At 71.1% G+C, this 110,740-nt stretch carries 114 protein-coding genes and 1 tRNA gene (2 of these 115 only partly in view); 41 read left to right on the plus strand and 74 right to left on the minus strand.

What is annotated here, in order from left to right; genetic code table 11:
• From BV453_RS12120 to BV453_RS12130, 3 genes are all read left to right on the plus strand, one after another.
• Window positions 1-310, plus strand: the 3' portion of a protein-coding gene (locus BV453_RS12120) for a spermidine synthase (RefSeq protein ID WP_085603771.1). Its footprint begins 551 nt before the window's first position; only the last 310 of its 861 coding nucleotides appear in the window; its start codon lies beyond the left edge, outside the window; its stop codon occupies window positions 308-310.
• An 81-nt stretch (window positions 311-391) separates the two neighbouring features.
• Entirely contained in the window at window positions 392-919 is a 528-nt protein-coding gene (locus BV453_RS12125) for a hypothetical protein (RefSeq protein ID WP_025104424.1), read from the plus strand.
• A 44-nt stretch (window positions 920-963) separates the two neighbouring features.
• Window positions 964-1,452: a SprT-like domain-containing protein gene (locus BV453_RS12130; protein ID WP_025104425.1), complete on the plus strand. Its 489-nt coding sequence runs from the start codon at window positions 964-966 to the stop codon at window positions 1,450-1,452.
• Between the two features lie 25 nt (window positions 1,453-1,477).
• Here BV453_RS12130 and BV453_RS16775 read toward each other — a convergent pair whose 3' ends face one another.
• From BV453_RS16775 to BV453_RS12185, 11 genes are all read right to left on the minus strand, one after another.
• On the minus strand, window positions 1,478-2,053 hold the full coding sequence (locus tag BV453_RS16775; protein WP_308195742.1) for a DUF3054 domain-containing protein: 576 nt from the start codon (window positions 2,051-2,053) through the stop codon (window positions 1,478-1,480).
• Between the two features lie 26 nt (window positions 2,054-2,079).
• Entirely contained in the window at window positions 2,080-2,739 is a 660-nt protein-coding gene (locus BV453_RS12140; protein WP_249521708.1) for a 2-phosphosulfolactate phosphatase, read from the minus strand.
• An 18-nt stretch (window positions 2,740-2,757) separates the two neighbouring features.
• Entirely contained in the window at window positions 2,758-4,218 is a 1,461-nt protein-coding gene (locus BV453_RS12145; RefSeq protein WP_249521709.1) for an ABC transporter permease, read from the minus strand.
• Window positions 4,215-4,976, minus strand: a complete 762-nt coding sequence (locus BV453_RS12150) for an ABC transporter ATP-binding protein (RefSeq protein WP_025104429.1) — start codon at window positions 4,974-4,976, stop codon at window positions 4,215-4,217. The genes BV453_RS12145 and BV453_RS12150 overlap by 4 nt, the downstream gene beginning before the upstream one ends.
• 168 nt (window positions 4,977-5,144) lie before the next feature.
• Window positions 5,145-5,780 carry a response regulator transcription factor gene (locus BV453_RS12155; protein ID WP_025104430.1) on the minus strand — a complete coding sequence of 212 codons (636 nt, stop codon included), beginning with the start codon at window positions 5,778-5,780 and terminating at the stop codon, window positions 5,145-5,147.
• Window positions 5,777-6,958, minus strand: a complete 1,182-nt coding sequence (locus BV453_RS12160) for a histidine kinase (RefSeq protein ID WP_249521710.1) — start codon at window positions 6,956-6,958, stop codon at window positions 5,777-5,779. The genes BV453_RS12155 and BV453_RS12160 overlap by 4 nt, the downstream gene beginning before the upstream one ends.
• A gap of 54 nt (window positions 6,959-7,012) precedes the next feature.
• Entirely contained in the window at window positions 7,013-7,804 is a 792-nt protein-coding gene (locus BV453_RS12165; protein ID WP_249521711.1) for a class I SAM-dependent methyltransferase, read from the minus strand.
• Window positions 7,805-7,909: 105 nt separating this feature from the next.
• The gene (locus BV453_RS12170) at window positions 7,910-9,061 is read right to left on the minus strand and encodes an AMP-binding protein (protein ID WP_249521712.1); all 1,152 of its coding nucleotides are present in this window, start codon (window positions 9,059-9,061) and stop codon (window positions 7,910-7,912) included.
• 15 nt (window positions 9,062-9,076) lie between these two features.
• Entirely contained in the window at window positions 9,077-9,997 is a 921-nt protein-coding gene (locus BV453_RS12175; RefSeq protein ID WP_085603789.1) for a 1,4-dihydroxy-2-naphthoyl-CoA synthase, read from the minus strand.
• Window positions 9,998-10,002: 5 nt separating this feature from the next.
• Window positions 10,003-10,962, minus strand: a complete 960-nt coding sequence (locus BV453_RS12180; protein WP_085603792.1) for a permease prefix domain 1-containing protein — start codon at window positions 10,960-10,962, stop codon at window positions 10,003-10,005.
• Between the two features lies 1 nt (window position 10,963).
• On the minus strand, window positions 10,964-11,296 hold the full coding sequence (locus BV453_RS12185; RefSeq protein WP_029989612.1) for a PadR family transcriptional regulator: 333 nt from the start codon (window positions 11,294-11,296) through the stop codon (window positions 10,964-10,966).
• Window positions 11,297-11,386: 90 nt separating this feature from the next.
• On the opposite strand from BV453_RS12185, the gene BV453_RS12190 reads away from it, so the two are divergent.
• Window positions 11,387-12,373, plus strand: a complete 987-nt coding sequence (locus tag BV453_RS12190) for an o-succinylbenzoate synthase (protein WP_249521713.1) — start codon at window positions 11,387-11,389, stop codon at window positions 12,371-12,373.
• On the opposite strand, the gene BV453_RS12195 is transcribed toward BV453_RS12190, so the two are convergent.
• Window positions 12,370-12,996, minus strand: coding sequence for a TetR/AcrR family transcriptional regulator (locus BV453_RS12195; RefSeq protein ID WP_025104438.1), 627 nt, complete (start codon window positions 12,994-12,996; stop codon window positions 12,370-12,372). The two genes, BV453_RS12190 and BV453_RS12195, sit on opposite strands and share 4 nt — an antisense overlap.
• A 129-nt stretch (window positions 12,997-13,125) precedes the next feature.
• Here BV453_RS12195 and BV453_RS12200 point away from each other — a divergent pair, with 129 nt between their 5' ends.
• The 3 genes from BV453_RS12200 (at window position 13,126) to BV453_RS12210 (ending at window position 18,591) form a co-directional block, all read left to right on the plus strand.
• Window positions 13,126-15,912: an efflux RND transporter permease subunit gene (locus BV453_RS12200; RefSeq protein WP_249521714.1), complete on the plus strand. Its 2,787-nt coding sequence runs from the start codon at window positions 13,126-13,128 to the stop codon at window positions 15,910-15,912.
• Window positions 15,909-17,876 carry a YhgE/Pip domain-containing protein gene (locus BV453_RS12205; RefSeq protein WP_249521715.1) on the plus strand — a complete coding sequence of 656 codons (1,968 nt, stop codon included), beginning with the start codon at window positions 15,909-15,911 and terminating at the stop codon, window positions 17,874-17,876. The genes BV453_RS12200 and BV453_RS12205 overlap by 4 nt, the downstream gene beginning before the upstream one ends.
• Window positions 17,877-18,000: 124 nt before the next feature.
• Window positions 18,001-18,591 carry a 2'-5' RNA ligase family protein gene (locus BV453_RS12210; RefSeq protein WP_249521716.1) on the plus strand — a complete coding sequence of 197 codons (591 nt, stop codon included), beginning with the start codon at window positions 18,001-18,003 and terminating at the stop codon, window positions 18,589-18,591.
• 107 nt (window positions 18,592-18,698) lie between these two features.
• Here BV453_RS12210 and ccsB read toward each other — a convergent pair whose 3' ends face one another.
• The 5 genes from ccsB to BV453_RS12235 are packed head-to-tail and all read right to left on the minus strand — an operon-like array spanning window position 18,699 to window position 23,381.
• On the minus strand, window positions 18,699-19,679 hold the full coding sequence (gene ccsB / locus BV453_RS12215; protein ID WP_249521717.1) for a c-type cytochrome biogenesis protein CcsB: 981 nt from the start codon (window positions 19,677-19,679) through the stop codon (window positions 18,699-18,701).
• Between the two features lie 9 nt (window positions 19,680-19,688).
• On the minus strand, window positions 19,689-21,470 hold the full coding sequence (locus tag BV453_RS12220; RefSeq protein ID WP_249521718.1) for a cytochrome c biogenesis protein ResB: 1,782 nt from the start codon (window positions 21,468-21,470) through the stop codon (window positions 19,689-19,691).
• A 16-nt stretch (window positions 21,471-21,486) separates the two neighbouring features.
• Window positions 21,487-22,254, minus strand: coding sequence for a cytochrome c biogenesis protein CcdA (locus BV453_RS12225; RefSeq protein ID WP_249521719.1), 768 nt, complete (start codon window positions 22,252-22,254; stop codon window positions 21,487-21,489).
• A 16-nt stretch (window positions 22,255-22,270) separates the two neighbouring features.
• Entirely contained in the window at window positions 22,271-22,921 is a 651-nt protein-coding gene (locus tag BV453_RS12230) for a TlpA disulfide reductase family protein (RefSeq protein WP_126894021.1), read from the minus strand.
• 55 nt (window positions 22,922-22,976) lie between these two features.
• Window positions 22,977-23,381 carry a MerR family transcriptional regulator gene (locus BV453_RS12235; protein WP_025104446.1) on the minus strand — a complete coding sequence of 135 codons (405 nt, stop codon included), beginning with the start codon at window positions 23,379-23,381 and terminating at the stop codon, window positions 22,977-22,979.
• A 55-nt stretch (window positions 23,382-23,436) separates the two neighbouring features.
• Between BV453_RS12235 and BV453_RS12240 the strand changes: the two genes are divergently transcribed.
• Window positions 23,437-24,330 (plus strand): NAD(P)/FAD-dependent oxidoreductase, encoded by an 894-nt coding sequence (locus BV453_RS12240; protein ID WP_025104447.1) that lies wholly within the window; start codon window positions 23,437-23,439, stop codon window positions 24,328-24,330.
• 66 nt (window positions 24,331-24,396) lie between these two features.
• Here BV453_RS12240 and BV453_RS12245 read toward each other — a convergent pair whose 3' ends face one another.
• On the minus strand, window positions 24,397-25,038 hold the full coding sequence (locus BV453_RS12245; RefSeq protein WP_025104448.1) for a histidine phosphatase family protein: 642 nt from the start codon (window positions 25,036-25,038) through the stop codon (window positions 24,397-24,399).
• Between the two features lies 1 nt (window position 25,039).
• Window positions 25,040-25,429, minus strand: coding sequence for a DUF5684 domain-containing protein (locus BV453_RS12250; RefSeq protein WP_126894018.1), 390 nt, complete (start codon window positions 25,427-25,429; stop codon window positions 25,040-25,042).
• Window positions 25,430-25,561: 132 nt separating this feature from the next.
• On the opposite strand from BV453_RS12250, the gene aspS (BV453_RS12255) reads away from it, so the two are divergent.
• Entirely contained in the window at window positions 25,562-27,340 is a 1,779-nt protein-coding gene (gene aspS / locus BV453_RS12255; protein ID WP_025104450.1) for an aspartate--tRNA ligase, read from the plus strand.
• Window positions 27,341-27,443: 103 nt separating this feature from the next.
• Here the strand turns inward: aspS (BV453_RS12255) and BV453_RS12260 are convergent, their stop codons facing one another.
• Complete coding sequence (locus BV453_RS12260) at window positions 27,444-28,217, minus strand: TSUP family transporter (protein ID WP_060921721.1); 774 nt, start codon at window positions 28,215-28,217, stop codon at window positions 27,444-27,446.
• A 105-nt stretch (window positions 28,218-28,322) separates the two neighbouring features.
• On the opposite strand from BV453_RS12260, the gene BV453_RS12265 reads away from it, so the two are divergent.
• The 5 genes from BV453_RS12265 (at window position 28,323) to BV453_RS12285 (ending at window position 32,924) form a co-directional block, all read left to right on the plus strand.
• Window positions 28,323-28,838 (plus strand): GNAT family N-acetyltransferase, encoded by a 516-nt coding sequence (locus BV453_RS12265; RefSeq protein WP_249521720.1) that lies wholly within the window; start codon window positions 28,323-28,325, stop codon window positions 28,836-28,838.
• A gap of 135 nt (window positions 28,839-28,973) precedes the next feature.
• Window positions 28,974-30,113 carry an ABC transporter substrate-binding protein gene (locus BV453_RS12270; RefSeq protein ID WP_249521721.1) on the plus strand — a complete coding sequence of 380 codons (1,140 nt, stop codon included), beginning with the start codon at window positions 28,974-28,976 and terminating at the stop codon, window positions 30,111-30,113.
• Window positions 30,110-31,048: an ABC transporter permease gene (locus BV453_RS12275; protein WP_374209032.1), complete on the plus strand. Its 939-nt coding sequence runs from the start codon at window positions 30,110-30,112 to the stop codon at window positions 31,046-31,048. Before BV453_RS12270 ends, BV453_RS12275 begins: the two co-directional genes overlap by 4 nt.
• Window positions 31,045-31,836 (plus strand): ABC transporter permease, encoded by a 792-nt coding sequence (locus tag BV453_RS12280; protein ID WP_126894041.1) that lies wholly within the window; start codon window positions 31,045-31,047, stop codon window positions 31,834-31,836. Before BV453_RS12275 ends, BV453_RS12280 begins: the two co-directional genes overlap by 4 nt.
• Complete coding sequence (locus tag BV453_RS12285) at window positions 31,833-32,924, plus strand: ABC transporter ATP-binding protein (protein ID WP_249521722.1); 1,092 nt, start codon at window positions 31,833-31,835, stop codon at window positions 32,922-32,924. The genes BV453_RS12280 and BV453_RS12285 overlap by 4 nt, the downstream gene beginning before the upstream one ends.
• A gap of 101 nt (window positions 32,925-33,025) precedes the next feature.
• Here the strand turns inward: BV453_RS12285 and BV453_RS12290 are convergent, their stop codons facing one another.
• The 10 genes from BV453_RS12290 to BV453_RS12335 all read right to left on the minus strand — a co-directional run bounded on the left by BV453_RS12290 (window position 33,026) and on the right by BV453_RS12335 (window position 38,906).
• Window positions 33,026-33,781 (minus strand): amino acid ABC transporter ATP-binding protein, encoded by a 756-nt coding sequence (locus BV453_RS12290; protein WP_025104457.1) that lies wholly within the window; start codon window positions 33,779-33,781, stop codon window positions 33,026-33,028.
• Window positions 33,778-34,575, minus strand: a complete 798-nt coding sequence (locus tag BV453_RS12295) for an amino acid ABC transporter permease (RefSeq protein ID WP_025104458.1) — start codon at window positions 34,573-34,575, stop codon at window positions 33,778-33,780. The genes BV453_RS12290 and BV453_RS12295 overlap by 4 nt, the downstream gene beginning before the upstream one ends.
• A gap of 34 nt (window positions 34,576-34,609) precedes the next feature.
• Window positions 34,610-35,422 carry a basic amino acid ABC transporter substrate-binding protein gene (locus tag BV453_RS12300; protein WP_025104459.1) on the minus strand — a complete coding sequence of 271 codons (813 nt, stop codon included), beginning with the start codon at window positions 35,420-35,422 and terminating at the stop codon, window positions 34,610-34,612.
• Between the two features lie 143 nt (window positions 35,423-35,565).
• Complete coding sequence (locus BV453_RS12305; RefSeq protein ID WP_249521723.1) at window positions 35,566-35,868, minus strand: Dabb family protein; 303 nt, start codon at window positions 35,866-35,868, stop codon at window positions 35,566-35,568.
• Window positions 35,865-36,161, minus strand: a complete 297-nt coding sequence (locus BV453_RS12310; protein WP_025104461.1) for a glutaredoxin family protein — start codon at window positions 36,159-36,161, stop codon at window positions 35,865-35,867. The genes BV453_RS12305 and BV453_RS12310 overlap by 4 nt, the downstream gene beginning before the upstream one ends.
• Window positions 36,158-36,460, minus strand: coding sequence for a rhodanese-like domain-containing protein (locus tag BV453_RS12315; protein WP_025104462.1), 303 nt, complete (start codon window positions 36,458-36,460; stop codon window positions 36,158-36,160). The genes BV453_RS12310 and BV453_RS12315 overlap by 4 nt, the downstream gene beginning before the upstream one ends.
• A 79-nt stretch (window positions 36,461-36,539) precedes the next feature.
• Window positions 36,540-36,638, minus strand: coding sequence for a 30S ribosomal protein bS22 (locus tag BV453_RS12320; protein WP_003792170.1), 99 nt, complete (start codon window positions 36,636-36,638; stop codon window positions 36,540-36,542).
• Window positions 36,639-36,753: 115 nt separating this feature from the next.
• The gene (locus BV453_RS12325) at window positions 36,754-36,945 is read right to left on the minus strand and encodes a helix-turn-helix domain-containing protein (RefSeq protein WP_025104463.1); all 192 of its coding nucleotides are present in this window, start codon (window positions 36,943-36,945) and stop codon (window positions 36,754-36,756) included.
• Window positions 36,946-37,020: 75 nt separating this feature from the next.
• Window positions 37,021-37,947: a cyclase family protein gene (locus BV453_RS12330; RefSeq protein ID WP_085603836.1), complete on the minus strand. Its 927-nt coding sequence runs from the start codon at window positions 37,945-37,947 to the stop codon at window positions 37,021-37,023.
• 26 nt (window positions 37,948-37,973) lie between these two features.
• Window positions 37,974-38,906, minus strand: a complete 933-nt coding sequence (locus BV453_RS12335; protein ID WP_249521724.1) for a TetR/AcrR family transcriptional regulator — start codon at window positions 38,904-38,906, stop codon at window positions 37,974-37,976.
• Between the two features lie 102 nt (window positions 38,907-39,008).
• Between BV453_RS12335 and BV453_RS12340 the strand changes: the two genes are divergently transcribed.
• Both BV453_RS12340 and BV453_RS12345 read left to right on the plus strand, forming a co-directional pair.
• On the plus strand, window positions 39,009-39,911 hold the full coding sequence (locus BV453_RS12340; RefSeq protein WP_025104466.1) for an ATP-binding cassette domain-containing protein: 903 nt from the start codon (window positions 39,009-39,011) through the stop codon (window positions 39,909-39,911).
• The gene (locus BV453_RS12345; protein ID WP_025104467.1) at window positions 39,908-40,735 is read left to right on the plus strand and encodes an ABC transporter permease; all 828 of its coding nucleotides are present in this window, start codon (window positions 39,908-39,910) and stop codon (window positions 40,733-40,735) included. Before BV453_RS12340 ends, BV453_RS12345 begins: the two co-directional genes overlap by 4 nt.
• A 180-nt stretch (window positions 40,736-40,915) precedes the next feature.
• Here the strand turns inward: BV453_RS12345 and BV453_RS12350 are convergent, their stop codons facing one another.
• The gene (locus BV453_RS12350; protein WP_025104468.1) at window positions 40,916-41,332 is read right to left on the minus strand and encodes a helix-turn-helix transcriptional regulator; all 417 of its coding nucleotides are present in this window, start codon (window positions 41,330-41,332) and stop codon (window positions 40,916-40,918) included.
• 104 nt (window positions 41,333-41,436) lie between these two features.
• Between BV453_RS12350 and BV453_RS12355 the strand changes: the two genes are divergently transcribed.
• Genes BV453_RS12355 through BV453_RS12370 form a run of 4 tightly spaced genes read left to right on the plus strand, consistent with a single transcriptional unit; the run spans window position 41,437 to window position 45,939 of the window.
• Entirely contained in the window at window positions 41,437-42,867 is a 1,431-nt protein-coding gene (locus tag BV453_RS12355) for a TrkH family potassium uptake protein (protein ID WP_025104469.1), read from the plus strand.
• Entirely contained in the window at window positions 42,860-43,531 is a 672-nt protein-coding gene (locus BV453_RS12360) for a TrkA family potassium uptake protein (RefSeq protein ID WP_025104470.1), read from the plus strand. The genes BV453_RS12355 and BV453_RS12360 overlap by 8 nt, the downstream gene beginning before the upstream one ends.
• Window positions 43,532-43,588: 57 nt before the next feature.
• Window positions 43,589-44,365 carry an ABC transporter ATP-binding protein gene (locus BV453_RS12365; RefSeq protein ID WP_025104471.1) on the plus strand — a complete coding sequence of 259 codons (777 nt, stop codon included), beginning with the start codon at window positions 43,589-43,591 and terminating at the stop codon, window positions 44,363-44,365.
• Window positions 44,347-45,939, plus strand: a complete 1,593-nt coding sequence (locus tag BV453_RS12370) for a hypothetical protein (RefSeq protein ID WP_249521725.1) — start codon at window positions 44,347-44,349, stop codon at window positions 45,937-45,939. Before BV453_RS12365 ends, BV453_RS12370 begins: the two co-directional genes overlap by 19 nt.
• Before the next feature lie 216 nt (window positions 45,940-46,155).
• Here BV453_RS12370 and proC read toward each other — a convergent pair whose 3' ends face one another.
• Window positions 46,156-46,995 carry a pyrroline-5-carboxylate reductase gene (gene proC, locus BV453_RS12375; RefSeq protein ID WP_249521726.1) on the minus strand — a complete coding sequence of 280 codons (840 nt, stop codon included), beginning with the start codon at window positions 46,993-46,995 and terminating at the stop codon, window positions 46,156-46,158.
• 59 nt (window positions 46,996-47,054) lie between these two features.
• Here proC and BV453_RS12380 point away from each other — a divergent pair, with 59 nt between their 5' ends.
• Entirely contained in the window at window positions 47,055-48,026 is a 972-nt protein-coding gene (locus BV453_RS12380; protein WP_249521727.1) for a cation diffusion facilitator family transporter, read from the plus strand.
• 4 nt (window positions 48,027-48,030) lie between these two features.
• On the opposite strand, the gene tadA is transcribed toward BV453_RS12380, so the two are convergent.
• Window positions 48,031-48,486 (minus strand): tRNA adenosine(34) deaminase TadA, encoded by a 456-nt coding sequence (gene tadA, locus BV453_RS12385; protein ID WP_249521728.1) that lies wholly within the window; start codon window positions 48,484-48,486, stop codon window positions 48,031-48,033.
• An 81-nt stretch (window positions 48,487-48,567) separates the two neighbouring features.
• Here tadA and upp point away from each other — a divergent pair, with 81 nt between their 5' ends.
• The gene (gene upp, locus BV453_RS12390) at window positions 48,568-49,200 is read left to right on the plus strand and encodes a uracil phosphoribosyltransferase (protein WP_025104476.1); all 633 of its coding nucleotides are present in this window, start codon (window positions 48,568-48,570) and stop codon (window positions 49,198-49,200) included.
• A 24-nt stretch (window positions 49,201-49,224) separates the two neighbouring features.
• Here upp and BV453_RS12395 read toward each other — a convergent pair whose 3' ends face one another.
• The 3 genes from BV453_RS12395 to nadE form a co-directional block, all read right to left on the minus strand.
• Window positions 49,225-50,028: a GNAT family N-acetyltransferase gene (locus tag BV453_RS12395; RefSeq protein ID WP_249521729.1), complete on the minus strand. Its 804-nt coding sequence runs from the start codon at window positions 50,026-50,028 to the stop codon at window positions 49,225-49,227.
• Complete coding sequence (locus BV453_RS12400) at window positions 50,025-53,507, minus strand: bifunctional RecB family nuclease/DEAD/DEAH box helicase (RefSeq protein ID WP_249521730.1); 3,483 nt, start codon at window positions 53,505-53,507, stop codon at window positions 50,025-50,027. Before BV453_RS12400 ends, BV453_RS12395 begins: the two co-directional genes overlap by 4 nt.
• Before the next feature lie 86 nt (window positions 53,508-53,593).
• Window positions 53,594-54,412 (minus strand): ammonia-dependent NAD(+) synthetase, encoded by an 819-nt coding sequence (nadE, locus tag BV453_RS12405; RefSeq protein WP_025104479.1) that lies wholly within the window; start codon window positions 54,410-54,412, stop codon window positions 53,594-53,596.
• A 110-nt stretch (window positions 54,413-54,522) separates the two neighbouring features.
• Here nadE and BV453_RS12410 point away from each other — a divergent pair, with 110 nt between their 5' ends.
• Window positions 54,523-55,080, plus strand: a complete 558-nt coding sequence (locus tag BV453_RS12410) for a nucleoside phosphorylase (RefSeq protein WP_025104480.1) — start codon at window positions 54,523-54,525, stop codon at window positions 55,078-55,080.
• 2 nt (window positions 55,081-55,082) lie between these two features.
• Here the strand turns inward: BV453_RS12410 and BV453_RS12415 are convergent, their stop codons facing one another.
• From BV453_RS12415 to BV453_RS12430, 4 genes are all read right to left on the minus strand, one after another.
• Window positions 55,083-58,076, minus strand: coding sequence for an AAA family ATPase (locus BV453_RS12415; protein WP_249521731.1), 2,994 nt, complete (start codon window positions 58,074-58,076; stop codon window positions 55,083-55,085).
• Window positions 58,076-59,245 (minus strand): exonuclease SbcCD subunit D, encoded by a 1,170-nt coding sequence (locus BV453_RS12420; RefSeq protein WP_025104482.1) that lies wholly within the window; start codon window positions 59,243-59,245, stop codon window positions 58,076-58,078. Before BV453_RS12420 ends, BV453_RS12415 begins: the two co-directional genes overlap by 1 nt.
• Window positions 59,246-59,500: 255 nt before the next feature.
• Window positions 59,501-59,983, minus strand: coding sequence for a DIP1984 family protein (locus tag BV453_RS12425; protein ID WP_126894352.1), 483 nt, complete (start codon window positions 59,981-59,983; stop codon window positions 59,501-59,503).
• A 52-nt stretch (window positions 59,984-60,035) separates the two neighbouring features.
• Window positions 60,036-60,344, minus strand: a complete 309-nt coding sequence (locus BV453_RS12430; protein WP_025104484.1) for a GNAT family N-acetyltransferase — start codon at window positions 60,342-60,344, stop codon at window positions 60,036-60,038.
• Window positions 60,345-60,674: 330 nt separating this feature from the next.
• Here BV453_RS12430 and BV453_RS12435 point away from each other — a divergent pair, with 330 nt between their 5' ends.
• From BV453_RS12435 to BV453_RS12445, 3 genes are read left to right on the plus strand one after another with little or no spacing between them, the layout of a single operon-like run.
• Entirely contained in the window at window positions 60,675-61,388 is a 714-nt protein-coding gene (locus BV453_RS12435) for a winged helix-turn-helix domain-containing protein (protein ID WP_249521732.1), read from the plus strand.
• Between the two features lie 53 nt (window positions 61,389-61,441).
• Window positions 61,442-62,401: a DNA-3-methyladenine glycosylase gene (locus BV453_RS12440; protein ID WP_249521733.1), complete on the plus strand. Its 960-nt coding sequence runs from the start codon at window positions 61,442-61,444 to the stop codon at window positions 62,399-62,401.
• 38 nt (window positions 62,402-62,439) lie between these two features.
• Window positions 62,440-62,637 (plus strand): hypothetical protein, encoded by a 198-nt coding sequence (locus tag BV453_RS12445; protein ID WP_025104487.1) that lies wholly within the window; start codon window positions 62,440-62,442, stop codon window positions 62,635-62,637.
• 6 nt (window positions 62,638-62,643) lie between these two features.
• On the opposite strand, the gene BV453_RS12450 is transcribed toward BV453_RS12445, so the two are convergent.
• From BV453_RS12450 to BV453_RS12465, 4 genes are read right to left on the minus strand one after another with little or no spacing between them, the layout of a single operon-like run.
• Window positions 62,644-63,399, minus strand: a complete 756-nt coding sequence (locus BV453_RS12450; RefSeq protein WP_062635655.1) for an ABC transporter ATP-binding protein — start codon at window positions 63,397-63,399, stop codon at window positions 62,644-62,646.
• Window positions 63,396-64,424 carry an iron chelate uptake ABC transporter family permease subunit gene (locus BV453_RS12455; RefSeq protein ID WP_025104489.1) on the minus strand — a complete coding sequence of 343 codons (1,029 nt, stop codon included), beginning with the start codon at window positions 64,422-64,424 and terminating at the stop codon, window positions 63,396-63,398. Before BV453_RS12455 ends, BV453_RS12450 begins: the two co-directional genes overlap by 4 nt.
• 7 nt (window positions 64,425-64,431) lie before the next feature.
• The gene (locus BV453_RS12460; protein ID WP_249521734.1) at window positions 64,432-65,418 is read right to left on the minus strand and encodes an ABC transporter permease; all 987 of its coding nucleotides are present in this window, start codon (window positions 65,416-65,418) and stop codon (window positions 64,432-64,434) included.
• A 48-nt stretch (window positions 65,419-65,466) separates the two neighbouring features.
• A complete protein-coding gene (locus BV453_RS12465; protein WP_025104491.1) occupies window positions 65,467-66,462 on the minus strand; it encodes a siderophore ABC transporter substrate-binding protein in 996 nt (331 codons plus the stop codon).
• A 100-nt stretch (window positions 66,463-66,562) separates the two neighbouring features.
• On the opposite strand from BV453_RS12465, the gene BV453_RS12470 reads away from it, so the two are divergent.
• From BV453_RS12470 to BV453_RS12495, 6 genes are all read left to right on the plus strand, one after another.
• A complete protein-coding gene (locus BV453_RS12470) occupies window positions 66,563-67,330 on the plus strand; it encodes a siderophore-interacting protein (protein ID WP_025104492.1) in 768 nt (255 codons plus the stop codon).
• A 31-nt stretch (window positions 67,331-67,361) separates the two neighbouring features.
• On the plus strand, window positions 67,362-67,763 hold the full coding sequence (locus BV453_RS12475; protein ID WP_025104493.1) for a VOC family protein: 402 nt from the start codon (window positions 67,362-67,364) through the stop codon (window positions 67,761-67,763).
• A 274-nt stretch (window positions 67,764-68,037) separates the two neighbouring features.
• Window positions 68,038-69,207, plus strand: a complete 1,170-nt coding sequence (locus tag BV453_RS12480) for an RtcB family protein (RefSeq protein ID WP_025104494.1) — start codon at window positions 68,038-68,040, stop codon at window positions 69,205-69,207.
• Window positions 69,208-69,352: 145 nt separating this feature from the next.
• Window positions 69,353-69,628, plus strand: coding sequence for a hypothetical protein (locus BV453_RS12485; RefSeq protein ID WP_025104495.1), 276 nt, complete (start codon window positions 69,353-69,355; stop codon window positions 69,626-69,628).
• Between the two features lie 10 nt (window positions 69,629-69,638).
• Complete coding sequence (locus BV453_RS12490) at window positions 69,639-70,397, plus strand: SDR family oxidoreductase (protein ID WP_025104496.1); 759 nt, start codon at window positions 69,639-69,641, stop codon at window positions 70,395-70,397.
• Between the two features lie 44 nt (window positions 70,398-70,441).
• The gene (locus tag BV453_RS12495) at window positions 70,442-70,852 is read left to right on the plus strand and encodes a VOC family protein (protein WP_025104497.1); all 411 of its coding nucleotides are present in this window, start codon (window positions 70,442-70,444) and stop codon (window positions 70,850-70,852) included.
• Between the two features lie 22 nt (window positions 70,853-70,874).
• Here the strand turns inward: BV453_RS12495 and BV453_RS12500 are convergent, their stop codons facing one another.
• The 9 genes from BV453_RS12500 to BV453_RS12540 form a co-directional block, all read right to left on the minus strand.
• Window positions 70,875-72,389 (minus strand): CdaR family transcriptional regulator, encoded by a 1,515-nt coding sequence (locus BV453_RS12500; RefSeq protein WP_085603895.1) that lies wholly within the window; start codon window positions 72,387-72,389, stop codon window positions 70,875-70,877.
• Window positions 72,386-73,414 carry a DUF917 family protein gene (locus BV453_RS12505; RefSeq protein WP_025104499.1) on the minus strand — a complete coding sequence of 343 codons (1,029 nt, stop codon included), beginning with the start codon at window positions 73,412-73,414 and terminating at the stop codon, window positions 72,386-72,388. The genes BV453_RS12500 and BV453_RS12505 overlap by 4 nt, the downstream gene beginning before the upstream one ends.
• Window positions 73,415-73,424: 10 nt before the next feature.
• Window positions 73,425-74,528: a DUF917 domain-containing protein gene (locus BV453_RS12510; protein WP_025104500.1), complete on the minus strand. Its 1,104-nt coding sequence runs from the start codon at window positions 74,526-74,528 to the stop codon at window positions 73,425-73,427.
• Complete coding sequence (locus BV453_RS12515) at window positions 74,525-75,625, minus strand: DUF917 domain-containing protein (RefSeq protein ID WP_025104501.1); 1,101 nt, start codon at window positions 75,623-75,625, stop codon at window positions 74,525-74,527. The genes BV453_RS12510 and BV453_RS12515 overlap by 4 nt, the downstream gene beginning before the upstream one ends.
• Before the next feature lies 1 nt (window position 75,626).
• Entirely contained in the window at window positions 75,627-77,174 is a 1,548-nt protein-coding gene (locus tag BV453_RS12520) for a hydantoinase/oxoprolinase N-terminal domain-containing protein (RefSeq protein WP_085603906.1), read from the minus strand.
• Between the two features lie 43 nt (window positions 77,175-77,217).
• Window positions 77,218-78,558, minus strand: a complete 1,341-nt coding sequence (locus BV453_RS12525) for a cytosine permease (protein ID WP_025104503.1) — start codon at window positions 78,556-78,558, stop codon at window positions 77,218-77,220.
• 201 nt (window positions 78,559-78,759) lie between these two features.
• The gene (gene thrC / locus BV453_RS12530; protein ID WP_085603909.1) at window positions 78,760-80,163 is read right to left on the minus strand and encodes a threonine synthase; all 1,404 of its coding nucleotides are present in this window, start codon (window positions 80,161-80,163) and stop codon (window positions 78,760-78,762) included.
• Between the two features lie 75 nt (window positions 80,164-80,238).
• Window positions 80,239-80,841: a response regulator transcription factor gene (locus tag BV453_RS12535; RefSeq protein ID WP_249521735.1), complete on the minus strand. Its 603-nt coding sequence runs from the start codon at window positions 80,839-80,841 to the stop codon at window positions 80,239-80,241.
• Entirely contained in the window at window positions 80,838-82,031 is a 1,194-nt protein-coding gene (locus BV453_RS12540; RefSeq protein ID WP_249521736.1) for a histidine kinase, read from the minus strand. The genes BV453_RS12535 and BV453_RS12540 overlap by 4 nt, the downstream gene beginning before the upstream one ends.
• A gap of 157 nt (window positions 82,032-82,188) precedes the next feature.
• Here BV453_RS12540 and BV453_RS12545 point away from each other — a divergent pair, with 157 nt between their 5' ends.
• Window positions 82,189-82,731, plus strand: a complete 543-nt coding sequence (locus BV453_RS12545; RefSeq protein ID WP_249521737.1) for a small multidrug efflux protein — start codon at window positions 82,189-82,191, stop codon at window positions 82,729-82,731.
• 38 nt (window positions 82,732-82,769) lie between these two features.
• Entirely contained in the window at window positions 82,770-83,672 is a 903-nt protein-coding gene (locus BV453_RS12550) for an arginase family protein (protein WP_249521738.1), read from the plus strand.
• A 24-nt stretch (window positions 83,673-83,696) separates the two neighbouring features.
• Here the strand turns inward: BV453_RS12550 and BV453_RS12555 are convergent, their stop codons facing one another.
• Together BV453_RS12555 and BV453_RS12560 are read right to left on the minus strand one after the other, a co-directional pair.
• Window positions 83,697-84,989 carry a hemolysin family protein gene (locus BV453_RS12555; protein ID WP_029989632.1) on the minus strand — a complete coding sequence of 431 codons (1,293 nt, stop codon included), beginning with the start codon at window positions 84,987-84,989 and terminating at the stop codon, window positions 83,697-83,699.
• Between the two features lie 94 nt (window positions 84,990-85,083).
• Entirely contained in the window at window positions 85,084-86,103 is a 1,020-nt protein-coding gene (locus BV453_RS12560; protein ID WP_025104510.1) for a TerC family protein, read from the minus strand.
• Window positions 86,104-86,457: 354 nt separating this feature from the next.
• On the opposite strand from BV453_RS12560, the gene aspS (BV453_RS12565) reads away from it, so the two are divergent.
• Window positions 86,458-87,759, plus strand: coding sequence for an aspartate--tRNA(Asn) ligase (aspS, locus tag BV453_RS12565; RefSeq protein ID WP_025104511.1), 1,302 nt, complete (start codon window positions 86,458-86,460; stop codon window positions 87,757-87,759).
• Window positions 87,760-87,818: 59 nt separating this feature from the next.
• On the opposite strand, the gene BV453_RS12570 is transcribed toward aspS (BV453_RS12565), so the two are convergent.
• From BV453_RS12570 to BV453_RS12580, 3 genes are all read right to left on the minus strand, one after another.
• Window positions 87,819-88,466 (minus strand): GntR family transcriptional regulator, encoded by a 648-nt coding sequence (locus BV453_RS12570; RefSeq protein WP_249521739.1) that lies wholly within the window; start codon window positions 88,464-88,466, stop codon window positions 87,819-87,821.
• Between the two features lie 120 nt (window positions 88,467-88,586).
• A complete protein-coding gene (locus BV453_RS12575) occupies window positions 88,587-89,609 on the minus strand; it encodes an NADP-dependent oxidoreductase (RefSeq protein ID WP_249521740.1) in 1,023 nt (340 codons plus the stop codon).
• A gap of 40 nt (window positions 89,610-89,649) precedes the next feature.
• The gene (locus tag BV453_RS12580) at window positions 89,650-90,039 is read right to left on the minus strand and encodes a DUF1304 domain-containing protein (RefSeq protein WP_025104514.1); all 390 of its coding nucleotides are present in this window, start codon (window positions 90,037-90,039) and stop codon (window positions 89,650-89,652) included.
• 98 nt (window positions 90,040-90,137) lie between these two features.
• Here BV453_RS12580 and BV453_RS12585 point away from each other — a divergent pair, with 98 nt between their 5' ends.
• Window positions 90,138-90,806 carry a TetR/AcrR family transcriptional regulator gene (locus BV453_RS12585; RefSeq protein WP_249521741.1) on the plus strand — a complete coding sequence of 223 codons (669 nt, stop codon included), beginning with the start codon at window positions 90,138-90,140 and terminating at the stop codon, window positions 90,804-90,806.
• On the opposite strand, the gene BV453_RS12590 is transcribed toward BV453_RS12585, so the two are convergent.
• On the minus strand, window positions 90,793-91,839 hold the full coding sequence (locus BV453_RS12590) for an NAD(P)-dependent alcohol dehydrogenase (RefSeq protein WP_025104516.1): 1,047 nt from the start codon (window positions 91,837-91,839) through the stop codon (window positions 90,793-90,795). The genes BV453_RS12585 and BV453_RS12590 overlap by 14 nt on opposite strands.
• A 261-nt stretch (window positions 91,840-92,100) precedes the next feature.
• Between BV453_RS12590 and BV453_RS12595 the strand changes: the two genes are divergently transcribed.
• From BV453_RS12595 to hrpB, 3 genes are all read left to right on the plus strand, one after another.
• The gene (locus BV453_RS12595; RefSeq protein ID WP_025104537.1) at window positions 92,101-92,529 is read left to right on the plus strand and encodes a MarR family winged helix-turn-helix transcriptional regulator; all 429 of its coding nucleotides are present in this window, start codon (window positions 92,101-92,103) and stop codon (window positions 92,527-92,529) included.
• A 171-nt stretch (window positions 92,530-92,700) separates the two neighbouring features.
• The gene (locus BV453_RS12600) at window positions 92,701-94,302 is read left to right on the plus strand and encodes an SPFH domain-containing protein (RefSeq protein WP_249521742.1); all 1,602 of its coding nucleotides are present in this window, start codon (window positions 92,701-92,703) and stop codon (window positions 94,300-94,302) included.
• Between the two features lie 75 nt (window positions 94,303-94,377).
• On the plus strand, window positions 94,378-96,933 hold the full coding sequence (gene hrpB, locus BV453_RS12605; RefSeq protein ID WP_249521743.1) for an ATP-dependent helicase HrpB: 2,556 nt from the start codon (window positions 94,378-94,380) through the stop codon (window positions 96,931-96,933).
• Between the two features lie 19 nt (window positions 96,934-96,952).
• Here the strand turns inward: hrpB and BV453_RS12610 are convergent, their stop codons facing one another.
• From BV453_RS12610 to BV453_RS12630, 5 genes are all read right to left on the minus strand, one after another.
• Window positions 96,953-97,687 carry an ABC transporter permease gene (locus BV453_RS12610; RefSeq protein WP_249521744.1) on the minus strand — a complete coding sequence of 245 codons (735 nt, stop codon included), beginning with the start codon at window positions 97,685-97,687 and terminating at the stop codon, window positions 96,953-96,955.
• Window positions 97,684-98,469, minus strand: coding sequence for an ABC transporter ATP-binding protein (locus BV453_RS12615; protein WP_249521745.1), 786 nt, complete (start codon window positions 98,467-98,469; stop codon window positions 97,684-97,686). Before BV453_RS12615 ends, BV453_RS12610 begins: the two co-directional genes overlap by 4 nt.
• Window positions 98,470-98,613: 144 nt before the next feature.
• Window positions 98,614-99,210 (minus strand): TetR family transcriptional regulator, encoded by a 597-nt coding sequence (locus BV453_RS12620; RefSeq protein ID WP_249521746.1) that lies wholly within the window; start codon window positions 99,208-99,210, stop codon window positions 98,614-98,616.
• 10 nt (window positions 99,211-99,220) lie between these two features.
• Window positions 99,221-99,961, minus strand: a complete 741-nt coding sequence (locus tag BV453_RS12625) for an AAA family ATPase (RefSeq protein WP_249521747.1) — start codon at window positions 99,959-99,961, stop codon at window positions 99,221-99,223.
• 103 nt (window positions 99,962-100,064) lie between these two features.
• Complete coding sequence (locus BV453_RS12630) at window positions 100,065-101,558, minus strand: L-serine ammonia-lyase, iron-sulfur-dependent, subunit alpha (protein WP_062766212.1); 1,494 nt, start codon at window positions 101,556-101,558, stop codon at window positions 100,065-100,067.
• A 136-nt stretch (window positions 101,559-101,694) separates the two neighbouring features.
• On the opposite strand from BV453_RS12630, the gene BV453_RS12635 reads away from it, so the two are divergent.
• Window positions 101,695-101,967: a hypothetical protein gene (locus BV453_RS12635; protein WP_025104545.1), complete on the plus strand. Its 273-nt coding sequence runs from the start codon at window positions 101,695-101,697 to the stop codon at window positions 101,965-101,967.
• 92 nt (window positions 101,968-102,059) lie between these two features.
• Here BV453_RS12635 and BV453_RS12640 read toward each other — a convergent pair whose 3' ends face one another.
• Complete coding sequence (locus BV453_RS12640) at window positions 102,060-103,790, minus strand: L-aspartate oxidase (protein ID WP_062635576.1); 1,731 nt, start codon at window positions 103,788-103,790, stop codon at window positions 102,060-102,062.
• A 71-nt stretch (window positions 103,791-103,861) separates the two neighbouring features.
• Between BV453_RS12640 and BV453_RS12645 the strand changes: the two genes are divergently transcribed.
• Window positions 103,862-104,797 carry a LysR family transcriptional regulator gene (locus BV453_RS12645; RefSeq protein ID WP_029989652.1) on the plus strand — a complete coding sequence of 312 codons (936 nt, stop codon included), beginning with the start codon at window positions 103,862-103,864 and terminating at the stop codon, window positions 104,795-104,797.
• Between the two features lie 77 nt (window positions 104,798-104,874).
• Here BV453_RS12645 and BV453_RS12650 read toward each other — a convergent pair.
• The 9 genes from BV453_RS12650 to BV453_RS12690 all read right to left on the minus strand — a co-directional run.
• A tRNA-Arg gene (locus tag BV453_RS12650) sits at window positions 104,875-104,947 on the minus strand.
• 77 nt (window positions 104,948-105,024) lie between these two features.
• Window positions 105,025-105,609: an asparagine synthase gene (locus BV453_RS12655; protein WP_249521748.1), complete on the minus strand. Its 585-nt coding sequence runs from the start codon at window positions 105,607-105,609 to the stop codon at window positions 105,025-105,027.
• A gap of 106 nt (window positions 105,610-105,715) precedes the next feature.
• A complete protein-coding gene (locus BV453_RS12660) occupies window positions 105,716-106,579 on the minus strand; it encodes a hypothetical protein (RefSeq protein WP_249521749.1) in 864 nt (287 codons plus the stop codon).
• Window positions 106,576-106,821: a hypothetical protein gene (locus tag BV453_RS12665; RefSeq protein WP_025104550.1), complete on the minus strand. Its 246-nt coding sequence runs from the start codon at window positions 106,819-106,821 to the stop codon at window positions 106,576-106,578. Before BV453_RS12665 ends, BV453_RS12660 begins: the two co-directional genes overlap by 4 nt.
• Before the next feature lie 100 nt (window positions 106,822-106,921).
• Window positions 106,922-107,581, minus strand: coding sequence for a GntR family transcriptional regulator (locus BV453_RS12670; protein ID WP_025104551.1), 660 nt, complete (start codon window positions 107,579-107,581; stop codon window positions 106,922-106,924).
• Window positions 107,582-107,649: 68 nt separating this feature from the next.
• On the minus strand, window positions 107,650-108,291 hold the full coding sequence (locus BV453_RS12675; protein WP_025104552.1) for an NADPH-dependent F420 reductase: 642 nt from the start codon (window positions 108,289-108,291) through the stop codon (window positions 107,650-107,652).
• A 58-nt stretch (window positions 108,292-108,349) separates the two neighbouring features.
• Window positions 108,350-108,784, minus strand: coding sequence for a Fe-S cluster assembly sulfur transfer protein SufU (sufU, locus tag BV453_RS12680; protein ID WP_025104553.1), 435 nt, complete (start codon window positions 108,782-108,784; stop codon window positions 108,350-108,352).
• Window positions 108,781-110,088, minus strand: coding sequence for a cysteine desulfurase (locus BV453_RS12685; RefSeq protein ID WP_249521750.1), 1,308 nt, complete (start codon window positions 110,086-110,088; stop codon window positions 108,781-108,783). Before BV453_RS12685 ends, sufU begins: the two co-directional genes overlap by 4 nt.
• Before the next feature lie 54 nt (window positions 110,089-110,142).
• Window positions 110,143-110,740, minus strand: the 3' portion of a protein-coding gene (locus tag BV453_RS12690; RefSeq protein ID WP_249521751.1) for a DUF1206 domain-containing protein. The gene runs 206 nt beyond the window's last position; the window shows 598 of its 804 coding nt (coding positions 207-804); its start codon lies beyond the right edge, outside the window; it ends in the stop codon at window positions 110,143-110,145.

Raw genomic sequence — 110,740 nt, forward strand, 5'->3', positions numbered from 1 at the left:
CGTCGCCGACGGTCCCGGTCTCGCGTTCGCCCGTCGACAGGCCGCGACCATCGCCGAGGTGCTCCCGGAGATCGGGATCCTCGCCGACACCCAGGTGCTCAAGGGCCGCCGCTTCGGCAACCTCGTGGTCGCGGCATCCGCCGCCCCTCTCCCGACGGAGTGGCTGCCCCGGATGCTCGCCGCGGGTCCGCATCCCGCGAAGATCGCCCAGGGGGACGAGGCCCGCGCCTTCCTCCAGGGCGCCCGGATCGTCACGGACGCCGACGCCGTCGCGTCCCCGCGACCCGATGCCTCGCTGTTCCTGCGCTGATCGGGCGCGCCGCCCCGAGGAGCGCGGAAGCGGCAGGCAGACTGGACGGGGACAGGTGCGGGGACGCGCGGAAGGAGAGCAATGAGTTTGATCCGGGGATACGACCGGGAGAGCCTCCGCGAACAGGTCGATCTCGACGAGTGCGCGGCACGCCTGGCCGAGATCGAGGAGCAGCGCAGCCTTCCCGCCCTGCTGGAGCGGGTCTGGCTGCTGAAGGTGCTGGGACGCCTCGACGACGCCCTCGCGCTCGCCGACGAAGCCGTGCGGCAGGCCCGGATGGCCGGCACCCGCAAGGACGTGCTCCGCGCCCGGGTGCTGCACGCGACGATCCTGCAGTACCGGGGCGCATACGCCGCCGCCGAGCAGGAGCTGGCCACGTGCGCCGCGGAGGCGGAGGGGCAGCGCTGGCTGTCGATCGCCGCTTTCGCCTATCAGCACCACGGCAAGAACGCCTACGACGCCGAGGACTACGAGACCGCGCGGGAGAGCTTCAAGCAGTCGCTGTTCCTGCGGCGCGAGTCCGGCGCGGAGGACCGGGAGCTGGAGACCGTGCTCCTCGCCATCGAGGCCGTGGAGCGCCGTCGTCCGGCGCAGCTCGTCGCCGGCTGACGTCGTTGCGCCCGAGTGTCCGCGGCATGCCTTAGCCTGAGCGCATGGCGGAACTTGACCGCGTGCGCGTCTGGGGCGAGGCACTGATCCGGTTGCATCTCGACGACAGCTGGTCGTTCGACTTCGACCATGCCAAGCGTCGCGCCGGCCAATGCGACTACACGCGCAAGCGCATCACCGTGTCGCGGTATCTCGCCGCCCGCTTCGAGGACGACGAGATCCACCAGGTGCTCCTGCACGAGGTGGCCCACGCCCTCGCCGGACACCAGGCCGCCCATGGCCCCGCCTGGAAGCGCGTGGCGCGCGACCTGGGCTATGTCGGCGGCACGACGCACCGCGGGGAGACCGCCGTCGAGCTCGCTCCGTGGGTCGGCCGCTGCCCGGCCGGTCACGTCACGTATCGACACCGCCGCCCGAGCCGGGCCACGTCCTGCGCCCGCTGCTCCCGCACGTTCGATGCCCAGCACCTCTTCGCCTGGACGCGTCGCGAGATCACGACCGACGCCCGCCTCGCCGCGCAGGCCCCGCGCTGAGGGCCGAGGGAGCGGGGTCGCCTGCTCAGACGGCTGAACCGCCGGAGCGCGGCTGCTCTTCGGACGCGGAGGCGTCCTCCTCGGCCGGCGCGGCGTCCTCCTCAGCAGGCGCGGCGTCCTCCTCAGCAGGCGCGGCGTCCTCCTCCGCGTCCGAGGGTGCCTGACCCGCGGCCGCGTCTCGATGTGCCGCGGGTTCGGTCGACGGGGTCAGCCCGGACTCGGTCTCGGCTGCGGTCTCGCGGTGACGGCGGCGTCGACGAACGAGCGCGGTGAGACCCCGCCAGCCGAGCAGGAACACGCCGAGCACGAGCGTCGCCACGATGACGAAGGGCACCTCCGCGGTGTCTCCGCTGAGCAGACGCAGCAGCATGCCGACGACGACCGTCACCACCCACACCACCGCGCCCCACGGCAGCGACCACGGCCGCCGCGGCCGTGCGGGGAGCAGCAGCGCAGCGGCGTGCCCCACCAGCAGGGCCACGAGGAACGGCCACGCCGTGAGGAGGAACCCTGCCGGGTCCTCCTGGTGGGAGGCGCGACCGATGGCGGCGAAGACGAGGACGAGGACGGCGTCGACGAGGAGAGCGGGGAGGAACCTCATTCCTCGACCCTACGCGGATCGCGTGCTCACTCGAAGCGCGTGAACCGCCCGCCGCGCAGAACGGGGACGGCGTCCACCGCGTCCAGGACGGCGGAGTCCGCGGTGCTGGTCGGCACCAGTCCGGCGGCCCGGATGCGATCGGTCGCGGAGACCCCGGCCTGCAGCTCCCGTCCGGAGCCCGTCGCCCCGATCAGGTGCTTCAGCGCGCGCCGCAGCGCGCGGAAGCCCTCTGCGGCCACGGCGGCGTCCGGTGCCGTGTGGTCGATGCCGAGATCGGTGAGCGCCGCCGCGATCGCTCCGGCCCCGAGCTGGTCCTCCACGGCGACGCGCAGCTCCCCCGCGGCATCGAGCTCGCCGGCCGGGACGAGCGCGACCGAGGTGCGGTCCTGGCGGCGTTCCTGCTCCACCTGCACGGCCCTGGCCACGGCACCGGCGTTGCGGATGGAGCCCAGCAGGACCGTGGCCCCGGTCGGGGCGGCGGCTGCCACCGCCGCCCCGTTCCGCGACCAGTCGAGCGCTCCGGCCAGCTCGATCTCCGCTCCCGCGGCCACCGCATCGGCGACCGTCGAGGAGAACCGGAGGACGTCGATCACCACGACGACGTCGGCCGGGGCGAGACGGGCGAGCCCGGACACCCCCCAGTCGAGTCGGACCTGGTACGGGGACTGATCGAACGGCGACGGCATCCGTCCAGCCTAGAGCCGTCAGTCCGCCGCGAGTGCCTCGACCGGAGCCACCCTGGTCGCCAGCCGGGTCGGCGTCGCGGCGGCCACGAGCGTGAGCAGCGCGGTCGCGGCGACGATGATCACCACGGGAAGCCACGGCACCTGCGGGGCGATCAGCCCGGCGGGCGTGAACTCCGGCAGGACCGGAACGGAGCCGAGCAGCGACTGGGCCGCGATCCACCCGTAGAGCACCCCGAGCAGGAGACCGGTGAGGGTCGCCGCCACCGTGATGTGCGTCGCCTCCAGCAGCACCATGCGGCGCACCTGGCGGTTGGACAGACCGATCGAGCGCAGCAGTCCGAGCTCGCGGCGCCGCTGCACGACGCCGATGGTGAGGAGGTTGACGAGGCCGACGGCTGCGATCACGGCCGAGACGGCGACGAGCACCATCATGATGGCCGCGAAGGCGTCGTACGGCGCGAAGAACTCCGCCGGGATCTCCTCCGTGGTCTGGCTGGTCATCAGGCGCTTCGACGACTCCAGCGCCACCGCGAACATCGTCACCAGGGTCACGCCCATGACGACGCCGATGGCCATCCGCGACGACCGCTCCGGGTACCGCAGGGCGTTCTCGGCCGCGAGTCGGGCGGTCGCGCTCGAGCCGAACAGGCGCCCCACGAGGCGGAGCACCGGCGGCATGAACAGCACGGATCCCAGGGCGAGCCCGGTGAAGGAGAGGATGCCGCCGAAGAACGCGACCACGACACCGAGCGGTGTGACGAGTCCGAGGACGACGCCGCCCGCGAGCAGAGCCGCGCCGGAGATCAGCAGCACCCAGGCCCCGACATGGCGACCCTTGCGCCCGGAGACCTCGTCACGGGTGCGCTCGACGGCACCGCCCAGAGCCTGCAGCGGCGTCACCGCGAGCACGCGCCGCGACCCCACCCAGGCGGCCGCCCAGGTGGTGAGCGCGACACCGACCGCCGGAAGGGCGAGAGCCGGCTGGGCGAGCGAGAAGGACGACGGCGAGGTGGCGACGAGCTGCCCGCCGAGCTGGACGGCCGCCGCGGAGAGGAGCAATCCGGCGAGAAGGCCGAGGCCCGCGCCGAGGAGCCCGACGACGAGCCCCTGCCGGCCGACCTGCGCCCGCTGCGAGCGCGCGGTCGCCCCGATGAGACGCATCAGCGCGATCTGCCGGGTGCGGCCCGCGATGATCGTCGAGAACGTGTTCGCCGTGACGATCGCGGCCACGTACATCGCGACGGCGGTGAGCAGCACCGACAGGATCGCGACGACGACCGCGAGCGTGCCGCTGTCGCCGATGAACGGATCGGCCTGGAGCACGGCGCCGATGTAGGCCGTGATCTCGACGAGGAAGACGCCGAATGCGGACGAGAGCGCGGCGACGAGGACGCTCGCGCCCATGCCGCGGTCGCGGAGCCAGGCCAGCCGGGGTCCGGTCGTCCGCGTCTCCGGGACGACCGTGGCGAGCGCGGTCATGCCGACACCTCCGCGGCGAGCATGTAGGCCGAGATCTGCTCCGCGGTCTGCCGCGGGTGATCCGCCACGATCCGCCCGTCGCCGAGGTAGAGCACCCGGTCGGCGTGGCTCGCCGCGATCGCGTCATGCGTGACCATCGCGATGGACTGGCCGTGCTCCCGACTGGCGGCCGCGAGCAGGCGCAGCACCTCCCGTCCGGTCTGGGAGTCGAGGTTGCCCGTGGGCTCGTCCGCGAACACGAGGTCGGGGGCGGTGGCGAGGGCCCTGGCGATGGCGACGCGCTGCTGCTGCCCTCCCGAGAGCTGGTGCGGCCGGTGCCCGAGGCGCTTGCCGAGGCCGAGCGTCTCGATGAGCCCGTCGATCCGTGCCCGCTCGATGGCGCTGGGGCGGCGGCCGTCGAGCTCGAACGGCAGCAGGATGTTGCCGAGGGCGTCGAGCGTGGGGACGAGGTTGAACGCCTGGAAGATGAACCCGACGCGGCGGCGGCGCAGGATGGTCAGGTCGAGGTCGCCGAGGCCCGTGATCTCGGTGTCGCCGATCCACGCCCGTCCCTCCGTCGGGCTGTCGAGGCCGGCCATGATGTGCATGAGGGTGGACTTGCCGGATCCGGACGGACCCATGATGGCGGTGAACTGTCCGCGGCGGATGCCGACGCTCACGTCGTCGAGCGCGCGGACGGTGCCCTCGCCCGAGCCGTAGGTCTTCTTCAGGTGCTGGACGCGGGCGGCGAGCCCGAGGTCGGTGGTCGTGATCTCCATGTCCACGACGCTATTTCCGCGCCCCCGCTCGTCGCGTCGCCCGCCGGAAGCATCCCGCTACATCGGGAGGATGATCCCGCGTCCTCCCGGCCCACCCCCTTGCGTTCCTCCCACCCCTCTACGGACCGCCGCAAGGGGCCGGGTCGAACGGAAGGGGGTGGGTCGGCGTCAGGCGAGGCCGTGCTCGAAAGCGAACACGACGAGCTGCACGCGGTCGCGGAGCGCGAGCTTCGTGAGGATGCGGCTGATGTGGGTCTTCACCGTGGCCTCGCTGAGGAACTCCCGCGCGGCGATCTCGGCGTTCGACAGACCCCGGGCGGCGAGCGCGAAGATCTCCCGCTCCCGCTCCGTCAGCTCGGCGTACTGCGGCGGCACGGGCTTCGGAGCCTCCGCGAAGTGCTCGAACAGCTCCCGGGTCGCCGAGGCCGCGATCACGCTGGACCCCGCGTGCACGGTCCGGATCGCGGCGAGCAGGAACTCCGGATCGGCGTCCTTGAGGAGGAAGCCGCTCGCCCCCTGCCGGATCGCCCGCGCCGCCGCCTCGTCGAGGTCGAACGTGGTCAGCATCACGATGCGCGGGGGTTCCGGGCGGGACAGGATCTCCGCGGTCGCGGTCAGCCCGTCCATGACCGGCATCCGGATGTCCATGAGCACCACGTCCGGCCGGGTCGCGGCGACCACGTCGAGAGCCTCGCGCCCGTTGCCCGCCTCCCCCACGACCTCGAGGTCCGGCTGGGAGGCCACGAGCATGCGGATACCGGCCCGGAACAGCGCCTGGTCGTCCACCAGCACGACTCTGATCACTGCGGGGCTCCGATCGGAAGGCTGCTCTGGACGACGAACTGCGCACCACGGCGCTCGGCTTGCAGACTACCGCCCACGAGCTGGGCGCGCTCGCGCATGCCGATGAGCCCGTGTCCCCCGGGGGTCCCCGGCGTCGACTCGGGCGAGACGGTGTTGCGGACCTCGATGTCGACGCGATCCGGGAGCCACGCGAGATGCACGTCCACCGCGCCGTCGCCGTGGCGGATCGCGTTCGTCAGCGCCTCCTGGAGGATCCGGTAGACCGCGAGCTGGATGGCCCCCGGCGGCTCCCCCGGAGGCATGGGGTCGACCGTGACCCGCGGCTCGATGCCGGCCTGGCGCACCTGGGCGAACAGCGTCTCGAGATCGGCGAGGGTCGGCTGCGGACCGTCGCCCTGCCGATGACGGAGCTGGGTGAGGAGCATCCGCACGTCGCTCAGTGCTCCGCGGGCGGTCTGCGCGATCGTGCCGAGGGCCTCCGTCGCGATCTCCGGCTTCACGGCCGCGGCATAGCGCGCGCCGTCGGCCTGGGCGATGACGACCGCGAGCGAGTGGGCCACGACGTCATGCATGTCCCGCGCGATGCGCACCCGTTCCTGCTCCTCGGCGGCCAGGGCCTCGGCCTGCAGCTGCGCCGAACGCGTGCGCCGGTTGCGCAGCACGACCCGCCAGAGGAGGCCGCACACCCACGCGAACCCCAGCGCCATGATGGAGGCCGCGACGAGCAGGGTGCCGCCGGTCACGAGCTCCCACCCGCTGCCGGAGCCGAACATGACGCCCCCGACGACGACCATGTACAGCGCAGCGACGATGCCGCCCACGATCACCGACCCGAACCCCCACCAGAGCACGCGGCGGGTGCCCCACGCGGAGGTCGCGTACAGCACGAGGAGGATCGCGAAGTCGGTCGGCAGCGGCCCGAACCCGGCCAGCATCTGCACGATGGCTCCGGCCCAGGCCGCGGCCAGCGCGAGACCGGGTGCCAGACGACCGATCGCGACACCGCAGAACAGGAACACCGACGACGAGATCAGACCGATGACGTTGACCGCGGAGGACCCGGCCACGTCCGGCTGGGGCGCATAGAACACGACCCCGAGCGGCGTCAGAAGCGCGAACAGCAGCACCGCCCCGACGATGTCGAGGACGAGGCCGGTACGGGACAGCGGACGGATCACTCCCCCACGCTACGCGAGCGGCTCGGGCGCGGCATCCGTCGCGGGATGTATCCGTCAGGTGCGGGCGAGGATCTCCCCATGCGGCACGAGGAACCAGCCGTCGCCGTCGTCGGCCCAGCGCTTCCAGGCGTCGCTGATCTCCTGCAGGTCGGCCGCGGATGCCATCCCCTCGTCCACGAGCTGCCGGGCGAGCGCCGACTCCAGGATGCGGTCGGCCCACATCCCGCCCCACCAGGCGCGCTCGGACGGCGTCGCATAGCACCAGGTCGACGCGGTCGCCGTGACGTCTTCGAAGCCCGCGGCGCGTGCCCAGGCCAGGAGGCGGCGGCCGGCATCCGGCTCTCCGCCGTTCGCCCGGGCGGCGGCGCGGTACAGCGCGAGCCACCGGTCGAGCTCCGGCAGGACCGGGAACCACAGGAAGCCCGCGTAGTCGGCGTCGCGGGCGGCGATGAGTCCCCCGGGCTTCGCGACGCGGCGCATCTCCCGCAGTGCCTGCACCGGATCGGCGACGTGCTGCAGCACCTGGTGCGCGTGCACGACGTCGAAGGAGTCGTCGGCGAAGCTCAGCGCGTGCACGTCCTCGACGGAGAAGGTGATGTTCGTGACGCCCCGCGCGGTGGCGAGGTCGCGGGAGAGGGACAGCGCGGCGTCGTCGATCTCGGTCGCCGTGACGTGCGCGACCACCCCCGCGAAGTCCACCGTGATCGATCCGGGTCCCGCTCCCACGTCGAGGAGCCGGGTCTCTGCCGTGAGGTGCGGTCGAAGGTAGGCCGCCGAGTTCGCGATGTCCCGCACACTGTGCGAGCGGAGGACGGATTCGTGGTGTCCATGCGTGTACGAGGCCATGCCCTCAGTCTGGCACTCCCGCCGACCCACCCCTTTCCGTGTGTCCCGGCCCCTTCCGGACGCCCGCAAGGGGCCGGGGCGGCGCGAAAGGGGTGGGTCGACGCGCTAGAGCGCGGAGACCATCCGGCGGATCGCTTCGCGGTCGGGCTTGCCGGAGGAGAGGACGTCGAGCTCGTCCACGAGGATCAGGCGGGACGGACGCGCGTGGGCGCCGATCTCGCCGGCCACCGCTTCCCTGGCCTGGGCGAGCTGCTCGGACTCGCTGCGCCGCAGGGCCTCCCCGCGTGCCGCGACGATGACCGAGGCCTCCCCCCAGCGCTCGTCGTCGACAGCCACGACCACGGCCTGATGCAGCCCGGGCACGGCGCGGACGATGCGCTCCACCCGGTCTAGCGAGATGTTGATGCCGCCCGACACGATCACGTTGTCCGCGCGACCGTGCACGCGCACCACACCGTCCTCGATGAGCCCGAGGTCGCCCGTCCGGTACCAGCGGATTCCGTGCTCGTCCCGCGCGAAGGTGCGCGCGGTCAGCGCCGGGTCGCCCAGATAGCCCTCCGCGAGCATGGGGCCGGCGATCCGCAGCTCGCCGTCGACCGCCCGGACGTTCACGGTGTCGAGCGGGACGCCGTCGTACACGCAGCCGCCGCTGGTCTCCGTCGAGCCGTAGGTCCGCACGAGACGGACCCCGAGGTCGGCCGCCCGCTCCCGCAGCGGCTCCGGGAGCGCCTGACCCCCGACGAGGATGGCCTCATACGCCTGCAGCGCCGCGAGCACACCCGGCTCGGCGCTCGCGTCGAGCAGCGTCGCGATCTGCGCCGGGACGAGGGAGGTGTACAGGGCCGGGAGGACGCCCGCGGTCGTGGCGTGGCGCATGCTCCGCGTGGCCTCGGCGAACGCCCGCGATGTGAACCGTCCCTCGATCCGGGTCGGCTCCGTGCCCGCGAGGATCGAGCGCACCATCACCTGCAGCCCCGCGACGTAGCCGGCCGGCAGGGCGAGCAGCCAGCGACCGCTGCCGATCCGGGCGGCGGTGGCCTCCGCACTCGCCCGCAGGGCCTCGCCGCTCAGCGCCACCCGCTTCGGGACGCCGCTGGATCCGGAGGTCGCGATCACTGCGGCGATGCCGTCGTCCACCTCCGCCGGAGCGTCGGCGAGCATGCCGAAGCCGAGAGCCGGTCCCTCGTCGAGAGCTCGGAGCAGCGCCTCCCGCAGGAGCACGGTGTCTTCCGCGTCGGTCGGGATGAGGGCGTTCACGATCGTCTCTCCGGCTCAGTAGTGCCAGGGGAAGGACGACCAATCGGGGGCGCGCTTCTCGAGGAACGAATCCCGCCCCTCCACGGCCTCGTCCGTGCCGTACGCGAGGCGGGTGGCCTCGCCCGCGAACACCTGCTGCCCGACGAGCCCGTCGTCGACGGCGTTGAAGGCGAACTTGAGCATCCGGATCGCCGTCGGCGACTTCGTCAGCACGGTGCGCGCCATCTTCAGCGCCTCGCGCTCGAGTTCGGCGTGCGGCACCACGCGGTTCACGGCCCCCGCCTCGTAGGCCCGCTGCGCCGAGTACTCCTCGGCGAGGAAGAACACCTCCCGCGCGAACTTCTGTCCCGTCTGCCGGGCCATGTAGGCGGAGCCGTATCCCGCGTCGAAGCTGCCGACGTCGGCATCCGTCTGCTTGAAGCGCGCGTGCTCGGCCGACGCGATTGTCAGGTCGCACACCACGTGCAGCGAGTGCCCGCCACCCGCCGCCCACCCGGGGACCACGGCGATGACGACCTTCGGCATGAACCGGATGAGCCGCTGCACCTCGAGGATGTGCAGACGCCCGACAGCCGCCGCGGACGCTCCGCTGACGACGGCGGTCTCGGCGTCCGAGTATTTGTACCCGTCGCGGCCGCGGATGCGCTGATCACCGCCGGAGCAGAACGCCCAGCCGCCGTCCTTCGCGCTCGGTCCGTTTCCGGTCAGCAGCACCGCCCCGATCCGCGCGTCCTGTCGCGCGATGTCGAGCGCCCGGTAGAGCTCGTCGACCGTGTGCGGGCGGAAGGCGTTGCGCACCTCGGGTCGGTGGAAGGCGATGCGGGCGACCCCGCCGTCGCGGCTCACGTGCGCCGTGATGTCGGTGTAGTGCTCGGCGCCGGGCGCCAGCTCCCACTCGGCGGGATCGAACAGGTCGGAGACGAAGGCATCGGTCACGGTCTTCAGCCTATTCCCCGGGCACGCGCCGTCTTCATCCACCCGTCGACGATGTCCCAGGCCGGGAAGGCCACGAGGCCGACGCCGGTGATCACCGTGAGCACGCGCATCGTGTCGGCATCCACCCCGTTGTCCGTGAACACGAACTCCAGGAAGGCCGGGTTGAGGAGCTCGCCCTGCAGGAGCAGGGTGAGGGCCCACACGGCGAAGGCGACGGCGAGGACGGTGTTCACGACGGCCGCGGCGACGGTCCACCGCCGACGCGCGTACACGGCGACGGCCAGGACGGCCTCCGCGATCATGAGCGCGAGGAGGATGCCGATGCCCACCGGCCAGAGCGCGGGCGCCAGGATCGGGATGGGGTCGCCGCCGGTCGGGAAGAATCCGAGCGTCGCGTCCCACACGATCGCGCCGATGCCGGCGAGGAGGAACACGAGCGAGGCGATCACGTCGGCGCGGGCGGCCCCGTGCTCCGTCGGCTCCGGAAGCTGGTCCACGTTCCATCGCACGCCGGTGTCGGCGCCGGTGCGCTCCAGCACGACGAAGACGAGCGTGACCCAGAAGCACAGGTGCACGATCACCGACAGCGTGACCGAGACGACCGCGCCGATGACCTCGCCGGGTCCGCCGCCGGTGATCAGCTGCCCGATCGCGACGCCCACCGCGGCGAACGGCGGCACGATGAACAGGAGCAGCTTCAGCAGCCGCCACCAGGTGAGGTAGTACCGAGGGCCGATGAGGTGCAGCGGGCGGTCGGCGTATCCGGCGGCGAGGATGCCCGGGTCGCCGAGGTCGGTGAGGACGGCGCGCTCCGCCTCCTCCGGGCTCTCGCCCTGTTCCCGCCGCGCGTCGACGGCGTCGGCGATGGCGGCTTCGAGTTCGGCGCGGACCTCGTCCTGCGTATCCGGCGCGAGGCTGCGGATCGTGGCGCTGATGTAGCGCTCGGTGAGGGTGCTCGCGGTCATGTCAGTTCTCCTCGGGGGTGAGGGAGGCGATCGCGGTGGTGAGCGCGCGCCATTCGTCGGTGAGGGTGTCGGCCAGCCGGGTCCCGGCCTCCGAGGTGCGATAGAACTTGCGGGGCCGGGCCTCGTCGGTGTTCCACTCGCTCGTCAGGTACTCCTGCTTCTCCAGACGGCGGAGCAGCGGATAGAGCGTGTTCGCATCGGTGGCGAACCCGCGGCTCTCGAGTTGCTCGAGCAGCGCATACCCGTACTCCGGCGTGCGCAGCAGCTGCAGGCAGGCGAGCACCACGGTGCCGCGGCGCAGTTCCTGCAGATGCGTGTCGAGTGTCTCGTTCATGTCGATCACAGTAGTGTGAGTCACACACCATTGTCAACGGTACATATACGCGCGACATCCTGTCGAGGGGTCGTGGCGCACAATGGGGTCATGATCCCCGCCGTCACGGAGCTCCTCGATTCCGCCCGCGTCGTCGCCCTGCCGATGCAGACCCGCTTCCGCGGCGTCGACACCCGGGAGGCCCTGCTGTTCGAGGGGCCGGAGGGCTGGGCGGAGTTCTCCCCGTTCGTCGAGTACGACGATGCCGAGGCCGCGACCTGGCTGGCCGCCGCGATCGACTACGCCTACGCGCCGCAGCCCGCGCCGCTGCGGGAGCGGGTCGGCGTCAACGCCACCGTGCCTGCCGTCGACGCCGCCCGCGTGCCCGAGGTCCTCGCGCGGTTCTCCGGGTGCCGGACCGCGAAGGTCAAGGTCGCCGAGCCGGGACAGGTGCTGGCGGGCGACGTCGCCCGGGTCCAGGCGGTCCGCGAGGCGCTCGGGCCGGAGGGTCGCATCCGGATCGACGCGAACGGCCTCTGGAACGTCGACGAGGCCGAGCACGCCGTGCACGCCCTCGCCGCCTTCGACCTGGAGTACGTCGAGCAGCCGTGCGCGTCGGTGCCCGAGCTCGTCGAGCTGCGCCGGCGCATCGCTTACATGGGGATCCCGGTCGCCGCGGACGAGAGCATCCGGAAGTCCGGCGACCCCCTCGCCGTCGCACGCGCGGGCGCGGCGGACATCGTCGTCATCAAGGCCCAGCCGCTGGGCGGCCTGACCCATGCCCTGCAGATCGTCACCGCGGCCGGCCTCCCCGCGGTCGTCTCCAGCGCCCTGGACACCGCGATCGGCCTGTCGCAGGGGGCCGCGCTGGCCGCCGCGCTCCCCACCCTCGACTACGACTGCGGTCTGGGCACGGCCTCCCTGTTCCAGGACGACGTCGCCGACCTCCGCCCCGTGGACGGCGCGATCCCGGTGGGGCGCCTGTCCCCCGACCCGGCAGCGCTCACCCGGCTCGCCGCCGCGGACGAGCGTCGGGAGTGGTGGCTGGCCCGACTGGCCCGCTGCCACCACGAGCTGCTCGCAGCCCGCAGCGCCTAGGACTCGACGAGGAGCTCCACGAGCCGCCCGAGCTCCTCGCCGCCGGAGTGCCGCAGGGCCGCGTCGTCACGACCGGCCATGGCACCGCGGACCGTCATGCCCTCCCAGAGGATCATGAGCATGCGCGCCGCATCGGTCGCGGGCAGCCGGAGACGCAGCGTGCCCGCCGCCTCCACGATGTCCTCCACGATGCGCGCGATGCTCGCCACCATCTCGCGCTCCTGGGCGAGGTACGCCTCGCCGAACTGCGGATCGCGCAGGGCGCGGATGCGGATCTCGCTCATCAGCATCACACCCAGGCGGTCGTCGCTGCCGAGCTCCATGATCTGCTGGACGAGATCCTTCGGGTCGCAGTCGTCGGCGAGCTCACCGTCCGCCCGCATCTGCTCCACGCGAGTCCGCACGGCTGCCACCCTCGCGTCGGCGACCCCGGCCGCGAGGGTCAGGAACAGCTCGTCCTTCGAGTCGAAGTTCGAGTAGAACGCCCCGCGCGTGAAGCCGGCGCGCTCGCAGACCGCCTCGACCGAGGCACCGTCCAGGCCGACCTCGGCGAACACCTGCGCGGCGGCCTCCAGCAGACGCGCCTTCGTGTTCTCCCGGCTGCGGGTGGCGGGTGACGACATCGGAACCTCCTGGCCTTCCCTCTCGACGATTCACACCCGGTGCACAGACTCCGGATGGCGGATGACCTTACGATACATCTATGTATCGGATACACCTGTGTATCCACCCGGCACCCCACGGAGATTCGCGTGTCCACACTCCTCTCGTCCCTCGGACGCTGGTCCTTCCGCCACCCATGGCGCGTCCTCGTCTCCTGGCTCCTCGCCCTCGGCATCGCCGGAGCTGGAGCCGTGGTCCTCGGTGCCGGCACCGACAACACGTTCTCCATCCCCGGGACCGAGTCCCAGGCCGGCCTCGAGCAGCTCTCCCGCTCCTTCCCCCAGGTGAGCGGCACGAACGCCCAGTTCATCGTCGTGGCCGCGGACGGCGACGAGATCACCGATGACGCGTACCGCGAGCCGATCGAGGACGCCGTGTCGGAGCTCGGCGACCTCGACGAGGTCCTCGCCGCCACCTCGCCGTACGACGAGATGGTCAACGGCATGATCAACGACGACGACACGGCGGCAATCGTGCGCCTGCAATTCGACGGCGAGTCCACCGACGTCTCCGAGGAGACGAAGGACGCCCTGCGCTCCACCGTCGACGAGCTCGCGGCAGAGCTCCCCGACGGTGCGCAGGCCTCTCTCGGCGGCGACCTCTTCGCGATCTCGATCCCCGGCGTCACGCTCACCGAGGCCGTGGGCCTGCTCATCGCGCTCCTCGTGCTCATCGTCACGTTCCGCTCGTTCGTCGTCGCCGGACTCCCTCTGCTCACCGCCATCCTCGGCGTCGGCATCTCCATGGCCGGGATCTTCACGGCGACCGCCTTCGCGACCGTCTCCTCCACCACGCCGCTGCTCGCCCTGATGCTCGGGCTCGCGGTCGGGATCGACTATGCGCTCTTCATCGTCGCGCGCCACCAGGACCAGGTCCGGGACGGCGTTGAACCTGAGGAGTCGGCCGCCCGCGCGGTCGGCACGGCGGGATCGGCGGTCGTCTTCGCCGGCGTCACCGTGCTCATCGCGCTGATCGGCCTGGGCTTCGCGGGCATCCCGTTCCTCACCACCATGGGCGTCGCGGCGTCCGTGGCCATCGCGGTCGCCGTGGCGATCGCGGTGACCCTGACCCCCGCCCTGCTCGGATTCCTCAAGGGCCGCGTGGCCGGACGGCCGAAGCGCGCGAAGGCCCCGAAGAAGGCGGCCGCGAAGGACGCCGTCACGAAGCCCCGCGGCAGCCGTCGGTGGGTGGAGGGCGTGACGAAGCACCCCGTCCTCGTCTCCCTCGCGGTCGTCCTCGGACTCGGCATCGTCGCCGTCCCCGCCCTCAGCCTCGACCTCGCCCTGCCGAACGCCGGCGTCCTGCCGAAGGACTCCGAGGCGCGGCAGAACTACGACCTCGTCGGCGAGCAGTTCGGCCCCGGCTTCAACGGCCCCCTCATCCTCACCGGCACCATCGTCACCTCCACCGACCCCCTCGGTCTCATGGAAGACCTCGGAGACGCGGTGGCCGAGGTTCCCGGCGTGAAGGAGGTCGCCCTCGCGACGCCGAACGAGACCGCCGACACCGGCATCGTCCAGATCATCCCGGAGACGGCTCCCGACGACCCCGCGACGGCCGACCTCGTGCGCGAGCTCCGCAGCCACCACGACGAGTGGCTGGACGAGTTCGGCATCGACCTCAAGGTCACCGGTTTCACCGCCGTCGGCATCGACATCTCGGATCAGCTCGGGGCGGCTCTGCTGCCCTTCGGGATCTTCGTTATCGGTCTCTCGCTGATCCTCCTCACCATCGTGTTCCGCTCCCTCTGGGTGCCGATCACCGCCGCAGCCGGTTACCTGCTGTCGATCGTCGCCGCCTTCGGCGTCGTCGGGGCGGTCTTCGAGTGGGGCTGGTTCGCCGACCTCCTGCACGTCGCGAAGGTCGGCCCGATCATCAGCTTCATGCCGATCATCCTCATGGGCGTGCTCTTCGGCCTGGCGATGGACTACCAGGTGTTCCTCGTGTCGCGGATGCGCGAGGACTTCGTGCACGATCCTGACCTCCGGCCGGGTGCGGGATCGGTGAACCGCGCCACCCGACGGGCCGCAGCTCTGCGCGCCGTACGGAGCGGGTTCACCGGTTCGGCGAAGGTCGTCACGGCGGCCGGCCTCATCATGTTCGCGGTGTTCGTCGCCTTCGTGCCCGAGGGCGACTCCTCCCTCAAGCCCATCGCCCTCGGACTCGCCGCCGGCATCGCCTTCGACGCCTTCCTCGTGCGTATGACGCTGATCCCGGCGCTCATGGCGATCCTCGGCGAGCGCGCCTGGGAGATCCCGTCCTGGCTGGAGCGGATCCTCCCCCGCGTGGACATCGAGGGCGAGGCGGTGGAACGCGAACGGCACCTCGAGGCGTGGCCGGGCGACGGGTCGCTCGTCGCGGCCGACGACCTGGAGTTCGGCGCCGGCCCCTCGACGACGGAGGGACTGTCGCTGCGGCTCGCACCCGGCGCGGCCCTGGTCGCGAGCGGCGCGGACGCCGGGACGCTGCGGGCCCTCGCTCTCACCGTCGGCGCCCGCATCGCCCCGGCCGACGGACGCCTCCGTGTCGCCGGACACCTGCTCCCCGGTCGTGCGGCCTGGGTCCGTTCCCACGTGGGCTGCGTGCTCGCGGGAGACGACGCCCCGGTGCTCGCCGACCTCCGCGAAGCCCTCCGCGGTCGTTCCGAGCTCGTGGTGATCGACGGCGCGGACCGGCTCCGCGGCGGCGAGCGCGACCAGGTCGCCGCGATGCTGCGCGACGCGAGGTCGCGCCGAGAGCTCGCCGTCTTCGCCACCGCCGTCGATCCCGACGCGGCCCGTTCCCTCCTCGCGGACGCCGGATGGCCGTCCGCCGACGTACTCGACACGCGCGCGCCCCGCCCGAGCGCCGCAGAAACGACCGAGGTGCCCGCATGACCCTCCCCCTCGAGCGCGCCCGCTCACGTAAGCCCATCACCTGGCTCACGATCCTCGGCGTCCTGCTGCTGCCCGCCGCGATCGGCGGCATCCTCATGGCGGCGCTCTACAACCCGACCGAGCGCCTCGACTCCATGACCGCGGCGATCGTGAACCTCGACGAACCCGTCGAGATCGACGGCCAGACCGCGCCTCTCGGGCGGCAGCTCGCGTCCGGGCTCGTCGAGGGCTCGGACGATCTCGACTCGAACCTCACCTGGGTCATCTCCAACGAGGAGGACGCCGCCGACGGGCTCGCCGACGGCACCTACCAGGCCGTCATCACGATCCCCGAGGACTTCTCGGCCGCGGCGACGTCCGCTGGTCAGGCGGTCGCGGACGGCGGCGGGGACCCGGAGCAGGCGACGATCCAGGTGACGACGCCCGACGACGGCCTCGTGGCGGACGACCTCATCACCGGGCAGATCGCCGACGTGGCGGCCTCGACGCTCGGCACCACGCTGTCCGAGGCCACGACGGAGAACATCCTCGTCGGCTTCACCACCATCGGGGACCAGATCGGCGACGCGGCGGACGGGGCCCTGGAGCTGGCGAAGGGGGCGCGTGACGCGGCGACCGGTGCCGCGGCTCTCCCGGAGGGTGCGACGCAGCTCGCCGCGGGTGCCGGGGAGCTGGGTACCGGGGCCTCGACCCTCGCGTCCGGCCTCGACACGATCGCGGGGCAGACGCGGCAGGCGGCGACCGGCGCCGGCACCATCGGGGCGGGACTCAGCTCCGGGGCGACCGAGCTCCAGGGCCGGGTCGCCGACGTGCAGCAGCTCACGGGCGGGATCCAGTCGGCGGCCGCGGCCGCCGGATCCGCTGCGGGCGAGTCCGCCGCAGTCGCGCAGGGTCTCGGGACGATGGCGGCCACGGCGTGCGCCGCCGATCCGAGCTCGGCGGAGTGCGAGCAGCTCTCCGCCCTCGCAAAGAAGGCGGTGGCAGCAGCGACCTCGGCCGGGACCGCCGCCGGCATCCTCAACGACAAGCAGGTGGCCGAGGGCGTGGCCGCGCTTCCCGGGTCCTTCTCCACGCTGGCCACCCAGCTCGGCCAGGCGGGTGCCGGGGCGACCGAGCTCGCCGTCGGGCTCAACCGCCTCGCGACCGAGGGCGTGGACCAGTCGGCCGCAGGAGCGCGGGCACTGTCGTCCGGCGCGACGCAGCTCGCCGACGGTGCGACCCAGCTCGCCGACGGCAGCACGGAGCTCGCCACCGGCCTCGACACCCTCGCGACCGGCACCGGCGACCTCGCGGGCGGACTGCGCACCGCGGCCGACTCCCTCCCGTCCTTCAGCGACGAGGAGTCGACGTCGCTGGCGTCGGTGATCGCTGATCCGGTGGCGACCGACTCCTCGATGGGCTCGCTCTTCGGCCCCACCGCGATCCCGCTGCTCACCGCGGTGGTGCTGTGGTTCGGCGGTCTCGCGTCGTTCCTCGTCCTCCGCGCGCACACGGCGCGCACGCTCACCTCACGACGCTCCTCCGCCTCCCTCACCCTCCGCGCGTTCTGGCCGGCCGCGGCGATCGGCGCGGCCCAGGGTCTGCTCGTCTCGCTCATCGTGCAGATCGTGGCCGACTACGACGTCGCGGAGTGGTGGGCCTTCGCGGGAACCGCCGTCCTCGCCGGGGTGGTGTTCGCCGCGGTGAACCAGGCCCTCGTGGCGGTGTTCGGCGGCATCGGACGCTGGATCGCCGCACTGATCGGTGTCATCGCCGTGGCGACGGGACTCATCTCGACCGTGCCCGACTGGCTCGCGAGCATCGGGGCCGCCCTCCCGACCGCACCGGCCTTCGCGGGTCTCGTGGAGGCGAGCGGGGCCGCCGTCGCCGCCCTCGTCGTCTGGGGCGTGCTCTCGCTCGTCGCCACGACGGTGGTCGTCGCGGTCCGCCGCACGACCACGGCGCGAGCCGTCGTCACCGCCTGACCCCGGGCACAGCTGCGGAGATCACGCACGACACGCCGCCGGGCACCCCGCTCCGGCGGCGTGTCGTGTGGCGATCTCCGAAACAGTGCACGAACGCGACGGCGACACCCCGTACCCTCGTGCCATGCGCCGACCGTTCATGGACACTCCGGACCAGCTCGCGAGCCTCGAAGGACAGCAGTATCTCGTGCTCCGGCCGACCGGGGCCGTCGCCGCGGAATACCGGGCCATCCAGGAGGCCGCGCTCGGTCGTCTGGACACGCCGCTCCGGCATCCGCACACGGAGCACGTGACCCTTCGCGGCTTCTTCGAGCCGGAGCGTCGGGAGGAGCTGCGGGCCGTGATCCGGGCCTGGGCCGGGGAACAGGGTCCTCTCGAGCTCACCGCCGACGCCGTGGACGTCTTCCCCGCGCCGTGGCAGATCGTGATCCTGCGCCTCGCCCGCACGCCCGCGCTCGTGCACGCGTACGCCTCGCTAACGGAGCTGCTCCGGCGGACGGATCTCCGCCGCCTCGACGAGCTCTCCGTCGAGGACTGGACCTTCCACCTCTCGGTGCTCTACGGCAAGACGCTGGATGCCGAGACGTGGCAGCAGCTCGCCGCCACCGAGGTCCGTCCGCTCCTCCCCGCGCCGACGGAGGTCGTCACCGAGGTCGAGTTCGTCTGGTACGAGGGCGGCGTCGAGCACGCCGAGGTCATCCCCCTCGGCGGCTGAGCCCTGCTCCGGCGGGCACGACTTCGGAGATTTGCGGACGACACGCCGTGACCGAGCCGCGCCCGTCGGCGTGTCCCTCGCGATCTCCGAAGCTGTGCTCGGCGGGCTCAGCTCAGGCCGGAGTAGGCGTGCAGGCCCTTGAAGAAGACGTTGACGATGGTGAAGTTGAAGATCACGGCGGTGAAGCCGACGATGGAGAGCCAGGCCGAGGGGTTGCCGCGCCAGCCGCGCGTCGCCCTGGCGTGGATGTACCCGGCGTAGAGCACCCAGATCACGAAGGTCCAGGTCTCCTTCACGTCGAAGCCCCAGAAGCGGCTCCACGCGTAGTACGCCCAGATGGACCCGGCGATGAGCGTGAAGGTCCAGAGGATGAAGCCGATGATCGTGAACAGGTACGCCAGGCTCTCCAGGCGCTCCGCCGGCGGGAAGGTGCGCAGGAAGCCGGGGCCGGTCTTCGCCGCGCCCTCGCCGAGCAGCCGCTCGCGTCGCGCCTGCATGAGCTGGATCACCGAGAGCGCGAAGGCGAGGGCGAAGAACGCGGTCGCGAGCGAGGCGACGAACACGTGGATGATGAGCCAGACGCTCTTCAGCGGGTCCATCAGCGGGGAGACCTCGACGTAGAAGTTCGTCGCGCCCAGCCCGAGGAGGACGACCACGAGGCCCGTGATGAAGGTGCCGAGGAAGCGCAGATCGAGGCGGATGAGCACCGCCAGGTAGACCGCGATGATGAGCAGCGTTCCGACCATGCCGAACTCGTACAGGTTCGCCCACGGCACCCGACCGGCCGCGATGCCACGCGTCACAGCGGCGGCGAGGTGGAACACGAAGCCCAGCACCGTGAGCGAGGTGCCGATTCGCGCCATGACGAAGCGCTGCGGCTTCGGAGCTCCGGGCGCATCGACGGGTGCGGAAGCCGAGACGCCACCGGAACGACCGGCGGCCACGAGCTCGCCCTCGCGGACGGTGTGGGCGTCGGCCGTCGCCTGCGAGCGGCGCGCGAGATCGAAGGCGTAGGCCACGAAGGCCGCCGCGTAGATCGCGATCGCCGTCCACAGCAGGACGGGCGAGATCACGGTGAGCTCGAGCATGGTGTCAGTCTACTTTCCGGGTGCCGGGGCCGCAGGGTCCGCGGCGGCGTCCGCGGCATCCTCGTCGGCGTCTTCAGGGGTACGGGCGGTCGTGCCGCCCGCGGCGTCGAGCAGCCGGGCGTGGCCGGCACGGAGGTCGTCCACGGCGCGGGCGAGCGTGGGGTCTTCCCCTCGGGCCAGGGCCGCGTACTCGAGGTCGACCGCGCCGTCCGCCGCGGTGGCCTTCACCCACACGCGCCGACGCGGCACGAACAGGGCGAGCATGAGGCCGCCGAGCGCCAGCAGTGCGAACCCGAGCACGAACACCCCGGACTCGTCGCGGTGGATCTGCAGGGAGGCGAAGCGCTTGACGGACTCCGAGGAGTCGGTGGCGCCCTCCGGCGACTCGTCGTCGAAGGTGACCGAGCCCAGGCCGTTCGGCAGCTGCGCGGTCTCACCCGGTGACAGCTCGATCGACTCGACGTCGGTGCTGCGTCCGGTGAGCTTGGTCATGTCGGAGGTGTCGAGCACGTAGACCGAGCGCGGCACGCCGTCGTTGATCCCGAGGTCGCCCGTGTACACGTCGAGCGTGAGCGTCGGGTTGGTGAGGTCGGGGTAGGCGGAGAAGAAGGCGCCCGTGTCGAGCACGCCGGTGGTCGGGTAGAAGAAACCGACGAGGCCCACCTGCTCGGCCAGGCCGTCCGGCACCTTGAGCACGCCGAGCGAGGTCATGTTGTTGTCCTGCGGGAGGAACGGCGTGCTGTTGTGGAACACCACGTTGCCCTCGGGGTCGCGCACGGTGACCGTCGGGGCGTACCCGTTGCCGAGCAGGAACACGTCGTCGTCGGCCACGCCCAGCGGCTCGTTGACCTTGACGGCGCCCTCGCGCTCCTCGCCGTTCTCCTGGATGGTCATGTTCGCGGAGAAGTTCCCGGCCTGGCCGGAGCCGGGCTCGCCGAACGGCTGATACGTGACGTCGAAGGAGTTCAGCCGCATCGAGTACGGCGCGAAGGAGTCGTCGGCCACGAAGCGCCCGCGGTTCATGGAGTCGTAGTCGAGCAGCGTGTTGGCGAAGGTCTCCCCCTCGACGAGCACGCGCTGGCCCGTGTACGCGAAGCCGCCGCCGACGCCGATCGTCACGAGCACGCCGACGAGGGCGAGGTGGAAGAGCAGGTTGCCCGTCTCCCGCCAGTAGCCGCGCTCGGCCGACACCGAGTACGTGTGCCCGCGGTCGTAGCGCTCCACGCGGTAGCCGAGCGCCTTGAGCTGCTTCGTGGCGACGTCGATCGAGGCGGCGGCCTCCGCGGCGGCGTCGCCCGTGCGCGTGCCGGAGTCGGCGACGGTGTCGCGGGTGACGGCGCGGTAGTCCTCCAGGCGTCGCAGCCGCGCGGGCGTGCGCGGCGGGCGGGCCTGCAGCGCCTTGGCGTGGTGCTTGATGCGCGGGATGACGCAGCCGACGAGCGAGGTGAACAGCAGCAGGTAGATCGCCGAGAACCAGGGCGACAGGTACACGTCGAAGAGCTTGAGCGCGTCGAGCACCGGGAACAGGTCGGGGTTGTCGCGCTCCCACTGCGTCACGCCGTTCGGGTCGGCCATTCGCTGCGGGAAGATCGATCCGGGGATGGCCGCGATCGCCAGCACGAGCAGCAGGACGAGCGCCGTGCGCATCGAGGTGAGCTGACGCCACCCCCATCGGAGCCAGCCGACGAACCCGAGCCGCGGCTGGGTGATCGTGTCGTCGCCGTCGACGTGGTCGGACGGGCGGAGCGGATCGCTGGAGTCGGTGGTCACGGCACCCTTGTTCTTCGTCATGGTCGTCTCGGAGCGGTCAGAGCGGGAGGATGACACTGCCGATCACCGCCGTCAATCGGGACATGATGTCGGTCCACAGGCCGGTGACCATCAGGACACCGAGGAGGATCAGCAGCACGCCGCCGAGGATGTTCACGACCCGGATATGGCGGCGCAGGAACCCGATGGCCTTGGTCGCCCAGCCGAAGCCGAGCGCCACGAGCAGGAACGGGATGCCGAGGCCCAGGGAGTACGCGAGGCCGAGGAAGCCCGCGCGCACGGGGTCGCCCGCGTTGAAGGAGAGCGCGAGGATGGCGGCCAGCGTGGGGCCCATGCAGGGCGCCCAGCCGATGCCGAGCGCGACGCCGAGGAGCGGGGCCCCGACCATCCCGGCCTTCGAGTCGACGTGGAAGCGGAGCTCCTTCTGCGCGAACCCGAAGAGCCCGAGGAAGACCAGGCCCATCGCGATGATGACGACGCCGAGGATGCGGGTGATGAGGTCGCCCCACTGGAGCAGGAACACGCCGGCGGTGCCGCCGAGCACCGTGTAGAGGATGAAGACCACGGTGAAGCCGAGGATGAACAGCAGCACGCCGAGGACCAGGCGGCTGCGCGTCGCGGTCTGGGTGGCGCCGCCGCCGGTCGTCGAGGTGTTCCGCGGCGTGACGGCTCCCCCGAGGAAGCCGAGGTAGCCCGGAACGAGTGGGAGCACGCACGGCGAGAGGAACGAGACGAGTCCGGCGAGCATCGCCACCGGGACCGCGATCCAGAGGGCTCCGGATCCGATGATCGCGTCGGGGTTCACGACGACCTCGCGGACATCAGGAGTCCTCCGCCAGCGCGTCCTTGACGAGCGTGGAGAGCACGGAGGTGCCGTCGATCGGCCCGATGATCTTCGCGGCGACGCGGCCCTGCTTGTCGAGCACGAGCGTGGTGGGGGTAGCCGAGATCGGCACGACCTTGGCGAAGGCGAGCTTGGCCTGGGCGGTGTCGACGTCGATGAGGCTCGGGTACGTGATCCCGAACTCGTCGGCGAACGCGACAGCCGTGTCCGCCTGGTCGCGCGTGTTGATGCCGATGAACTGCACGTCCGCGTCGCTGTGCTCCTGCCAGACCGCCTCCAGGTCGGACGCCTCGACGCGGCACGGGGCGCAGCCGGCGTACCAGAAGTTGACGACCGCGACCTTCCCGGCGATGTCAGCGCTGTCGAAGTCCTCGCCATGCTCCGTGACCCCGGCGAACTCGACCGGCTCCCCGCGCTCGGCGACGGGGATCTCGACGATCGCGCCGTCGGCGGCGACGTAGCCGGTGTTCTCGCCGTTCAGGAACGATTCGCTCACGGCGTCGGGAGCGCAGGCGCTCAGACCGACGGCGAGCACCGCAGCGAGCGCGGCTCCGCCCAGGCGGCCGAGGGGCCGAAGACGGGAGGGGCGGCCGTTGCGGATCGGGTGAATCCTGGAAGCGCGGGACACGTCTCCGAGTTTACGCAGAGCTTCCTATGCATCGGCCGGGTACCCCCGGGGGGAGTCAGAAGCGCGCGAGCACGTCGTCCACCCCGGCGCGGAACCGCGGACAGGTCGCGATGTCGTGCGCCCGGCACCCCATGGCGTGCTCGGTCATCTCCCGCGATCGCCGCATCTCCTCCATCCGCCGGTCGAGGTCATCGAGATGTTGCTGCAGCACCTGATGCCGCCCGGCGCTGCCGTCGTCGAGGAGCACGGCGATCTGGTCGAGGCTCATCCCGGCGGCCTTGCTGCGCTGGATGACGGCGATGCGCACGACCTCGTCCTCGCCGTACCGACGCCGGCCCGCCGGGTCGCGGGGCGGCCGGAGCAGTCCGACGGTCTCCCAGTGCCGCAGCACGTTCGTCGGCATCTCGAACCGCGCGGCGACCTCGCCGACGGACCACGGGTGCGCGTCGCTTGACTTCATGTTGACATGAAGTCACAGACTGGTGCCGAACGCAAGACGCGAGAAGGGAACCCCCATGTACGACGCGATCGTGATCGGTGCTGGCCCCGCCGGACTCCAGGCGGCGCTGACCCTCGGACGGATGCACCGACCCGTGCTCCTGCTGGACTCGGGCGAGTACCGCAACGGCACCGTGCGACACATGCACAACATGATCGGCGCCGACGGGAAGGCCCCGGCGGACCTCCGCGCCCAGGCCCGCACGGAGCTCGCGGCCTATACGGACGTCGAGACGCGGGACGTCGCGGCACAACGGATCTCGGGCGACGCGGAGACGGGCTTCTCGGTGAGCCTCGCCGACGGGTCGGTGGCCGACGCCCGACGGGTGATCCTGGCGACCGGCGTCGCGGACGACCTCCCGCCGGTGCCGGGTCTCGCCGAACTGTGGGGCGTCCGGGTCTTCAGCTGCCCGTTCTGCGATGGACACGAGCACGCCGGGAAGCCGATCGCGATCCTCGGGGCGGCTCCCCGGGCGGCCCATCTGATCGGGTTGCTCGGCCGTATCGTCGGCGAGATCACGGTGGTCCCGGTGGGCGAGCCGTTCGCGGCGGAGGACCGTACCGCGCTGGAGGAGCTCGGGGGGCGGGTGGCCTCCGCTCCGGTCGAGGCTGTCGCCGCACACGGAGACGGGGTGCGGGTGCGCAGCGCAGAGGGCGACCTCGACGTCGCGGGGGTGTTCGTGGCCTCCGGCACGATGCGGCACCGGGCGCCCTTCGCCGCGGAACTCGGACTGCGGCTCCTGGAGTCGGGGTCGATCGAGATCGACGAGTTCGGGAGGACGTCGCTTCCGGGGGTCTTCGCGGCGGGCGACCTCGCCCATCGCGCGACCCTCCCCGGCCCGATGGCCTCGGTCCTGCTCGCCGCCGCCGCGGGACAGCTCGCCGCGGTGGGGGTGCTCCAGTCCCTCTGACTTCGAATCGCCCGATTGGTCCCATTTCCGGGCCGGATGGGGCCATTCAGGCGATTCGAACGGGGATCAGACGGCCCCGACGTCGACAGCACCGCCGGTCGCGGCGGGCTCGGCGTACGAGACCTCGCGCCAGACGTCGCCCACGCGCGCGAACGAGGTCACACTCGACAGGGCGCAGCGGCGGGTCCGCGGGTCGTGCTGCAGCGGCAGGCCGGCGACCCGGAGGTGCGTGATCCAGATCGGCGCCTGATGCGACACCATCACGATGTCCCCCGCGGTCGGGATCTCGGCCGCGGCCGTCCATGCCTCGTCCATCACCCCGAGCATGCGCTCCGCGATCGAGGCGTACGGCTCCCCCCAGCTCGGCAGCGACGGCTGACGCAGGTGCCACCAGTTCATCGGGTTCATGAGCGACCGCCGCATCCGGGTGCCCTCGAACACGTTCGTCGGCTCGATCAGACGGATGTCCGTCTCGGGCTCGAGGTCGAACACCTCCGCGAACGGGGCGGCCGATTCCTGCGCACGCTCGAGCGGTGACGCGAACAGGGCGGTCACCGGATCGCCGAGCCCCGCCACGTGCTCCGCCGCCGCCTGAGCCATCTCCTCCCCCGCGGTGCTGAGGTGGTAGTCGGGCAGCCGTCCGTAGAGCACGCGGGACGGGTTGTGCACCTCACCGTGACGAACGAGGTGCAGAAGTGATGCCGCCACGTCAGACCTCGCGGTAGCGGGAGTCGCCGAACCCGAGGATCAGATAGCCGATGTAGGGGAACAGGAACAGCAGGAAGAAGGAGAACACCCCGCCCTTGCCGAAGCGTGCGCCGAGCTTGAACGCGACGATGACCCCGAGGATGAAGTTCGCGATCGGCACGAGGTAGAGCAGGGCGAACCAGCCCGACATCCCGGCGATCTTCACGAGGAACACGACGTTCACGATCGGGATGATCGCGAGGATGCCGGGGTACCCCGCCTTCGTGAAGACCTTCCACAGCCCGACGACGACGAGGATGTAGAAGATGAGGGCGATGAGTCCCGTCGTGCCGGAGAAGATCGCGCCGAACAGGTCGGGAAGGCCGTTGCCGTCCGAGATGGAGAGGTTCATGGGGGTCCGCCTTTCGTCGTGGCGATCCTACTGAGGTGCCGCTGCTCCGCGCTGGCGACCCGGCCGGGAAGGGCCGGGACGCCCGCGTAGACTGGGCGGGTTCATCTTTCCCCGGATCAGGAGGAATCCTCCGTGCTGCGCACCCACTCCGCAGGCTCCCTGCGCGCCGAGAACATCGGTCAGACCGTCACCCTCACCGGGTGGGTCGATCGTCGTCGTGACCACGGAGGCGTCGCTTTCATCGATCTGCGGGACGCGTCGGGCATCGCCCAGGTCGTCATCCGCGACGAGGAGATCGCCCACCCGCTGCGCAACGAGTTCGTCCTCAAGGTCACCGGCGAGGTGTCGCGGCGCCCCGAGGGCAACGCGAACCCGAACCTCCCCTCCGGCGAGATCGAGGTCATCGCGGCCGACGTCGAGGTCCTGAACGAGTCGGCCCCGCTGCCGTTCCAGGTCTCGACCGCTCTGGCCGACACCGAGACCGTCGGCGAGGAGGCGCGCCTGAAGTATCGCTACCTCGACCTCCGCCGCCCGGCCGCCGCCTCCGCGCTGCGCCTGCGGTCCGACGTCTACAAGGCGATCCGCGACGTGCTGCACGCCGAGGACTTCACCGAGGTCGAGACCCCGACCCTCACCCGTTCCACGCCGGAGGGCGCCCGCGACTTCGTCGTCCCGGCCCGTCTGCACCCGGGTAGCTGGTACGCCCTGCCCCAGTCGCCGCAGCTCTTCAAGCAGCTGCTCATGGTCGGCGGTGTGGAGAAGTACTTCCAGATCGCCCGCTGCTACCGCGACGAGGACTTCCGCGCCGACCGTCAGCCCGAGTTCACGCAGCTCGACATCGAGATGAGCTTCGTCGACCAGGAGGACGTGATCGCCCTCATGGAGTCGCTCATCGTGGCGATGTGGAAGACGATCGGCGTCGAGGTGCAGACCCCGCTGCCGCGGATGACGTACGCGGACGCCATGGCGAAGTACGGCTCCGACAAGCCCGACCTCCGCTTCGGACTCGAGCTCGTCGAGGCGACGGACTACTTCAAGGACACCCCGTTCCGCGTGTTCCAGGCCGAGTACGTCGGCGCGGTGCGCATGCCCGGCGGCGCGAGCCAGCCGCGCAAGCAGCTCGACGCGTGGCAGGACTGGGCCAAGCAGCGCGGCGCGCGCGGTCTCGCCTACGTGCTGTTCAACGAGGACGGCACCCTGGGCGGCCCCGCCGCGAAGAACCTGTCCGAAGCCGAGCAGGCGGGCCTGGCGGAGTTCGTCGGCGCCGAGCCGGGCGACTGCGTGTTCTTCGCCGCCGGTGCCACCAAGGAGAGCCGGGCGCTGCTCGGCGCCGCGCGGGTCGAGATCGGCCGTCGCCTCGGCTACCTGAACCCGGACGAGTTCGCCTTCACCTGGGTCGTCGACGCCCCCATGTTCGAGCCGGCCGCCGACGCGGTCGCCTCCGGTGACGTCGCGGTCGGCGCGGGTGCCTGGACGGCCGTGCACCACGCGTTCACGGGTCCGAAGCCCGAGTTCGAGGACACGTTCGACACCGACCCCGGTTCGGCCCTCGCCTACGCGTACGACATCGTGTGCAACGGCTCGGAGCTCGGCGGCGGGTCCATCCGCATCCACCGCGAGGACATCCAGAAGCGGGTCTTCGAGGTCATGGGCATCAGCGACGAGGTCGCGCAGGAGCAGTTCGGCTTCCTCCTCGACGCGTTCAAGTTCGGCGCTCCCCCGCACGGCGGCATCGCACTCGGCATGGACCGCGTGCTCCAGCACCTGACGAAGACCGAGTCGATCCGCGACGTCATCGCCTTCCCGAAGTCCGGGAACGGCTTCGATCCCCTCACCTCCGCTCCCGCGCCGATCACCCCCGAGCAGCGCGCCGAGGCCGGTGTGGACTTCACTCCCGAGGACGAGGCCTGACCCGCCGAGACCCCGTCTTGCCGCCGAGACCCCGGGACACTGCCGCTGGCAGCCCGGGGTCTCGTCGCGTACCCGGGGTCTCGGCGAAGAGAAAAAGGGGGAATCAGGCGAAGAGGGGGGCGAGGTTCTCGTTCCACACGTCGACGCCGAGCTTCGCGATGAGAGCCACCACGACGACGAGGAACACCACGCGGATGAACGTCGTGCCGCGGGAGATGGCCATCCGCGAGCCCAGGTAGCTGCCGCCGACGTTCGCGACCGCGAGGATGCCCCCGAGCAGCCACAGCACCGAGCCGTGCGGGATGAAGAGGAGCAGCGCCCCCGCGTTCGTCGCGAGGTTCACGATCTTGGCCTTCGCGCTCGCCTGCAGGAAGTCGTAGCCCAGCAGCGCGACGAGGGTGATCACGAGGAAGGTGCCCGTGCCCGGACCGATCATCCCGTCGTAGAACCCGATGCCGAGCCCGGCCAGCCCGGCCATGATGTGGTGCTTGTGCCCGTGGAAGCGCAGCTGCGTCGCGGCCCCGAGCTGCGGCCGGAGCGCCGTGAACAGGGCCACCGCCAGCAGGGCGATCACGATGATGGGCTTGAAGGCGGCCGGGGGCAGCACCGTGGCGACCGCCGCGCCCCCGAACGAGCCGATCAACGCGATCACCGCCATCGGCAGAGCTGTGCGGAGGTCGGGCTTGGCGCGGCGGTAGTAGGTGATGCTGCTGGTCGCGGTCCCGAACACGGAGGCGAGCTTGTTCGTCGCGAGCGCCTGGACCGGGGCGATGCCGGGGATGAGGAGCAGCGCCGGGAGCTGCAGCAGCCCTCCGCCGCCGACGACCGCGTCGATCCACCCGGCACTGAACGCCGCCACGATGATGAGGATCAGCATCCCCCAGGTGAGCTGCTCGAGTCCGAGGAGGCTGCCGATATCCACTCCGCCATGATTCCAGACCCGCGGGCGCCGTCCCGCATCCACCGCTGGCAGACTGGGCTCATGCTCGCCGCTCTCCCGCTTCCGCATCCGTTCGCGTCGAGGAGCGGGGACGCCGTGCTCCGGCGGGCGACCGAGGCCGACGCCGACGCCGTCATCGCGCTGCTCGCCGACGATCCGATCAGCGCCGCCCGCGGAGATGTGGCGTCCGACGAGGACCGCCCGGCGTATGAACGCGGCCTCCGCGAGATCCTGACCGACCCCTCGAACGACCTCCTCGTGGTGGAGCTCGAGGGCGCCGTGGTCGGCACTCTCCAGCTCACCTCGATCCCCGGCATGGCGCGCCGCGGCGCTCGGCGGCTGCTCGTCGAGGCGGTCCGGGTGCGCAGCGACCTCCGGTCCTCGGGCATCGGCTCCGCGGTCATGCGCTGGGTCGGCGACACCGCGGCGCCCGCCCTCGGTGCGGCCATGGTGCAGCTCACCTCCGACGCCGCCCGCACCGACGCGCACCGGTTCTATGAGCGCCTCGGCTACGTGGGCTCGCACCGCGGCTTCAAGTACACCGTCCCGCAGCGCTGAATCCGGAGCGCATCCCCGCGCCACCCGCCCGACACCGACCGTTCACCCGCACCGCTCCGCGTGGCTACCTCGGACTCGTAGTGTCCTCTCGCAACCCGACACCGGCTCACAGCGCCGGACACCGAGAGGACACTCATGGCACGCTCCATCCGCCGCGCACGCATCGGCGCCGGCATCGCCCTGGCCACCACGGCCGTCATCGCTCTGACCTCCTGCGCCTCCGCGACCGACACCCCGGCCGCCGGTGACGACGCCGTGGACGCGGCGAGCGCGACCTCCGTCGAGGACTTCGGCTCGTTCGCCGACCTGGAGGCGGCCGCGAAGGAGGAGGGTCAGCTCAATGTCATCGCCCTCCCCCGCGACTGGGCGAACTACGGCGAGATCCTCGACCTGTTCGCGGAGAAATACCCCGAGATCACCATCAACGAGGCCTCGCCCGACGTCTCCAGCGCCGAGGAGATCCAGGCGGCCGAGACGAACAAGGGCCTCGACACCGCTCCCGACGTCTTCGACCTCGGCCTGACCGTCGCCCTGCAGAACACCGACGCCTTCGCCCCGTACAAGGTCCAGACCTGGGACGACATCGCCGACGAGCTGAAGGAGCCCACCGGCCTCTTCGTCGGCGACTACGGCGGCTACATGTCGATCGGCTACGACTCCTCGGCCTTCGAGGCGCCGGCCGAGCTGTCCGATCTCCTCTCCGCCGACTACAAGGGCGCCGTGGCCATCAACGGCGACCCGACGCAGGCCGGAGCGGCCTTCGCCGCCGTGGGCCTGGCGACCGTGCAGTCGGACGGCACGCTCGATGACTTCCAGCCGGGCATCGACTTCTTCTCCGAGCTGCAGAAGGCCGGGAACCTCCTCAAGGTCGACGTCACGACCGCGACCGTCGCCAGCGGCGAGACCCCCGTGGTCTTCGACTGGGACTACCTGAACGCGGCCCACACGGCCGACAACCCGGACTGGAAGGTCGTGGTCTTCGACGGCACCGGCTACGCGGGCTACTACAACCAGGCCATCAACGTCGACGCTCCGAACCCGGCCGCCGCGCGTCTGTGGCAGGAGTTCCTCTACAGCGACGAGGTGCAGAACCTGTGGCTGAAGGGCGGCGCCCGTCCGGTGCGCATGGAGGCGATGACCGAGGCCGGCACGATCGACGAGAAGCTCGCGGCCGCTCTCCCCGAGGCCCCGGAGGAGACGGTCGTGCCGACCGAGGAGCAGTCCGAGAACGCCGGCACGCTGCTCGGCGAGAAGTGGGCAGCGGCGGTCCAGTGACCACCGTCGTCGCACCGGGGGTGGAGGCCGCGGCGTCCGCCCCCGCCACCGCCGCCGGGCCCGCGTCGCACACGCGGGCCCGGCGGTCGGCGCCGTCCGTGGCGTGGCTGGGGCTCGTACCGTTCGCCGCCTACGTGCTGCTCTTCCTCGCCGTGCCGACCGTGCTCGCGATCGGCTCCGGGTTCTTCGACGGCGACGGTGCTTTCACCTGGACGAACGTCGCCGCCCTCGGCGACCCCGTCGTGCTCACGACCTTCGCGAACTCGGCGGGGCTGTCGCTGCTCACCGCAGCGGTCGGCGCCCTCGTCGGCGCCCTCGTCTCCTACGCTCTGCTCGGCATGAACCCGGACGGCGTCGTGCGGCGCTCCGTGGACGCGGCCGCCGGGGTCCTCGCGCAGTTCGGCGGCGTCATGCTCGCCTTCGCCTTCATCGCCACGATCGGCATCCAGGGCGTGGTCACGGTCTTCCTCCGCGACACGTTCGGCATCGACATCTTCGCCGAGGGCACGTGGCTGTACGAGCTTCCCGGCCTCATCCTCCCGTACATCTACTTCCAGGTGCCGCTCATGGTCATCACCTTCCTGCCCGCCCTCGCCGCCCTGAAGCCGCAGTGGGTCGAGGCGAACCTCACCCTCGGGGGCAGCAGGGCGAGCTTCTGGCTGCGGATCGGCCTCCCGGTGCTGGCGCCGTCGTTCCTCGCCAGCCTGCTGCTGCTCTTCGCGAACGCTTTCTCCTCGTACGCCACGGCCGCGGCGCTCGCGAGTCAGGGCTCGCAGATCGTCCCGCTGCAGATCCGCACGGCGCTCACCAGCGAGACCCTGCTCGGTCGGGAGAACCTCGCCGGCGCTCTCGCCCTCGGCATGATCATCGTGGTCGGGGTCGTGATGGCGCTGTACTCCCTGATCCAGCGACGGGCTTCGCGGTGGCAGGCATGAACGGCCTCGCCCCGTCCCGCGCGACCCGTGCGGTGATCGGCATCGTCGTCGGGGCGTTCTTCGCGGTGCCCCTCGTGTCGACGTTCCTCTTCACGCTGCGCGACACGGACGGCCTCTCGTTCGCGCACTGGACCGCCCTCTTCGACCCCGCGGCGTCGGCGGCCCTGAAGCCCCTCTGGACGGGGCTCGGGAACTCGCTGACCCTCGCGGTGGTGACCGTGTCGATCGTGCTGTTCCTCCTGGCCCCCACGATGATCCTCGTGAACCTCCGCTTCCCGCGGCTCAAGGCGGCCTTCGAGTTCGTCGCGCTCCTGCCGATCTCGATCCCCGCGATCGTGCTCGTCGTGGGGCTCGCGCCGATCTACCTGCAGATCGGTCGGACCGTGGGCACCGGCACCTGGACCCTCGCCTTCGCCTACGGTGTCACGGTCCTCCCCTTCGCCTTCCGCTCGATCCAGGCGTCGATCGATGCCGCGGACCTGCGCACGCTGTCCGAGGCCGCGCGCTCGCTCGGGGCGGGCTGGCCGACGGTCGTGCTCCGCGTGCTCGCGCCGAACCTCCGCCAGGGCCTGCTCGCCGCCTCGCTGATCTCCATCGCGGTGGTGCTCGGGGAGTTCACGATCGCGTCCCTCCTCAACCGGCAGGTCTTCCAGACGGCGATGGTCGTGGTGCAGAAGCAAGACCCGTATGCCCCCGCGATCTTCACGCTGCTCGCCCTGTCGTTCGTCTTCCTCCTGCTCCTGCTCATCGGCCGCGTCGCCCGCGGTCCGCGAAAGGCCCGCTCATGACCCTCGATCACGCACTCCCGCGCACCAAGGACAACCTGCTGCTCGCCCAGGCCGGCGACGGCACGCGGGTCGAGCTCCACGGCATCGTCAAGAGCTACGGCGGCACGAGGGTGCTGCACGGCGTCGACCTCGACATCGCCCCCGGGGAGTTCGTCTCGCTGCTCGGCCCCTCCGGCTGTGGCAAGACGACGCTACTCCGCGTGCTCGCGGGACTCGAGGGCGCCGAGGAGGGGACGGTGCTCCTCGGCGGCGGAGACGTCTCGCGCGTGCCGACGAACCGGCGCGACATCGGGATGGTGTTCCAGTCGTACTCGCTGTTCCCGCACCTCCGCGTCGTCGACAACACGGCCTTCGGGCTCCGTCGTCGGGGTGTCGGCACGACCGAGGCGGCGCGGCGTGCCCTTGATGCGCTCGCCCTCGTGGGCCTCGCCGACCTCGCCGACCGGTTCCCGCATCAGCTCTCCGGCGGACAGCAGCAGCGGGTCGCCCTGGCTCGCGCCCTCGTCACGGAACCCCGGGTGCTGCTGCTCGACGAACCCCTGTCGGCTCTCGACGCCAAGGTGCGCGTGCAGCTCCGCGACGAGATCCGGCGCATTCAGCTGCGGCTGGGCATCACGACCGTCTTCGTCACGCACGACCAGGAGGAGGCCCTCGCGGTGTCGGACCGGATCGCGGTCATGAACTCCGGTCGCATCGAGCAGATCGGGTCCCCGGAAGAGCTGTACACGACTCCCGCGACCGCCGAGGTCGCCGCGTTCGTCGGCCTCTCCAGCGTCGTGTCCGGCGTCGCGGACGGCGAGCACGTCGTCGTGTGGGGGCAGCGTCTCCCCTTGCAGACCCCCGCCGACGGCCCCGTCGACGTGTACCTCCGTCCGGAGAACGTCCGCTTCACCTCCGCGGAGGATGCCGCCACCGATGCCCTCGTGGAGGAGAGCACGTTCCTCGGCAGCATGCGGCGGACCCTCGTGCGCACGGAGTCGGGCGAGCTGGTCCGCGTGCAGCACGATCCCGCCGTGCACCCGTCGTTCCGCGACCGCGTCCGCATCGCGGTGACCCCCGCCCCGGTGGTCGCGCGCCCCCGCGGCTGACCCGAGACCCCGGGTTCACGTCGAGACCCCCGGCTGCAGACGTCTGCAGCCGGGGGTCTCGGCGAATGCCCGGGGTCTCGGCGACACCGGGGCGGGGAGAGTCAGAGGACGCGGGAGAGGAAGTCCTTCGTGCGCTGGTGCTGCGGATTGGCGAGCACCTCGCGGGGGTCGCCCTCCTCGACGATGTGTCCGCCGTCCATGAAGATCAGCCGCGAACCGACCTCGCGCGCGAAGCCCATCTCATGCGTGACGACGAGCATCGTCATGCCCTCGTCGGCCAGCGACCGCATGACCTGCAGCACCTCGCCGACGAGCTCCGGGTCGAGGGCCGACGTCGGCTCGTCGAACAGCATCATGTCGGGGTTCATGCACAGCGCCCGGGCGATGGCCACGCGCTGCTGCTGCCCACCCGAGAGGTGCCCGGGGTACGCGTCGGCCTTCTCCGCGAGACCGACGCGCTCGAGCATGGCGCGGGCGACCTTGTCGGCCTCGGCCTTCGAGCGCTTCTTCACCCGCTGCTGCGCGATCGTGAGGTTGCCGAGCACGCTGAGGTGCGGGAAGAGGTTGAAGCTCTGGAACACCATCCCGATACGGGTGCGCACGCGGTCGATGTCGATGTCGGGATCGGTGATGTCGATGCCCTCGATGAGCACCTTGCCGCCCGTGGGCTCCTCCAGGAGGTTCACCGAGCGGAGCAGCGTCGACTTCCCGGAACCGGACGGGCCGATCACACAGACGACCTCGCCGGCGAGAACCGTCAGGTCGATGCCCTTGAGCACCTCGTTGTCGCCGAAGCTCTTGTGCAGGTCCTGGATCGCGATCGCCGGGGCCTGGACGTCGATCAGGTCGGTGCTCATCGTGTCCTCGCCATCCGACGCTCCAGCCACGCGCTGAAACGCGTGAGCGGGATCGTCACGATCAGGTAGAGGATCGCCGCCATGATGAGCGGCGTTCCGTTGGCGTTCTGCGTACTGGCGTCACGGGCGAAGGTGGTGAGCTCCTTCGACCAGACGAACGTGCCGACGACGAACAGCAGCGACGTGTCCTTCAGCAGCAGCACGAACTCGTTCGTCAGCGGCGGGATGATGATCCGGAAGCCCTGCGGGACCACGATCCAGAAGGTCGTCTTCATGGGCGACATGCCGAGCGAACGCGCCGCCTCGGTCTGTCCCTTCGGCACGGCCTGGAGTCCCGCGCGGATGGTCTCGGCCATGTAGGCCGATGCCACGAGCACGAGCCCGATCAGGCCGAGCACCACGGGACCGCCGAGCTCCTGCGCCCGCACACCGAGCGCGATCGGCACGATGAACCCGATGGCGAAGATCGTGAGCAGGGCGGGGAGTCCGCGGAACAGCTCGATCCAGACGGTCGCGATCCACCGGAACGGACCGATCTCGGACAGCTTCATCAGCGCGAGGATCACGCCGAGGAGCAGGCCGCCCGTGAACGCCACCGCCGTGAACCACAGCGTGTTGACGAGCGCGGTCGTGATGATCCCCGGCAGCATCTTGGCTGCGACCTCGGGGTTGAAGAAGAGCTGCCCGAGCCGGGCCCAGTCGGTGCTGAACGCGATCCAGACGGCGATCGCGATCAGCACCGCATAGACGGTGTACCGGTAAAGCTTCTGCTTGGTGGTGCGCCTCAACGCCATTGTCAAGGTCCTCCCGACCTCCGTGTTCCCCGGCTCAGTTCGCCGTGAAGTACTGGTCGTAGATCTTCTGGTACTCGCCGTTGTCCCTCAGCTCCGCGAGCGCACCGTTCACGGCGTCCAGGAGCTCGTCCTTCTCGCCCTTCGCGAAGGCGAAGCCGTAGGACTCGTCGGTCTCGTAGGTCTCGACGATCTCGTAGGAGGAGTCGGCCTTCTCGTGCTCGAGGTTGACGGGCTGGTCCTGCAGGATCGCGTCGATCTGCCCCGCCTGGATGGCCGGCCACAGCTCGCCGTCGGAGGGGTACTGCACGAGCTGCGCGCCCTTCGCGTTCTCGGTCGCGTACGCCTCGCCCGTGGTGCCCTGCTGCACGCCGACGTTCTTGCCGTCGAGGTCGTCGATGGACTCGATGCCCGAGTCGGTGCGCACGAGCAGCGACTGCAGCGAGTCGTAGTACGGGTCGGAGAAGTCGATGTTGGCCTTGCGCTCGTCGGTGATCGTCATGGCCGAGGCGCCGACGTCGCAGGTGCCGGCGGCGAGGGTCGTCCCCGACTGCAGCGCATCGAAGCCGACGTCCTGCACGGAGAGCTTGAGGTCGAGCTGCTCGGCGATCGCGCCGAGGAGGTCGATGTCGAAGCCCGTGTACTCGCCGTCGTCGCCCTCGAACTCGAACGGCGGGTAGGGGATGTCGGAGCAGACGGTGAGCGTGCCCGCCTCGACGAGGCCGTACTCGTCGCCGGCGGCGGGCTCGCCGCCGCTGCCCGCATCGGAGGAGCCGGTGGCGCATCCGGCGAGCGCGAGGGTGGCGGTGGCCGCGATCGCGAGGCCGGCGAAGAGGTTACGACGGGACATGTCGGCTCCTGGGAGTCGGGGGGCGGGTGAGCCCACGGACGGGTAGGAGTTCATCTAAACATGCGGCTCGTCGCGTGACCAATGACATCCCCTCGCGCCGCATCACGTTTGTGTTTCGGTGCCGCGGGGACGACGCTCGACGCTCAGAGCTCGGCGTCGACCGCCACACGGCCGGAGACGACCGAGCGGATGTACCCGGCGACCTCCTCGTGCGCAGGGTGCACCTGGTACTGCTCGAGGTCGGCGATGGAGTCGAAGTCCGCGACCAGGGTCACGTCCCAGTTCGCGTCGGGGTACACGTCGTTCGCACCGGCCCAGATGCTGCGCAGCTGCGGCACGACGCCGTCGAGGGCGTTGAGCCGACGGGCGACCTCGGCCGCCTGGGCCTGCCGCTCCCCCGCGTCCTCCGCGGCGAGCTTCCAGGTCACGACATGGCGGATGGTCATCGCAGCTCCTTCTGGTCGGCACGGGCCTCCGCGTCGACGGCTTCCTCCAGCGCCTCGCGCAGACGGTCGGGGGACACGCGCCAGTGCGCATGCAGTCGTCCGTCGATGAGGACGACGGGGATCTTCTCCCACCACTGCTCGTACAGGGCGGGGTCGTCCTGGATCGACGCCTCGACGATCTGGATGCGCTCCGCGGCGGCGTCCGGCAGTTCGGCGACGACCGCGTCGACGACCTCGGAGGCCACGGCGCACAGATGGCAGTCGGGCTTGCCGATGAGGGTCAGCGTCGTCACGACGACGGGACCTCCACCTCGCGTCCCTGGGCGATCCACTCGCCGGTGCCGCCCTCGACGTTGGTCGCGTCGTAGCCGCGGGCCTCGAGCGCCTCGACCACGCGGGCCGAGCGGCCGCCGGCCTGGCAGATCACGTCGAACGACTCGGCCGGGAGCTCGTCCAGGCGGTTGCCGATCTCGGACATCGGGATGTTCACGGCGCCGGGGACGTGGCCGGCCTGGAACTCGTGCACCTCCCGGACATCGATGAGGGGCGTGCCGGAGCGCTCGGCGAGTTCGGCGACGGTGATCGACTTCATGACATCCTCTCGGCGGTGCGGAACGGCGCGCAGAGACACAAAGCGCCCGTCCGAAGACAGGCGCTCGGTGTCTGGCCGCTTACTTCTTGTTGCGGCGCTGGTGGCGAGTCTTGCGAAGCAGCTTGCGGTGCTTCTTCTTCGCCATGCGCTTGCGGCGCTTCTTGATGACAGAACCCACGGAAACCTCACTAAGTCAGGGGCTGGGTGTCGCCGGAATCGGACACCCGGGTACGAGCACGAAAAATGCCTCGGATCATCCTAGCAAACTCAGGAGGGTGCCCCGCGCCCCTTCGTCAGCCGGCGTCGGCGATGGGCCGCTGCAGAGCCTCCGCGACGGCGGACTCCGGCACGCGGTAGCTCCGTCCGAATCGGATGGCGGGGAGGTCACCGGCGTGCACGAGCCGGTACACGGTCATCTTGGACACGCGCATGAGCTCGGCGACTTCGGCCACCGTCAGGAATCGGACGTCTGGAACCTCGGGCATCCCACGTACCCCTTTCTCGATGAGCACACTCTATGGGGTCGCTGGGACGCGTGTAAACCCGCGTGGCTGTTGTGATCAGTGGGATGTCGGCACGGTCGCGAACGCCCGGACCGGGAACGTCCCGAACCCGCGGATCGCGGGAGGGGCCGCGGTGAACCGCGCCCCGCGCGCGGGGAGGCGATCCAGAGCGGTGAGGTGCTCGACGACGTGCACGCCCGCCGCGAGGAGGATGCTGTGCGCGGGTCGCTCCCCGCCGCTCTCCGTGTCGTCGATGTTGAGCGCGTCGATGCCGACGAGGCGCACCCCGGCGTCCACGAGGAAGCGCGCCGCGTCCTCGGTGAGGAAGGGCGAGCCGGTGCCGTAGGCGGGCGTGCCGAACAACCGGCTCCAGCCGGTGTCCAGGAGCACCGCGGTGTCGCGGAGCTCACGATCCGCGATCGTCGCCGCCCTGATACCCCGCCGTTCGGGCGTCCACGCGTCGCGGAGGTGGAAGACCTCGGCGGGCAGGTCAACGAGGGTGTCGAGGTTTAGCGACGCCAGGTCGGCCCCGTCCGCATAGCGGTGGAACGGCGCGTCGAGGTAAGTACCCGTGTTGCCGATCATCGTGATCACGTCCATCGCGAACTCCGTCCCCGGCGCATAGCGCTCGCGCGACGCCGCGCGGGTGAGGTGCGGGGTGATGGTCGGCGCCGGCAGCCCGGGATAGGTGACCATGCCTTCCGCGATCGGGTGGCTCAGGTCCACGACCCGTTCGGTGCGGTCTCCACGAGCCGGAGCCGCGACGCCTCGGCTGCCCCGGTGCGGCTCGGCGACGATCCGCAGATCACTGAGCTCGACCTCGCCCACGAGCGCCAGACCGAGATGAGCGATGAGCAGGGCTGCGACCTCGTCCGCGGTCACGTCCTCCCGTGGCAGATCGAGTCGGAACCCCTGCCCCTGCAGCCCGCCGCCGTTGGCGAAGGTGATCGCGAAGTCGAAATGCGCGCGGTACTCGTCCGTCATGCGCCCATCCTGCCGGACCGGAGGACTCAGGCGGATCTCTTCGCCTTGGCGATCCGCTCGCGCGCATCCCGTAGGGCCTGCCGCTCGACCTTGCGCGCGGCGCGAAGGGCCTTCTCCGCCTCACGGCTGGCCTTCTGCGCCTCTTTGAGCCGCTTGTCTCCAGCGAGCTCGGCGACGTCGAGATCGACCCACTCCTCCGCGACGATGTGCCGCTCCCCGCGTTCGAGGCCCGTCATGTACGCGGCGACGCCGTCGAGGGTGCGTTCCACCGCGAAGCGGAACGGGTCGGCCGACGACAGGAAGACGCCCTCTTCGATAGCCCGCCGCAGGGCGGGGAACTCGTCAGCGGTGATGACCCGGTCGAACAGCGAGGCCTCACGGGCCGCGACCTCGTCCGGACTCAGACCGGACGACCGCGACTGCTCGGTGTATCCGGCCTGCACGATCCCGCACCAGCGGGCATGGCCGGTGACGGCGAGTGCGACGGCGATCCGCTCCTCTGCCGTGAGCGGGGTGCCATCGAGGGCGGCGAGGCCGGCATCCAGCCAGGCGGAGCTGTTCGGTGTGATCGGCGAGCCCGAGATCGGCAGCGAGAGCATCCAGGGATGCCGCAGATACACGAGGATCTGCGCCTCGTACAAGGCGAGCAGCCGCTCGCGCCACCCGTCGACCTCAAGGTGGCTCTCCGGCGGCAGGCCCGTCGCCTCCTCCTGCATGAGGAGCAGGAGGTCGTCCTTGGCGGAGACGTACCGGTAGAGCGACATGGGCGTGAATCCCAGACGCGCGGCGACCGCAGCCATCGAGACGGCACCGAGCCCGTCGGCGTCGGCGAGGGCGACCGCCGCCTCCACGATCTTCTCGACGCTCATCTCCCGCTTCGGGCCGCGCTGCGGATCGGCCGCGACACCCCAGGCAAGCGCGATCCCGCGCGGCAGCTCGGGCGGCTCCTTCTCGGTCATGGCTTTCATCCTACTTCTGTTTATTCCTTAAACAGTGTGTTACGGTCATACACGATTGCGTTGAACATACACAGTTTTGGACATACACAGAGGTGAACCCTGATGGACAGAGCCATCGACGTCCACGACCTGCACAAGGCTTTCGGCGCGAAGACCGTCATTCGTGATCTCGACCTCACCGTCGCCCGTGGCGAGGTGTTCGCTCTGCTCGGGCCCAACGGCGCCGGCAAGACGACGACGATCAACATCCTCACCACCCTCACTGCGGCGGATCGAGGCACGGCGCGCGTCGCCGGCTGGGATGTGCGGACTCACCCGCGAGAGGTGCAGCGACGGATCAGCCTCACCGGTCAGTCGGCCGCCGTGGACGACGCCCTCAGCGCGACCGAGAACGTGGTGATGTTCGCCCGTCTGTCCGGGCTCGGTCGTGCCGGCGCGCGGCGTCGCGCCGCGGATCTCATCGATCGCTTCCATCTAGGCGAGGCCGCCGGCCGCGCCGTCCGCACTTACTCCGGCGGCATGCGTCGGCGTCTCGATCTCGCCCTCAGCTTCGTCGTGGCCCCGGAGGTCCTCTTCCTCGACGAGCCGACGACAGGGCTCGACACCCGCAGTCGGCGCGACCTCTGGGACATCATCCGGGTCCTCGCGGACGGCGGCACGACGGTGTTCCTCACGACGCAGTACCTCGAGGAGGCGGATCAGCTCGCCGACCGCATCGCCGTGCTCCACGACGGTCGCATCGCGGCGCTCGGAACGGCCGCGGCGCTGAAGGCCCGGGTCGGCGGCGACACGGTGGAGCTCCGCGACGACCGCGGGGAGCTTCAGCGGGAGATCCCGACCGACGGCTCGGTGAGCGGTCTCCGCCGAGCGCTCGACCTCCTGGACGAGGACGGCGGCGCCGGCACCGTCACGCTCCGTCGCCCCACCCTGGACGACGTCTTCCTCGCCGTCACCGCTCCCGACGCCGCGACCGCAGGCGCCGCGCCCCGGAAGGAGCTCGCATGAACATCGCCCACGCCACTGTGCCCGGAACTTCCGGGCCCGCGGCCGCCCCCGCCCCGCGGCCACCCCTCCGCGGCCTCACCGCCGAGACCGTCCTCGTCGGGCGCAGCCTCCGCCACTCCCTCCGGGACGGCGAGTCCCTCCTCATGGCGATCCTGCTCCCCGTCATGCTGATGCTGATGTTCACGTGGGTGTTCGGCGGGGCCATCGATCCCTCCGGCGCCTACGTCGACTACGTGGTCCCCGGCATCATCCTGACGTGCGCCGGTTTCGGCGCCTCCTCCACCGCCGTGTACGTCGCGAACGACATGCGCACGGGGATCATCGACCGGTTCCGTACCATGCCCCTGCGCGCCGGCGCCGTGCTCACCGGGCATGTCGTCGCCAGTGTCCTCCGCAACCTCGTGGCGACCGCCGTCGTGATCGGCGTCGGGGTACTGGTCGGATTCCGCCCATCGGCCACTCCGCTCGAGTGGGTCGCCCTGGCCGGCATGATCGCGCTCTACATCCTCGCGATCACCTACCTGTTCGCCGCGATCGGGCTCGCCGCCGGCAGCCCCGAAGCAGCGAACGGCTATGGCTTCGTCCTGCTGTTCCTGCCGTACCTCTCCAGTGCCTTCGTCCCCGTCGCGAGCATGCCCGACTGGCTCCAGCCGATCGCCGCCCACCAGCCGATCACGCCCATCGTGGAGACCATCCGCGCTCTCCTGATGGACACCCCGATGCAGGCGGAGGCATGGTGGGCGATCGGCTGGTGCGTGGCGATCCTCCTCGTGGCGGCGCTGTGGGGCGCGTGGCTGTTTCGACGAAAGGCCGGACGACGATGAGCCGACGTCCAGCCCGCGCATAGCCCGCATTGCCCGATCGCTCAGACAGCCCTGCCAGGGTCGGGTGCAGGACCGGTGCCGGCACCTGCCGAGTCCGCGCGGATCTGGGGTCCGCACACCGCCCCCGACGGCATCCCCCCTGCCTTCGGGGGCGGTTCCCCGTCCGGGCGGGGCGCGGGATCAGGCGCCGAGGCGCTTCAGCGCGTTCGTGACCACGTGCTTGGCGGAGGCGGCCGCACGCCCGACGACCTCGGCCGCGTGCGCGGCACCGTCGGGGATCGGGGCGCCCGGATAGGCGATGTCCGGTGCCGCATCGCCGAACGCATCGACGAGGAACGGGACCAGCCAGTCGTCGACGGCCTCCAGCGGCGCGACGGACAGGCTGTAGAAGCGGCGCTGCCCGTCTTCGCGGACGGTGACGAGCTCGGCGTCGCGGAGCACCTTGAGGTGCTTCGAGACGGTGGGCTGACTGATGCCGAGGTCGGCCACGATCTGGCTCACGCTCGTGCCGGACTCGCCTTCGGACGTGCGTCGGAGCAGGAGCTGGAGGATGTCGCGCCTCGTACCGTCTGCGATCACGTCGAAGATGTCCGTCATGTGATCAGGGTAGTGCGCCCCGGCACGGAGTACCATGACGAAGGCTCGGCGAGAGGCGCCGTGCTGCGGCCGTGGAACGGACGGCGCGGAAGAAGGGGGCAGCGATGTCGGGCATCGTTTCGGCGTCGTCTCCCCGCACCGGTCTTCCCGGAGCCGCCGGCCGGGTGAAGCACCTCATCACCTCGTCGCCGTCCCGGTTCGCCATCGCCGTCTTCGCGCTGCTGATCCTCGTGTTCACGGTGCTGTTCTCGCTGCCGATCGCGTCCGCCAGCGGCACGGTGACACCGCTCAGCGACGCGCTCTTCACCGCCGTCTCCACGATCTGCGTGACGGGCCTCGCGACCGTCGACATGGCCAACCACTGGTCGCCGTTCGGGCACGTCGTCGTGTTCATCGGCGTCAACATCGGCGCCCTCGGCGTGCTGACCCTCGCCTCCCTCATGGGGATGCTCATCTCGAAGCGCCTCGGGCTGCGGGCCAAGCTCATGGCGGCCGGCGACACGAACCCGCTCCGCGCGCACGGCGGCGTGGTCAACGAGAGCCAGACCGTGCGCCTCGGCGAGGTGGGCCAGCTGCTCACCACGGTCGCCCTCTCCGCCCTCTTCATCGAAGCGGCCCTCGCGGCCCTCCTGTATCCGGCGCTGGTGATGGCGGGGGTCGACCCGATCGCCGCGCTCTGGGAGGCCCCGTACTTCTCGGCGATGGCGTTCACCAACACCGGCTTCGCCCCGAACGACGGCGGAGTGGCCGTCTTCGCCGACGACTACCTCGTGCTGTCGCTGCTCATGGTCGGCGTGTTCCTCGGGAGCATCGGCTTCCCGGTGATCTACACGCTCGCGAAGCACGTCTGGCACGTCAAGCGCTGGTCGCTGCACTCGAAGCTGACCATCGTCACCACGGTTCTGCTCTTCATCCTCGGCGCGGCCGCCTTCCTCATCCTCGAATACGACAACCCCAAGACCTTCGGCTCGATGGACGCGGCGGACACGACCTTCCAGGCGTTCTTCCTCTCCGCGATGACCCGCTCCGGCGGCTTCAACGTCATCGAGATGGACGACCTCAACGGCTCGTCGCTGCTCGCCGCCAGCATGCTCATGTTCGTCGGCGGCGGGTCCGCGTCGACGGCGGGCGGCATCAAGGTGACCACGCTCGCGGTCCTCGCGATCGCCGTCTGGTCCGAGGCGAAGGGCCGCCAGTCCGTCGAGGCGTTCGGCCGCCGCATCCCCAGCGACGTGCAGCGCGTCGCCCTCAGCGTCGTCGCCTGGGGCGCCACCATCGTCGCGCTGTCGACCATCGTGATCGCGCAGATCACCAAGGCCGACATCAGCCATGTGCTCTTCGACGTCATCTCCGCGTTCGGCACGGTCGGGCTCTCGACGGGTCTCACCGGGGAGCTTCCGGATTCCGCCTCGTACGTCATGGCCGCGACGATCTTCATGGGCCGCGTTGGTACAGTGACTCTCGCTGCGGCAGTCGCCGCGACATCGCGCACGCAGTACTACTCACTGCCCGTGGAAAGGCCGATCGTTGGTTGAAGTCCTTCGGGGGGACGCTCCCGTCCTCGTCATCGGTCTCGGCCGGTTCGGCGCCGCCTGCGCCGGCGAGCTCGACCGCCTCGACCGCGAGGTGCTCGCGATCGACGACAACCTCGAGCTCGTGCAGAAGTGGTCGGACCGCGTCACGCACACCGTGCAGGCCGACGCCCGGAACATCGACGCCCTCCGCCAGATCGGCGCCCAGGACTTCCAGGTCGCGGTCGTCGCCGTCGGCTCCTCGATCGAGGCGTCCGTGCTCATCACGGCCAACCTCGTCGACCTCAAGGTGCCGCAGATCTGGGCGAAGGCGGTCTCCCAGTCGCACGGCAAGATCCTGGCCCGCGTCGGCGCCAACCACGTCATCTACCCCGAGCGTGAGGCCGGCGAGCGCGTGGCCCACCTGGTGAGCGGGCGCATGCTCGACTTCATCCGCTTCGACGACGACTTCGTCCTGGCCAAGATGTACCCGCCGAAGTTCATCCGCGGCGTCGGCCTGAACGAGTCCGGTGTGCGCTCGAAGTACAAGGTCACCGTCGTCGGCGTGAAGAGCCCGGGCAAGCCGTTCCGCTACGCGGAGGCCAACACGATCGTGACCAACCACGACCTCATCATCGTCTCCGGGACGAACAGCGACATCGAGCGCTTCGCCGCCCTCGACCGCTGAGCCGGGTCCTCCCCGCGGCGGATGCGCCGGTCGCGGCAGGCGTGGTGGGATGGGGGCATGAGCGATCACGCCCCCGCACCGCCCGTCCTCGCCCTCCGCGGGCTCCGCAAGCAGTTCGGCCAGAAGGTCGCCGTCGACGCGCTGTCGCTGGACGTCCCCGCGGGCTCGATGCTGGGGCTGCTCGGCCCGAACGGTGCCGGCAAGACGACGACGCTCGCGATGACCACCGGGCTCCTGCGCCCGGACGCCGGGACGGCCTGGGTGCTCGGCGCCGACGTCTGGCAGGACCCTGCCGCCGCGAAGGCGCGGATGGGCGTGCTCCCCGACGGCATCCGGATGCTCGACCGGCTCAGCGGCGCCGAGCTGCTGCGGTACACCGGCCTACTGCGCGGGATGCCGGAGGCAGAGGTCGTCTCCCGCTCCGGCGAGCTCCTCGACGCCCTCGGCCTGACGGAGGCGGGCGATACCCTCGTCGTCGACTACTCGGCCGGCATGAAGAAGAAGATCGGCCTGGCCTGCGCGCTCATCCACGCGCCCCGGCTGCTGATCCTCGACGAACCCCTCGAAGCCGTCGACCCGGTCTCCGGCCAGACGATCCGGCAGATCCTCCGCTCCTTCGTGGATGGCGGCGGCACGGTCGTCCTCTCCAGCCACGTCATGGAGCTCGTCGAGTCGCTGTGCGACCGCGTCGCCATCGTCGCCGAGGGGCGTCTGCTCGCCCACGGCGCCCTCGACGAGGTGCGGGCCGGGCTCACGCTGCAGGAGCGCTTCCTCACCCTCGTGGGCGCGCACGACCTCGGAACGGAGACGCTCGCGTGGTTGCGCTCCTCGTAGGCCTGCGGCTGCGACAGCTCGGACATCAGCTCAGGCGCAACCCCTGGATGATCGTGACCCTCGTGATCGTGGGTCTCATCGCGCTGAGCATGCTGGGGCTGCTGACCGTGGGGCTGATCGCCCTGCGGGTGGGCGCCCCGGACGCCGCCGTGACCGCGATGGTGCTCACCGGCGCGATCATCGTGCTCGGGTGGTGGATCGGGTCGATCCTCGTCAGCGCGGACGACTCGCTGGCCCCCGAGCGCTTCGCCCTGCTCCCGGTGACCGCCCGGGTTCTGCTCCCCGGACTGGTCGTGGCGGGGATGACGACGATCGGCGGCATCGGCACCGCCGTGGCCCTGCTGCTGATGCTCGTGGGATGGTCGGTCAGCGTTCCGGCCCTCCTCGTCGCGGTGCTCATGGTCCCCGTGGCCCTCGCGACCTGCGTCCTCGGCGCCCGCGTCGTCAGTGGGCTGCTCGCGGGATGGCTCGCCCGTCGGCGGACGCGCGACCTCGTCCTCACCCTCGGCGTGGTGCTGCTGGCCTCCTCCGGCCTCCTCCTCAACATCGGGCTGCAGGCGCTGTCGACCGTGCGCGACGTCGGTGGCGCCTTCACCGCGGTCGCCGAGATCGCCGCGTGGACGCCGGTCGCCGCCGTGTTCGGCGTCCCCGCCGCGGTGGCACAGGGCGACGTCGTCACCGCCGTCCTGCGGCTGCTCATCGCCGCCGCCACCCTTGTCGTCTTCTGGGTCGCCGCGCGCCGGATGCTCGCTGCGCGCCTCGTCGCCCCCCTGCAGTCGAGCGGGGGCGGACGCGTGCGCTCGGGAGGCGTGCTCGACCGTCTTCTTCCCGCCGGGCCCGTCGGCGCCATCGCGGGACGGACGCTCCTCTACTTCCGTCGCGACCCGCGTCAGGTCGTCAACATCGTGATGCTGCTGCTGCTCCCCGCGATCTTCCTCGGACTCGCGCTCATGAACGGACTGCAGCAGGACAGTACCGGCTTCGCGCCCGCGATCACCCTCATCCCCGCGATCAACGCCCTCCTCGCCGGCAGCATCGTGCAGATGGCGATCGCCTACGACAACGACGCCGTCGCGCTGCACATCCTCACCGGCGTGAGCGGGACGGCCGACCGCGTCGGACGCCTGCTCGGGTTCGCGCTGGTGGCGGTGCCGATCACGATCCTCCTGTGCGTCGTGACCTGTCTGCTGGCCGGGCGTCCGGATCTGCTACCGGGCAGCCTGGGCGCTGCTCTCGGACTCATGGCGGTGTCGGCGGGCGCGGGCTCCTGGGTGGGCGCGTTCCTGCCGGGGCGAGCTCCGGCGCCGGAGGCCAACCCGTTCGGACGCGGCTCCTCCGGGGGCGCGCAGTCCTTCCTCGCGATGCTCATCATGTCGCCGATCACCCTGCTGCTCGGCGGCCCCGCCCTCGGCTTCGCGATCGCGTCGATCTGGATCCCGCCCCTGGGCTGGGCGAGCCTCGCAGCCGCCGTCGTCCTCGGTGGGGTCGCGCTGTGGGGCGGCACGGTGCTCGGCGGTCGCACCCTGCAGCGGCGCTGGCCCGAGGTGCTCGCCGAGGTCGCCAGCGAGGCCTAGCCGCACCTCGCCGCAACAGGCACTCGCGCGCGTTCAGGCTCCAGGGGTGCTGGCTGCCTGAACTCGCGTGATCGCCTGTTCCCGCGAGGTCGCCTGCTCCCGCGACACCTCGCCGCAACAGGCACTCGCGCGCGTTCAGGCTCCAGGGGCGCTGGCTGCCTGAACTCGCGTGATCGCCTGTTCTCGCGAGGTGGAGGCGCGCGAGAACACGCGAGGTCAGGCGCCGGCGGCGAGCTCCTTTGCGCGAGCGAGGGCGGCGGCGGCAGCGGCGGCGAAGGTGTCGGACAGATGCGCGTCCTGGAGCACGGCGACGGCGCGCTCCGTCGTCCCCTTCGGGCTCGTCACCCGGCGGCGCAGCTCGGCGGGGTCCTCCCCCGTCGAATCCAGCAGCGCGGTTGCACCGATGAAGGTCTGCTCGGCCAGCAGCCGGGCGTCCGCGTCGGCGAAGCCCATCTCCCGCGCGGCCGCGGTGAACTCCTCGATGAGGAGGAACACGTAGGCGGGACCGGAGCCCGAGATCGTCGAGAGCGCATCGATCTGCGACTCGGGGACCTCCACCACCGCCCCCACCGTCTCGAACAGACGACGCACGAGCGCGAGGTCGTCGGGGGTCGCCGCGGCACCGGCCGCGAGGCCCGTGACGCCCTTGCGGATCGTCGACGGGGTGTTCGGCATCGAGCGGATGACGCGGGCCTCCGGGCCGAGGACATCCGCGAAGGTCTGCAGCGTGACCCCCGCGGCGAGGCTCACCACGACGGTCTCCGGGCTGAGGTGCGGCGCGATCTCGCGGAGCAGGTCGGGGACCATCGCCGGCTTCACCCCGACCAGGACCACCCGTGCGCCGGCCACGGCGTCGGCATTGCCCTCCGGCCGCTCGGACAGCGCGATGCTGGTGACGCCGTCGAGGCCCGCGAACGCCTCCGCCTTCTCCGGCGTGCGGTTCGTCGCGGTGATCCCTCCGTCCACCGGGACGCCAGAGGCGAGCACGCCGCGGAGGATCGCTCCCCCCATGGATCCGGCACCGAGGAACGCGAGGGACGGGAGCGCATCAGCCATGTCGTCATCCTACGGCGGGCGCTCCTGTGCCGCTCGGACTCCCGTCCTAGACTCGTCGCATGAGTGCATCCGGAGGCAGCAAGGCCATCGTCGCGGCGTTCCTGGCGAACCTGGGCATCGCTCTCGCGAAGTTCCTCGCGTGGGCCCTCTCCGGCTCGGCCTCGATGCTCGCCGAGGCGATCCACTCCGTCGCCGACTCGGGGAACCAGCTCCTGCTGATGCTCGGCGGCCGCAAGGCGAAGCGTCACGCGGACCGCGCGCACCCGTTCGGCTACGGCCGCGAGCGCTACGTCTACGCGTTCGTCGTGTCGATCATCCTCTTCTCCGTCGGCGGGCTCTTCGCGATCTACGAGGGCGTGGAGAAGCTCACCCACCCGCATGAGATCGACCACACCTGGTGGTGGCTCCCGCTCGTCGTGCTGTTCATCGCGATCGGGCTGGAGTCGTTCTCCCTGCGCACCGCCGTGCGCGAGAGCAACATCGTCCGCGAGAAGGGCCAGTCCTGGTTCTCCTTCGTCCGGCGGTCCAAGGCGCCGGAGCTCCCCGTGGTCCTCCTCGAAGACGTCGGCGCCCTCACCGGCCTCACCTTCGCCCTGCTCGGCGTCGGCCTCACGCTCCTCACCGGCAACCCCGTCTTCGACGCCCTGGGCACGGTGATGATCGGCGTCCTGCTCGTGCTCATCGCGATCGTGCTGGGTGTGGAGACCAAGAGCCTGCTCGTCGGCGAGGGCGCGACCCCCGCCGATTACGACCGCATCGTGGACGCGATCAACGACGGTCCGGAGATCGAGAAGATCATCCACATGAAGACCCTCTACCTCGGGCCGGACGAGCTGATGGTCGCCGCGAAGATCGCCCTCAACGCCGACAAGCCGCTGCGCGAGGTCGCGGACGACATCGACGAGATCGAGGCCCGCATCCGCGCCGCCGTGCCGGTCGCCCGGGTCGTCTACATCGAACCGGACGTCTACCGTCCCGCGATCGATCCGGAGCCCTCGACGGACGTGTTCGTCCTCAAATCCTCGGACTGAGCGTTCAGCGACGGTCCTCGAAGAAGGCGCGGAGCAGAGCGATGGACGCGTGCTCGTCCACGCCGCCGATCACCTCCGCGCGATAAGGCAGGCGGCGGTCGCGCAGCACGTCGTACATCGAGCCGGCCGCTCCCGCCTTGTCGTCCCACGCGCCGAAGACCACGCGGCCGATGCGTGCCTGGAGGATCGCGCCGGCGCACATCACGCAGGGCTCGAGGGTGACGACCAGTGTGCAGCCGTCGAGGTTCCACGACCCGAGGACCGATGCCGCGCCGCGGATCGCCTCGATCTCGGCGTGGCCGGTCGGGTCGTGCGTGGCCTCCCGGGTGTTCCGCCCTTCGGCCAGGACACGGCCATCCGCGTCGAGCACGACGGCGCCGACGGGGATCTCCGCGGCGTCCGCGGCCTCGGCGGCGAGCTCGAGCGCGCGCTGCATCGCGAGACGGTCGGCGGCGGTCATGCCCCGAGCCTACGGCAGCGTGGGGCGGCCGCCACGGCGCCCGATGTCGTGCGCGGACGCGGCGCGCATTAGCCTGTATCCATGCGTGTTCACGTCGCCGACCACCCTCTCATCACCCACAAGCTCTCGGTGCTGCGCGACGCGCGCACCCCGTCGCCGGTCTTCCGCCAGCTGACCGAAGAGCTCGTGACGCTCCTCGCGTACGAGGCGACGCGGAATGTGAAGGTCACGCCGATCGAGATCACGACGCCGGTCACCACGACCACGGGCGTGAAGATCTCCGAGCCGCGGCCCATCGTCGTGCCGATCCTGCGCGCCGGTCTCGGCATGCTCGAAGGCCTCGTCAAGCTCCTCCCCACCGCGGAGGTCGGTTTCCTCGGCATGGTCCGCGACGAGGAGACCTTCGAGCCCACCACCTACGCCGAGCGGCTTCCGGACGACCTCTCCGACCGTCAGTGCTTCGCGATCGACCCGATGTTGGCGACCGGCGGCTCGCTGGCCGCGGCCATCCAGTTCCTGTTCGACCGCGGCGCGAAGGACGTCACCGCGATCTGCCTGCTGGGCACCCCGGAGGGCGTGGCAGCGATCGAGGCGATGGCGGGCGACCGCGATGTGACCCTCGTCCTCGGAGCGCTCGACGAGCGCCTCGACGAGAAGGGCTACATCGTGCCCGGCCTCGGCGATGCGGGCGACCGCCTCTACGGCACCGTCTGACCTCGCTCGCGCTCTCGACTCGCGTCAGAGGGTCAGGCGGTAGCCGCGCTCCTCGCCGTAACGCGTGAAGCCGGCCCTCGCGAGGATCGGCGCCGAGGTCGAGACGCGGCCCTTGACGAGCGCCGTTGCGGCCCCGCGCGCGGCGCTCTGTCGCAGGCGCTCCGCGAGGACGGCCCGATAGACACCGCGCCCGCGGTCGGCGGCGAGTGTCGCCGCTCCCCACAGCCGGGTGAACCCGTCGACGATCGTGCAGCCGCCGGTGCTCACCGCGCGGCCGTCGATGCGGCCGAGCACCCGGAAGCCCTCCCCCGTGGACAGGGCTGCGGTGAGTTCGGCGAACTCGGCGTCCAGACCGTCCTCGTCCAGCGGCTGCTGCTCCCAGACGGGGACGTTGATCGCGTCGACCTCGCGGAGCTGGTCCCTCGTGCGCACGACCTCGGCGGTGACCCCGGGCGGCACGTCGACCGCGGCTCCGATGGTCGGACGCGCGAACACCGTGACGGTGTCGAAGTGCACCGCACCGCGGTGCTGGAGCTCGTCCTCGAGGTCCGGGTGGTCCGCGGGGTTGGTCCAGAACGTGAAGACGTCCTCACCCCAGGCTCTGGTGCGTTCCAGCGCTCCGTCCAGCACCTCGGCGGCGGGCCGCGTCGACGTCACCTGCGATCCGCGGACACCGCCTCCGAACCGCTCCGGGTAGCGCACGAGAAGGAGTTCATCGCGGACGTGCTCGCTGCCGCGCGGGAACCACGCCCATGCGGCGGCGGCGCGCAGAACCTCATCGACCGTCGGCGTCTCGACGGCAGCAGGCCCGAGAACGGACGACATCATGATTCCTCCTCTTCAGCCGCGCCCACCAGGCGGGCGAAGGCGCTGAGCCTCGCGACGCCCTCGGGCGTGTACGGCAGATCGTCGAGCAGCGCCGGCGAGTGGATGAGGTAGGCCACGACCTGCGCGCGGGAGATCGCCACGTTGAGCCGGTTCTGCAGCAGCAGGAACTCCGGGCCCCGCGGGGCATCCCGACCGCTCGACGCGGCGAGAGTCGTGATAGAGACGACCGCCTCCTTGCCCTGGAAGTTGTCGACGGTCCCCACCGGGACCCCGCCGAAACCGGCCGCCGCGAGCGCATCGTGCACGAGCTGCCGCTGCGCGTTGTACGGCGCCACCACGATGATGTCCTCCGGCGTCAGCGGGCGGACGCTGCCCTCCGCGTCGTTGTCGTGGAAGGTGCGGCCGACGAGGTCGCGGACGATACGCACCACCTCGGCGGCTTCCTCCGGGGACTGGGTCGCGTTGCCGCGGTGCCGCAGCGGCACCACGTGCAGGCCCGGGTCGATGCCCTCGACCGCGCGCCGCTCGGTACCGGGAGCGGACGCGAGCTTCCCGGCGTAGGCGAGCTTCGACACCGGAGCCGCGACATACGGGTGCATGCGCCAGGAGCGGGCGAGGAAGTAGCCGTACTCCGGACGCACGACGGGATCGCCGTCCATCACCCAGCCGAGCGCAGAGGTGTCCACCGGCTCCGGGTGGGCGCCCTGGCTGACCTGGGGCAGCTGCTGAGGGTCGCCGAGGAGCAGGAGCCGCTGCGCACCGGCGGCCACCGCGATGGTGGAGGCGAGCGAGAACTGTCCGGCCTCGTCGATCACGAGCAGGTCGAGCTCTCCCCTGGCGACCCGCTGCGTGTTGCTGAAGTCCCACGCGGTGCCGCCCACGACGGCACCCTCGTTCTCGTGCTCGGCGAGGAAGGCGGCCATCCCGGTCTTCGGGATCACCGTGTAGCCGGGATCGGCGTCGGCATCCTTGGGGCACTTCGCCACCTGGCCCGGGGCGACGCCGTCGGCGACGACGCGCTCCAGGAGCGTCTCGATGATCGCGTGGGACTGCGCGACGACGCCGATGCGGAAGCCGTGCTCGTTGACGAGCCGGGCGATCACCTGCGAGCCGGTGTAGGTCTTCCCCGTGCCCGGAGGCCCCTGCACCGCGAGATAGCTGCGGTCGAGGTCGAGGACTCCGCGGACGATCGCGTCGATCGGATCGTCGCCTGCGGCCGGAAGCGCGTTCCCCGACACCGTGCGCGGAGGCAGGCGGCGCAGGATGTCGGTGGCCGCGTCCTCCGGGAAGTCGGGGGCGGCCGCGTGCACCGCGTCCGCCCACTCGTCGATCGCCTGCTGCAGCGACACCACGCGAGGCGGCGCGGCAGGGGTCAGCGCGACGGGGAGGTCGTCCCAGGTCTGTCCCTGCACGGCGGACTCGACCACGAGGTACCCGTCGTCCAGCACCTCGACGACTGTGACCCCGTGCGGCACGTGCACGGCCCGCGACGGGACGTCGGTGTCGAACGGGGCCGGGACGTCGTAGAGCGCGAACGGCTGCGCGCCGGGGCCGAGCGTCGTGCCCGGGGACACCTCGCCGCGGATCTCCAGCTCCCGCGACAGCACTCGGCGCCCTTCGCCGATGCTCCAGTCGCGGCGCACCCGCGAGCGGGTCGCATCGACCTTCACCACGTCGCGCGTGCCGTCCCACATGGTGACCGGCTCCCGAAGCCGCTGGAAGTGCGCGACCCAGAAGCTCTTCGCCTCGCGCGGGAAGTAGTCGATGGCGGCCGCCGCGATCCGGTGCACGAGCCCGTCGTCACCGGCCTCCACCGCACGCTCCGCGTCGCCGAGCAGAGCGAGCGAACGCGGCGACGGCTCGTAGATGACTTCGTCCGCATCGTCCGGCGGGGCCGGCGTCACGCCCTCTGCGCGGGCGATCTCGATGAGCCAGTTGCGCAGCCGGCGGGTCGAGACGCAGTCGTAGCGGTTGTAGTCGGCGAGGTCGGCGAGCACGGCGTCGGCCTCGGCCTGCGCGCCCGCTGCCGCGAGCTCCCGCGCGGCGACGTACTGCACGATGGAGTCGTCGCCCTTCTGGACGTCGCTCGTGCGCACGTCCTCCCCCATGTAGAGCGGCTCGAGCTTCTTGATGGAGTAGGACCGCGACCCGACCCGCACGGTGCGCAGCACCAGCGGGTACAGGTCGACGAACACGCCTTCGCGGAGGAGGCGGTCCACCTCGCCCTCGCGCACGCCGTGGCGGGCGGCCATCGCGACCAGATGCGAGGTCTCGTAGGGGGCGTAGTGGTAGATGTGCATGCTGGGGTGCGCGGCGCGGCGCACCTTCACGAAGTCGAGGAAGGTCTCCAGCGCCTGGCGTTCCTCCGCGAAGGAGTGCGCCCAGAGAGCGGTGTACTGGTCGGCGTTGTCGACCCAGCCGAACAGGTAGTCGATGCCCCACTCCGCCTCGCCGTCGGGGGCGGGCTCGGTGTACAGCGGATCGCCCTCGAAGTCGAAGAAGATGTCGCCGTGGCTGGGCACCGGGAGGGTGTGGATCGCCGCGGCGTAGTGCACGTCGTACGTCGCCGCGCCCTCGGCGTCCGCCCGCAGCTGCACCCGGGCCTGGGCGCGGAGGTTCTCGAAGGTGTCGACGTTCATGCCCTCGGGGGCCTGCGTCGCCGCAGCCAGGTCGTCGATCGTGAGGATCCCGGCGGCGCGGAGACGGGCCCGCTGCACCGGACGCAGGCGGGCGACCATGAGGAGGTCCCGGTGGGCCAGCACCTGCTCCTCGCAGGTGGCGCAGCGCCCGCAGGCGACCACGCGCAGGTCGCCGCGGTCGTCACCCCACGCGAGGGGCGCCCCGGCGGCGCCATCGGCCACGGCGCGGTCCGCGATGAGAGCGCGCAGCCGCGACCGACGCACACGGAACAGCGGAAGGAGGTCGTCGACGGCGTGCGTGCTGACGCTGTTGTCCCCGTGGATGAGGTCGACCTCGTCGGCTCGAGGGATGCCGAGCCGGTCGAGCTGATCGACATATGCCGCGAGCTGCATGAGGGCGGTCACGCGGGCCTTTCGGGCGAGCTTCGAGTCCTGCACCCGCCAGCGTCCGTCCGCATCGCGGCGGAGGAAGTCGGCGAACCCGACGAACTCGTCGGTGGCGAAGGCCGCCTGGAAGACGACCAGCGCGTCGGACCGCAGAGCGCTCAGCGTCTCGTCGACGGCGGCCGCGAGGGCCTCAGGATCGCTCGAGGAGACCTTGGCGATCCGGTGCACCCGTTCGTCGCCGAGCTCCCGGATGTAGCGGTCGAGCACGTTCTGCTCGTGCACGTCTCCCAGCTGAGCGGCGCGGAGGAGCGTCGCGTCCTCCGGCTCCTCGACCGCGGGGACCCGACCCAGCTTCGCGTCGATCGCCCGGGACCACGCGAACTCGCACTCGGCGGCCGCCTTGAGGTCGCTCGCGCTCCAGATGACCCGCTGCGCCCCTGTGTCGATCCGCACGATTCTCCCGTTCTGTCGGCTGCTTCGACACTATCCGCGGCATCCGACACGGCGAAAAGCGGGCGGTCCCGCACGACGGGTCGCGGTCAGCGCCACCAGGTGTCGTCGGGGGTCACCGGGAGATGACGCTTGTGCTGGGTCGCGAGGTAACGCGCCTCGATGCGGCCGGCGACCTCGGGGTCGACCTCCCGCCCTTCGAGGAAGTCGTCGATCTGCTCGTACGTCAGCCCCAGCTCGTCCTCGTCCGTGCGCCCCGGCTGGTCGTCGAGGAGGTCGGCGGTGGGGACCTTGAAGGCCAGGCGCTCCGGAGCGTCCAGGAACTGGAGCAGGGCCCGCCCCTGTCGCTTCGTGAGACCGGCCAGCGGGAGGACGTCAGCGGCCCCGTCGCCGAACTTCGTGTAGAACCCCGTGACGGCCTCGGCGGCGTGGTCGGTGCCGATGACGATCAGCCCCTCGTGCCCGGCGAGCGCGTACTGCGTGACCATGCGGAGGCGCGCCTTGATGTTGCCGCGGTTGAAGTCGGAGATGTCGCTGGAGACAGCGGACTCGATGTCCTTCTCGACGCCCTCGACGCCGTTCTGGATGTTCACCTCGATCGAGGAGTCCGGCGCGATGAAGTCCAGCGCGGCCTGCGCGTCGTCGGCGTCGTGCTGGACGCGATAGGGCAGGCGCACCGCGAGGAAGGTGGCCTCCCCGCCCTCCGCACGCACCCGCTCCACCGCGAGCTGGGCGAGGCGCCCCGCGAGCGTCGAGTCCTGTCCGCCGGAGATGCCGAGGACGAAGCCCTTCGCGCCGGTCGTGCGCAGGTAGTCCGCGAGGAAGCCGACGCGACGCTCCACCTCCGCTTCGGGATCGATGTCGGGCCGGGCGCCCAGGTCTTCCGCGATCTGCTTCTGCAACGACACGTTGTCCTCCGCTCATCGGTTCGGCTCCAGTATCCCCCTTCCGTGTTTCGTGCGGGTCACGCCACTGCGCCGGGACGCGGTATCCGGCCGCGACCTGAGAGACTGAAGCGGTGAAGCTCCTCGTCGCCGCCCTCGAGTCCGAACTGTCCGCCTTCCCCGAGGAGCTCGACGGCTTCGACCGCCTGGTCACCGGCCCCGGAAAGCTGCCGGCGACGTACGCCCTGACCCGCGCCCTCGACGCGAAGAGCTACGACGAGGTCGTCGTCGTCGGCACCGCCGGCTCCATCGAGAAGGGGCGTGCGTACGCGGTGCACGAGATCGCGACCGCGGTTCAGCACGACGTGATCGACCTGGACGGCGTCGTCGGACGGCACGTCTCGCTTCCGCCGCAGGTGACCACAGGCCGCGAGGGCGTCGTGATCGCCACGGGTGATCACTTCGTGAACGACGCCGAGGTCACCGCCGTGATCCGGCCGATGGGTGCCGCCCTGGTGGACATGGAGACCTACGCCTACATCTGGGTGGCGGGGCAGTTCGGCGTGCCGATCCGCGCCTTCCGCGCCGTTTCCGACCAGGCGGAGGACGGCGCCCTGGCCGACTTCCGCGAGGCCATCGCCCGGTGCAGCATCGAGCTGCGCGAGGTGATCCGCGCCGAATACGGGGTCTGACCTCAGCGCGTCTCGATGACGCTCGGTCCGTTCGGCAGCGCACGGACCGTGAGCTGCGCGGGGATCTGCTCCTGCATCGCCTCGACGTGGCTGATGACGCCGACCGTGCGACCGCCCTGCCGCAGCTCGTCGAGCGTGCGCATCGCGACGTCGAGCGTGTCGCCGTCGAGCGACCCGAATCCCTCGTCGATGAACAGCGTGTCCAGGCGGATGCCTCCGGCGCGGGCCGTCACGACCTCGGCCAGTCCGAGGGCGAGCGCGAGGGAGGTGAGGAAGGTCTCGCCGCCCGAGAGCGACTGCGGCGGACGGGTCTGCCCGGTGAAGGCGTCGGCGACCACGATGCCCAGCCCGGACGCCGCACCGCGCGCAGCCAGGGCGTCGGAGTGCTGCAGGCGGTAGCGTCCTTCGGACATGTCGTGGAGCCGGCGGTTCGCGGCGTCGACGATCTCCTCGAGCTCCGCCGCCAGCACGAAGGTCTCCAGCGTCATCTTGCGGGTGTTCGCCCCTCGTCCGGCGATCGTGTCGGCGAGGGCCTGGAGCACCTCGAACGCCGCGGCATCCTCCGCCGTGCGGGCATGTTCGTCCTTCGCAGCGTCGATGAGGCCGGCCAGCCGCACCGCGTCGCCTGCCGCCCTGGTGGCCTCGTCGACGGCGGCGGACCATGCCGCTCTGGCGTCGAGCGCCGCCTGCTCATGGGGCGCGAGGTCGATCGGCTCATCCGGCAGCGTGCGCAGCTCGAGGTCGAAGAGCAGGGCGCGCTCCTTCTCCCGTTGCACGGCGTGCGTCGTCACCCGCTCGTCCAGCTCCGTCTGCACCGCCGGCGGACGCAGCGCCGCGGTGGCGGCCTCGACGTCGGAGAACTCGGAGGCGTCGAGGGCGGCATCCCTCTCGGCAGCCGCCTCCGCGGCCGCCTGCTGCCTCCGCGCCCGTTCGGCTTCGGCGTCGAGGAGGCGGCGTGCGACGGCGAGGTGGGTGGTGGCCTCCGTCATGCGCTCAGCCACCGACGCGTAGCTCCCTCGCGCCTCGTCGATCGCCGTACGGGCGGCCTCGTCGCGCTGGACGACCAGGGCGAGCTGCTCGCGGGCTTCGGCGAGGGCCGCCTCGTCCTGGACGCGCCGCTCCTCGAGCGCGCTCTGCTGGGCGCCGAGTTCGACGAGCTCGCCGTCGCGCAGCCGCGCGGCCTCGGCCGCGGCGAGGGCCTCCTTCTCGGCGGCCACGGCGGCATCGAGCTCGGCCTTCGCCGTCTCGACGTCTCGTCCGTCCGCGCGCGCCAGAGCCGCAGCGAGCTCGACCTGCAGCGACGTGCAGGTCGAGCTCGCCTGCTGCTCGCGGCGCGCCGCCTCGTCCCTCCGGGTCTCCGCAGCCGCGATGTCCTCCACGGAGACCGCGGCGCTGTGGTCTGCCGGGGCCGGGTGCTCCCGCGCCCCGCACACCGGGCAGGGGTGACCCTCGATCAGAGCGGACGCCAGCTCCCCGGCCATGCCGTCGATCCGGCGGTGGCGCAGCTCGGCCAGAGCCGACTGCGCGGCGGCCTGCGCGGACGTCGCCTCGGCGAGGACCCGGTCGGCCGCGGCGCACTCCTGCTGCAGACGTGCCGCCTCTTCCGCCGCCTCCCGGCGGAGCTCGGCATCGACGCGCGCGCTCTCCATGGCGGGGAGCCGGTCGCCGAGCCGACGGGCGTCATCCCGCTCCGCGGTGACGGCGGCGATCCGTTCGGGCAGCGCCGCGCGCTCCGCCTCGCCGTCGGCGCACCGGCGCTCGGCGGTGGCGACGGCCTCCTCTGCAGTGACGCGCTCGGCGGCGCGGCGCGGCGCCTCGGCCTCCAGCACGACGGCGCGCTCCCAGACCCCGGAGGCCCGTGTCCGGTCGGCGATCCACGCATCGAGGTCGTCGGTCTCGACACCGAGCTGATCCCAGTCCGCGCGTGCGCGCTTCTCCGCAGCCACCGCGTCATCAGCCGCCGTCACGGCACGGTCGGCCGCGGTGATCGAGGACCGCAGCACCTCGGCCGCCCGCGCCCTGGCGAGCTCCGCCTTCGCCTCGGCGATGGCTTCCTCCTCGGCGTCCAGACGCGCCATCGCCGCACGGGCACGGTCGCGCTCGCTCTGGGCGCGTTGATCCTCCCGTGCGGCGGCCAGAACAGCATCGGCGGCCTCGAACCGCTTCTCCGCCTCCTGACGCTCGGCAGCGCGCCGTTCCGCCCGGTACGCAGCGCGAGCCTGCGCCCGTTCCAGCTCCGCCAGGCGATCGGCCGTCGTGAGGCCCTCCCCCTGCGCCTCCGGTCCGACCTCGCCGTCGGCGTCGCCGGCGTCGCGCCCGAGGTCGGCATCCGCCACGAGGCGCTCGGCCTCGTCCAGCCGGGCGGACACCGTGGCGAGACGCGCCCCGAGGCTCTGCTCGGCGTGGCGCCGCCGCTCGTCGAACCGCGCCTGTACGTCTTCGAAACGCTCGGTGCCGAAGAGCCGGCGCAGCAGCGCCTGCCGGTCCCTGCTGCCTGCGAGCAGGAACTCCGAGAACCGGTTCTGGGCCAGCAGGATCACCTGCAGGAACTGCTCGCGGCTGAGCTGAAGGATGTCGTCGAGTTCGTGCGCCACGTCGACGGCCCGCGCCGCGCGACCGACCCAGCCGTCGTCCGTGAGCTCCTCCAGGGAGACCGCCGCCGCCTGCTTCGTCAGGCCTCCTCCCCGCCGGGCCGGCCGGAGGTACTCGGGGGAACGCGTGACCCGGTAGCGGCCGGACGGCGTGCTGAACTCGACGACGACCTCGGAGGGGTCGTCCGGTTCGCTGTGGTCGCTGCGGAGCCTCTTCTCCCCGCCGTCGTACCGCGGCACCCCGCCGTACAGCCCGAAGCAGACCGCATCCAGGATGCTCGACTTCCCCGCTCCGGTGCGGCCGGCGATGAGGAAGATCCCGTCGTCGGCGAAGGCGTCGAAGTCCACGGTCTGCCGCGCACGGAAGGGCCCGAATCCCTCGACCTCCAGACGATGCAGCCGCACTAGACGAGGGCTTCCGCGCGGACCCGGTCGTCGAGCACCTCGCGGATCAGCTCGCGTTCGACCTCGGTGGCTCCCTGGCCGGCGCGCACGTGCTCGAGGAACGCCTCGATCCGGTCGGCATCGGTCACCGCGGACCGCAGCCGCTCACCGTACGACCGCTCGCGCTCCTCTCCGGTCGCAGCGGGCTGATGCTGCACCATGGCACAGTGCGGGTACGCCTCGCGGAGCCGTCGCATGGGCTCGGTCTGCGGCACGGCGTCGGTGTAGACGGCGCACACCCAGGCGTCGGCGTGCGCGGCCACGCTCTCTGCGGAGAGGATCTCCTCGAAGGTGCCGGTCAGCGTGACCAGTCGCCGCGGAACCGGAAGCTCCAGCCACTCGACGCCCGCAAGGCCGTCGGCATCCAGGTCGACCAGCCAGGAGCCGCGCGGCTTGTGCTGTTCGCCGAAGCTGTAGTGCAGCGGAGCGCCGGCGTACCGCACCCGCTCGCTCACCTGCTGGCGACCGTGGATGTGGCCCAGTGCGACGTAGTCGGGGCCGTCGAACGCGCGGAGGGGGACGACGTCGAGGCCGCCCTGCCGCACCTCGCGCTCGAGACCCTCCGTCGGCTCCACGCCCGCGGCGAAGCAGTGGGCGATGGCGACCGACCGGCCCTCGTGCTCCTGCATGCCCGCGCGGACGAGCGTCATCGCGTGCGTCATGGTCTGGGCCTGCGTGCGCAGCTGCCGCCCCTCGGCGTCGCCCTCCGGCCAGTGCTGGCGGACGATCGCGGGCTCCAGGTACGGGATACCGAAGAAGTGCACGGGACCGTGGGCATCGTCGATCGTGACGGGCGTGCCGACCGCGAGGGGATCGGTGAGCACGTGGATGCCGTCGCGCAGCAGTCGGGCCTGGAACCCCAGCCGCGCGGCGGAGTCGTGGTTGCCACTGGTGACGACCACCCGCGCTCCCGTCTCGTGCAGACCGACGAGAGCGTCTCCGAGCAGGGTGTAGGCGGCGGCCGAGGGCGTGGCGGAGTCGAACACGTCGCCCGCGACGATGACGACGTCCACCTCGTGCTCCCTGACCTGCGTGGTCAGGGCGGCGAGCACCTCGGCGAGCGCATCCATGGTGGAGTTGCCATGGAACGTCCGGCCGATGTGCCAGTCCGAGGTGTGCAGGATCCGCATACCCCCACGGTACGAAGACCCTCGGACATTCCCTTCGAGGCGTGCCGGGAGCGCCATCTCCCGAGTCACGAGGAGGAAGCGGAAGGTCCCCTGACCCACCCTCGTCGCGGCGGCCGGCACGCGGTGATGCGAAATGCGCTGTGCACCTTCACCTGTGCGGCGTGCGGGGCTGCGCGATGCGAGATCAGGGCTGCCCTCCGCCCACAGGAGCCGGGCTTGCCCCGCCGGCTGAGGGTTGTGCCCGCTCCGTCGCGACTACCGACTTCCGCTCTCCTCCTCGAGGTCGTGCGACCAGTTCGCCTGCTGGATCCGGTTGTCGAGCTCTCGGAGCTCCTGGGCGACCGCATCTGCCCGCGCACGCAGCGCGGCGACGGGCAGCGCGGACACCTGCCGCAGCTCCGAGCGCATCTGCCGCAGGTACTGCTCGTTCGCCCCCGAGGCCGCGGCCGCCGCATCCGTGAGCACGGCGTGACGCAGGCGCAGCACGTCCCGCGCGGCCAGCGCATCGGTCATCGTCCCGTCCGGGCCGAGGTCGAGCCGGGCGTTCGTGACGTTGATGCGGCGGATGAGGCTCTGCAGCCGGGTCAACGCGGCCTCCGCCTCCTCGATCAACGCCGTCGCGTCCTCGGCGGGCTCCTCGCCCTCCTGGTACCGGGCGTTCGCGACGATGCGCGCCCGCAGCTGCTCGATGCGGCGCTGCAGGTCGGCGCGGGCGGCGAGGGCTTCGGCGAGTCTCATGCCCTCATCCTCGCAGGCGGCGGCCGTAACAGTTCGTCATAAAGCCGGAAGGTCAGCGCGTGCGGAGAAGGCCCGACTGCTCGGGGTGCGCGGCGAACCACTCCGCCACGTACCAGCAGACGGCGTCCACCTTGCGGTCGCCGCGTTCCGCGATGTCGGCCACCGCCCCCTCGACCACCTTCCCGGCGTACCCGTTCCCGCGGAATGCCGGGACCGTGTAGGCCCGGGTGAGGGCGACCGTGTGGCCGTCGTCCCGGTAGTCGAGCACGCTGACGAGCTTCCCGTCGCGCGTGAGGGTGTACCGCGATGCGTCCTTCTCGTCGGTCAGGATGAAGCCGCCGACGGTGTGCGAGATCGTCATCCGTGTCACGTTACGCCTCTTGCGACGCGCCCGGGCGTTTTGACATGTCCCGTCACGATCGGACATAATCCCCCCATGACCATCAACGCACGCCCTTTGTCCGCCCAGGAGGCGAACGGGACTGCCGGGATGATGATGCCCGGTCGCGTTGACATGTGTTGCCGAATGTGTCGCTGAACGAACAGCCACCTCGCCTGACCTGACTCCTCGCCATCTGCGAGAGCAGCGTCCCGAGCACACACCCGTGCTCGCTTCCCCGGCTCCGCCGGTCATTCGTGCAACGCATCCGAGCCCCCTCCCGTCGGGCTCACGTCCTGAGGACCCATCATCATGTCGAACTCCGCCCTTCTCGAGCGTCCCGCCGTCACCGCCCCCAACCGCACCGTCCGACCCGCCGAGTCGTCGGCCCCGCTGGGCCCGGCCGGCGCCGACCTCCCCGCCGTCCGTTCGCCCCGCGGCTTCGCCCTCTACGTCGGCCTGGACGAGATCAAGGCCGCCGAAGCCGGTGTGAGCCTTCCGCTGCTCGTCGACGCCCTCCGCCGCACGCTGGCCGAGCTCGCGCCCGGCGCCGAGACCCACGCCACCGTCGCCCTCGCCCCGCACGGCTCCGGCGGCCGAGACCTCGACGTCGTGCGTCTCGCCCTGCAGGAGCCCGGCGCGATCGCCCGCACCAAGGCCGCCGCCGAGGAGGAGACCACGCCCGAGGAGTCCGGTGTCACCGTCGACATCTCCCGCAAGCGCGTGCTCATCGACGGCGAATCCGCCGCCTTCACCTACAAGGAGTTCGAGCTGCTGCAGTACCTCGTCCTCCGCGAGGGCCGCACGATCGAGCGCAGCGAGCTGGTCGCCGCCCTCTGGCAGGCCCAGGACGACGAGACGCCGGGCGAGCGCACGATCGACGTGCACGTGCGCCGGCTGCGGGCGAAGCTCGGCCGCTACGAGGACATCGTCCGTACCGTGCGCGGCATCGGCTACCGGTTCGACCGTCACGCCGACGTCGTCATCCGCTACGGCCACGGAACCCCGTCGCCCGACCGCTTCTGACGCGCTCCCGTCGCCGGGAGGCCGGTGTCAGGAGCCGCGCGTAGGGTGGGCGCATGACCCTCGCCGCCGCCCCCGCGACGGCGGGCGCCGTCCGCGCGGACTCTCCGCGGGAGACGACGTACCGCCCGCCGCATCCGCTCGATCTCCGGCGCACCGTCGGCATGCTGCGCCGCGGCGGCACCGATCCGACGACGGTCTTCGACGGCCCGGTCATCTGGCGCGCGGTCCGCACGCCGCAGGGTCCGTCGACGCTCGCCCTGCGGATGTCGGGGAACGAGGTCAAGGCGACCGCCTGGGGCCCGGGTGCCGAGCACGCCCTCGCCCTCGTGCCGGCGCTGTGCGGTGCCGGCGACGACCCGACCGGCTTCGATCCCTCCCTGCACCCCCTCATCGCCGAGGCGGCCCGGCGGCACCCCGGCATCCGGCTCGCGCGGACGGATGAGGTCTTCGATGCCCTCGCCTGCGGCATCCTCGAGCAGAAGGTCACCTCCATGCAGGCCTTCGGCGCCTGGAGGTACCTCGTGTCGCGCTACGGCGACCCGGCACCGGGGCCGACGCCGCGACCGATGGCCGTCGCTCCCACGGCGGCGCAGTGGCGACGCATCCCGTCCTGGGCGTGGCATCGCGCCGGAGTGGAGCCGCCCCAGTCGAAGACCATCGTGCGGGCAGCGGAGCGCGGCGACCGCATCGCCGCTGCCGTCCGAGCGGCCACGACCGGCCCTGACCGTGACCGCGTGCTCACGAGCCTGCCCGGAGTCGGCGTCTGGACCGCTGCGGAGACCCGGATCCGCGCGCTGGGCGACCCCGATGCGGTCAGCGTGGGCGACTACCACCTGGCGCACGAGGTCGGGCATGCCCTGACCGGGCACCGCACGGACGATGCCGGAATGGTCGAACTGCTCGCACCCTGGGCCGGCCACCGGCAGCGCGTCATCCGGCTCATCTTCGCGAGCGGCGTCGCCGAGGCGCGGCGCGGGCCCCGGCTCGCGCCGGAGGACCACCGCCGACGCTGATCGGTCTGTGATCGCAGCGACCGACGTATGCTGAGCGCATGTCCCGTACCGCCCTGCGCATCTTCGTCACGGTCGGCCTGCTGATCGCCGGTGTCGTCCTCGGCCTCATCTTCCAGAACGTCTGGCTGGGCGTGCTGCTCGCCGCGATCGTGTGGTTCGGCTGGTTCCTCGGCTACGAGTCCCGCCGCGGTCACAACGCGGGCGTGAACGACGAGGACCATGGCGTCGAGCTCTGACGCCCGTCAGTAGTAGACGGCGAGGGGGCCGGACGGGCCCTCCACGACCTGCACCGGGGTGTCGAACACCCGGCTCAGCACGTCGTCCGTCATGATCTCCGCCGGCGGGCCGAACTCCACCACCCGGCCGTCCTTCATGGCGCAGATGTGGTCGGCGTAGTGCCCGGCGAAGTTGATGTCGTGCAGCACGATGACGATCGTGCGCCCGAGCTCCTCCGCCGCCCGCCGCAGGTGCTTCATCATCTGCACGGCGTGCCGCATGTCGAGGTTGTTGAGGGGCTCGTCCAGCAGCACGAACTCCGTGTCCTGCGCGAGGACCATGGCCACGTAGGCCCGCTGCCGCTGCCCGCCCGAGAGCTCGTCGAGGTAGCGCCCCTCGAGCGCCCCTAGATCGAGGAAGTCGATCGCCTGGCTGATGACCTCCTCGTCGGCCCTCGTCAACCGGCCCTGGGAGTGCGGGAAGCGGCCGAAACCCACGAGCTGCCGCACGGTGAGCCTGGTCACGAAGTGGTTCTCCTGGCGGAGGATCGAGACCACCTTGGCCAGATCCTTCGACTTCGTGGAGGCGACGTCGAGCCCGGCGATCTCGATGGCTCCGGCGTCCATCCCGTTCAGCCGGCCGATCATGGTCAGGAGCGTCGATTTGCCGGCACCGTTCGGCCCGATGAGGGCCGTGATCCCGCCGGTCGGGATCCGGAGGTCGACGGGGCCGATCGCCACCTCGCTGCTGTAGTCACGGCGGACGCCGTCGAGTGCGATCACAGTCTGCCCTTTCGGAGGATGACGATGAGGAACACGGTGCCGCCCACGATCTCGATGAGGATCGACACCATGCCCTGCGCGTAGAAGACGTTCTTCATGACGAAGTACGCCCCCGCCAGGATCGAGAACGCGGTGAGGACGGCGACCGGGAAGATCAGCCGATGGTCGTGCGTGTCGGCGAACTGGTAGGCGAGCGTCGCCACGAGGAAGCCCAGGAAGGTCATCGGTCCGACCAGGGCGGTGGAGGTGGCCATCAGCACCGCGACGAGCGTCAGGACGAGGAACTGCTCCCTGCGGTGGTCGAGCCCCAGCGATCGCGCGGCATCGGGACCGAGCGCGAGCACGTTCAACCGCCGGGACCGCAGCCACAGCAGGGCGGACGCCGCGATCACGAGCGGGACCGCGAGCGGGAGGTACGAAGGGTCGGCGTTGGAGACGTTGCCGAACAGCCGGGCGGCGAGCACATCGAACTCGCTGGGGGTGAGCAGCCGCTGCATGAAGGTGGCGATCGCCCCGAGGCCTCCCCCGATCACGATGCCCACGAGCAGCATGATCTGGAGGTTGCCGTATCGGCCCGACAGCAGCCACCCGTAGAGCACGACGGCGAGCCCGACCATGACGAGCACCTGGAGGGCGAACTGGCCGACGCCCTGGATCGCCACCAGACCCGCCACCCCGAAGAGGTACACGGTCGTGGTCTGCACGACGCGGTACAACGACTCGAAGCCCATGATCGAGGGAGTGATGATCCGGTTGTTCGTGACCGTCTGGAAGCTCACCGTGGCGACGGCCTGGGCGACCGCGACGAGCGCCATCACGACCACGGCGGTCGCGCGGTGCTGCGCGATGCGCCAGAAGCCGGGGGTGCCGACGGGGAGCGGGTTGTCCCAGGCGAGGAGACCGAAGGCGGAACCGAGGGCGATCACGCCGAGCACCACCAGCACGACGATGTAGCGGCGGCGCGCCCGTGCGGTCGTGAACGCCCCGGCCGACCGCGTCGTCCGCGGGGCCGTGGTCGCCGTCATCGTCGCCTCAGCCACGACGACGCTGCCGAAGGAGGAGGAGCACGAACACGACCGCGCCGACGACACCGAGGATCAGCGACACCGGCACCTCGAACGGCATGATGATCGTCCGCCCGATGATGTCGCAGGCGGTGACGATCGCGATGCCAAGAAGACACACCCACGGCAGATTGCTGCGCAGGTCGTCACCACGGACCATCGAGACGATGTTCGGGACGATGAGCCCCAGGAAGGGGAGGTTGCCGACGACGACGGTCACCACGCCGGTCGTCACCGCGATCAGCGCGGTGCCGAGCAGGATCATCCGGTTGTAGTTCACCCCGACGTTGGTGGCGATCTCCTCCCCCAGCCCGGCGATGGTCAGCCGGTCGGCCACGAGGAAGACGATGACGCCGATGATGGCGACGATCCACAGCATCTCGTACTGGCCGCGCATGACCGACGTGAAGCTGCCCGCGAACCAGACGCCGATGATCTGCAGCGAGTTCGTGGCGAGGGCGAAGTAGGTCGTGATGGCGCCGACCACCGCGCCCAGCATGATGCCGACGATGGGCACGATGAGCGACGACTTCAACGCGACGCGGCGGAGGAACGCGAAGAACACCATCGTGCCGACGAACGCGGCGAGCACGGCTCCGGCCATGCGCAGCGGAAGCGAGGGCTGCGGCACGAGCACCATCACGGCGAGGAGCCCGAGTCCCGCCCACTCCGTGGTCCCGGTGGTGGTCGGCTCGACGAAGCGGTTCTGCGTGAGCAGCTGCATGACGAGGCCGGCCATCGCCATCGCCGCGCCGGCGAGCACCAGCGCGATCGTGCGGGGAACGCGGGTGATCTGGAACATCTGCGCGCCGTCGTCCGCGCCGGCGATGTCGTACACGCCGGTGAAGAGCGAGATCACCAGGAGCGCCGCCACGACGAGGACGCCGATGAGCAGCTTCGGATCGAACAGCCGTGCGGACGATCGCGATGTCGATGTGAGGAGAGGAGAGGTCATGGGGGATGCCGGCGGCGGCGCCCCGGTCGGGACGCCGCCGCACAGCCCTTACTTGTCGGCGCTCTTCTCGAGCGCGTCGGCGAGGTCGTTGAGGAACGTCGTGTACGTCTGGATGCTCTCGTTGAGGTAGGTATCCGTGGGCATGTAGACGATCTGGTCGTCCTTCACCGCAGTGACGCCGGTGAGCGCCTCGGAGTTCTCGATGATCTCCGCCGCCTGCACGTAGTCCGGCGTCTCCGCCGCGAACACGGCGTCGCGGTCGAGCACGAGGATCCAGTCGGGGTTCGAGGCGGCGATGGCCTCGACCGAGATCTCGTCGCCCTGGTGGTCGTCGGTCGCGTCGTCGACCTGCAGTGCCGGCGTCAGGCCGAGCATGTCGTAGATCGGTCCCAGCGAGCGGCCGACGGTCGGAGCGAGGTAGCCGATCTGCCCGCCCGAAGTGTTCACCGCCATGACGGTGTCGGCGTCGTCGTAGGCCGCCTTCGCGCGGTCCACAGCGGCGTCGAACTCCTCGACGAGCTTCTGTGCCTCGTCCTGCTTGCCGAAGATCTCGCCCAGGGCGGTGGTCTGCCGCTTGAGCTCCTCGTCGAAGGGCTCGCCGTCCCGCGGCTCCAGGTCGATGATCGTGGCGTCAGGGACGAGCTCGGCGATGGCCTCGTTGTGCTGCGTGAACCGCTGGCCGCTGATGATGAGGTCGGGGTCGGCGGCGACGATGGCCTCGAGGTCGGGCTCGGAGTGCAGGCCGATGTCGACGATGTCCTCGTCCTTCACGTAGGAGACGGTCTCCGGCATGAGGGAGACCGCGCCGGCGGAGAGCTCGATGCCCCAGTCGGAGAGGGTCTGGAAGGTCCGGTTGTCCAGAGCGACGACCGAGGCCGGCGGCGTGGTGATCTCGTGCGTGCCGGTGTTGTCCTCGATGGTCACGGTCCCCGATTCCGCCGTCGTCTCTTCGGGTTCGGCTTCGCCGCCGGACGCGCAGCCGGAGAGGGCGAGCAGGCCGACGAGAGCGACGCTCGTGGCGGTGAGGGTTCTGGGCACGGACATGGAGAGACTCCTGTTCTGCGGGGATGTGTGCGCCCTCGTGGGGCGCCGGTCCGACGGGCGGGCGAGCCGACCGCGTCGGTTTTTAGGTTAGCCTTACTTTATGAGCGATACGAAATCCGGTTTCTCGATCGAGCGTCGCGGCCTCGAGCTGCGCTTCCGCAACGTCACGCTGAGCGCCCGCGAATGGCTCGCTCCGGATTTCGTGCGCGTCCGCCTGTCCGGGCCCGACCTCGCCGGCTTCGACTCCCCGGGTTCCGACGACCACATGCGGCTCTTCTTCCCGAGCGGCCCCGTGGACTCGGTGGAGGAGCTGCGGGCCTCCCCGAGCCGCGAGTACACGCCCCTCGCCTGGGGTGACGACTGGCTCGACGTGGAGTTCGCCGTGCACGGCGATCAGGGCGTGGCCGCCCCGTGGGCCGCGAACGCCCCGCTCGGGTCGACCATCGGCGTCGGCGGGCCGCGCGGCGCCGCCGTCCTCACCGGAGAGCCGGGATCATGGCTCCTCGTCGGCGACGAGACCGCCATCCCCGCGATCCGTCGCTTCGCCGCCCTCATCCCCGCCGGCACCCCCGCACGCATCGTCATCGAGACGGTGTCGGCCGGCCGCGAGATCGAGATCGACGCTCCGGTGCCTGTCGAGTGGCTGCACCGCGGCGACGCGCCGGCCGGCTCCGCGCTGATCGCCTTCCTCGACGCGCTGACCGCGGACGACGTCGTGGGAGACGACCCGTTCGTGTTCATCGCCGCCGAGCAGTCCATCGTGAAGCCCGGCCGGGCCCTGCTCGCACGCTGGGGCGTGGACAGCGCGAACGCCGTCGTGAAGGGCTACTGGAAGCGCGGCGAAGCCGAATACCACGCTCCGCACTGACAGGCGACCGCTGCGCTGACAGACTGGGCGCATGGCTCTCCTCGATCACCTGGGCATCACCGTCGCCGACCTGGAGCGCGGACGCGCGCAGTTCCATCCCGTGCTCACCGCGCTCGGCTACGAGCTCGGTGGGGAGGACGATCACTCGATCTCCTGGCACACCGGCGACGAGACCGAGATCATCCTCTACACGTGGGACGACGACTCCACCCCTCACCGCCACGGCCGCGTCGGCTGGCAGCACATGGCCTTCGCGGTGCCGTCGCGCGCCGAGGTCGACCGACTCCACGACCTCGCCCTCGACGCCGGCTGGACCGCGGTGCGCGAGCCGAAGGAGTATCCGCGGTACAGCGAGCGGTACTACGCCTCCTTCGTCGAGGACGCCGACGGCATCCGGCTCGAGTTCATGTACAACCCGCCGAAGGACGCTTGACGCCCGGGCGTGTCGCCGCCTAGGGTGGCAAGGCTGTGCCGACCGGCGCCGCACACCAGCCAAGGAGACGACGGATGACCGCCCCGCGGAATCTTCCCCAGAACGTGGCATTGCCGCTTCCGCAGAAGCGCAATGACCGCGACGAGTCGTACCCTCCGGCGCGCGCCGTGTGACAGCATCCGCTCTCGCAACGCCCCGCACCGTCAGGTCCGGGGCGTTTTCCGTCGGAAGACTCCCTGACCTGTGGCCGGACACCACCACAAGGAAAGGAATCATGGAGAGGCTCTCCGCGCGGCTGCTGTCGTGGGCGTCCCTGATCGATGAGAAGACCCTCGATCAGGCCCGCACCACCTCACGCATGCCGTTCATCCACCCGCACCTGGCGCTGATGCCGGATGCGCACCTCGGCAAGGGCGCGACCGTCGGGTCTGTCATCCCGACGCTCGGCGCGATCATCCCCGCGGCCGTCGGCGTCGACATCGGCTGCGGCATGATCGCCGTCCGCACGCCGTTCACGAAGGACGACCTCGACGGGCGCGACCTCGCCGCGCTCCGGGAGCAGATCGAGCGCGCGATCCCGCTGTCCGCCGGGCGCTACAACAACAAGGTCGTGGCGACCGCCGCACCGCGCATCGCCGAGCTGGAGGAGCGAGCACGTGCGGCCGAGTTCGACCCCGAGGGCTACGCGAAGAACTGGCGGCTCCAGCTCGGCACGCTCGGCTCGGGGAACCACTTCATCGAGGTGTCGGTGGACGAGCTCGACCGGGTCTGGCTGTTCCTGCATTCCGGGTCCCGCGGCGTGGGCAACAAGATCGCCGGGCACCACATCGCGGTCGCGCAGCGGCTGGCGAAGCAGTGGTGGATCGATTTGCCCGACCCCGACCTGGCCTACCTCGTCGAGGGCACGCCGGAGTTCACGCGCTACATCCGCGAGCTCCGGTGGGCACAGCACTTCGCGTTGCTGAACCGCGAGGAGATGATGGACCGCGTCATCCGGCAGCTCTCCGACTTCCTCGGCGCTCCGGTCGAGGAGGAGGAGCGGATCAACTGCCACCACAACTTCACGGAGTCGGAGATGCACTTCGGAAAGCGCGTCTGGGTGTCCCGTAAGGGCGCGATCCAGGCGGACGCGGGTCGGCCCGGACTCATCCCCGGGTCGATGGGCACGGCATCGTACGTGGTGGAGGGGCTCGGCGACCCGCTGTCGCTGAACTCCTCCCCGCACGGTGCCGGGCGGGAGTACTCGCGGTCCGCGGCGCGGAAGACGTTCACCCACGCGCAGCTGCGGGAGGCGATGGCCGGCATCGAGTTCCGGGACACCGACGCCTTCATCGATGAGATCCCCCAGGCCTACAAGCCCATCGATCGGGTGATGGAGGATGCGGCGAGCCTGGTGCGGATCCGGCACACGCTGCGACAGCTCGTGAACGTGAAGGGCGACTGACCGAGGGCCGGGTGAGGAGGGATCCTCACCCGGCCCTTCCTCCCCAATTCCCGCGATCTCCGGTGTCTCCACAGAGCGCGAGGGGCCGGGCGTGGCGTCCGCCAGGATGCTGGCAGGCTGAAGGATCCGGTGCCACGATGAGGGGATGGAAACCATGGACGGTGCGCAGGTCTGGACCATGATCGGCGCGTTCACGGCGCTGATGATGGGCATGCTCACGGTCGTCTCGACGCTGTTCATCCGCGTCCTCCGCAGCGAGATCGGGGGCCTGCGGAACGAGATGACCGCGCGCTTCGATGCGGTCAATACCCGCTTCGACGCGGTCGGCACGCGCATCGACGGCGTCAACGCCCGCATCGACGGGCTCGACCGTGATGTGCAGGCGCTCGTGAAGCGCACTTTCGGGCTGGATCGGGAGTGAGGATCGACGCATGAGGATCGTCGTCGCAGGAGGGACTGGCGTCGTCGGCACGCCCACGGTGGAGGCCGTCCGGGGCGCCGGTCATGAGGCCGTCGTGCTCAGTCGTTCGCACGGCGTCGATCTGGTCAGCGGGCGCGGGCTGGAGGCGGCGCTGACCGGAGCCGATGCCGTGATCGATGTCGTGAGCGTCGAGACCCTGAAGGCGAGCACGGCGATCGAGTTCTTCACCGCCGCCACCGGGAACCTCCTCGCCGCCGCCGCGGACACCGGCGTGGGACACGTCGTCCTGCTCTCCATCGTCGGCATCGACCGGATCCCCTACGACTACTACGCGGGCAAAGTGGCCCAGGAGAAGCTGGTGTCCGCGTCCGCCGTCCCCTCCACAATCCTCCGAGCCACGCAGTTCCACGAGTTCGCCGCGCAGATGTTCGGGCGCGCGAAGGCGGGGCCGCTGCATCTCGCCCCGCGTGCGCGCACGCAGCCGGTGGCGGCCCGCGAGGTCGCGGAGCGGCTCGTCACGCTCGCGATCGGGGACGCGCAGGGTCGAGTGCCTGACTTCGCCGGCCCCCGCGAAGAGCAGCTCGCTGACATGGTGCGGGCGTACGCGCGGCGCATCGGGTACCGCGGCTGGATCCCGGCGCTGAACGTGCCCGGCCCGCAAATGGCGGGGATGCGCGCGGGGAAGGCGCTGCCGGGACCGGATGCCGTGCGCGGGACGCAGACGTTCACAGAATGGCTTGCCGAGGCGGTGCCGGCGCGCGCAGACTGAGGAGGGGCGGGGGTCTTCCAGTAGTCGAGCGACCAGGAGCACGCATGGCGAACCTCAATCCCTACCTGTCCTTCCGCACCGAGGCCCGCGAGGCCATGGAGTTCTACCGGGGAGTCCTCGGCGGAGATCTTGACATCACGGTCTTCGGCGACTTCCCCGACATGGTGCAGGATCCGAGCCAGAAGGACCTCGTGATGCATGCGCAGCTCACGACCCCCGACGGCCTCGTGCTCATGGCCTCGGACACCCCGGAGGGCATGACCTACGAGAAGCCGCAGGGCGTCTCCGTGTCCCTGAGCGGCAACACCCAGGAGGTCACCCGGCAGGTGTGGGACCGCCTCTCCGAAGGCGCCACGATCACGATGCCGCTCGATGTGCCGCCGTGGGGCGGGACGTTCGGGATGCTCGTCGACCGCTTCGGGATCGCCTGGATGCTGCACGGCGACCCGGAGTGACCCCGGACGGTGTGCTCCGGGCTCAGCCCGGCAGCACCGCCCGGCACGCGAGATGCAGCGCCAGCCGCGCCTCGGGGTCGTTCATGTCGATCCCGAGGAGCTCCTGGACCCGGCGGATCCGTACGGCCACCGTGTTGCGATGCAGCCCGAGAGCGGCCGCGGTGGCCGCGATGCCGGACTCGTGGTCGAGGTAGGCCGACAGGGTCCTGAGCAGTTCCCCGTTCCCCTCGGCCAGAGGGGCGAGCAGCGACTGCGCGGCCGGGACGAAGGTGTCGTTGCCGGTCCAGGCGAGCAGGAGCTGTTCGAGCCCGAGGCTGTCGACGCGGACGAACCATCCGGTGGCCGACCGGGCCGCGGCGATCCGTGCGGCGTCGCCGGCCTCGTCGAGGGTCGCCGCCAGTCCTTCCGGCCCGGTCTGCGCCGAGCCCACCCCGGTCGCCACGGCGAAGTCGCGCAGTGCCGTGAGGTGGAGGTCGCGCAGTGCCGTCACGGCCCGCTCGATGCGATCGGGCCCCGGGGCCTCAGCGAACGAGAGCCAGCCGCTGAGGCCTCGACCCGCCGTGGTCGCGTGCGCCTCGGCGTCGATCGCGCTGAGGCCGGGCCTGATCGCACGGAGGAGTGCGAGCGGCTCCACCCGGCTGCGCGCCACCATGCGGAAGCCGAGGTGATGCCCGCCGGTGCGCCACCCCCGCTCCGCCATGCGCCGTTCCACATCGGCATCGGCGGCTCCGCGGAGCTCGACGAAGTCCCGCAGCAGGCCCGACGATGCCGCGACGTCGTTGACGGCCGCGATCTCGTCGATGAGGATGCGGGCGGCCACCGCGGGCATGGCGACCTCCGCGGCCACCAGGAGCGACCGCAGCTGTGCCTCTCCGAAGCCGTGGCCGAACAGGACGAGACGCAGACCGGACCGGCCGGGGCTGTCCACCCGCACCGAGGCGGCCGTGCCCTCCCCCGCCCTGGCACTGTCGCTCCACGCGTCGAAGCGGATCGCCGCGTGCAGTTCGGCGTCCAGGTGTCCGCCGGCTTCACGGAGCACTCCCGCGGCGTCGACGAGGGCGACGCCCAGACCGAGGTTCGCCGCGAGGTGTCCGAGCAGGTCGCCGAGGTCGTCGGCGGCGTACTCGAACGACTGCGCGACCTTGCGCACCCGCGTGAGCGTCAGAGCGTCGCGGGCCTCGATGAGCATCCAGCAGGCGCGGGCGAGCTGGACCGGCCTCTCGACGTCGAGCAGGGCGAGACCGATCCGGTCCGCGAGGCGGAGCGCCCCGGGGTCGACACCGGCGGCGCCGGGGAGCGCGAGCCCCGTGAACCCGCGGTCACGGACCCGGCGCAGCATCGCGTCCTGCTGCCAGGTGGCGATCGGCGCCCCGGACGTGAGGATCGCGAGCCGGCCGATGCCCTCGTCGGGCAGGTCGGACTCGCCGGCTTCCACCACCACCGCGTCCCACGCGACATCCCGCGGGCCCGCGACGTGGCGGAGGACGCCGTTCTCCTCCTGCGCCAGCAGCGCCGGCAGCGCGAGCGCCCCGCTCACGCCGCGTCCAGATCGACGAGTCCGTAGGCGGAAGGCACCACCCGGGCCCGACGCTCGGGGCGGGCGTTCCACCATGCGGGAGCGGGGAGGGCGAGGGCCGCCACGGTGCGCCCCGGGGCCAGCTCGGTGACTTCGAGGACGTCTCGGGACACGGCGTCCAGGAGGACGATGATCTCGGGCGCCGCGGCCACCAGCAGGCCGTCGGTGAGCACCGCGAGGGTCTCGGACCGGGTGACGATGCGGTGCACCGCTCCGCCGAGTCCGGCGATCTCGACCGCGTTCACGTGCGGGTCGGCTGCGGAGGACGCGGTGGTCACGATGCGGCCCTCGGCGAGCAGCGTCCCCCCGAGCACCTCGGCAAGGACCGGCAGCGGTGCCGCCCGGTGCACCAGGAAGCTGCGGCCGAGGGCGAGCGCGCGGGCGAGGTGGTCGGCGATGGCGTGCTCGCGCAGATCGCCGACGGTGAAGCCGGCGAGAACGGCGCAGCCGACGCCTCCGGCCTGGATGATGGCCGAACGCACCACACGCTCCGCATCGATCGCCCTCGTCGCCTCCACGAGCGCCACCCCGTCGGCCCCGGTCTCGCACGCGAAGACCAGTCCCGGCACGCGGTCGACGAACAGCGACATCTGATCGAGTCCCGGCACCGCACGCCCCGTGCAGTCGGCGTCCACCACGGTGTGCGATCCGGCCAGAGTGAGCGGCGCGAGGCCGTTCATCCCTCCACCCTCGAGCGAGCACACCGCCGGGACGGGATGCCCGAGCCATCTCTCCACCGCCCGCAGCAGCGGGGCGAAGGGCGCGGCACCGGGCATCCGCTCGCCGAGCAGCATCGTCGACCCGACGAAGGCCACGCCGAGACAGGGCGTGGCGGGGTCCAGCGCGTCCACCGGCGCGACGTCGAGGGGCCAGGGCGCGGTGGTGCCGAGGATGAGTTCGAGCATCGTCGTGGACCCGCCGCCGCCGGAGCCGAGCAGGGCGTACCCGCGGGCGAGCGCCTCCAGGTCGTCCCGCTCCAGCCTCATGGGATCCAGCCTAGGACGCGGCCATCCCCTCGACGGGAGCGAACTCCTCGGTCAGGCCGAAGGCGGAGGGCCCGAAAGCGGCCAGAGCCTCGGGGGTGCGCATCATCGCCGGCGTCGAGATGCCGAGCACCCGGACGCGCTGACCGTAGCGGAGGCCCTCCGTGGTGATGGGCTCGGCGGTCTCGTGGTCGACGACGCAGATGAGATCGGGAACGATCGCGACGAGCCGTCCAGCCCGCCGCGCGGTGAGGTTCTCGTTCTGGAAGGCGATCTCGAACGTGTCGTCCTCCGCGGCGCCGAGCGGAGCGATGACCGCCCGCCCTTTCGCGAAACCCTCGGTGGTCCGTCGTTCGACATCCACCACCTTCCCGACGCAGAGCTCGCGCACATGCGGGTAGAGCGTGGTCGCGAGCGTCGCGGCGATCGCCTCGAACGGCGAGCGGTGCTCGTCCCGGGCGAGCCGGATCGCTCGGCCCAGGGCGAGAGCCATCGAGATGGTGCGCGGCACCGCCGTGCGCCGCACGTCGGCCCCGGTCATGGCGTACTCGGCGATGTGACCGACGCCACCCAGCCGGATCGTGATGCCGCGGGCGAGCCACTCCATCTGACGATCGTCGTCTCCCGTGTCGATGACGACGCGCTCCCCGCGCTCTCCGGCGAGCGCGAGCGGCGAGCCGTGCACGCCGTAGACCGCGAAGGTCTCCATCGACAGCTCGGGGAACGCCCGGCCCATGCCGTCCGCGTCCACGACCGGAAGACCGGTCTCCGCGGCGACGATGAGCGGGATCATCGAGTTGATCCCCCCGCACTCGATCGGCATGGTGGCATCGGCCCGGCGTCCCAGGTGGTCCTCCAGGGTGCGCAGGGCGAGGGTGGGCTCGGTGCCGGCGGGGATCTTCTCGACCATCACCGTCGGCGCCCCCATCTGCGCGGTCGGGATGACGAAGAGGTCGTCGGCGAGGTCGTCCGGGTCGAGGATCGTGATCGCCCCGTCGCCGAGCACGCGCTCCACCAGCATCTTGCCGATGTAGGGGTCGCCCCCGCCGCCGGTGCCGAGCAGCGTGGCGCCGCGGGCGAGGTCGGGCAGGTCTGCCGCGGTCAGCTCCCAGCTCATGCGGCGGCCCCTGCCGCGGCGTCTCCGGCGGAGACCGTGCCGTCGAACCGGTGCGCCGGGATGTCGTAGCCGAAGTACCCCGGGCCGACCATCGCGAGAGCCGCGTCCGAGTGCCAGCGCTCATCAGCGGGAGCGGCGATCACGCGGACGCGCTGGCCGTAGCGCAGCCCCTCGGTCGTGACGGGCTCCCCCGACTCGCCGTCGAGGACCATGATGAGGTCGGGGGTGGTCGCCAGCACCCGCCCGTCCGCCTCCGCGACGAGGTGCTCGTTCTGGAACTGCAGCGTCAGCGAGGCTCCGCTCTCTCCGTCGATCCGTGCCCGACCGCGCGCGAAGCCGGTCGTCGTGGCCCGGTTCACGTCGGCGACCTTGCCACCGAACAGCTCGCGACCGCCGAGGAGCTCGACGACGGCGGCGACCGGGTCGGTCTTCGCCTCGCGGGCCTCCGCGATCCGCTGACCGATGTCGATGCACCGGGACAGCGATCCCGCCACCAGCGACTGGCGTGCGGCGGCACCCGACATCGAGAAGCCGGAGATCATGACGGAGCAGCCCATCTCGACGCACGCGACGCGGGCGATGCGCTCGGTCCAGGAGTTGTCGGCGGTCTGCAGCACCCCCGTGTTCCCCTTCTCGTCGCTGAAGGCGAGCGGCGAGGCCGTCACGCCGTACAGCGTCGGGAGCACCATCTGCAGCTCGGGGAAGGCGCGACCCATGCCGTCCGCGTCGACGAGCGGCAGCCCGAGCGCGGCGGCGGCGGCGATCGGGATCGTCGAGTTCACGCCGCCGACCTCGGCGCAGGCGATGTGGGTGACCGGGCGGCCGAGGTGGATCCCGAGCGCCTTGACCGGCTCGATGACCTCCGCGAGGCTCGGCAGCTTCTCGACCATGACGGTGGGCGCGCCCATCATGGCGACGAACAGCACGAGGGCGTCGTCCGGCACCTCGTCGAGCGCCACGACCGTGACGTCTCCCGAGGCGAGGGCCTGGCGGGCGAGGAGCGCGCCGATGTACGGGTCGCCGCCCCCGCCGGTGCCGAGCACGGCCGCGCCGCGAGCGAGACCGTCGATGTCGGCCGCGGTGATCGTCGTGCTCATGTCAGGCCCCCATGTCGAGGTCGCCGACGGCCTTCACGCGGATGCGCGTCGCGTTGCCGGGAAGATACGGGATGGGGACCTCGTCGAAGTCGATGATCGACACGGTCGCGGGCTTGGCGCCGGCCGCGATGGCCTTGTCGACGGCCTCGGCGCGCACCTCCGCGATCGTCTCGTCGCGACGGCCCGGCTCGATCGCGTAGACCTTGTCGATCTCGCCGCCGACCTGGGCGATCGAGGCGCCGATGGCGTTCGCGACCGCATAGTTCTCCGGGCGATGGACGGTGCCGAACAGGGGCAGCTCGTCGGGCAGCAGGATGGACCCGCCGCCGACGGCCACGACCGCGATGGGCTCCGGCGACGTGCGCATGCGGTCCACCGCCTCCGCCACGCGCTCCGCGATGCGGGCGAGCACGCGCTCCACGAACGCGGGGTCGAGGTGCGCGACCTTGGCGGGGTCCCCCACCTGCGCACGACCGGCGGCGACCGCGATGTCGGTGGCCGTGAGGGTCGAGCCCCCGAAGACCAGAGCCTCCGTCGTCAGCCGGTAGCCGACCGAGGCCGGGCCCACCTCGGCCGTCTCCTCGTCGACGATGCTGCCGCCGCCGATGCCGAGGGAGAGCACGTCCGGCATACGGAAGTTCGTGCGGATGCCGGCGACCTTCACCTCGTTCGCCGTCTCCCGCGGGAAGCCGTTGATGAGCAGGCCGATGTCGGCGGTGGTGCCGCCCACGTCGATGACGGCGCAGTCGACGAGGCCGCTGGTGGCCGCCGCCCCGCGCATCGAGTTGGTGGGGCCGGAGGCGAAGGTCGCGACCGGGTAGCGGCGCACGTAGTCCTCGTCCATGAGCGTGCCGTCGTTCTGGCTGAGGAAGATCGGCGCTTCGATGCCCTGCGCACGGACCGCCGAGGTGAGCCCGTCGACGATCTCCGACGCGAGCTCGCGGAGGGCGGCGTTGATGATCGTCGCGTTCTCGCGCTCCAGCAGTCCGATGCGGCCGATCTCATGCGACAGCGAGATGGCGGCGTCCTCTCCGAGCACCGAGGCGACGATCTCGGCCGCCTGCACTTCGAGGTCGTGGTTGACCGGGCTGAACACCGACGAGATGGCCACCGAGCGGATGCCGTTCGCCTTCATGTCCTCGGCGTGCGCGCGGATCTCGTCGGGGTCGAGCGGCGAGATCGGGCGGCCGTCGAACTCGTAGCCGCCGTGCGCCAAGTAGCTGCGTGCCTGGGTGGCCGCGACGAGAACCTCCGGCCAGTCGATCAGCGGCGGCAGGGCCCGCGTCGCGGGCAGGCCGAGTCGGAGCGCCGCGACCGGAGCGAGCCGGCTCGCCTGCACGAGCGCATTGATGAAGTGCGTCGTGCCGATCATCACCGCGTCGATGTCGCCGCCCTCGAAGGAGTGCCCCGCACGGAGGTCTTCGATGGCCTGGACGATCCCGCTCGTCACGTCCGGGGTCGTGGAGTGCTTGACCCCGGCCAGGGTGCGGGTGCCGTCCATGAGGACGGCGTCGGTGTTGGTGCCGCCGACGTCGATGCCGATGTGCATGATGCTCGCTTTCGTGGAGGTGGTTCGTGTCCGGCGGGTCTGCTCAGACCGCGGCGGGGGCGCTGTCGACGGGGTCCGCCTGCCGGGTGGTCGCGACGCCGACGCCGCGCACCCAGCCGAGCTTGCCGGCGACGATGTAGAGCACCATCGACAGGAAGAGGCTGAGCAGCGAGGGGATGCCCCAGGTCACGAAGTAGCCGACCAGCGAGGACACCAGCCAGACGACGATCGTGGCCGGGACGATCCGGGGCGCGGTGCCGGGCAGGGTGCCGGCCTCGCGGGTCGCGTCGAGCTCGGGACGCCAGCGGCGCACCACGTAGTACTCGGCGACCATGATCCCGGCGATCGGCGGGAACGCGACGCTGAGCACGACGAGGAACTCGGTGAACTGGCCGAGGATGCCGACCGCCGCAAGCACCGATCCCACCACGCCGAGGACGATGGTCGTGGTGACGCGGTGGAGGTTCTTCCCGAAGGCGGTGGAGATGAAGTTCACCAGGCCGAGCGTGGAGGAGTACAGGTTCCAGTCGTTGATCTTCAGCGTGCCGGTGAGGACGATGAACAGGCCGACGAACCCGACGGACGAGGTGACGATGGCGACGATGTCGCCGGTCGCCGCCGCGTGGGCGAGAAGCACGCCGGCGAGGCCGATCACGAACTCGCCGAGGGAGACGCCCAGCACCGTCTGCTTGACGACGTCGGCGCGGGAGCGGTTGAAGCGGGTCATGTCGCCCGTGATGATCGCGCCGACGATGAGACCGCCGGCGACGATGCCGGTGCCCGCCCAGACGCTCATGGTCGGGCCGGGGGCAGGGCCGGTGAGCAGCTCGCCGATGTCGTGGCGGGTGAGCTCGGAGATGACGGACCAGCCGACGAGGATCAGGAACAGCGGCACGGTGATGTTCGCGAGCCACTGCATCCCGACGAAGCCGAAGGCGACGATCGCGGTGACGGCGAGGCCGAAGATGAGGCTCCACGCCCAGACCGGCAGGGCACCGGGCATGAGCGCGTCGAGCGACTGCGCGGAGATGGCGGACTGGATGCCGAACCAGCCGATGAGGCTGATGCCGATCGCGAGGCCGACCAGCGAGGCGCCGATCTCGCCGAAGCCCGTCCAGCGGGCGAGGAGCGCGGTGTTCAGGCCCTCACGCTGGCCGATGAAGCCGACCACGCACATGATCACCTCGAGGATGAGCGAGCCGAACAGGAAGGCGAGGACGGCCTCGCCGAAGGTCATGCTGTAACCGAGGGTCGCGCCGAGGAGGAACTGCGAGAGGGCGGAGACCTGTCCGAATCGCTGGACGGCGATTCCGAACCAGGGCTTGCGGGCCTCAGGAGTCACTCGGGAGAGCGCGAAGTCGTCTGCGTGCGCCGTGCGTGCCATGGGGAGTCCTTCGGGAGGAGGATACGGGTTGCCCGCCACGGTACTCACCTCCTTCCCCTCCCCGACATGTGCACTCCGCCCCGATCCCCCTTCCCTCTGTGCGCACTGCCCATTTCCGCCGAGACCCCGGGTTCATGTCGAAACCCCCTGTCTCCGGCGTCCGGGACAGGGGGTTTCGGCGCGAAAGCGGGGTCTCGCGGGTCAGTGGAGGGCGTTCTCCTCGATGAAGGCACGGAGAGCGCGCTCGTCGTCGGGCATCTCGGTCACGTGCTGGGGGGCGTCGAGCATGGCGCGCAGCTCGGGGGCGTACGCCAGCTCGACCCCGATGGCCTCGTGGATGGTCTCGGCGAACTTCTCGGGCTTGGCCGTCTCCAGCACCAGCATCGGCACTCCGGGCTCGACATACTCCCGCGCGACCTTCACGCCGTCGGCGGTGTGCGGGTCGATCACCTCGCCGGAGGCCTCGTACACGTCGCGGATGGTCGCGAGCCGGTCCTCGTGCGTCGAGGTGCCGCTCACGATGCCGAACTCCTCCGCGAAGCGCGCCTGCTCGGCCGAGAAGTCGAAGAAGCCCTGGGCCTCCAGGTCGTCCCACGCGCCGACCACTCGCGCCGGATCGCGGTCGACGAGCTCGAAGATGAAGCGCTCGAGGTTCGACGCCTTCGAGATGTCCATCGACGGGCTCGAGGTGGCCAGCGTCTGGGCGGCGCTGCGGGGGCGGTACACCCCCGTGCGGAAGAACTCGTCGAGCACGTTGTTCTCGTTCGCGGCGAGCACGAGGCGTCGGATCGGCAGTCCCATCTGCTTCGCGAAGAATCCGGAGAGGATGTTGCCGAAGTTCCCCGAGGGGACGGTGAACGACACCTCGGCCCAGCCGCCGGCGTCGGTCGCGCGCAGCCACGCCCAGAAGTAGTAGACCGTCTGCGCGGTGATGCGGGCGAGGTTGATCGAGTTCACGGCGCCCAGGTGCTGAGCGCGCTTGAAGTCGAGGTCGCCGGCGAGCTTCTTCACGAGGTTCTGGCAGTCGTCGAAGACGCCCTCCACCGCGATGTTGTGCACGTTCGCGTCGTCGAGCGAGAACATCTGCGCTCGCTGGAACGCGCTCATCCGGCCCTGCGGCGACAGCATGAACACCGCGACGCGCTCCTTGCCGCGCAGGGCGTGCTCCGCGGCCGAGCCGGTGTCACCCGACGTGGCACCGAGGATGTTGAGGACCGAGCCCTGGCGCTCGAGCGTGTACTCCAGCACCTGCCCGAGGAACTGCATGGCCATGTCCTTGAACGCCAGCGTCGGGCCCTCGGAGAGGCCGACCAGCGTGAGGTCGTCGTCCACGCGACGCAGCGGGACGACGCCGTCCGGGAAGTCCGCGTACGCCGCCGCCGTCATCCGGGCGAGGTCCTCCCGCGGGATGTCGGTCGCGAAGAGGCCGAGCACCTCGGTCGCCAACTGAGGATAGGTCAGGGCCCGCCAGCGCTCGAGCGTCTCGCCGTCGACCTCGGGCATGACGTCGGGGACGGCCAGGCCGCCGTCGGGCGCCAGGCCCTCCAGCAGCGTCTCGCTGAACGACTGCGGCTGCATGCCGCCGCGGGTGGAGATGAACGGCACGTGTGCTCCTCGGCTCGGGACTCGGCGCCTCCATTCTCGCAGGCCGTGACGACCGAAACGGACGCGTGACGACGGTCAGATCCAGCCGCGCTCCTCGGCGACGAGCACGGCCTGCTGACGGGTGCTCACCGAGAGCTTCCCGAGGATGACGGAGATGTGGTTGCGCACCGTCCCCGGGGCCAGCGCGAGCGCCCGCGCGATCTGTCCCGTGGTCTCCCCCCGACGCCCGGCGCGGAGCACATCCAGCTCCCGATCGGTGAGCGGCGACCGCTCGTCGCTCAGCGCATCCGCGGCGATCTCCGGGTCGACGTACCGGGCGCCGGCCGCGACGCGGCGGATGATCGCGGCGAGCTCGTCCGCACCTCGCGACTTGGGCACGAACCCGGAGACGCCGGAGGCGAGCGCCCGCCGGAGCACTCCGGGGCGGGCGTGCCGGGTGACGACGATGCAGCGGGTGGCGATCGTGCGGTTGAGCCTCTCGGCGACCTGCACACCGTCGAGTCCCGGCATCTCCAGATCGAGCAGGCACACGTCGGGTTCGAGACGGACGGCGGCGGCGACGGCCTCCTCGCCGTCCGCGCACTCCGCGACGACGTCGATGTCGGTCTCGAGGCGCAGCAGGGCGGCGAGCGCGGAGCGGATCATGCCCTCGTCGTCGGCGAGCAGCACCCGGATCATCGGACGATCTCCGCCCGCGCGGGCACGGTGACCGTCACGACGAACTCGTCGGCGTCTCGCCGCTGCTCGAACGTGCCGCCCGCCTCGCCGATCCGTCGGCGGACGCCCTCGAGCCCGGAGCCGCCCGCCCCGTCCTCGGCCGCGGGGTCGGCGTCGTTGGCGACCTCGTACCGCCAGGCGTCCGCCGTCCGGTCGAGGATCAGGCGCGCGTGACCGCCGCGTCCGTGCCGCAGGACGTTCGTCGTCGTCTCCCGGATCACCGGGCCGAGGTCGGCCGCGGGTGCCGCGTCCGCATCCGGGTGGATCCGCGCCTCCACCGTCAGTCCTGCCGCCACGAGCAGGTCTCGGGCGTTCGCCAGCTCGTCGCCGAGGGGCACGGATCGGAAACGCGTGGCGAGGTCTCTGGTGCCTTGCCGCGCGTCGTCGACGCTCGCCCTGGCGGCGCGGAGCTGCTCCATCCCCGCCTGCGGATCGGTGGGCAGCAGGCGCTCCGCCAGTTCGAGCTGCAGGGCGATCACCTGGAGATGATGCCCCTGGAGGTCGTGCACGTCGGTCGCCACGCGCAGGCGCTCCTGCGTCGCCGCCAGTCGCGCCTCCGAGGTACGTGCCCGATCGAGGGCCACGAGCACGTCCCACCACCACAGCGAGCTCACGGTCATCCCGGGCAGCATGACTCCGTAGAGCACCGGCACCCACACCGGGACCTCGGAGCCGAGGGGGGTGGTCGAGTCGAGCAGCGCGAGAGCGACGAGCACGACCGTCGCGGCCACGGCCACGCGCACCCGGATCCCGCGGGGCCAGCTCACCAGCACGAAGACCTGCACTACCGGCATCGCGGCGAGCTGCCAACTGCCGACCAGAGTCCCCGCCGCGCCGCCGTAGATCAGGGCGACGACGGTCGGCACGGCCAACCGCACCCAGCCCACCCCGGGGCCGGCGTCGACGCGATGACGGTAGTCGACCAGCAGCAGGACGGTCGACGCCGCCCAGAGCACCCCGCCGACCCCCACGACGAGCAGCGCGACGCCCGAGCGATCCAGCGCCACGGCGATGCCCAGCCAGGCGGCCACCAGCATGAGCTCGATGAAGATCACCCCGCCGACCGTGTACCACCAGGTGGCGGTGATGCCCCGCGCGAGCTGGCGGGCACCGGGACCGGAATCGGAGAAAGCGGGGGAAGGACTGCTCACGCTCCCCACGATAGAGGCGTGACACATGTCACGGGATCCGGGTGCGAACCGCACGGAGAGCGATGACGCGGCGGCACTGCCGCCTCAGGCCGCCATCGACTGGACTGGGGTCATCGCGACGGAGAGACCGTCCACACCGACACCCGGAGCTTCCCCCATGAACCTCATCGAGACCTTCCAGAACCTCGTCGCCCAGGTCCCCGACCTCGTCCAGCCCCTCATCGTCGCCCTCGCCGGAGCGGTGCCGTTCGTCGAAGGCGAGGGTGCCGCGAGCATCGGCATCCTCGGCGGCATCCCGCCCGTGATCGCGGCCATCGCCGCGATGGTCGGCAACTTCCTCTGCGTCGCGATCCTGGTGCTCGCCAGCGCGGGCGCCCGCCGAGCCATCGTGGACCGCTCGCGGGCGAAGCAGCCGGTGACGGTGGGCGGCGGGACGAGCCTGGAGGCCGACGGCGTCCCGGTGGAGACCGGACGCGGCTCCGCCCGCCGCGAGAAGTTCCAGCGCGCGTTCGAGCGCTACGGCGTGCCCGGGGTGAGCCTGCTGGGACCGCTGCTGCTGCCGACGCACTTCACCGCCACCATGCTCGCCGCGTCCGGCATCGGCAAGGGGCGCATCCTCGTGTGGCAGGCCGTCGCGATCATCGGCTGGACGACCGTCATCGCGGTGATCGTGGGGAGCGCCGTCTACGCCATCCGCTGAGCGGAGGCGATGTCGGACGCCCGCGGCAGGATGAGCGCATGATCACTCTGCTGTCGGCCCCCAGCAACCTCGGCCTGCGCCCACCGGAGCCCGGCAGCGTGCCCGGCTCCGCGAAGGCGCCGGAGGCGTTCCGGGAGGCGGGGCTGTTCCGGCGCTTCACCGATCAGGGCGCGAGCGACGGCGGCATCGTGCTCGCCGGACGCTACGTGGACGACGACGCCACGCGGCCCGCCGGCCGGGTGCGGAACGAGGCCGCCTTCGTCGACCACTCCCTCCGCCTGGCTTCGCGCATCGGCGAGGTCCTCGACGAGGGCCGCGCCCCGCTCGTGATCGGGGGCGACTGCGGCATCCTCGTTGGCGCCGGGATCGCCGTGAAGCGCCGTGGAGGCGCGGGCCTCGTGCACATCGACGGGCACACCGACTTCCGCCACCCGGGCAACAGCGACGAGTGCGCGAGCGTGGCCGGCGAAGCGCTGGCGGCCGCGGTCGGCGAGCACTGGCCGGCGATCGCCGACATCGGCGGACTCGCGCCGTACTTCTCCGCCACCCGCACGGCCCACATCGGGCACCGCGACGACGACGAGGAGCAGGAGGAGGTCCGCGGCCTCCTCGCGCGCGTCACGCCGGCGGCCGACGTCCTGGCACGAGGAGCCGACGCGGTCGCCGCTGAGACCGCCGCGTCCGCCGGCGGGCGCTACTGGTTGCAGCTCGACGTCGACGTGCTCGACCCGTCGGTGATGCCCGCCGTCGACAGCCCGGATCCGGGCGGCCTCGATGCCGCGGAGCTCACCGCCCTTTTGCGCGCCCTCGCCCCGCAGGCGATCGGGGCGAGCATCACCGTGTTCGACCCGGACCTCGATCCGGACGGCCGCTACGCCCAGCTCCTGACCGAGGTCCTCGGCGACGGACTGCGCGAGCTGGGCAGCGGAGCGCGCGACTGACGCGCCCCGCCACCCGGCTGCCCGTCAGTCCTCGGTGCCCCGCTCGGCACCCGGATCGGTGTGCATCGAGACGCGCACCCGCGCGATGCGCCGCCGATCGACCTCGGCCACCTGGATGGTCGCGCCCGGCACCTCGACGGTGTCGCCGACCACGGCGAGCCGGCCGAGCTGCTCGGTGACGAATCCCGCGATCGTGTCGGAAGACCCCCGGGGCATCGCGAGCCCCGTCGCCTCCTCGAAGTCCTGCAGGTTGAGGCGCCCGTCCAAGCCGTCGTCAGCGGAGATGAAGACCTCGGCGTCATACTCGTCGAAGATCTCGCCGACGACCTCCTCCACGAGGTCCTCCAGCGTGACGAGACCATCGGTGCCGCCGTACTCGTCCACGACGACCGCGATGTGGTGTCCCTCCGCCCGCATCCGGGTGAGGGTGGGCAACACCCGCGCGGTGGACGGGATGTAGGGGATGTCGCGGACGAGCCCCTGCAGCGGACGCTCCGGATCGTCGGCCGCAGCCTCGAAGAGGTCGCGCACGTGCACGAAGCCGGTGATGTCGTCGATCGACGTCTGGGACACGGGGTACCGGGAGAAGGGCAGCTCGCGGACCTGCTCCATCGCCGCCCCCACGGTCGCCGCTTCGTCGAGCGCCACGACCTCGGGACGCGGGCGCATGACCTCGCTCACCTGACGTCCGCGCAGGGAGAGCACGTCGTCGAGGATGCGGCGCTCGTCGTCGGGCAGGCCCTGGTGGGTCGCCACGATGTCGCGCACCTCCTCGTCGGTGAGCTCGTCGCTCGTCTTGTGCGGGTCGCCGCCGAGCACGCGGACGAGGGCGTTCGTCGAGACCGACAGCAGCCAGATCACCGGGCGCATGACGGTCGCGAAGCCGTTCAGCGCCGGCGCCACGGCGTACGCGAACTGCGCGTTGCGCTGGATCGCGAGCCGCTTCGGCACGAGCTCGCCGAGCACGAGCGACAGGTACGCGATGATCAGCGTCAGCACGATCGTGGCGAGCGTCATCGCGAGCGGAGGCGCGACACCCCAGCCCTCCAGCAGCGGCGCGACGGACGGCGCGATCGAGGTCGCGCCGTACGCGGCGGACGCGAAGCCCGCCACGGTCACGCCGATCTGCACCGCCGAGAGGAAGGTGTTGGGGTTGCGGGCGAGGGCGGCGACCTTCGCTCCGCGACGGCCGCGGGCGGCGATCGCGTTGAGCTGGCTCTCACGCAGCGTGACCAGGGCCATCTCCGTCGCAGCGAAGACACCGCCGATCAGCACGAAGAGCAGGACGAGGGCGATGTTCCAGAGCAGATCGCCCATCAGCGGGCGACCTCCTCGGTGGCGGGGTGAGCACCCGGGATGAACCGGGTGCTCGTACTGTCAGAGTCCGAAGAGTCAGAACAGCGCTGCGCGCTCAAGAGTGCTCCTTGTCGATGGTGGGGGTGGAATCGGTCGAGGAAGAGACGGCGTTGCGGTGCCGGCGCGTCTTCATCAGGCTCGCGACGGTGGCGACCGCGATGGTCGCGGCGATGAACAGCAGCGAGAACCAGATCGGGATCTCGGGCGCCCACAGCATCGGCTCGCCGCCGTTGATGAACGGCACCTCGTTGACGTGCAGGGCGTGCAGCACGAGCTTCACGCCGATGAACGCGAGGATGACGGCGAGGCCCTGAGCCAGGTACACCAGGCGCTCCAGCAGCCCGCCGATGAGGAAGTACAGCTGCCGAAGACCCATCAGCGCGAACGCGTTCGCGGTGAAGACGATGTACGCCTGGTCGGTGAGGCCGTAGATGGCGGGGATCGAGTCGACGGCGAAGACGAGGTCGATGAAGCCGATCGCGATGATCGTCAGCAGCATCGGCGTGACGTAGCGCTTGCCCTTCTGGACGACCGTGAGCTTGTCGCCGTTGTACTCCTCGCTGACGGGGAGGTGGCGACGGACGAACGTCATGAAGCGGCCGTTCGCGGGGTTGCTCTCGTGGCTGCTGAAGGCCTGGCGGTACGCGAGGAAGAGCAGCAGCGCGCCGAAGACGTAGAAGATCCAGGAGAAGTTCTCGATGAGGGTCGCACCGACGGCGATGAAGATGCCGCGGAGGATCAGCGCGATCACGATGCCGATCATCAGCACCTTCTGCTGATAGATCTTCGGCACCGCGAAGCCCGTCATCACGATGAGGAACACGAAGAGGTTGTCGATCGACAGCGCCTTCTCGGTGAGGTAGCCGGCGAAGTACTCGCCGCCGTAGGTCCAGCCGGACACCATGCCGATGCCCACGCCGAAGAGCAGCGCGAGGCTGATGTAGAAGATCGACCAGCGTGCGGACTCGCCGATGCTCGGCTCGTGCGGCTTGCGGACGTGCGCGAAAAACTCGTACACGAAGAACGCGATGGTGACCGCGATCGTGATGACCCAGATCAAAGGGGTGATTTCCAACGGGTACTCCAGACTCGGGCGTGACGGAACAGCGCCAAAGTCTTCCCCATCCCGAGCGGGACCGGTAGGCCGGGATGCAGACGCATCCGTAATGACGACCCGACCGTGTCGGAGTACTCCCCTTGGATAATCCAGGGTACGAGACGGTGCCCGAGCGATTCTGTGGATCTGCCGAGAACGCCCCTAGACTGGACGCGGCGACCGCCGGGGCGTGACGACCCCCGGCCTCCGGGCAGGCGGTCCCCGCGCGTCCGGCGTACCGACGAGAGGCCGGCTTCTCACCGGCGAAGGTGTGGTGGCACCGCGATCTGGCCCCCGCCCACACCTCCAGGGCTCCCACAACCTGGAGGAGAAATGAGAACACCCGACCCCGCCCGCACTCTCGCCGCGGAGCTCGCCGAGGCCGTCCCCGGCCGCCGTGTCACCCTGCTCGGTCACGTCCATCGCCGGAGGGAACTCGCCACCGTCGCCTTCCTGATCATCCGCGACCGTTCGGGCCTCGCACAGGTCGTGGTCCGTTCCGCCGAGCATCCAGCGGATGGCCTCCCTCCGGAGGAGACAGTGGTCCGCGTGACGGGGACCGTCGCCGCGAACCCGCAGGCCCCCGGCGGCGTCGAGATCGTCGACCCGCAGATCGAGAGCCTGTCGGAGCCGGCCGCACCGCCGGTCGTGGAGCTGTGGCGCCCGACGCTCGAGACGAGCCTGCCGACTCTGCTCGACCACGCGGCGGTGACCTGGCGTCATCCCGCACGCCGCGCGACCTGGCAGATCGCCGCGGCGAGCGTGCGCGCGTTCCGCCGGGTGCTCGACGCCGCGGACTTCACCGAGGTGCAGACCCCGAAGATCGTCGACACCGTGACCGAGTCAGGGGCGAACGTGTTCCCCGTCGACTACTTCGGCAGGACCGGGTACCTCGCGCAGAGCCCCCAGTTCTACAAGCAGCAGCTCGTCGGCGTGTTCGAACGCGTCTACGAGGTGGGGCCGGTCTTCCGAGCCGAGCCCCACGACACCGTGCGGCATCTGTCCGAGTACGTGTCGCTGGACGTCGAGCTCGGGTTCATCCGCGACCACCGCGACGTCCTGCGCCTCCTCGGCGACGTGCTGCGCGGCATGCTCGACGGCATCCGCGCCGACGCCGCGGAAGAGCTCGCGCTGCTCGACGTGACGCTCCCCGTCATCCCCGAGGACATCCCCGTCGTGCACTTCCGCGACGCGCTGCGCCGGGTCGGTGCTCCGGCCGACGAGCCCGACCTCTCCCCGGCGCACGAGCGGGCGCTCGGGGCATGGGCGAAGGAGGAGTTCGGCAGCGACGTGTTGGCCGTCGAGGGCTACCCGATGCGCAAGCGCCCGTTCTACACGCATCCGCAGGCTGACGACGCGGAGGGGAGCAACAGCTTCGACCTCCTGTTCCGCGGCCTGGAGCTCGTGACCGGTGGACAGCGTCTGCATCGGCACAGCGAGGTCGTCGCCGCGATCGAGGCGCGAGGAGAATCGCCCTCGGCGTACGCCGGCTACCTGGAGGCATTCGCGCACGGGATGCCTCCGCACGGCGGCTTCGCCATCGGACTGGAGCGCTGGGTGGGCCGCCTGGTCGAGGCGGCCAACGTCCGCGAGGTGACGCTGTTCCCGCGCGACGTCCATCGCCTCACGCCGTAGCCCCGTGACGCGACGAGGGCGACCGCGGTGTGCGGTCGCCCTCGTTCGTCAGCGGTCGATCACTCCGACATCTCGGCCAGTCCCGACTGCTCGGCCCGATCGATGATGGCTGGGAGCGTCTCATCGAAGAAGGTCACCAGCACGGCACGGGTCTTGACCGCGTCGCGCTCCGACGTCGCCTCGCGGATCGCACCGACGAACTCCTCGACGGCGGACCAGTCCACGGCGTCCTTCGCGTGCTGGGTGAACCGGCGGATCTGCGGGCCGAGGCGCTCGATGGAGTTGGCGCGCGTGGCGTTGCCCTCGATCCGGGCGAAACCCGTCGCCGCGCTGCGGAGCGCCGCACCGAACGCGATGATGTCCCGCTCCTGCACCGACGCCGCCATGTCGTCGGCCAGCTCCACGAGGTAGGCCACATCGTCGTCCTGGATCACCGGCATGACGTGGCGGACCGAGCCGATCCAGATGTCGCCGAACAGGTCGACGGCGTTGCGCACCCGTTCCAGATCGATCGGAGCCACGCGGGTGTAGCGATTGCGCTGCATCTCGACGAGGCCGTTGTCGGCCAGGCGGTCGAGGGCATGACGGATCGGCGTCTTCGAGGTGCCGAGGCGTTCGGCGAGCTCGTAGTCGCGCAGGCGCTCGCCGGGCTGGAGCTCGCCGCTGATGATGGCATCCTGCAGGCGCACGAAAGCCTCGTCGCTCATCGACCGGCGTTCGAGGGGGCCGCCAGAGAGTGTCACACTGCCTCCAGTGGGGGTCATGGAGAGTGAAGTTCTACGTCTCAAGCAATATATCTCAAATGCGCGGGCGGCCCGCCCCGGACGTCAGGCGGAGGGCGTGACCCGCACGAGCATCTTCCCCGTGTTGGCTCCGCGCATCATGTCGAGGAACGCATCGACCGTGTTCTCGATGCCGTCGACGATGGTCTCGTCGTAGGCGATCCGTCCTTCCGCGAACCAGCGGGTCATCTTCTCGCTGAACTCCGGCGACAGGTGCAGGTACGCGGCCAGGGTGAAGCCCTGGAGACGGAGCCCGCGCGTGATGATGTTCGCCATGTTGTCAGGCCCGGGCACGCGCTCGGTGGTGTTGTAGCTCGTGATGGCGCCGCACAGCGCGATCCGGCCACCGTCGTTCATCACGTCGAGCGCGGCTTCGAGGTGGTCGCCGCCGACGTTGTCGAAGAACACGTCCACGCCCTCGGGCGCGAGGGCGGCGAGCTGCTCGCGCACCGGGCCGTCCTTGTAGTTGAACGCCGCGTCGTAGCCGTACTTCTCGGTCAGCAGGGCGACCTTCTCGGGTGAGCCCGCCGAGCCGATCACGCGGCCCGCGCCGAGGAGCTTGGCGATCTGACCGACAGCCGTGCCGACGGCACCGGCGGCGCCGGAGACGAAGACGGTGTCGCCCGGGGCGAGCCCGGCGATCGCGGTGAGGCCGACGTACGCGGTGAGGCCGGTCATGCCGAGGATGTGCAGGCGCAGCGACAGCGGCATGCCGGGCACCTCGGGCACGGCCCGGAAGGTCGACGCGTCCGCCTGCACGACATCGCTCCAGCCGTGCTGGTGCAGCACGACGGTGCCGATGGGGAGGTCGTCCGCCGCAGAGGCGACGACCCGGCCGATGGCGCCACCCGCGATGACCTCGTCGAGGGCGTAGGGGGCGACATAGCTGCGGACGTCGTTCATCCGCCCGCGCATATAGGGGTCGACGGAGACGAACTCGTTCGCCACGCGCACCTCCCCCGGCGCCGGATCGCTCAGCTCGACCTCGACGGTGCGGAAGTCGTCGTGGGTCGGCCACCCCTCGGGGCGGCGGGCGAGCTGGATCTGGGTGCTGATGGCGTGGGACATTACTCTCCTTCGTGAGGATCTGGGGGGGCTGCGGCCGGACTCAGACGAGGAGGCCGATGGCCAGCGCGATGACGCCGAGCGCCGGGATGACGCCCTGCTTCAGGGCGGCGGACGCCTTGTCAGGGCTCGACAGCAGCAGCACGAGGCTCGCGGCGACCATCGATCCGGCGCCGGTGAAGACGAGGGTCGCGCCGACGGCCGTCGCTCCCGTGGCGAAGAGGACGATGCCGAGGAGGACGGCGATCGCGAGGAACAGGTTGTAGAAGCCCTGGTTGAAGGCGAGCTCCTTCTGTCGCGCGGCCTCCTCCGCCGTGCCGGTGCCGAACGTGCGGCGAGCGCGCGCGCTGGTCCAGGCGAACGACTCGAGCCAGAAGATGTAGACGTGCACGAGCGCGGCGATGCCTGCGAGCACGAGTCCGGCGATGACCATGGCAGTCCCCCTTCGACGCGGCGAGGCCGCGCATTCTGTATCGGTCGTTCCAATATATACTGGATCGAGCGATTCACAAAAGGGCAGGAGCAGGGCGGATGGGGCGCACACAGACCTTCGACACCGCGGAAGCGGTCCGCGCGGCACGCGGCGTGTTCTGGGAGCGCGGCTTCGAGAGCGCGCCGCTGCCCGAGCTCGAGCGCGCGACCGGTCTCAGCCGCTCGAGCATCTATCACGCCTTCGGTTCCAAACGTGGACTCTTCGACGCCGCCGTCGAGAGCTACCTGGACGAGGTCATCCGCCCGCGCCTCGCCCCGTTGACGGGTGAGACCGTGGCGCCGGAGGCCCTGGAGACGTATCTCGGCGGACTGCGTGCGGCCCTGCTGACGACGGGCAGCCTCCCGGCGACGAGCGGCTGCCTGCTGGTCAACACCGCCGCCGCCCCCATCGGCACCGACGACGCGGTCGCCCGGGTCGTGGCGTCCTATCGCGCGGAGCTCCGAGAGGCATTCGCCCGCGGCGTCCGGGCCGCCCTCCCCGACCTTGCGCCCACGGAGATCGAGACCCTGGCCGACGCCTGCACGGGGCTCGTGGTCTCCGCCTTCGCCCTCGTGCGCGTGGCCCCCGACGCGGCGGCGAGTGCGATCGATGCGGCGCTCGCCCTCCTCGCCGACCGGCGACGCCGCGACTCAGGCCGCACCGAAACGACGAACGCCAGGGAGGGCGATCCCTCCCTGGCGTTCGAAGCCGCTGTCAGGGGACGATGACGGCGCGTCCGCGGATGCTGTTCGACGCGAGGTCTTCGTACGCCTTCGGGCCGTCGTCGAGCGTGTAGCTCTCGGTCTGGACGTGGATCTTGCCGGCGCGGGCGAGGTCCAGCACCTCGATCAGCTCGGCGCGCGAACCCCAGTAGGGGATGCGCACGGCCGCGTCGTAGGCGATCGAGCCGAAGCCGAGCGTCATGCTGCCTCCGCCGATGCCCACGATCGTGATGTCGGCCTCGAGCGCGGCCACGCTCTGCGCCAGGGCGATCGTCGGGTTCGCGCCGACGAAGTCGAACACGGCGTTCGCGCCGAGACCGCCGGTGAGCTCGCGGATCTTCTCGGCCGCCGACGCGTCGCTGATCAGCACGTGATCCGCGCCGACCTCGGTGGCGAGCTTCAGCTTCTCGTCGTTCACGTCCAGCGCGATGACCGTGGCACCCGAGATGGCCTTGAGGATCTGGATGCCGACGTGGCCGAGCCCGCCGGTGCCGATCACGACCGCGACCGTGCCGGCGCCGAGCTTCGGAAGCGAGTTCTTGATCGCGTGGTACGGGGTGAGGCCCGCGTCGGTCAGCGAGACGTTCTGCACGGGGTCGAGATCCCCGAGCGGCACGAGGTGGCGCGCGTCGTCGACGATCATGTACTCGGCCATCGACCCCTGGCTGCCCAGGCCCGGAGGACGGATGCCCTCGGCGGCGGCGTTCGTGCAGTAGTTCTCCTTGCCCATCGAGCAGTTGTGGCAGCGGCCACAGCCCCAGGGCCCGTAGACGGCCACGGCATCTCCGACCTTGAGCGTCGAGTCGACGCCCTCGCCGATCTCGTGCACGACGCCGGCGCCTTCATGCCCGAGCGTCAACGGCAGCGGGTAGCCCTGCTCGTGGTAGTCCTTCTCGGAGAGTCCCATGACGTAGTCGTCGGAGTGGCAGACACCACCCGCGGTGATCTTGAGCAGGACCTGTCCGGGGCCGGGCTTCGGAATCGGGATGTCGACCACCACCGGGGGCTTGCCGATCTCGACGTAGCGGAGAGCTTTCATGAGCATCTTCTTCCTGGCGTTCGAGAGGTCTGCCGCGCGGTGCGGAGGCGGGGGCTCTCGAAACCGTCCCTTCCAGTATCCGCCCGAATCATCGTGATCAAACCGTTGCATTCGTTACCTCGCCGTTATACAGTGATCACACGGTGAATGTTTGCTGTGGCATCCACCGCATGTGATTGCAGGACACTCTTGGTGCAAGGGACAAGGGCCGGTCGGGAGCCTCTCCGACCGGCCCTTTACTGCGCCCGGTACTCTGTGAGGATGACCGATCGGAAGCTCGCGCTGGAGGCCTGGGAGAGCCTCTTCCGCGCGCAGCACGAACTGTTCACCGAGATGGCGGCGGACTTCGACACCGGCGATATCACCCAGGCCGAGTACGACGTACTGCTCACGGTGACGCGCTCGCCGGAGATGACAGCGCGGCTGCGCGACATCACCGCCAACATGCTCATCAGCCAGCCGAGCGTCTCCCGCCTCGTCGACCGGATGGTGACCCGGGGGCTGGTCGCGAAATGCGCCGACCCGGACGACGGCCGCGGCGCCCTGATCCGCGCGACGGACGAGGGTGCCCGGGCGTTCCGTGCACTCGCCACGGTGCACGGCCGGTCGATCGCCGACCGGATGTCACGCCTCGACGACGAGGAGCTGCGTCTGCTCCGCGACCTCGCGGAGAAGCTCCGCACCCGCTGACCGCTCCCCTTCTCCACAGGCGCCGCGGTCGGGGGCGTCTCCACCGACGACGGCATCATGACGGCCGCGACGGTGGCGGGCGTCGCTTTTCTGGCAGGGTGGGTTGCGCACGCCCACATCGACCGTGGGCATATCGGACCGCCCCCTCGGGGGGAACCAGGGAGGTCATCCATGGAGATCGCCGGAATCGTCGGCATCCTCATCGTCATCGGGATCGCGGTTGTCGCCGCGATCGTCGTCCTGCTGATCCTGCTGCTGTTCGCACGCAGCTGGATCAAGGTGGCTCGCGCCGACGAAGCGCTCGTCATCTCCGGACGCAAGCAGAAGGTGCAGCGTGCCGTGATCGGCGCCGACGGCACCAGCAGTTCCGAGATGTCGGAGTCGCCCGTCACGGTCATCGTGAACGGCAAGTCGCTCGTCAACCCGATCACCCAGCGCCACGAGATCATCTCCCTCCGGTCGCGGCAGGTGTCGCTCAACGCCGAGGCGCAGTCGCTCGACAACGTGACGCTCAACGTCGACGGCGTCGCGATCGTGAAGATCGGCTCCGACCCGCTGCTTGTGCGCCGGGCCGCCGAGCGCTTCGCCTCCCAGGACAAGGCCATCGAGCAGTTCACCACCGAGCAGCTCGAGGGCGCCCTGCGCGGCATCGTCGCGACGCTCTCCGTCGTGGAGCTCATGCGGGAGCGCAAGAAGTTCTCCGACCAGATCGCCGCCGACGTCTCCCAGGAGCTCGCCGAGCAGGGCCTCATCCTCGACTCCTTCCAGATCAAGGGCATCACCGACAAGGTCGGCTACATCCAGTCCCTCGGTGCCCCGGAGATCCAGGCGAAGCGCCAGGCCGCGGAGATCTCGCAGACCAACGCCGACCGCGCGATCAACCAGAAGAACATCGCGAACCAGGAGGCGAACCTCGTAGAGCAGACCGCGCTCGACACGAACACGGCCAACGCCAACGCCGGAATCGGCCGCGCCCGCGCCGAGGCGGAGCAGGCCGAGCAGCTCGCCCGCGCCCAGGCCGAGCAGGCCGTGCTCCAGCAGCAGGCCGAGAACAAGCAGGCGCAGCTCGACGCCGACGTCAAGCGCGTCGCGGACGCGCAGCGGTACGAGGCGGAGACCCGCGCGCAGGCCGAGCTCTACACGCGTGAGCGCGCGGCCGAGGCGGCGGCGATCGAGCAGGTCAAGCAGGCCGAGGCGCGCACCCGCATCGCCGAGCAGCAGGCGCAGGCCGACAAGGCGCGCGCCGACGGTGAGGCGGCGGCCGCGATCGCGAAGGCCACCGGTGACGCCGACGCGCTGCGCGCCCAGGCGGAGGCGGAAGCCGAAGCCCGTCGCCTGCGCGCCAACGCCGAGGCCGAGGCGATCCGCGCCGAGGGTGAGGCCCGTGCCGCCGCCGTCGAGGCTGAGGCCAAAGCCATCGCCTCCAACCAGGACGCGTTCCTCTCGCAGCGCGTTCTGGAGGTGCTGCCCTCGATCATGTCCGAGTTCGCGAAGGGCTACGCCGCGATCGGCAGCGTCTCGATCGTCGGCGGATCCGGCGAGGACGGCGCGTCCAACGTCGTCGGTGCCGACAGCGCGAAGGCCCTGCGTTCGGTCTTCGACAGCGTGCACTCCGCGACCGGCCTCGACCTCGCCGGCATCATCCAGGGACAGGCCGTCGGTCGCGGCTTCGGGGCGGGAGTCGCCGAAGCGTCCGCGCCCACCCCGGCGCCGCGTACGCCCGCACCGACCACTCCACCGCCGCCCGCGCCGCCCGCTCCCGCCGCGGAGTAGGCAGCGTACGACAGCGGATGCCGCGGCCGATCGGGTCGCGGCATCCGCTCTCGCACGACCGGGCAGACTGGACGCGTGACCCGCGCCGCCTTCGACCTCACCGCCATCGGCGCCGGTCTGTCTTTCGCGGGCGCCCTCGACGACCTCTCCACCGCCCTCGACACGAGCGGATCCGTGGTCGTGACCGCGCCGCCAGGTACGGGCAAGACCACGCTCGTCCCGCCGCTCCTCGCCTCACGCCGCACCGGCCGCGTGATCGTCACCCAGCCGCGCCGGATCGCCGCGCGCGCGGCCGCTCGCCGACTCGCACAGCTCGACGGCACACCCCTCGGCTCCCGGGTGGGCTTCACCGTCCGCGGCGAGCGCACTGTCGGGCCGGACACGAGGGTCGAGTTCGTCACTGCTGGCGTGCTCCTGCGACGGATGCTCGACGACCCCGGACTCGACGGCGTGAGTGCGGTCATCATCGACGAGGTGCACGAGCGTGCCCTCGAGACCGACCTTCTCGTCGGCCTGCTCTCCGAGGTGCGCGAGCTGCGAGATGACCTCGTCGTCATCGCGATGTCCGCGACCCTCGACGCGGACCGGATCGCCGCGGTCATCGGGACCGAGGAGTCTCCCGCGCCGATCGTCGACCAAGACGACCCGGCTTTCCCCCTCACCGAGCGCTGGGCACCGAGTTCTGCGCCCCGCCTCGACGAGCGCGGAGTCACCCGGGGCTTCCTCGATCACGTCGCGAGTGTCACCGCCACCGCCGCCGCCGAGCTCGTCCGGAATGACCCCGAAGCGGATGTGCTCGTGTTCGCCCCCGGCGCGCGCGAAGTGGCGGAGATCGCGCGACGAGTCCGCGACCGGAACAGCGCCTTCGACGTCCGGGAGTTGCACGGCCAGATCCCGCTGGCGGAGCAGGATGCCGTGATCCGCGGTCGTGCGTCGGAAGCCCGGCCCCGCATCATCGTCGCCACCTCCCTCGCCGAGTCGTCTCTCACGGTGCCGGGTGTGCGGCTGGTCGTGGACAGCTGCCTGGCCCGGCAGCCGCAGCGCGACGCCGCCCGCGGGATGAGCGGTCTGGTCACCACCGCCGCCTCCCGCTCCTCGTGCGTGCAGCGAGCCGGACGCGCCACCCGACAGGGCCCCGGCACGGTGATCCGGTGTGTGGACGAGCGCACCTATGCTGCCGCTCCTGCGCGGCCGTCGCCGGAGATCGCCACGGCAGACCTCACCGACGCCGCCCTCCTGCTCGCCTGCTGGGGCGCCCCGGGCGGCGCCGGCCTGCGCATGATCGAACCGCTGCGAGCCGACAGCCTGGCCGATGCCGTCACGGTGCTGCGCGGTCTCGGAGCGATCGACGACGACGGGCGCGCCACGGCAGAGGGCCGTGCGCTGGCACGAATCCCCACCGATCCCCGGTTGGCCAGAGCGCTGCGGGACGGCAGCCCCGCGGTGGGGAGCCGGCTCGCCGCCGAGGTCGTGGCGCTTCTCGGCGGGGACCAGCGCATCTCGGACGCCGATGTCGCCCGCGCTCTCGTCGCGTTGCGCGGAGGGAGCACGGCCGAGGCCCGGCGGTGGCGCGAGGACGCTCGCCGTTTGGAACGCCTGGTCGCTCCGGCACCGGACACCCGCGCCGGTCTCGACGGCGTCGGTCTCGTGATTGCGCTGGCCTTCCCCGAGCGCGTCGCCCACCGCGCCGAGCACTCGGGATCGGGAGCGACGTTCCTGCTGGCGTCCGGCACCCGGGCCGGTGTCAGCGGCGCCCTGGCCGCGTCGGAATGGCTCGCCGTGGCCGACGTCGCCCGAGCCTCGTCCCGGACGGCAGCCGGCTCCGGTGCGGTCATCCGCGCCGCAGCGGCCCTCACCGAGGAGCAGGTGGAGCGCGCGGCAGGCCCCTTGATGAGCGACCGCGTCGAGGCCGAATTCGTCGGAGGCCGCGTACAGGCCCGCCGCGAACGCCGGATCGGTGCGATCGTGCGCTCATCGGTGCCGGTGCGCCCGTCGGCCTCGGAAGGCCGGGATGCCGTGGGCCGAGCACTCCGACGCGATGGCCTCGGCATGTTCACGTGGTCCGACGGGGCGGAGGCCCTGCGCCGCCGACTCGCGCTACTGCGACGTGAGCTCGGAGACCCCTGGCCCGATGTGTCGGACGCGGGTCTGCTCGCATCGCTCGACGTGTGGCTGGCACCGGAGCTCGATGCTCTCGCCTCCGGCACGCCCGCGAGTCGGCTGGATCTGTCATCCGCCCTTCGCCGTCTGCTGCCCTGGCCCGAGGCCGTGCACCTCGATGCGCTCGTCCCGGAGCGGCTCGAGGTGCCCAGCGGCTCCCGTGTACGCATCACCTACCCGGAGCCCGACGGCGACGCGACCGCACGGCCCGTCGTGGCGGTGAAGCTGCAGGAGTGCTTCGGCTGGGCGGAGACTCCCCGGCTCGTGGACGGCCGCGTCCCCGTGCTCTTCCATCTGCTGTCCCCGGCGGGGCGGCCGCTCGCGGTCACCGACGACCTCGCCTCGTTCTGGTCGGGCCCCTACGCCCAGGTACGCGCCGAGATGCGCGGCCGCTACCCCCGGCACCCGTGGCCCGAGGACCCGTGGGCCGCCGTGCCGACGAAGCACACCAAGAACCGCGCCGCGCGCTGACCCAGGCCAGGACTCCGGCTCAGCGTGTGCGCCGCCGCAGCGTGAGCGCGGCCAGCATCAGAGCGCCGACGGCGAAGGCCACGACGATGAGCAGCGGACCGAACACGTCCCCGCCCTCGTCCCCCGCCGCGACCGCGTTGATCGTGTCGATCGCGTAGCTCAGCGGCAGCCAGTCGGAGATGGCGTACAGCACGTCGGGCATCTGGTCGCGCGGCATGAACAGACCGCCAAGGATGATCTGCGGGAACACCAGCAACGGCATGAACTGCACCGCCTGGAACTCGGTCTGGGCGAACGCGCTCGCCAGGAGCCCCAGCGCCGTGCCGAGCAGGGCATCGACCACCGCGACGAGACCCAGCTGCCACAGCGGCCCGTCCACGTCGAGCCCGCACACCCCGACCGCGAACGAGACCGTGATGACCGCCTGCAGCACCGCCATCAGCCCGAACGCGAGCGCGTACCCGAGGATGAAGTCGGCCTTCTCGAGCGGCGTGGTCATCAGCCGTTCGAGCGTGCCGGAACGACGCTCCCGCAGGGTGGTGATCGACGTGATGAGGAACATCACGATGAACGGGAACAACGCCAGGATGGCACCGCCGAACTGATCGAACACACCGTCCTGCTCGCTGAACAGCCAGGCGAAGAGACCGACGAGCAGGCTCGGGGCGATGAGCATCAGGGCGATGGACCGCGGGTCGTGTCGGAGCTGCGTGAGCACACGGCCGGCCGTCGCGAACAGCCGGCGGCCGTTCATGTCCCGTCCTCCTCCTGGCGTTCCTGGGCTTCTCGGCGTGCGCGCCGGGTGGTCGCGGTGCCGGCGGCCCTGTCGCGTTCGATCAGCGCCAGGAACGCGGCTTCGGCGTCGGTCGTTCCGGTGTCGGCGAGCAGTGCGGACGGCGTGGTGTCGGCGATGATCCTCCCCTCCCGCATCAGCAGCAGTCGGTCGCAGCGCACCGCCTCGTCCATCACGTGACTCGACACGATGAGCGTGACGCCCCGGTCGGCCAGCCGGCGGAACAGGGTCCAGAGCTCCGCGCGCAGCACGGGGTCGAGTCCGACGGTCGGCTCGTCCAGCACGATGAGCTCCGGGGAGCCGATCAGGGCCGTCGCGAGCGACACCCGCGTCGCCTGGCCGCCGCTCAGCGCATCGACGAGCTGTGTCGCCTGTGCGTCGAGACCGACCTCCTGGATGACGCGGTCGACGTCGCCCTTCGACGCCTTCAGGAGCGCGGCGAAGTAGGCGAGATTCTGCCGCACGCTGAGATCACCGTAGACCGAGGCGCCCTGCGTGCCGTACGCGACACGGTGCCGGAGCCGGCGGGACCCGCCCGGCTCGCCGAGAACGGTCACGTCACCGGAGGCGATCCGCTGCACACCGACGATCGACCGCATGAGCGTGGTCTTGCCGCACCCCGAGGGGCCGAGGAGACCCGTGATCTGGCCGCGGGGCACGGCGAGATCGATGCCGTCGAACACGGACACGGCCCCACGCCGCACGCGAAGCTGCGTGATCTCGACGGCCGCATTATTCATCATGCGATGAATTATGCGCCTCGCCTCGTCGGGCGTCAACGCCTCGGTGGGCACAGCTTCGGAGCGCCGGATCGACACGCCGCCGCCGGCCCGTGCCGTCGGGCGCGGCGGGCGAGATCTCCGAAGCTGTGCCCGCCTCGGGGAGGGTCAGTCGAAGAGGTAGCGCTGGACGGTGGGGCCGACGCGGCCCACGAGCTCATCGACGGAGGCGCCGGCGAGCGCGGGAAGCTGCAGGACGTAGCGGCCGATGAGCATGCCGGCGATCTGCGACGCGACGAGGGCGGCACGGAAGTCGGCGTCCTCCACGTCGAGGCGGCGCGCCACACGGGAGAGCAGTTCGCGGGAGAGGAATCCGGCGAGGAGGGGCGTCGTCAGTCTGCTCCCGATCGCCGTGCGCAGGAGGAGCACGCCGCGGCGGCGCACGTCGGGCTTCTCGAACGCGTCGAGCACATAGCGGACGAGCCGGGCCCCCGCTTCGTCCTTCGGCCCCGCGAGGATCTCGGGGACGTCGAGGTCGGGGCGCAGCGGTATTCCGGCGGCCTCGGCGAACAGGTCGGCCTTGGTGCCGAAGTAGTGGTGGACGAGCGCGGAGTCGACCCCGGCGCGGGCGGCGATCGACCGCACCGTCGCGCCGTCATACCCCTGCGCGCCGAACTCGTCGACGGCGGCAGACACGATGCGCTCGCGGGAGTCGGTGCCGCCGCGCGGGCGCCCGCGTCGTCTCGGCGCCTTCTGCTCGGTCATGCCCGTCAGCCTACGGCTCCGCGGATCCTCGCTCACCGAGCAGGTGCCGGAGATACCGCTGCGGCTGCCCGAGGAACGAGCGCCAGTGGTTCACGATCTCGAGGTCCTCCCAGTCGGCCGGGCGGAGTCCCCACTCCCCGACCTCCAGGATGGCCGCACCCGGAAGCGCCGCGAGCACCGGCGAGTGCGTGGCGCACAGCACCTGGCCGCCCTCGTCGGCGATGCGCTGCAGCACGGCGATCAGCGTGAGAGTCGAGTGGAACGACAGCGCGGCCTCCGGCTCGTCCAGGCAGTAGAACCCCGGATCATCGAAGCGGCTGTCGAGCAGGGCGAGGAACGACTCCCCGTGGCTCATCTCATGGAAGGGCACATCGCCGCGCAGGGAGGGGTTCTCCTCGAGATACGTGTAGAACGAGTGCATGGTCTCCGCCCGGAGGAAGAACCCCCAGCGGTGCGCACCGACGCCGCGCTGGAGGCGCAGCCAGTCCGACAGCGGCGACTCGCTCGGCCGCGTCCGGTGCTGCGCCTGGCGGGACCCGCCTTCCGGGGAGAGACCGTACGCGATCGCGATGCCCTCGACGAGGGTGGACTTCCCGCTGCCGTTCTCGCCGACGAGGAAGGTCACTCCCGGCCCGAGATCCAGTCCCTCGCGCAGCACCTGGGCCACCGCGGGGATGTTCGTCGGCCACGTCCCGTCCGGGATCGGCGCCTCCTCGTTCGGCCGCACCGCGACGACCGGCTGCTGCCGCATGTGCCTCTCCCTCCTCCGTCGTCCCACCCCTCTGTGTGCCTGCCACCCCTCTCCGTGCGCACGCAACGGGCCGGGGCGCGCGAAAGGGGGTGGGCCGGCGAGGTCAGCACTCGATGACGTTCACCGCCAGACCACCCTCGCTGGTCTCCTTGTACTTCGTCGACATGTCGAGGCCCGTCTGGCGCATCGTCTCGACGACGGCATCCAGCGAGACGTAGTGGCTCCCGTCGCCGCGGAGCGCGAGGCGGGCGGCGGTGACGGCGGTGGAGGCGGCGATCGCGTTGCGCTCGATGCACGGGATCTGCACGAGTCCCCCGATCGGGTCGCACGTGAGGCCGAGGTGGTGCTCCATCGCGATCTCCGCGGCGTTCTCGATCTGCCGGTTCGTGCCGCCCATCACCGCGGTGAGCCCGCCCGCGGCCATCGCGCACGCGGAGCCGACCTCGGCTTGACACCCGCCCTCGGCGCCGGAGATCGAGGCGTTGGCCTTGAACAGCGACCCGAGGGCGGTGGCCGTCAGCAGGAACCTGCGGATACCCCGGCGGCGGTTGGCCTCCGCGATCTCCGCGTCCTCGCCGTCGAGTGCGGGAGGCGACGGCGGAGCCCCGTCGAACCCGAGCAGCGCGCTGCCGACGAGCTCGCCGTACGGCGTGACCGCGTTCCCGGCACCGAGGCCCGAGTCGGCGAGGAAGCGCCACCAATACATCGCCACCGCCGGGAGGATGCCCGCCGCGCCGTTGGTGGGTGCCGTCACGACGCGGCCACCCGCCGCGTTCTCCTCGTTCACCGCGAGCGCGAAAGCCCCGAGCCACTCGCCGGGGAGCTCCCGGTGCCCGTCGGCTTCGACCGCCTCGAGCTGCGCACGGATCGTGCCCGCACGGCGCTTCACCTGCAGCATGCCGGGAAGGACGCCCTCGGCGTGCAGGCCGGCGTCCACGCAGCCCGCCATCGCGTCCCAGATCGCATCGAGGCCGGCGGCGACCTCCTCCTCGCTGCGCAGTGCCGTCTCATTGCGGCGAGCGACCTCCGCGATGGACAGGCCGTGCTCATCGCAGAGGGCGAGCAGCGAGGCGGCATCGGCATAGGGATGCGGGAAGGCACCGGTCGAGAGGTGCGCCTCTTCCCCCTCGCGCCGGATGAACCCGCCGCCGATCGAGTAGTACGTCTGCTCGAACAGGGTGGTCCCGTCGGCATCACGGGCGATGAGCGTCATGGCGTTCGGGTGGCCGGGGAGTCGGGTCCGGGGCGCGAACACGATGTCGTCCTTCCGGAACGGCACCGCATGGGCGCCGTCGATCCGCAGCGGCTCCCCCTCCGGATACGCGGACCACGCCGCACGGACGGCCGCCGGATCGCACGTCTCCGGAGCGAGACCGCGAAGCCCCGCGACCACCGCATCCGGGGTGCCGTGGCCGATCCCGGTGGCGCCGAGCGAGCCGAACAGCGTGCACTCGACGCGGCCGACACGGTCCAGTTCCCCGGAGGCGGTCAGCTGCCGCGCGAAGTCGAGCGCCGCGCGCATGGGTCCGACGGTGTGCGAGCTGGACGGGCCGACGCCGATGGAGAAGAGGTCGAAGGCCGAGACGTACGCAGTCACCCCTCCAGGCTACGCCGAGTTCGGGATTCCGGTTCACCGCGATTAACCGCGCGGCCGGCGGGTCCGCGTCAAGGCCCTTCATCTCCCGGAGAATCGGAGGCAGGCTGAGGGCACGACATCGCAGAAAGGGACGATCTTGACCGACAGCACTCCCGAACCGACCGCGAACGACGAGCTCTCGCCCGAGGCGCAGACCCCCACCCCGACCCCGGCCTCCGACACCACGGAGGGCGAGGCGACGACGCCGGAGCAGGCGGACTCCCCCGAGGACGCGGACCCGGCCGAGGTCCCGAGCACCGAGGAGCTGGAGGAGCCCAGCACCGAGAAGGCCCCGGGCGAGGAGCCGAAGGCCCCGAAGCGCGACGACCCGGAGCCTGACCACGAGGCGGTCGGCCTCGGCGTCGACTGACCCCCGCCCCGAGACCCCGCACTATCGTCGAGACCCCGCCCTGCTGATGCGTGCAGGGCGGGGTCTCGACGCGAAACCGGGGTCTCGGCGGACTACTCGACGAGCTTGCCGGTCGTGTCGACGTCGCGCATGAGCTCGGCGATCTCGTCGGGGATCGCGGGGATCTCCTCGCGGGTCACTCCGGCCGTCGGCGACCAGACGAGGTTCACCTGCAGCGTGGGATCGGTGTCCGGGAAATCGCTGCGGTTGTGGCATCCACGGGTCTCCCGACGCTCCCGCGCCGCCTCCAGCGTGGCCCGGGCGGCGAGCGCGGAGGCCTTGAGGTCGAACGCGTGCGCGAGGTCCTGGAACCCGGCGATGTCCGGGTGGATGCCGATGTCCTCCATCCGCCCCTCGATCATGTCGAGGTCGGCGAGGCCGGCGTTCAGCCCGTCCTCCGACCGCACCACACCGGCGTACTCCGTCATGAGGTTGCGGATCGCGCGCTGCAGAGCCCGCACGTTCTCGCGCCCCTCCGCGGCGAGGAGGTCGTCGATCTCGGCACGGGCGGCGGCGACCGCATCGGCCGACCGGCGCTGGGCGTCGAGCCCCGCGGCGTGGGCCATCGCGGCCTGACCGACGATCCGGCCGTAGACGAGCAGCTCGATGAGGGAGTTGCCCCCGAGACGGTTCGCGCCGTGGAGTCCGCTCGACGCCTCCCCGATCGCGTACAGCCCGTCGACGTCGGTCTGGTGGTCGTCCGGCCGCACCCACACTCCGCCCATCGAGTAGTGCGCGGTCGGCGCGATCTCGATCGGCTCCGCCGTGATGTCGAGCATCTGCAGCTCCATCATCGTCTGATAGACGCGCGGAAGCCGGGTCATGATGGTCTCGCGGGGCAGGTGCGACACATCGAGCCAGACGCCGCCGTTCGCGGTGCCGCGCCCTTCCTGGATCTCGGTGTAGGCGGCGAGCGCGACCCGGTCCCGCGTCGACAGCTCCATCCGCTCGGGGTCGTACTTCGCCATGAACCGCTCGCCGAGGGCGTTGCGGAGGATGCCGCCCTCCCCGCGCGCGGCCTCGGAGATGAGCGTGCCGGCGGCGTTCTCGGGCTCGATGATGCCGGACGGATGGAACTGCACCAGCTCCGGATCGCGAAGTCGCGCCCCCGCCTCGACGGCGAGCCGGAAGGAGTCTCCGGTGTTCTCGTCGCGGCGCGACGACGTGCGGCGCCAGATGCGGTTGTGTCCGCCGGCGGCGAGGATCACGGCGTCCGCATGGATGAGGTAGCGCGTGCCGTCCGCCTGGTCGAAGCCATAGGCGCCGAAGACGACGTTGTCGCGCACGAGCAGACGTGTGATGTAGACGTTGTCGAGGATGGGGACGTCGAGCTGCTCCGCGCGGGCGACCAGCGTCCGCTGGATCTCGAGGCCCGTGTAGTCGCCGGCGAAGGCCGTGCGGCGGTACGTGTGCGCGCCGAAGAAGCGCTGCGAGATGCGGCCGTCCCCTTCGCGGGCGAAGTCCATGCCCCAGCGCTCGAGGTCGCGGATGCCGCGTTCGGCACCCTGGGTGACGATCTGGACGGTGTGGGGGTTGGCGAGGAGGTAGCTCTCCTTGATCGTGTCCGCCGCGTGCTGCTGCCAGCTGTCCTCGGCGTCCATCGTGCCGAGGGCCGCGTTGATGCCGCCGGCCGCGAGCGACGTGTGGGCGTCCTGCCGGGGGCGCTTGCCGACGGCGAGCACGTCGACGCCGTGCTCGGCGACCTCGATCGCGGCGCGGAGCCCGGAGCCTCCGGTGCCGATCACGAGGACCGTGGTGGAGATCTGTCGTTCGGGTGCATTCATGCTCTCGACGCTAGTTAGGTGATCCTAATAACTCCAATGCATAGTTCGTCTGGAAACCATGCGGGTACGCTATGGATATGAACCTCGAGCAGCTCCGCGGGTTCGTCGAAGTGGCCCGCCTCGGCCATTTCACCCGCGCGTCCGAGCACCTCCACCTCGCGCAGCCCTCGCTGAGCCGTCAGATCTCGACCCTCGAGAGGGAACTCGGCGCCGAGCTGTTCCATCGCGCGCGCGGTCACATCGCCTTGACGGCCGCCGGCGAGACGGTCCTCCCCCATGCCCAGCGCATGCTCGCCGAGGCCGACGCCATCCGCGACGAGGTGGCCGAACTCGCCGGACTCCGCCGCGGCCGCGTGCGCCTGGGCGCCCCGCCCACGCTCTGCATCAGCCTCGTGGCGGAGGCCCTCAGCTCGTTCCATGCCACCCACCCCGGCATCGATCTGCACCTCACCGAGGGCGGCTCAAGGCTGCTCGTCGAGCAGCTCGCGGTCGGGGCGGTCGACATCGCCCTCGTCACCCAGTCCGAGGGACCGGTGCCCGCGGGGGTCAGCCTCACGCACGTTCCGCTCCTCGCCGAGGAGCTCGTGGTGATCTCATCGGCGGCCGCACCTCCGGTCACCCACGGCCCGTCCGTGAGCCTCGCGCACCTCGCCACCCTCCCGCTCATCCAGTTCGACGAGAGTTATGAGCTGCGGGCCGCGATGGACGCCGCTTTCCGCGCCGCCGACCTCACCCCGACCCTCGCGCTGGAGGGTGCGGAGATGGATGCGGTGCTCCGCTTCGTCGAACGAGGCGTCGGGGTCGCAGTGGTCCCGGCGATGGTGCTCTACGAACGCCCGGCGCTGCGGTCGGCGCGCCTCGCCCACCCGGCGATGTCGCGGACGATCAGTCTCGCCCATCGCTCCGACGTCACCCCCGCGGTCGCGGTGGCCGCGATGCGCACCGCCATCATGGCCACGGCGGCCGACCTCGCCGAGCGCGACCCGGCGATCACCAGCCTGCTCTGACCGGAGCACTCGCCCCGGAACAGCGAGAACCCCCGCCGCTTCCGCGACGGGGGTTCTCGTACTGTCTCAACACAGTGTGCGCCTCGAGGGACTCGAACCCCCAACCTTCTGATCCGTAGTCAGATGCTCTATCCATTGAGCTAGAGGCGCAGGACCCGCGGTGCTTTACCGCTCAGCGGGCCGACGACCAGCCTACAACAGACGAGACCGGAAAGCGAAACGAGGCCTCAGTCCCCCTTCGCGGCCGCCTTCTCCTGCTTCTTCCGCCGTTTCTCCTTGGCCCGCTGCTGCGACGAGAGCGCCTGGAGATCGACAAGGCGCAGCGCCTGCATGCGCGCCTCCCGCATGCGCGCGTAGTCCGGGTCCTGATCCGGTCGCATGCCCTCGACGCGCAGCCGGCGGTCGAGGTTGTGCCGCACGTCGGCCCAGGCCGCCGCGCGCGCCTCCTCGACGATGCTCTCCAGCTGGGCACGGTCGTCCATCATCTCGCGCAGACGCTGCGCGACGCCGAGCGACTGCTTGGCCCGCCGCCGGAGATTGCGCACATCGCGGTCACGGTAGTCGTGCGTGCCGACCGGATCGGAATGCCGGCCGCGGGCGCGCTTGCGCAGGGCCGTGACCGTGGCGGCGGCCTCCTCCGACTCCTCGGCCATCGCCCCGAGGGCAGCCCTCGCATCCTCGACGTACTTGTCGAGGTCGAAGACGCCGTCCTCTGCGATGGTGCCGATGAGGATGTGATTCTTCACGGCGAGGCGCGCAGCGGCCGTCGCGATCGCGACGCCTTCGGCGATGGCATCCGCAGTCCGTCCCACCCGCACCTCCTTCTCTCGAGCGTACCGGTATCGATGCCGCGCAGTCTCAGCCGGAACGGCTCCGATCAGGATGCCGGAGACCTCCGACATCGACTCGGACTGCGGCTCAGCCGACGACGCCGACCCAGATCCCCGAGGCCCAGGCCTGCTGCTCGCCGGAGCAGCCCACCGCCCCCGGGAAGCCGCGGACCACGGCCATGCAGTTGGCGAGAAACTCCGGGTCGCCACCGAACATCGCTCCGTACGCGCCCGAGGAGGTGAGGGAGCCCCAGACGCGGAACTGGTAGATGTGGGCCAGCTCATGCGCCATCGCCCAGTTCAGGCGTCCGTCACTCCACCCGGTGATGTCGGCGCGATACTTGATGTACCCGTTGCTGTTGGCGCAGGCCGGTGCCGTGCCGCCCGCGCACGATGACGACTCGTACAGCCCCACGCCCCCGCCGCCGACCCTGTCGAGGGCGGCGCGCACCCGCGCGTAGCCGTCCGGCCCGCTCGACGTCCATGCGGGCCCGCCGGGGCCGGCACTCTGCGACGCCTGCCATCCGGCGACCTCGGTGCCGACCTTCTGCGTGAGCGCCTCCACCGTCGCGGTCGCCGCGACCACGGTGTCCGGGTCATGGCGCTCGGCGCGCACGGTCTCCTGGGCGGACCGGGCGGACGCGAGGTGTGCCGCCGTGTCGACCTTGCCGTCCGCACCCTGGAGGACGGCGGCCAGCGTCGAGAGCTCCTCCAGGAATGCCGGCCGCACCGCCAGCACGGCAGCCCGATCCTCCGCGTCCTGCTCGGCCCGCGCCACGGCGCCCGACAGATGGTCGGTGCGCTGTGCGGCGTCGTAGGACTGGTCGGCCAGCACGGAGAGCTCGGCCACCGCCTCGGCGCGCTCCTGGTCCAGTGCGTCGGATCGTGCGACGGCGGCCGCCGCGACGAGCACGGCCGCCGACACCGTCACTGCGAGGACCCGGCGCCTCACGGCAGGAAGCCCGTCGTGTCGTTCAGCTCGGCGTCCTGCTCCGCGATGCGCGATCGCAGAGCGGTGAGACGCTCCGCCAGTTCGAGGTTCTCGGCCTGCGACTCCGCGAGCACCTGCTCGATCCGCGCGATCTCCGCCTTCACGGCGGCGACACCGGCGGCGCGCTCCTGATCGGCCACCACCAGGAGCGCAGCGCCTCCGAGCAGGAGGATCCCCCCGACGACGACAGCAAGACTTCGCATCTCGCTCCCCAGGACAGCGCGAACAGACCGAACCGACTCCGACCGGACAAGGATACAACCGCTCGCGGCGCGGCCGGGGGTCGTTCTCCCGACGGACGGCTCAGGTGGTCGCCGTCTGCGCCAGCCGCCGTTCGGCCGCGGAGTGCCCGCTCGCCAGGTGCGCGGGCACGATCCGTCGCAGCGCCTCGACATCGCGCGCGCGGACGGCCTCGAGGATGACGCGGTGCTCCTCCGCCATCGCCTCCAGATCGTCGTGCTGTCCGAACAGCCAGCGCAGGCGCGTCAGGAACACGGCGATGAGCTCGCCGAGCATCTCGTTGCCCGCCAGGTCGACGGCGATCTCATGGAACGCCGCGGCCGCCGTCCGGGCGGTCTCCGCGTCGCCGGCCCGGGCCGCGGCGACTTCGCGCTCGTACGCCTCGCGCAGCCGGGCGAGCCCTTTCGCGTCGTGGCGCTCGGCCGCGAACACGAAGATGAGGGTCTCTATCGCCTCGCGCACCTCCGCGAAGTTGCGGATGTCGTCATGGGTGAATTCCCGCACCACGGCCCACGTCCGGGGCCGTGCGACGACCACGCCCTCCGCGACCAGCGTGCGGATGGCTTCCCGCACCGGAAGTCGGGACACATTCAGCTCGGCGGCGATATCCCGCTCCACGAGCCGGGAACCGGGCGCGCGCCGACCCAGCACGATGTCATCCCGGAGGATCCTCGTGACCCTGACCGACTCGAGTTCCCCGCTTACCCCCACAGCCCCCGCCATCCGGGCATTGTCGCACCCCGGCCCGGGATTGGCCAAGTTTGGTATCCCAGATCGGGGCTCGCGCCGCGTCAGGGCAGACGGTTCGCCCGCGCGACGTTCGCCGCCAGCTCTTCCGCGTTCTGCCGGATGACGTACGCCGGACGGTCACGCTCGACTCGCCACGACTCGCTGAGCGGGCCGACGTTGACCGTGTCGAAACCGGCCTCGTCGTAGAAGCGGGTGACGAAGGCCACGGCCTCCGCGTCGTCCCCGGCTGTGGCCAGCGCGCGACGGTTGGGCGTACCGGCAGGGGTCCCGTCGGTGGTGATCTCGGCGGCGTAGATGTGGTTGAACGCCTTGGCGATCTTCGAGTCCGGGAGCTGCGCCTGCACGAGCTCGGACGTGGTGGTCTCGCCCTTGTCGAGGGCTTCGATGTGCCCGTCGCGCTCGAAGTAGTAGTTGTTCGTGTCGAGCACGATCTTCCCGGCGAGCTGCGCGGCGGGAAGCTGATCGATCGCGTGGAGCGGCACCGTCACCACGGCCACGTCCGCCGCGGCGGCCGCCTCCTCCGCCGTCGCCGCCTTCGCGCGCGGCCCGAGCTCTGCGACGAGATCGGCCAAGGTCTCCGGCCCTCTCGAGTTCGCGATCACGACGTCATAGCCGTTGGCCACGGCCACACGCGCGACCTGGCTGCCGATGTTGCCTGCTCCGATGATTCCGAGAGTTGTCATGCTCGGGCCAACGCCTGCCGGCGGATGCTATTCCCGTCGAGGAGGGAGGCGAACGCGGTCAGAGGCGCGTGAGCGCGTCCTCCGCCGCCACCCAGGCGAGCATGGCGCACTTCACGCGCGCCACGTACCGCGAGACTCCCCCGAGCGCCGCGGCATCGCCGAGCAGTTCCTCGTCCGGCTCGATCGTGCCGCGGGAGCGCATCGCCTCGCGGAAGGCAGCGATGCGCACCTCGAGCTCGTCCACGGTGAGGCCCTCGGCGAGCTCGGCGAGCAGGGACGCGGACGCCTGGGAGATGGCGCACCCGTGTCCCTCCCACGCGATCGCCTCCACGCCGCCGTCGGCACTGCGATGCACCTGCAGCGTGATCTCGTCGCCGCAGGTCGGGTTGAGCTGATGCGACTGGGCCGGGATCTCCTCGCGGAGCCCGAAACCGTGCGGCGTGCGCGAGTGGTCGAGGATCAGCTCCTGGTACAGGCTCTGCAGGTCGCTCATGCGCCCCTCCCGAAGAACGCGATCGCCCCGGCGACCGCCTCGATGACGGCGTCCACCTCGGACGCGGTGGTGTACAGGTAGGTGCTCGCCCTCGTCGATGAGGTCACGCCCAGCCGACGGTGCAGGGGCTGCGCGCAGTGGTGACCGACGCGCACCGCGATGCCCCGGTCGTCGAGGAACTGCCCGACGTCGTGCGAGTGGATCCCGGCCACGTCGAAGCTCGCGAGACCGACCCGCGGCAGCTCGATGCCCGCGCCCAGGACGCGCACGCCGTCGATCGCGCCGAGTCCTTCGACGAGACGCTGCCCGAACGCGGCCTCGTGGGCGGCGATGCGCTCCATGCCGACCGCGGAGAGGTAGTCGACGGCAGCGGCGAGCGCGATCGCCTGGGACACCCGCTGCGTGCCCGCTTCGAAGCGCTGCGGCGGCGGCAGGTACTCGGCCGCGGTCGTGGTCACCGTCGTGATCATGGAGCCGCCGGTGAGGAACGGGGGCATCGCGGTGAGGACCTCGCGACGGCCGTAGAGCGCCCCGATGCCGGTGGGGCCGAGCATCTTGTGGCCGGAGAGGACCGCGAAGTCGACGCCGAGCGCGTGCAGGTCCAGCGGGAGGTGCGGAGCCGACTGGCAGGCGTCGAGCAGGGTGAGGGCGCCGACCTCCCTGGCCAGCGCGACGAGGGTCTCGACGGGGTTGATCACGCCCAGAACGTTCGACACGTGGGTGAAGGCCACGAGCTTCGTGCGCTCCGAGATGATCTCCGCGGCCGCATCCAGACGGAGGGCCCCGTCGTCGTCGAGCGGGATGACCCGGAGCGTGGCCCCGGTGCGCGCGGCGAGCTCCTGCCAGGGGATGAGGTTGGCGTGGTGCTCCATCTCGGTGGTGACGATCTCGTCCCCTTCGCGGAGCCGGAGAGACTCGGCCGCGGCGCCACCCCGGCCGAGGGAGGCGTTGGAGAGAGAGTAGGCGACGAGGTTGACCGCTTCGGTGGCGTTCGAGGTCCAGACGATCTCGTCGTCATCGGCGCCCACGAACCGGGCGAGGGTGCTGCGGGCGTCTTCGAAGAGCTCGGTCGCCTCGGCGGCCAGCGTGTGGGCACCGCGGTGGACGGCCGCGTTCATCGTGGTGGCGAAGCGGCGTTCGGCGTCGAGCACGGACTCCGGACGCTGCGAGGTCGCCCCCGAGTCGAGGTACGCCAGCGGGTGCCCGTGGACGCGGGTGTGCAGGATCGGGAAGTCCTCGCGGATCCGCTGCACCTCGGTCTCGGTCAGCGGGGTGATCACGTCGACTCCGGGAGAAGCGCTCATCGTTCCAGTCTCCCATCTTCCGGCCGACCGGGGCCCGGCGGAGGCGCGGAAGGACTATGACATGCGGGCGAGGCGGGCGCGGGCGATGCAGAAGGCCCCGTACAGCGCGAAGCCGATGCCGACCGCACCGAGGATGAGCCGGCCGAACGGCAGACTGAGGAGGCTGTGCAGAGCGGCGTCGAGACCCGCGGCGCGTTCCGGGTCCTGCGTCACGGCCGCCACCACGAACAGCACCCCGGTGACCCCCACCGCGATGCCCTTGCCGATGTAGCCCACGATGCCGAGCGCCATCACGCCGGCGCGGGCGGCTCCGGTCGGCACGTCGATGAGCTTGCGGAAGGAGCGCATGATCCCGCCGATGATGAAGCCGATGCCGACACCGATGACGCTGAGGCCGATCACCACGAGCAGGGCCACCCCGCCGGGTGCGGCCAGGACCACCTGGCTCAGGGTCTTCGACGCGTCGGAGGACTCCGCGCGGCCGCCCACCGCGTAGACGAGTGCGAGGCCGGCGATCACCAGGTAGGTGCCCGAGATCCCGAAGAGCTTGAGGCGCTTGCCCCACTTCTTCGTCTCGGCGGGGTCGGCGGCCAGGAACCCGCTCGCCACCTGCCACACGGCGAGCGCGAAGAGGCCCACGGCGATCGCGAGC

The sequence above is a fragment of the Microbacterium sp. ER1 genome, from assembly GCF_023383675.1.
Taxonomy (GTDB): domain Bacteria; phylum Actinomycetota; class Actinomycetes; order Actinomycetales; family Microbacteriaceae; genus Microbacterium.

Coding starts and splice junctions, on each gene's coding strand:
- BV453_RS12125 (WP_025104424.1), top strand. CDS start 392: ATGAGTTTGATCCGGGGATACGACCGGGAGAGCCTCCGCGAACAGGTC.
- BV453_RS12130 (WP_025104425.1), top strand. CDS start 964: ATGGCGGAACTTGACCGCGTGCGCGTCTGGGGCGAGGCACTGATCCGG.
- BV453_RS16775 (WP_308195742.1), bottom strand. CDS start 2,053: ATGAGGTTCCTCCCCGCTCTCCTCGTCGACGCCGTCCTCGTCCTCGTC.
- BV453_RS12140 (WP_249521708.1), bottom strand. CDS start 2,739: ATGCCGTCGCCGTTCGATCAGTCCCCGTACCAGGTCCGACTCGACTGG.
- BV453_RS12145 (WP_249521709.1), bottom strand. CDS start 4,218: ATGACCGCGCTCGCCACGGTCGTCCCGGAGACGCGGACGACCGGACCC.
- BV453_RS12150 (WP_025104429.1), bottom strand. CDS start 4,976: ATGGAGATCACGACCACCGACCTCGGGCTCGCCGCCCGCGTCCAGCAC.
- BV453_RS12165 (WP_249521711.1), bottom strand. CDS start 7,804: ATGGCCTCGTACACGCATGGACACCACGAATCCGTCCTCCGCTCGCAC.
- BV453_RS12180 (WP_085603792.1), bottom strand. CDS start 10,962: ATGACCGCGAGCACCCTCACCGAGCGCTACATCAGCGCCACGATCCGC.
- BV453_RS12185 (WP_029989612.1), bottom strand. CDS start 11,296: ATGAACGAGACACTCGACACGCATCTGCAGGAACTGCGCCGCGGCACC.
- BV453_RS12190 (WP_249521713.1), top strand. CDS start 11,387: ATGATCCCCGCCGTCACGGAGCTCCTCGATTCCGCCCGCGTCGTCGCC.
- BV453_RS12195 (WP_025104438.1), bottom strand. CDS start 12,996: ATGTCGTCACCCGCCACCCGCAGCCGGGAGAACACGAAGGCGCGTCTG.
- BV453_RS12205 (WP_249521715.1), top strand. CDS start 15,909: ATGACCCTCCCCCTCGAGCGCGCCCGCTCACGTAAGCCCATCACCTGG.
- BV453_RS12210 (WP_249521716.1), top strand. CDS start 18,001: ATGCGCCGACCGTTCATGGACACTCCGGACCAGCTCGCGAGCCTCGAA.
- ccsB (WP_249521717.1), bottom strand. CDS start 19,679: ATGCTCGAGCTCACCGTGATCTCGCCCGTCCTGCTGTGGACGGCGATC.
- BV453_RS12220 (WP_249521718.1), bottom strand. CDS start 21,470: ATGACGAAGAACAAGGGTGCCGTGACCACCGACTCCAGCGATCCGCTC.
- BV453_RS12235 (WP_025104446.1), bottom strand. CDS start 23,381: ATGAAGTCAAGCGACGCGCACCCGTGGTCCGTCGGCGAGGTCGCCGCG.
- BV453_RS12240 (WP_025104447.1), top strand. CDS start 23,437: ATGTACGACGCGATCGTGATCGGTGCTGGCCCCGCCGGACTCCAGGCG.
- BV453_RS12250 (WP_126894018.1), bottom strand. CDS start 25,429: ATGAACCTCTCCATCTCGGACGGCAACGGCCTTCCCGACCTGTTCGGC.
- BV453_RS12260 (WP_060921721.1), bottom strand. CDS start 28,217: ATGCTGATCCTCATCATCGTGGCGGCGTTCAGTGCCGGGTGGATCGAC.
- BV453_RS12265 (WP_249521720.1), top strand. CDS start 28,323: ATGCTCGCCGCTCTCCCGCTTCCGCATCCGTTCGCGTCGAGGAGCGGG.
- BV453_RS12270 (WP_249521721.1), top strand. CDS start 28,974: ATGGCACGCTCCATCCGCCGCGCACGCATCGGCGCCGGCATCGCCCTG.
- BV453_RS12280 (WP_126894041.1), top strand. CDS start 31,045: ATGAACGGCCTCGCCCCGTCCCGCGCGACCCGTGCGGTGATCGGCATC.
- BV453_RS12285 (WP_249521722.1), top strand. CDS start 31,833: ATGACCCTCGATCACGCACTCCCGCGCACCAAGGACAACCTGCTGCTC.
- BV453_RS12290 (WP_025104457.1), bottom strand. CDS start 33,781: ATGAGCACCGACCTGATCGACGTCCAGGCCCCGGCGATCGCGATCCAG.
- BV453_RS12295 (WP_025104458.1), bottom strand. CDS start 34,575: ATGGCGTTGAGGCGCACCACCAAGCAGAAGCTTTACCGGTACACCGTC.
- BV453_RS12300 (WP_025104459.1), bottom strand. CDS start 35,422: ATGTCCCGTCGTAACCTCTTCGCCGGCCTCGCGATCGCGGCCACCGCC.
- BV453_RS12305 (WP_249521723.1), bottom strand. CDS start 35,868: ATGACCATCCGCCATGTCGTGACCTGGAAGCTCGCCGCGGAGGACGCG.
- BV453_RS12315 (WP_025104462.1), bottom strand. CDS start 36,460: ATGAAGTCGATCACCGTCGCCGAACTCGCCGAGCGCTCCGGCACGCCC.
- BV453_RS12325 (WP_025104463.1), bottom strand. CDS start 36,945: ATGCCCGAGGTTCCAGACGTCCGATTCCTGACGGTGGCCGAAGTCGCC.
- BV453_RS12330 (WP_085603836.1), bottom strand. CDS start 37,947: ATGACGGACGAGTACCGCGCGCATTTCGACTTCGCGATCACCTTCGCC.
- BV453_RS12335 (WP_249521724.1), bottom strand. CDS start 38,906: ATGACCGAGAAGGAGCCGCCCGAGCTGCCGCGCGGGATCGCGCTTGCC.
- BV453_RS12340 (WP_025104466.1), top strand. CDS start 39,009: ATGGACAGAGCCATCGACGTCCACGACCTGCACAAGGCTTTCGGCGCG.
- BV453_RS12345 (WP_025104467.1), top strand. CDS start 39,908: ATGAACATCGCCCACGCCACTGTGCCCGGAACTTCCGGGCCCGCGGCC.
- BV453_RS12350 (WP_025104468.1), bottom strand. CDS start 41,332: ATGACGGACATCTTCGACGTGATCGCAGACGGTACGAGGCGCGACATC.
- BV453_RS12355 (WP_025104469.1), top strand. CDS start 41,437: ATGTCGGGCATCGTTTCGGCGTCGTCTCCCCGCACCGGTCTTCCCGGA.
- BV453_RS12365 (WP_025104471.1), top strand. CDS start 43,589: ATGAGCGATCACGCCCCCGCACCGCCCGTCCTCGCCCTCCGCGGGCTC.
- proC (WP_249521726.1), bottom strand. CDS start 46,995: ATGGCTGATGCGCTCCCGTCCCTCGCGTTCCTCGGTGCCGGATCCATG.
- BV453_RS12380 (WP_249521727.1), top strand. CDS start 47,055: ATGAGTGCATCCGGAGGCAGCAAGGCCATCGTCGCGGCGTTCCTGGCG.
- tadA (WP_249521728.1), bottom strand. CDS start 48,486: ATGACCGCCGCCGACCGTCTCGCGATGCAGCGCGCGCTCGAGCTCGCC.
- upp (WP_025104476.1), top strand. CDS start 48,568: ATGCGTGTTCACGTCGCCGACCACCCTCTCATCACCCACAAGCTCTCG.
- BV453_RS12395 (WP_249521729.1), bottom strand. CDS start 50,028: ATGATGTCGTCCGTTCTCGGGCCTGCTGCCGTCGAGACGCCGACGGTC.
- BV453_RS12420 (WP_025104482.1), bottom strand. CDS start 59,245: ATGCGGATCCTGCACACCTCGGACTGGCACATCGGCCGGACGTTCCAT.
- BV453_RS12425 (WP_126894352.1), bottom strand. CDS start 59,983: ATGAGACTCGCCGAAGCCCTCGCCGCCCGCGCCGACCTGCAGCGCCGC.
- BV453_RS12430 (WP_025104484.1), bottom strand. CDS start 60,344: ATGACGATCTCGCACACCGTCGGCGGCTTCATCCTGACCGACGAGAAG.
- BV453_RS12435 (WP_249521732.1), top strand. CDS start 60,675: ATGTCGAACTCCGCCCTTCTCGAGCGTCCCGCCGTCACCGCCCCCAAC.
- BV453_RS12440 (WP_249521733.1), top strand. CDS start 61,442: ATGACCCTCGCCGCCGCCCCCGCGACGGCGGGCGCCGTCCGCGCGGAC.
- BV453_RS12445 (WP_025104487.1), top strand. CDS start 62,440: ATGTCCCGTACCGCCCTGCGCATCTTCGTCACGGTCGGCCTGCTGATC.
- BV453_RS12455 (WP_025104489.1), bottom strand. CDS start 64,424: ATGACGGCGACCACGGCCCCGCGGACGACGCGGTCGGCCGGGGCGTTC.
- BV453_RS12460 (WP_249521734.1), bottom strand. CDS start 65,418: ATGACCTCTCCTCTCCTCACATCGACATCGCGATCGTCCGCACGGCTG.
- BV453_RS12465 (WP_025104491.1), bottom strand. CDS start 66,462: ATGTCCGTGCCCAGAACCCTCACCGCCACGAGCGTCGCTCTCGTCGGC.
- BV453_RS12470 (WP_025104492.1), top strand. CDS start 66,563: ATGAGCGATACGAAATCCGGTTTCTCGATCGAGCGTCGCGGCCTCGAG.
- BV453_RS12475 (WP_025104493.1), top strand. CDS start 67,362: ATGGCTCTCCTCGATCACCTGGGCATCACCGTCGCCGACCTGGAGCGC.
- BV453_RS12480 (WP_025104494.1), top strand. CDS start 68,038: ATGGAGAGGCTCTCCGCGCGGCTGCTGTCGTGGGCGTCCCTGATCGAT.
- BV453_RS12485 (WP_025104495.1), top strand. CDS start 69,353: ATGGAAACCATGGACGGTGCGCAGGTCTGGACCATGATCGGCGCGTTC.
- BV453_RS12490 (WP_025104496.1), top strand. CDS start 69,639: ATGAGGATCGTCGTCGCAGGAGGGACTGGCGTCGTCGGCACGCCCACG.
- BV453_RS12495 (WP_025104497.1), top strand. CDS start 70,442: ATGGCGAACCTCAATCCCTACCTGTCCTTCCGCACCGAGGCCCGCGAG.
- BV453_RS12505 (WP_025104499.1), bottom strand. CDS start 73,414: ATGAGGCTGGAGCGGGACGACCTGGAGGCGCTCGCCCGCGGGTACGCC.
- BV453_RS12510 (WP_025104500.1), bottom strand. CDS start 74,528: ATGAGCTGGGAGCTGACCGCGGCAGACCTGCCCGACCTCGCCCGCGGC.
- BV453_RS12515 (WP_025104501.1), bottom strand. CDS start 75,625: ATGAGCACGACGATCACCGCGGCCGACATCGACGGTCTCGCTCGCGGC.
- BV453_RS12520 (WP_085603906.1), bottom strand. CDS start 77,174: ATGCACATCGGCATCGACGTCGGCGGCACCAACACCGACGCCGTCCTC.
- BV453_RS12525 (WP_025104503.1), bottom strand. CDS start 78,558: ATGGCACGCACGGCGCACGCAGACGACTTCGCGCTCTCCCGAGTGACT.
- BV453_RS12535 (WP_249521735.1), bottom strand. CDS start 80,841: ATGATCCGGGTGCTGCTCGCCGACGACGAGGGCATGATCCGCTCCGCG.
- BV453_RS12545 (WP_249521737.1), top strand. CDS start 82,189: ATGAACCTCATCGAGACCTTCCAGAACCTCGTCGCCCAGGTCCCCGAC.
- BV453_RS12550 (WP_249521738.1), top strand. CDS start 82,770: ATGATCACTCTGCTGTCGGCCCCCAGCAACCTCGGCCTGCGCCCACCG.
- BV453_RS12555 (WP_029989632.1), bottom strand. CDS start 84,989: ATGGGCGATCTGCTCTGGAACATCGCCCTCGTCCTGCTCTTCGTGCTG.
- aspS (WP_025104511.1), top strand. CDS start 86,458: ATGAGAACACCCGACCCCGCCCGCACTCTCGCCGCGGAGCTCGCCGAG.
- BV453_RS12570 (WP_249521739.1), bottom strand. CDS start 88,466: ATGAGCGACGAGGCTTTCGTGCGCCTGCAGGATGCCATCATCAGCGGC.
- BV453_RS12575 (WP_249521740.1), bottom strand. CDS start 89,609: ATGTCCCACGCCATCAGCACCCAGATCCAGCTCGCCCGCCGCCCCGAG.
- BV453_RS12580 (WP_025104514.1), bottom strand. CDS start 90,039: ATGGTCATCGCCGGACTCGTGCTCGCAGGCATCGCCGCGCTCGTGCAC.
- BV453_RS12585 (WP_249521741.1), top strand. CDS start 90,138: ATGGGGCGCACACAGACCTTCGACACCGCGGAAGCGGTCCGCGCGGCA.
- BV453_RS12590 (WP_025104516.1), bottom strand. CDS start 91,839: ATGAAAGCTCTCCGCTACGTCGAGATCGGCAAGCCCCCGGTGGTGGTC.
- BV453_RS12595 (WP_025104537.1), top strand. CDS start 92,101: ATGACCGATCGGAAGCTCGCGCTGGAGGCCTGGGAGAGCCTCTTCCGC.
- BV453_RS12600 (WP_249521742.1), top strand. CDS start 92,701: ATGGAGATCGCCGGAATCGTCGGCATCCTCATCGTCATCGGGATCGCG.
- BV453_RS12610 (WP_249521744.1), bottom strand. CDS start 97,687: ATGAACGGCCGCCGGCTGTTCGCGACGGCCGGCCGTGTGCTCACGCAG.
- BV453_RS12615 (WP_249521745.1), bottom strand. CDS start 98,469: ATGATGAATAATGCGGCCGTCGAGATCACGCAGCTTCGCGTGCGGCGT.
- BV453_RS12620 (WP_249521746.1), bottom strand. CDS start 99,210: ATGACCGAGCAGAAGGCGCCGAGACGACGCGGGCGCCCGCGCGGCGGC.
- BV453_RS12625 (WP_249521747.1), bottom strand. CDS start 99,961: ATGCGGCAGCAGCCGGTCGTCGCGGTGCGGCCGAACGAGGAGGCGCCG.
- BV453_RS12640 (WP_062635576.1), bottom strand. CDS start 103,790: ATGAATGCACCCGAACGACAGATCTCCACCACGGTCCTCGTGATCGGC.
- BV453_RS12645 (WP_029989652.1), top strand. CDS start 103,862: ATGGATATGAACCTCGAGCAGCTCCGCGGGTTCGTCGAAGTGGCCCGC.
- BV453_RS12665 (WP_025104550.1), bottom strand. CDS start 106,821: ATGCGAAGTCTTGCTGTCGTCGTCGGGGGGATCCTCCTGCTCGGAGGC.
- BV453_RS12670 (WP_025104551.1), bottom strand. CDS start 107,581: ATGGCGGGGGCTGTGGGGGTAAGCGGGGAACTCGAGTCGGTCAGGGTC.
- BV453_RS12675 (WP_025104552.1), bottom strand. CDS start 108,291: ATGACAACTCTCGGAATCATCGGAGCAGGCAACATCGGCAGCCAGGTC.
- sufU (WP_025104553.1), bottom strand. CDS start 108,784: ATGAGCGACCTGCAGAGCCTGTACCAGGAGCTGATCCTCGACCACTCG.
- BV453_RS12685 (WP_249521750.1), bottom strand. CDS start 110,088: ATGAGCGCTTCTCCCGGAGTCGACGTGATCACCCCGCTGACCGAGACC.